103 protein-coding genes, 1 tRNA gene, 1 other RNA gene and 1 pseudogene (1 of these 106 only partly in view) are annotated in these 114,314 nt (G+C 64.2%); 64 read left to right on the top strand and 42 right to left on the bottom strand.

Features of this window, described 5'->3' with window-relative positions; genetic code table 11:
* Positions 1–16: 16 nt before the first annotated feature.
* The 5 genes from recR to ffs all read right to left on the bottom strand — a co-directional run bounded on the left by recR (position 17) and on the right by ffs (position 4,374).
* A complete protein-coding gene (recR, locus tag CK215_RS14620; protein ID WP_066996262.1) occupies positions 17–622 on the bottom strand; it encodes a recombination mediator RecR in 606 nt (201 codons plus the stop codon).
* Between the two features lie 120 nt (positions 623–742).
* Positions 743–1,723, bottom strand: coding sequence for a cell wall hydrolase (locus CK215_RS14615; protein WP_095831348.1), 981 nt, complete (start codon positions 1,721–1,723; stop codon positions 743–745).
* A 216-nt stretch (positions 1,724–1,939) separates the two neighbouring features.
* Entirely contained in the window at positions 1,940–2,263 is a 324-nt protein-coding gene (locus CK215_RS14610; RefSeq protein ID WP_066996259.1) for a YbaB/EbfC family nucleoid-associated protein, read from the bottom strand.
* Positions 2,264–2,353: 90 nt separating this feature from the next.
* Positions 2,354–4,171 carry a DNA polymerase III subunit gamma/tau gene (locus tag CK215_RS14605; protein ID WP_095831303.1) on the bottom strand — a complete coding sequence of 606 codons (1,818 nt, stop codon included), beginning with the start codon at positions 4,169–4,171 and terminating at the stop codon, positions 2,354–2,356.
* A 106-nt stretch (positions 4,172–4,277) separates the two neighbouring features.
* Positions 4,278–4,374: signal recognition particle sRNA small type (gene ffs / locus CK215_RS14600), an RNA gene on the bottom strand.
* 180 nt (positions 4,375–4,554) lie between these two features.
* On the opposite strand from ffs, the gene CK215_RS14595 reads away from it, so the two are divergent.
* From CK215_RS14595 to CK215_RS14585, 3 genes are read left to right on the top strand one after another with little or no spacing between them, the layout of a single operon-like run.
* Positions 4,555–4,974 carry an HIT family protein gene (locus CK215_RS14595; protein ID WP_095799309.1) on the top strand — a complete coding sequence of 140 codons (420 nt, stop codon included), beginning with the start codon at positions 4,555–4,557 and terminating at the stop codon, positions 4,972–4,974.
* 40 nt (positions 4,975–5,014) lie between these two features.
* Positions 5,015–5,956 carry an NAD(+) diphosphatase gene (gene nudC / locus CK215_RS14590; RefSeq protein WP_095831302.1) on the top strand — a complete coding sequence of 314 codons (942 nt, stop codon included), beginning with the start codon at positions 5,015–5,017 and terminating at the stop codon, positions 5,954–5,956.
* Between the two features lie 10 nt (positions 5,957–5,966).
* Complete coding sequence (locus CK215_RS14585) at positions 5,967–6,269, top strand: Dabb family protein (RefSeq protein ID WP_095777526.1); 303 nt, start codon at positions 5,967–5,969, stop codon at positions 6,267–6,269.
* Positions 6,270–6,538: 269 nt separating this feature from the next.
* On the opposite strand, the gene CK215_RS14580 is transcribed toward CK215_RS14585, so the two are convergent.
* Together CK215_RS14580 and CK215_RS14575 are read right to left on the bottom strand one after the other, a co-directional pair.
* A complete protein-coding gene (locus CK215_RS14580) occupies positions 6,539–7,402 on the bottom strand; it encodes a prephenate dehydratase (RefSeq protein ID WP_066996244.1) in 864 nt (287 codons plus the stop codon).
* Positions 7,403–7,428: 26 nt separating this feature from the next.
* Positions 7,429–8,157, bottom strand: a complete 729-nt coding sequence (locus CK215_RS14575) for a 3-deoxy-manno-octulosonate cytidylyltransferase (protein WP_095831301.1) — start codon at positions 8,155–8,157, stop codon at positions 7,429–7,431.
* 192 nt (positions 8,158–8,349) lie between these two features.
* On the opposite strand from CK215_RS14575, the gene CK215_RS14570 reads away from it, so the two are divergent.
* The 8 genes from CK215_RS14570 (at position 8,350) to CK215_RS14535 (ending at position 18,071) form a co-directional block, all read left to right on the top strand.
* Positions 8,350–9,051, top strand: a complete 702-nt coding sequence (locus CK215_RS14570) for a cytochrome c family protein (protein WP_095828034.1) — start codon at positions 8,350–8,352, stop codon at positions 9,049–9,051.
* A 156-nt stretch (positions 9,052–9,207) separates the two neighbouring features.
* Entirely contained in the window at positions 9,208–11,085 is a 1,878-nt protein-coding gene (locus CK215_RS14565) for an extracellular solute-binding protein (protein ID WP_095831300.1), read from the top strand.
* Complete coding sequence (locus CK215_RS14560) at positions 11,085–12,962, top strand: extracellular solute-binding protein (RefSeq protein WP_095831299.1); 1,878 nt, start codon at positions 11,085–11,087, stop codon at positions 12,960–12,962. Before CK215_RS14565 ends, CK215_RS14560 begins: the two co-directional genes overlap by 1 nt.
* Positions 12,949–13,242 carry a hypothetical protein gene (locus CK215_RS14555; RefSeq protein ID WP_210201671.1) on the top strand — a complete coding sequence of 98 codons (294 nt, stop codon included), beginning with the start codon at positions 12,949–12,951 and terminating at the stop codon, positions 13,240–13,242. Before CK215_RS14560 ends, CK215_RS14555 begins: the two co-directional genes overlap by 14 nt.
* Complete coding sequence (locus CK215_RS14550) at positions 13,242–14,336, top strand: microcin C ABC transporter permease YejB (protein WP_095831298.1); 1,095 nt, start codon at positions 13,242–13,244, stop codon at positions 14,334–14,336. Before CK215_RS14555 ends, CK215_RS14550 begins: the two co-directional genes overlap by 1 nt.
* Complete coding sequence (locus CK215_RS14545) at positions 14,336–15,475, top strand: ABC transporter permease (RefSeq protein WP_066996224.1); 1,140 nt, start codon at positions 14,336–14,338, stop codon at positions 15,473–15,475. The genes CK215_RS14550 and CK215_RS14545 overlap by 1 nt, the downstream gene beginning before the upstream one ends.
* The gene (locus CK215_RS14540; protein ID WP_095831297.1) at positions 15,472–17,100 is read left to right on the top strand and encodes an ABC transporter ATP-binding protein; all 1,629 of its coding nucleotides are present in this window, start codon (positions 15,472–15,474) and stop codon (positions 17,098–17,100) included. Before CK215_RS14545 ends, CK215_RS14540 begins: the two co-directional genes overlap by 4 nt.
* Before the next feature lie 29 nt (positions 17,101–17,129).
* Positions 17,130–18,071: a glyoxylate/hydroxypyruvate reductase A gene (locus tag CK215_RS14535; protein WP_095777532.1), complete on the top strand. Its 942-nt coding sequence runs from the start codon at positions 17,130–17,132 to the stop codon at positions 18,069–18,071.
* Here the strand turns inward: CK215_RS14535 and CK215_RS14530 are convergent.
* Both CK215_RS14530 and CK215_RS14525 read right to left on the bottom strand, forming a co-directional pair.
* Complete coding sequence (locus tag CK215_RS14530) at positions 18,065–18,448, bottom strand: hypothetical protein (RefSeq protein WP_066996215.1); 384 nt, start codon at positions 18,446–18,448, stop codon at positions 18,065–18,067. The two genes, CK215_RS14535 and CK215_RS14530, sit on opposite strands and share 7 nt — an antisense overlap.
* Positions 18,449–18,523: 75 nt before the next feature.
* Positions 18,524–19,441: a methyltransferase domain-containing protein gene (locus CK215_RS14525; protein WP_095831296.1), complete on the bottom strand. Its 918-nt coding sequence runs from the start codon at positions 19,439–19,441 to the stop codon at positions 18,524–18,526.
* 108 nt (positions 19,442–19,549) lie between these two features.
* Between CK215_RS14525 and CK215_RS14520 the strand changes: the two genes are divergently transcribed.
* Together CK215_RS14520 and CK215_RS14510 are read left to right on the top strand one after the other, a co-directional pair.
* On the top strand, positions 19,550–20,560 hold the full coding sequence (locus tag CK215_RS14520; protein WP_095831347.1) for a ligase-associated DNA damage response exonuclease: 1,011 nt from the start codon (positions 19,550–19,552) through the stop codon (positions 20,558–20,560).
* A 238-nt stretch (positions 20,561–20,798) separates the two neighbouring features.
* Positions 20,799–22,400: a cisplatin damage response ATP-dependent DNA ligase gene (locus CK215_RS14510; protein ID WP_095831294.1), complete on the top strand. Its 1,602-nt coding sequence runs from the start codon at positions 20,799–20,801 to the stop codon at positions 22,398–22,400.
* Between the two features lie 238 nt (positions 22,401–22,638).
* Here CK215_RS14510 and CK215_RS14505 read toward each other — a convergent pair whose 3' ends face one another.
* Positions 22,639–23,841, bottom strand: coding sequence for a hypothetical protein (locus CK215_RS14505; protein ID WP_095831293.1), 1,203 nt, complete (start codon positions 23,839–23,841; stop codon positions 22,639–22,641).
* A 346-nt stretch (positions 23,842–24,187) separates the two neighbouring features.
* On the opposite strand from CK215_RS14505, the gene CK215_RS14500 reads away from it, so the two are divergent.
* Both CK215_RS14500 and CK215_RS14495 read left to right on the top strand, forming a co-directional pair.
* Positions 24,188–24,263: transfer RNA gene (locus CK215_RS14500), tRNA-Thr, on the top strand.
* Positions 24,264–24,346: 83 nt separating this feature from the next.
* Positions 24,347–24,967 (top strand): hypothetical protein, encoded by a 621-nt coding sequence (locus tag CK215_RS14495; RefSeq protein WP_095831292.1) that lies wholly within the window; start codon positions 24,347–24,349, stop codon positions 24,965–24,967.
* On the opposite strand, the gene CK215_RS14490 is transcribed toward CK215_RS14495, so the two are convergent.
* Positions 24,949–25,371, bottom strand: a complete 423-nt coding sequence (locus CK215_RS14490) for a DUF488 family protein (RefSeq protein ID WP_095831291.1) — start codon at positions 25,369–25,371, stop codon at positions 24,949–24,951. The genes CK215_RS14495 and CK215_RS14490 overlap by 19 nt on opposite strands.
* A gap of 1 nt (position 25,372) precedes the next feature.
* Positions 25,373–25,543 carry a hypothetical protein gene (locus CK215_RS14485; RefSeq protein ID WP_170950299.1) on the bottom strand — a complete coding sequence of 57 codons (171 nt, stop codon included), beginning with the start codon at positions 25,541–25,543 and terminating at the stop codon, positions 25,373–25,375.
* 265 nt (positions 25,544–25,808) lie between these two features.
* On the opposite strand from CK215_RS14485, the gene CK215_RS14480 reads away from it, so the two are divergent.
* The 4 genes from CK215_RS14480 (at position 25,809) to CK215_RS14465 (ending at position 33,771) form a co-directional block, all read left to right on the top strand.
* On the top strand, positions 25,809–26,306 hold the full coding sequence (locus CK215_RS14480; RefSeq protein WP_141245475.1) for a hypothetical protein: 498 nt from the start codon (positions 25,809–25,811) through the stop codon (positions 26,304–26,306).
* A 12-nt stretch (positions 26,307–26,318) separates the two neighbouring features.
* The gene (locus CK215_RS14475) at positions 26,319–27,125 is read left to right on the top strand and encodes a hypothetical protein (RefSeq protein ID WP_095831288.1); all 807 of its coding nucleotides are present in this window, start codon (positions 26,319–26,321) and stop codon (positions 27,123–27,125) included.
* A 141-nt stretch (positions 27,126–27,266) separates the two neighbouring features.
* Entirely contained in the window at positions 27,267–28,556 is a 1,290-nt protein-coding gene (locus CK215_RS14470; protein WP_095831287.1) for an ATP-binding protein, read from the top strand.
* Between the two features lie 349 nt (positions 28,557–28,905).
* Positions 28,906–33,771, top strand: a complete 4,866-nt coding sequence (locus CK215_RS14465; protein WP_245418681.1) for an ATP-binding protein — start codon at positions 28,906–28,908, stop codon at positions 33,769–33,771.
* Positions 33,772–34,338: 567 nt separating this feature from the next.
* Here CK215_RS14465 and CK215_RS14460 read toward each other — a convergent pair.
* The 3 genes from CK215_RS14460 to CK215_RS14450 form a co-directional block, all read right to left on the bottom strand.
* Positions 34,339–34,779, bottom strand: coding sequence for a hypothetical protein (locus tag CK215_RS14460; protein WP_141245474.1), 441 nt, complete (start codon positions 34,777–34,779; stop codon positions 34,339–34,341).
* A gap of 9 nt (positions 34,780–34,788) precedes the next feature.
* Positions 34,789–34,992, bottom strand: a complete 204-nt coding sequence (locus CK215_RS14455) for an AlpA family phage regulatory protein (RefSeq protein WP_095831285.1) — start codon at positions 34,990–34,992, stop codon at positions 34,789–34,791.
* 253 nt (positions 34,993–35,245) lie between these two features.
* Positions 35,246–36,604, bottom strand: a complete 1,359-nt coding sequence (locus tag CK215_RS14450; RefSeq protein WP_095831284.1) for a site-specific integrase — start codon at positions 36,602–36,604, stop codon at positions 35,246–35,248.
* A gap of 606 nt (positions 36,605–37,210) precedes the next feature.
* Here CK215_RS14450 and CK215_RS14445 point away from each other — a divergent pair.
* The 9 genes from CK215_RS14445 to CK215_RS14405 all read left to right on the top strand — a co-directional run bounded on the left by CK215_RS14445 (position 37,211) and on the right by CK215_RS14405 (position 44,719).
* Entirely contained in the window at positions 37,211–39,043 is a 1,833-nt protein-coding gene (locus CK215_RS14445; protein ID WP_245418680.1) for an adenylate/guanylate cyclase domain-containing protein, read from the top strand.
* Positions 39,044–39,215: 172 nt separating this feature from the next.
* On the top strand, positions 39,216–39,404 hold the full coding sequence (locus CK215_RS14440) for a DUF2158 domain-containing protein (protein ID WP_067324751.1): 189 nt from the start codon (positions 39,216–39,218) through the stop codon (positions 39,402–39,404).
* 155 nt (positions 39,405–39,559) lie between these two features.
* Entirely contained in the window at positions 39,560–39,985 is a 426-nt protein-coding gene (locus CK215_RS14435) for an acid-shock protein (RefSeq protein WP_095831283.1), read from the top strand.
* Between the two features lie 45 nt (positions 39,986–40,030).
* Positions 40,031–40,564 (top strand): RNA polymerase sigma factor, encoded by a 534-nt coding sequence (locus CK215_RS14430; protein WP_067003697.1) that lies wholly within the window; start codon positions 40,031–40,033, stop codon positions 40,562–40,564.
* Between the two features lie 59 nt (positions 40,565–40,623).
* Positions 40,624–41,073 carry a hypothetical protein gene (locus tag CK215_RS14425; RefSeq protein ID WP_095828038.1) on the top strand — a complete coding sequence of 150 codons (450 nt, stop codon included), beginning with the start codon at positions 40,624–40,626 and terminating at the stop codon, positions 41,071–41,073.
* Positions 41,070–41,516, top strand: coding sequence for a periplasmic heavy metal sensor (locus tag CK215_RS14420; RefSeq protein ID WP_067003693.1), 447 nt, complete (start codon positions 41,070–41,072; stop codon positions 41,514–41,516). Before CK215_RS14425 ends, CK215_RS14420 begins: the two co-directional genes overlap by 4 nt.
* Positions 41,517–41,626: 110 nt before the next feature.
* Complete coding sequence (locus CK215_RS14415; RefSeq protein ID WP_067003691.1) at positions 41,627–41,911, top strand: hypothetical protein; 285 nt, start codon at positions 41,627–41,629, stop codon at positions 41,909–41,911.
* A gap of 101 nt (positions 41,912–42,012) precedes the next feature.
* Complete coding sequence (locus CK215_RS14410) at positions 42,013–43,464, top strand: DUF1800 family protein (protein WP_095831282.1); 1,452 nt, start codon at positions 42,013–42,015, stop codon at positions 43,462–43,464.
* A 16-nt stretch (positions 43,465–43,480) separates the two neighbouring features.
* Positions 43,481–44,719 (top strand): DUF1501 domain-containing protein, encoded by a 1,239-nt coding sequence (locus tag CK215_RS14405; protein ID WP_095831281.1) that lies wholly within the window; start codon positions 43,481–43,483, stop codon positions 44,717–44,719.
* A gap of 341 nt (positions 44,720–45,060) precedes the next feature.
* Here the strand turns inward: CK215_RS14405 and CK215_RS14400 are convergent, their stop codons facing one another.
* From CK215_RS14400 to CK215_RS14370, 6 genes are all read right to left on the bottom strand, one after another.
* Positions 45,061–45,324, bottom strand: a complete 264-nt coding sequence (locus CK215_RS14400) for a hypothetical protein (protein ID WP_095831280.1) — start codon at positions 45,322–45,324, stop codon at positions 45,061–45,063.
* A gap of 85 nt (positions 45,325–45,409) precedes the next feature.
* Positions 45,410–46,993, bottom strand: coding sequence for an indolepyruvate oxidoreductase subunit beta family protein (locus CK215_RS14395; RefSeq protein ID WP_095831279.1), 1,584 nt, complete (start codon positions 46,991–46,993; stop codon positions 45,410–45,412).
* A complete protein-coding gene (locus CK215_RS14390; RefSeq protein WP_095831278.1) occupies positions 46,986–49,139 on the bottom strand; it encodes an indolepyruvate ferredoxin oxidoreductase subunit alpha in 2,154 nt (717 codons plus the stop codon). Before CK215_RS14390 ends, CK215_RS14395 begins: the two co-directional genes overlap by 8 nt.
* 49 nt (positions 49,140–49,188) lie before the next feature.
* Positions 49,189–49,671 (bottom strand): MarR family transcriptional regulator, encoded by a 483-nt coding sequence (locus CK215_RS14385; protein WP_095831277.1) that lies wholly within the window; start codon positions 49,669–49,671, stop codon positions 49,189–49,191.
* Entirely contained in the window at positions 49,671–51,242 is a 1,572-nt protein-coding gene (locus CK215_RS14380; protein ID WP_095831276.1) for an NAD(P)/FAD-dependent oxidoreductase, read from the bottom strand. The genes CK215_RS14385 and CK215_RS14380 overlap by 1 nt, the downstream gene beginning before the upstream one ends.
* A 297-nt stretch (positions 51,243–51,539) precedes the next feature.
* Complete coding sequence (locus CK215_RS14370; RefSeq protein ID WP_067003674.1) at positions 51,540–52,331, bottom strand: cyclase family protein; 792 nt, start codon at positions 52,329–52,331, stop codon at positions 51,540–51,542.
* Positions 52,332–52,449: 118 nt separating this feature from the next.
* Here CK215_RS14370 and CK215_RS14365 point away from each other — a divergent pair, with 118 nt between their 5' ends.
* From CK215_RS14365 to CK215_RS14275, 18 genes are all read left to right on the top strand, one after another.
* A complete protein-coding gene (locus CK215_RS14365; RefSeq protein ID WP_095777545.1) occupies positions 52,450–54,024 on the top strand; it encodes an NAD(P)/FAD-dependent oxidoreductase in 1,575 nt (524 codons plus the stop codon).
* A 108-nt stretch (positions 54,025–54,132) separates the two neighbouring features.
* Positions 54,133–55,659: an ABC transporter substrate-binding protein gene (locus CK215_RS14360; RefSeq protein WP_095777546.1), complete on the top strand. Its 1,527-nt coding sequence runs from the start codon at positions 54,133–54,135 to the stop codon at positions 55,657–55,659.
* Positions 55,660–55,760: 101 nt separating this feature from the next.
* Positions 55,761–56,768 (top strand): ABC transporter permease, encoded by a 1,008-nt coding sequence (locus CK215_RS14355; RefSeq protein ID WP_067003667.1) that lies wholly within the window; start codon positions 55,761–55,763, stop codon positions 56,766–56,768.
* Complete coding sequence (locus CK215_RS14350) at positions 56,761–57,609, top strand: ABC transporter permease (RefSeq protein ID WP_095777547.1); 849 nt, start codon at positions 56,761–56,763, stop codon at positions 57,607–57,609. The genes CK215_RS14355 and CK215_RS14350 overlap by 8 nt, the downstream gene beginning before the upstream one ends.
* On the top strand, positions 57,606–58,496 hold the full coding sequence (locus tag CK215_RS14345; RefSeq protein WP_082980751.1) for an ABC transporter ATP-binding protein: 891 nt from the start codon (positions 57,606–57,608) through the stop codon (positions 58,494–58,496). Before CK215_RS14350 ends, CK215_RS14345 begins: the two co-directional genes overlap by 4 nt.
* Entirely contained in the window at positions 58,489–59,319 is an 831-nt protein-coding gene (locus tag CK215_RS14340) for an ATP-binding cassette domain-containing protein (RefSeq protein WP_067003663.1), read from the top strand. The genes CK215_RS14345 and CK215_RS14340 overlap by 8 nt, the downstream gene beginning before the upstream one ends.
* A gap of 82 nt (positions 59,320–59,401) precedes the next feature.
* Entirely contained in the window at positions 59,402–60,001 is a 600-nt protein-coding gene (locus CK215_RS14335; RefSeq protein ID WP_067003761.1) for a VOC family protein, read from the top strand.
* 189 nt (positions 60,002–60,190) lie between these two features.
* The gene (locus CK215_RS14330) at positions 60,191–62,485 is read left to right on the top strand and encodes a bifunctional salicylyl-CoA 5-hydroxylase/oxidoreductase (protein ID WP_095831275.1); all 2,295 of its coding nucleotides are present in this window, start codon (positions 60,191–60,193) and stop codon (positions 62,483–62,485) included.
* 169 nt (positions 62,486–62,654) lie between these two features.
* Entirely contained in the window at positions 62,655–63,413 is a 759-nt protein-coding gene (locus CK215_RS14325; RefSeq protein ID WP_095831274.1) for an SDR family NAD(P)-dependent oxidoreductase, read from the top strand.
* On the top strand, positions 63,407–63,871 hold the full coding sequence (locus CK215_RS14320; RefSeq protein ID WP_095782349.1) for a MarR family transcriptional regulator: 465 nt from the start codon (positions 63,407–63,409) through the stop codon (positions 63,869–63,871). The genes CK215_RS14325 and CK215_RS14320 overlap by 7 nt, the downstream gene beginning before the upstream one ends.
* Positions 63,868–64,680 carry an enoyl-CoA hydratase family protein gene (locus CK215_RS14315; protein ID WP_095831273.1) on the top strand — a complete coding sequence of 271 codons (813 nt, stop codon included), beginning with the start codon at positions 63,868–63,870 and terminating at the stop codon, positions 64,678–64,680. The genes CK215_RS14320 and CK215_RS14315 overlap by 4 nt, the downstream gene beginning before the upstream one ends.
* A gap of 230 nt (positions 64,681–64,910) precedes the next feature.
* On the top strand, positions 64,911–66,059 hold the full coding sequence (locus CK215_RS14305) for an acyl-CoA dehydrogenase family protein (protein WP_095831272.1): 1,149 nt from the start codon (positions 64,911–64,913) through the stop codon (positions 66,057–66,059).
* Between the two features lie 42 nt (positions 66,060–66,101).
* Positions 66,102–66,497 (top strand): RidA family protein, encoded by a 396-nt coding sequence (locus CK215_RS14300; RefSeq protein ID WP_095831271.1) that lies wholly within the window; start codon positions 66,102–66,104, stop codon positions 66,495–66,497.
* Between the two features lie 226 nt (positions 66,498–66,723).
* A complete protein-coding gene (locus tag CK215_RS14295) occupies positions 66,724–67,452 on the top strand; it encodes a GntR family transcriptional regulator (protein ID WP_095777556.1) in 729 nt (242 codons plus the stop codon).
* Between the two features lie 159 nt (positions 67,453–67,611).
* Positions 67,612–68,751, top strand: coding sequence for an aminotransferase class V-fold PLP-dependent enzyme (locus CK215_RS14290; RefSeq protein ID WP_095831270.1), 1,140 nt, complete (start codon positions 67,612–67,614; stop codon positions 68,749–68,751).
* 83 nt (positions 68,752–68,834) lie between these two features.
* Complete coding sequence (locus CK215_RS14285) at positions 68,835–69,620, top strand: ABC transporter substrate-binding protein (protein ID WP_067003647.1); 786 nt, start codon at positions 68,835–68,837, stop codon at positions 69,618–69,620.
* Between the two features lie 108 nt (positions 69,621–69,728).
* The gene (locus tag CK215_RS14280; RefSeq protein ID WP_067324409.1) at positions 69,729–70,403 is read left to right on the top strand and encodes an amino acid ABC transporter permease; all 675 of its coding nucleotides are present in this window, start codon (positions 69,729–69,731) and stop codon (positions 70,401–70,403) included.
* Between the two features lie 38 nt (positions 70,404–70,441).
* A complete protein-coding gene (locus tag CK215_RS14275; RefSeq protein WP_095831269.1) occupies positions 70,442–71,722 on the top strand; it encodes a cysteine desulfurase-like protein in 1,281 nt (426 codons plus the stop codon).
* A 22-nt stretch (positions 71,723–71,744) separates the two neighbouring features.
* On the opposite strand, the gene CK215_RS14270 is transcribed toward CK215_RS14275, so the two are convergent.
* The 6 genes from CK215_RS14270 to CK215_RS31770 form a co-directional block, all read right to left on the bottom strand.
* Positions 71,745–72,569, bottom strand: coding sequence for a dipeptide ABC transporter ATP-binding protein (locus CK215_RS14270; protein ID WP_067003757.1), 825 nt, complete (start codon positions 72,567–72,569; stop codon positions 71,745–71,747).
* Positions 72,570–72,582: 13 nt separating this feature from the next.
* Entirely contained in the window at positions 72,583–73,434 is an 852-nt protein-coding gene (locus CK215_RS14265; protein ID WP_095831268.1) for an ABC transporter ATP-binding protein, read from the bottom strand.
* Entirely contained in the window at positions 73,434–74,318 is an 885-nt protein-coding gene (locus CK215_RS14260) for an ABC transporter permease subunit (RefSeq protein WP_067003755.1), read from the bottom strand. Before CK215_RS14260 ends, CK215_RS14265 begins: the two co-directional genes overlap by 1 nt.
* Positions 74,319–74,344: 26 nt before the next feature.
* On the bottom strand, positions 74,345–75,352 hold the full coding sequence (locus CK215_RS14255; RefSeq protein ID WP_095777561.1) for an ABC transporter permease subunit: 1,008 nt from the start codon (positions 75,350–75,352) through the stop codon (positions 74,345–74,347).
* 50 nt (positions 75,353–75,402) lie between these two features.
* On the bottom strand, positions 75,403–77,001 hold the full coding sequence (locus CK215_RS14250; protein ID WP_067003638.1) for an ABC transporter substrate-binding protein: 1,599 nt from the start codon (positions 76,999–77,001) through the stop codon (positions 75,403–75,405).
* Between the two features lie 368 nt (positions 77,002–77,369).
* Complete coding sequence (locus tag CK215_RS31770; protein WP_245418679.1) at positions 77,370–77,759, bottom strand: hypothetical protein; 390 nt, start codon at positions 77,757–77,759, stop codon at positions 77,370–77,372.
* Here CK215_RS31770 and CK215_RS14245 point away from each other — a divergent pair.
* Together CK215_RS14245 and CK215_RS14240 are read left to right on the top strand one after the other, a co-directional pair.
* Complete coding sequence (locus tag CK215_RS14245; RefSeq protein ID WP_280953078.1) at positions 77,743–79,452, top strand: long-chain fatty acid--CoA ligase; 1,710 nt, start codon at positions 77,743–77,745, stop codon at positions 79,450–79,452. The two genes, CK215_RS31770 and CK215_RS14245, sit on opposite strands and share 17 nt — an antisense overlap.
* Before the next feature lie 71 nt (positions 79,453–79,523).
* The gene (locus tag CK215_RS14240; RefSeq protein ID WP_095831342.1) at positions 79,524–80,159 is read left to right on the top strand and encodes a 50S ribosomal protein L11 methyltransferase; all 636 of its coding nucleotides are present in this window, start codon (positions 79,524–79,526) and stop codon (positions 80,157–80,159) included.
* Here the strand turns inward: CK215_RS14240 and CK215_RS14235 are convergent, their stop codons facing one another.
* Both CK215_RS14235 and pgi read right to left on the bottom strand, forming a co-directional pair.
* The gene (locus CK215_RS14235; protein ID WP_067003634.1) at positions 80,160–80,885 is read right to left on the bottom strand and encodes an HAD family hydrolase; all 726 of its coding nucleotides are present in this window, start codon (positions 80,883–80,885) and stop codon (positions 80,160–80,162) included.
* Between the two features lie 5 nt (positions 80,886–80,890).
* Positions 80,891–82,534, bottom strand: coding sequence for a glucose-6-phosphate isomerase (gene pgi, locus CK215_RS14230; RefSeq protein WP_095831267.1), 1,644 nt, complete (start codon positions 82,532–82,534; stop codon positions 80,891–80,893).
* A gap of 304 nt (positions 82,535–82,838) precedes the next feature.
* Here pgi and CK215_RS14225 point away from each other — a divergent pair, with 304 nt between their 5' ends.
* Both CK215_RS14225 and CK215_RS14220 read left to right on the top strand, forming a co-directional pair.
* Positions 82,839–84,332, top strand: a complete 1,494-nt coding sequence (locus CK215_RS14225; protein WP_040974759.1) for a PLP-dependent aminotransferase family protein — start codon at positions 82,839–82,841, stop codon at positions 84,330–84,332.
* A gap of 220 nt (positions 84,333–84,552) precedes the next feature.
* Positions 84,553–86,142, top strand: a complete 1,590-nt coding sequence (locus CK215_RS14220) for a trimethylamine methyltransferase family protein (protein ID WP_067003629.1) — start codon at positions 84,553–84,555, stop codon at positions 86,140–86,142.
* Between the two features lie 18 nt (positions 86,143–86,160).
* On the opposite strand, the gene CK215_RS14215 is transcribed toward CK215_RS14220, so the two are convergent.
* Together CK215_RS14215 and CK215_RS14210 are read right to left on the bottom strand one after the other, a co-directional pair.
* On the bottom strand, positions 86,161–86,559 hold the full coding sequence (locus CK215_RS14215; RefSeq protein ID WP_095831266.1) for a hypothetical protein: 399 nt from the start codon (positions 86,557–86,559) through the stop codon (positions 86,161–86,163).
* A 130-nt stretch (positions 86,560–86,689) separates the two neighbouring features.
* The gene (locus tag CK215_RS14210; RefSeq protein ID WP_095831265.1) at positions 86,690–88,495 is read right to left on the bottom strand and encodes an IlvD/Edd family dehydratase; all 1,806 of its coding nucleotides are present in this window, start codon (positions 88,493–88,495) and stop codon (positions 86,690–86,692) included.
* A 150-nt stretch (positions 88,496–88,645) separates the two neighbouring features.
* On the opposite strand from CK215_RS14210, the pseudogene CK215_RS31765 reads away from it, so the two are divergent.
* Positions 88,646–88,778, top strand: a pseudogene (locus CK215_RS31765) (SRPBCC domain-containing protein); the annotation flags it as partial.
* A 15-nt stretch (positions 88,779–88,793) separates the two neighbouring features.
* Here the strand turns inward: CK215_RS31765 and CK215_RS14200 are convergent.
* Positions 88,794–89,972: an Mrp/NBP35 family ATP-binding protein gene (locus CK215_RS14200; RefSeq protein ID WP_095831264.1), complete on the bottom strand. Its 1,179-nt coding sequence runs from the start codon at positions 89,970–89,972 to the stop codon at positions 88,794–88,796.
* 209 nt (positions 89,973–90,181) lie between these two features.
* On the opposite strand from CK215_RS14200, the gene CK215_RS14195 reads away from it, so the two are divergent.
* Entirely contained in the window at positions 90,182–90,559 is a 378-nt protein-coding gene (locus tag CK215_RS14195) for a VOC family protein (RefSeq protein WP_067003624.1), read from the top strand.
* Between the two features lie 9 nt (positions 90,560–90,568).
* On the opposite strand, the gene CK215_RS14190 is transcribed toward CK215_RS14195, so the two are convergent.
* Both CK215_RS14190 and CK215_RS14185 read right to left on the bottom strand, forming a co-directional pair.
* The gene (locus CK215_RS14190) at positions 90,569–91,573 is read right to left on the bottom strand and encodes an inorganic phosphate transporter (protein WP_095831263.1); all 1,005 of its coding nucleotides are present in this window, start codon (positions 91,571–91,573) and stop codon (positions 90,569–90,571) included.
* Between the two features lie 3 nt (positions 91,574–91,576).
* Complete coding sequence (locus CK215_RS14185) at positions 91,577–92,218, bottom strand: DUF47 domain-containing protein (protein ID WP_067003620.1); 642 nt, start codon at positions 92,216–92,218, stop codon at positions 91,577–91,579.
* 156 nt (positions 92,219–92,374) lie between these two features.
* Here CK215_RS14185 and CK215_RS14180 point away from each other — a divergent pair, with 156 nt between their 5' ends.
* The 9 genes from CK215_RS14180 to CK215_RS14140 all read left to right on the top strand — a co-directional run bounded on the left by CK215_RS14180 (position 92,375) and on the right by CK215_RS14140 (position 102,177).
* The gene (locus tag CK215_RS14180; protein ID WP_067003618.1) at positions 92,375–93,274 is read left to right on the top strand and encodes a LysR family transcriptional regulator; all 900 of its coding nucleotides are present in this window, start codon (positions 92,375–92,377) and stop codon (positions 93,272–93,274) included.
* Positions 93,275–93,468: 194 nt separating this feature from the next.
* Positions 93,469–93,948 (top strand): formate dehydrogenase subunit gamma, encoded by a 480-nt coding sequence (locus CK215_RS14175; protein WP_095831262.1) that lies wholly within the window; start codon positions 93,469–93,471, stop codon positions 93,946–93,948.
* A complete protein-coding gene (locus CK215_RS14170; RefSeq protein WP_095831261.1) occupies positions 93,945–95,501 on the top strand; it encodes an NADH-quinone oxidoreductase subunit NuoF in 1,557 nt (518 codons plus the stop codon). Before CK215_RS14175 ends, CK215_RS14170 begins: the two co-directional genes overlap by 4 nt.
* Before the next feature lie 10 nt (positions 95,502–95,511).
* The gene (fdhF, locus tag CK215_RS14165) at positions 95,512–98,424 is read left to right on the top strand and encodes a formate dehydrogenase subunit alpha (RefSeq protein WP_095831260.1); all 2,913 of its coding nucleotides are present in this window, start codon (positions 95,512–95,514) and stop codon (positions 98,422–98,424) included.
* 2 nt (positions 98,425–98,426) lie between these two features.
* Entirely contained in the window at positions 98,427–99,257 is an 831-nt protein-coding gene (gene fdhD / locus CK215_RS14160; protein ID WP_095831259.1) for a formate dehydrogenase accessory sulfurtransferase FdhD, read from the top strand.
* Complete coding sequence (locus CK215_RS14155) at positions 99,247–99,561, top strand: formate dehydrogenase subunit delta (protein WP_095777573.1); 315 nt, start codon at positions 99,247–99,249, stop codon at positions 99,559–99,561. The genes fdhD and CK215_RS14155 overlap by 11 nt, the downstream gene beginning before the upstream one ends.
* A 123-nt stretch (positions 99,562–99,684) precedes the next feature.
* Positions 99,685–101,238 (top strand): alpha/beta fold hydrolase, encoded by a 1,554-nt coding sequence (locus CK215_RS14150; protein ID WP_095831258.1) that lies wholly within the window; start codon positions 99,685–99,687, stop codon positions 101,236–101,238.
* 225 nt (positions 101,239–101,463) lie between these two features.
* Complete coding sequence (locus tag CK215_RS14145; RefSeq protein WP_067003749.1) at positions 101,464–101,820, top strand: nuclear transport factor 2 family protein; 357 nt, start codon at positions 101,464–101,466, stop codon at positions 101,818–101,820.
* A gap of 42 nt (positions 101,821–101,862) precedes the next feature.
* Entirely contained in the window at positions 101,863–102,177 is a 315-nt protein-coding gene (locus CK215_RS14140; protein ID WP_095777575.1) for a hypothetical protein, read from the top strand.
* Between the two features lie 46 nt (positions 102,178–102,223).
* Here CK215_RS14140 and CK215_RS14135 read toward each other — a convergent pair whose 3' ends face one another.
* From CK215_RS14135 to CK215_RS14100, 7 genes are all read right to left on the bottom strand, one after another.
* A complete protein-coding gene (locus tag CK215_RS14135; protein WP_095777576.1) occupies positions 102,224–103,651 on the bottom strand; it encodes a gamma-aminobutyraldehyde dehydrogenase in 1,428 nt (475 codons plus the stop codon).
* 118 nt (positions 103,652–103,769) lie between these two features.
* On the bottom strand, positions 103,770–104,585 hold the full coding sequence (locus CK215_RS14130) for an ABC transporter permease (protein WP_067003601.1): 816 nt from the start codon (positions 104,583–104,585) through the stop codon (positions 103,770–103,772).
* A complete protein-coding gene (locus tag CK215_RS14125; RefSeq protein WP_197504285.1) occupies positions 104,575–105,480 on the bottom strand; it encodes an ABC transporter permease in 906 nt (301 codons plus the stop codon). Before CK215_RS14125 ends, CK215_RS14130 begins: the two co-directional genes overlap by 11 nt.
* 283 nt (positions 105,481–105,763) lie before the next feature.
* Positions 105,764–106,762, bottom strand: coding sequence for an ABC transporter ATP-binding protein (locus CK215_RS14115; RefSeq protein ID WP_067003595.1), 999 nt, complete (start codon positions 106,760–106,762; stop codon positions 105,764–105,766).
* Between the two features lie 190 nt (positions 106,763–106,952).
* On the bottom strand, positions 106,953–108,107 hold the full coding sequence (locus CK215_RS14110) for an ABC transporter substrate-binding protein (RefSeq protein WP_095777615.1): 1,155 nt from the start codon (positions 108,105–108,107) through the stop codon (positions 106,953–106,955).
* Between the two features lie 282 nt (positions 108,108–108,389).
* On the bottom strand, positions 108,390–109,301 hold the full coding sequence (locus CK215_RS14105) for a LysR substrate-binding domain-containing protein (RefSeq protein WP_067003593.1): 912 nt from the start codon (positions 109,299–109,301) through the stop codon (positions 108,390–108,392).
* 53 nt (positions 109,302–109,354) lie between these two features.
* Positions 109,355–110,119 carry a DeoR/GlpR family DNA-binding transcription regulator gene (locus CK215_RS14100; RefSeq protein WP_067003591.1) on the bottom strand — a complete coding sequence of 255 codons (765 nt, stop codon included), beginning with the start codon at positions 110,117–110,119 and terminating at the stop codon, positions 109,355–109,357.
* Between the two features lie 4 nt (positions 110,120–110,123).
* On the opposite strand from CK215_RS14100, the gene CK215_RS30735 reads away from it, so the two are divergent.
* The 3 genes from CK215_RS30735 to CK215_RS14090 all read left to right on the top strand — a co-directional run bounded on the left by CK215_RS30735 (position 110,124) and on the right by CK215_RS14090 (position 113,866).
* Positions 110,124–110,312 (top strand): hypothetical protein, encoded by a 189-nt coding sequence (locus CK215_RS30735; protein ID WP_127214944.1) that lies wholly within the window; start codon positions 110,124–110,126, stop codon positions 110,310–110,312.
* Positions 110,313–110,519: 207 nt separating this feature from the next.
* The gene (locus CK215_RS14095) at positions 110,520–111,416 is read left to right on the top strand and encodes a phosphotransferase family protein (protein ID WP_095831341.1); all 897 of its coding nucleotides are present in this window, start codon (positions 110,520–110,522) and stop codon (positions 111,414–111,416) included.
* Entirely contained in the window at positions 111,413–113,866 is a 2,454-nt protein-coding gene (locus CK215_RS14090) for an FAD-dependent oxidoreductase (protein ID WP_095831257.1), read from the top strand. The genes CK215_RS14095 and CK215_RS14090 overlap by 4 nt, the downstream gene beginning before the upstream one ends.
* A 12-nt stretch (positions 113,867–113,878) precedes the next feature.
* Here the strand turns inward: CK215_RS14090 and CK215_RS14085 are convergent, their stop codons facing one another.
* A protein-coding gene (locus tag CK215_RS14085; protein WP_095831256.1) for a class I SAM-dependent methyltransferase crosses the window boundary here: on the bottom strand, positions 113,879–114,314 show its 3' portion. The gene runs 197 nt beyond the window's last position; 436 of the gene's 633 nt are visible here — the last part of the coding sequence; the start codon falls outside the window, past its right edge; it ends in the stop codon at positions 113,879–113,881.

Genomic DNA, 114,314 nt, shown 5'->3' with positions numbered 1-114,314 from the left:
CACCAATCCCCTCCCCTCAAAACGCCGTCCTCGAGCGCAGCGCCGCGGCAAGCGTGCCTTCGTCGAGATAGTCGAGTTCGCCGCCGACCGGAACGCCATGCGCGAGCCTAGTCACCTTGACCTCGAAACCCGAGAGCTGATCGGTCAGGTAGTGCGCCGTGGTCTGGCCCTCGACGGTGGCGTTGACGGCAAGGATCACCTCCTTCACCTCGCCGCCGGCGACACGGTCTACCAGCGAGCGGATGTTGAGCTGGTCCGGGCCGATGCCATCGAGCGGCGACAGCGTGCCGCCGAGCACGTGATAGCGCACATTCATAGCGGCGGCGCGTTCCAGCGCCCAGAGATCGGAGACGTCCTCGACGACGATAAGCGTGCCGGCATCGCGGCGTGGATCGGTGCAGATCATGCACGGGTCGGAGGTGTCGACATTGCCGCAGGTCGAGCAGATGCGCACTTTATCGGCCGCCTCGCCCATGGCTGCGGCTAAAGGCTCGAGCAGCTGCTCCTTCTTCTTGATGAGATGGAGAGCCGCGCGCCTTGCCGAACGCGGCCCGAGCCCCGGCACCTTGGCCAGGAGCTGGATCAGGCGTTCTATCTCTGGACCGGCGATTCTTTTCGACATCGCTCTGATCTAGAGCAATTCCGGGAAAAGTGCGAAACGGTTTTCAGAGCGCTTTGGGACATCCGCAACAGGAAATGATCCGCCGTGCCGTCACGGCGGATCATTTGATGGCGGGTTGGCTCAGTAGGCTTCGAGCGGCCGGGATTGGCTGACGATCAGCGCGCCGATGGCGTCGGTGTTCTCGGGCGTCGACTGGAATCCCATCGCCGCTTCCTGCGGAGCGCTCGGAACGGAGGTGATGTAGCGGCCTTTCAACGTGCCGCCGAAGCGGGAGGCGTCGGGCTCCTCCATCGGCTCCTGCATCGCCACCATGATCGGCTTCGCCGTGACGCGGCCGGCCTTCTGCCCTGGAGCGGCGGAGGCCGTCACATAGGTCTGCTGGGCAGCAACGGTTGTGGTCTTGGCCGGAAGCGCCGGCGCGGCAGCCGCGGTCGTGGCGGCCGGATCAGCATGCACAATCGTCTTGACCATCGGCTCGGCGGAAGCGACGAGGACCGGAGCGGTGGGATCGATCTTCTGCGACTTGCCGGAGGCCATGGCGACCATGGGCTCATCCGGCAACGGCTGCCAGTTGCGGCCGCGCTTCTCATAGAAGGCATTGCCGCCGGCCACCATCGTGTAGTGCATGTTCTTGTAGGGGAAACGCAGGCCGGCGGTGTGGAAGAACATCGTGTTCTTGAGCTTGGCCTTGCGCTCGCCTTTCAGCACTGCCTCGGCGGCTTCCTCGACATCTGGCAATGCCCGCGAATTCATCGGGCGCGTCAGTACGCCTGGGGCGAACTGGCCCCTTTCGCCGACGACCTCGCAGATCGTGCTGCCATGCTGGCCCGAGCGCAGCCGGTTCATCACGACCGTGCCGACGGCGATCATGCCGTCACGACTCGACCGGTTGGACTCGAAGAACATCGCCCTTTGCAGGCACTCCTTGTCCTTCATCGAGTATTTGTAGGAACGCGAGCTGAGGAAGCTCGGGGTGACGGCGTCGGTCAGGCTCGCCACCGACATGCCATGTGAAGCGGTCTGGCTGCAGCCGGCCAGGAACAAGGGGGAAGCGGCGATGCCGATAAGCAGCAGCGGCGTCTTCCATCGCGTCGCGATCAACAAAAAAGCCTCATTTCCAGATGCCAGCCCGCCCCGAGATGTGGCAAGAATGAGACTCTTTCAGGCAAAAAGATGGCTAGATGGTTAGCAACCTCTGGACTTGGGTAAAACTTTATGAATGTCGCGAAATGAGCCCGTGAGCATGCCGGCAAAATGGTTAATATTGCGGCCCAGGCTCAATTCTCGTTCACAATCAATTAACTGGTGGCAGATGCCTTAGAACGGCAATTTCATTCCGGGCGGTATAGGCAAGCCCGCAGTCAATGCCTTGGTCTTTTCCTGCATGACCAGCTCGACCTTATTTTTGGCATCATTGTGAGCGGCCAACAGCAAGTCTTCGAGGATCTCCACCTCGTCGTCCTTCAGCAAGGACGGATCGATCTTCAGCGCCTTCATTTCGAACTTGCCGGTCAGGGTCACGCTAACCAGCCCGCCACCCGCCTGCCCAGTGGCTTCGAGGGTGGCGATCTCGTCCTGCATGGCCTGGAACTTGGCCTGCATTTCCTTTGCCTTGCCCATCAGGCCGAGAAGATCCTTCATCGTAAAACTTCCTCTTGTTGGAATCTACGTTAACGCGAGCATGATCTTGACCGAAACCGGTCCGTACTTTCCCTGACGCGTTCGTCAGCTCTAAATCTCTTCGTCGTCGGCAGCCGGCTCAACCGGCAGGTCGGCGTCAGCGCCTTCCGCTTCCGGCACATCCGGAATGCGCACATCGATGATCTTGGCGCCGGGAAAGCGAGCGAGGATGGCGGCGACGGTCGGATCGCTCCTGGCATCGGAGAAGGCGTTCTCGCGCTTGGTCGTCTCCATCTCGGCCAGCGTCTGGCTACCCTCTTCCTTCGACAGCGAGACCAGCCAGTTGCGGCCGGTCCAGGCACGCAGCTTGGAGGTCAGGTCGTTGAGCAGCATCTTGGGCGCATCGGCGGTCAGGCTGACGTCGATGCGGCCAGGCTCGATGCGCACCAGCCGCACGCAGCGCTTGACCAACACCTTGAAGGCGATGTCGCGGTTGGCATCGGCAAGGGCCGAGATGTCGGCCAGCGACTTCACCGGAACGGCGGGGGTTTCGATGACCGGTTCGGGCGCCGGGACGAAAGCGGCAGGCGCGGGCTGCACCTCGACCAGCCGCATGGTCTGCCCTCCGCCGTTAGAGGCCGGCATCCGCGCCGGCGCCACGGCATTTGTGCCGCCCGCACTGCCTGGACTTGCCGGCGCTCCATTGGCGCGAGGAGCGCCGTTCGGCACAGGGGCCGCCCCCTCCAGCGATTTCAGCGCTTCGTCCAGCGTCGGCAGGTCGGCGGCGTGCGCCAGCCGGATCAGCACCATCTCGCCGGCGCTGACCGGACGGTTGGAGGACTGCACCTCGGGAATACCTTTCAGGAGCATCTGCCAGGTTCGCGAGAGCACGCGCACCGACAGCGTGCTCGCAAATTCGGCGCCGCGCCGCCGCTCGTCCTCGGAGAGCGAGGCATCATTGGCCGCGGCCGGCACGAACCGCAGACGCGTAACGAGGTGGTTGAATTCCGCCAGGTCGGTGAGCACCGCGGCCGGATCGGCGCCGGTATCGTATTGCGCGCGGAATTCGGACAAAGCCGCTGCAACATCGCCCTTCATGACGTGCTCGAACAGGTCGATGATGCGGGCGCGGTCGGCCAAGCCCAGCATGGCGCGAACGGCGTCGGCGCTGACGGTGCCGCTGCCATGGGCGATCGCCTGATCGAGGATGGAGAGCGAATCGCGTGCCGAGCCCTCGGCGGCCCGCGCAATCATCGCCAAAGCCTCATCATCGACGGAGATGCCTTCCTTGGCGGCAATCGAGGAAAGATGCGCGACGAGCGCGCCGGCATCGATGCGCCTCAGGTCGAAGCGCTGACAGCGCGACAGAACCGTGATCGGCACCTTGCGGATCTCGGTGGTGGCGAAGATGAATTTGACATGCGGCGGCGGCTCTTCCAGCGTCTTCAACAGGCCGTTGAAGGCCTGGGTGGAGAGCATGTGCACTTCGTCGATGATGTAGACCTTGTAGCGGGCCGAGACCGGCGCGTAGCGGACGCGGTCGATGATGTCCCTGATGTCGTCGATGCCGGTGTGGGAAGCCGCGTCCATCTCGATGACGTCGACATGGCGGCCTTCCATGATCGCCTGGCAATGCTCGCCGGGGGTCGAAAGGTCGACGGAGGGCTGGTCGACGGTGGCGGTTTTATAGTTCAGGGCGCGTGCGAGAATGCGCGCCGTTGTCGTCTTGCCGACACCGCGCACGCCGGTCAGCATCCAGGCCTGGGCGATGCGGCCAGTGGCGAAGGCATTGGTGAGCGTGCGGACCATCGGCTCCTGGCCGATCAGTTCGGAGAAATTGGAGGGGCGGTATTTGCGCGCCAGCACGCGATAGGCGCCGGCCTTTCCTGTCTCCAGGCTTTCTGGCCCCGAATTTCCGGCTTCGCTCATTCGCCGTCAAAAGCTCCAAGGACCGCGACGGAAGGCGGCCGATTCCTGCGCATAGTCTCGCCCGCACGGCTCGGCGCCGTCAATGTCGCGGGAGAAAGGCGAAGAGGCGGGAGGCTGGAACAATGACCCGTTCCGGGCTCGTTAGGGCTGCTTCCTTCCGGACCTGACCCGGTTGGCGAGTGGATCGTCCACCACCAACCTCCCAAGCTCCATATCGGCAATTCAGCGGCGAAATGCAAGGGTCGTAGTGGATCAGCGGCCAGGCCATGCGGTGCAGAAGACCTTCAAATCCGCAGGAGCGGTCAATGATTCGCTTGCAGCCACCTTGCCGTCGCTCTAGCGTTCAGGGTTTGAAGCATTCTCGAAAAGTGAGGGAAACGCCCATGCTGCCTGGCCTAAAGGCCGGTTTCACACTGGACGCCCGATTGGAGGCGGACAGTGAGCAGCTCATGTGGCTCGGTCTGTGCGAGCTCCGGCTGATGAACGATCGCCGCTGGCCGTGGCTGGTCCTGGTGCCGCAGCGGCCGGGCGTGGAGGAAATCCACGACCTGACGCCGCTCGACCAGACGATGCTGACCTTCGAGACCAATATGGTCGCCCAGGCGCTGAAGCGGGTGACCGGCTGCACCAAGATCAACACCGGGGCGCTCGGCAACATCGTGCGCCAGCTGCATGTCCATGTCATCGCCCGAAGCGAGAGCGATCCCGGCTGGCCAGGGCCGGTCTGGGGGCATGGCATGCGCGAGCCATATGAGCGCTCCGACATCCGCCGGTTTGCCGAAAAGATCAAGGCAGCGCTATAAACCCCTCAGTGTCCACTCCTGCGCTTTCCTCGAGTCTCCTATGAGCTTTCATCTGTTTGACGCGCCTTTGCGCGAGCCGAGCCAATTCGTCGGTTTCGCCGGCAACCGGATCGACCGGCAATCGGAAAACCGCGCCGACGACGCGGTCGAGAAGGCGCTTGGCGAGCAATCGGCGCGGCTGATGCTGATGCATGGCGGCAGGCTTTATCTGAAGCTCGACGACGGCAAATTCGACCCATGGTTCGAAGCGGCGGAAAGCCAGGCCTTCGAGGTTTCGCTCGACGGCGGCGTGCTGCTCGGCCTTTCGGAGAACGGCCCGGTGCTGGCCGTGCCCGCCGGCATCGAACCGGAAAATCTGCCGGAAACGGTGAAGGCGATCGACTACCGCTCCGTCTATATGCAAGGGCTGATCGACGAAGCGGCAGCCGGCGCGCTGGCGCAGGGCGCTGCGCTGCTCGCCTGGCATGCCAGCCACGCTTTCTGCAGCAAATGCGGCAATCGCTCGGAGATGCGCGCCGGCGGCTACCGGCGGCATTGCGCAGCTTGCGGCACCGACCATTTCCCGCGCACCGATCCGGTGGCGATCATGCTGACGGCGACGCGCGAGAAATGCCTGCTCGGGCGCGGCCGGCATTTCGGGCCCGGCATGTATTCGGCCCTTGCCGGCTTCATCGAGCCCGGCGAGACGATAGAGGCGGCGGTGCGCCGCGAGACGCTGGAGGAGGCCGGAATCCGCCTCGGCCGCGTCGTCTACCACGCCAGCCAGCCCTGGCCGTTCCCCTATTCGCTGATGATCGGCTGCTTCGGCGAGCCGCTGAACGAGGACATCCAGGCCGACCTGAACGAGCTCGAAGACTGCCGCTGGTTCTTCCGCGATGAGGTGCGCTCGATGCTGGAGAGGACGCACCCGGGCGGCCTGATCACGCCGCCGAAAGGGGCGATCGCCCACCACCTCATCCGCGCCTGGGTCGACAGCGAATAGGAGCCGAGAAATGATCCGTCATACCGTCGTGTTCACGCTAAAGCATCCGCCGCATTCGCTGGAGGCGAAGCGGTTCCTCCACGATGCCAAGAAGATCCTGACGGCGATCAAGGGTGTGACGCATTTCGAGCAGCTGCGCCAAGTGAGCCCCAAGAACGACTATCAGTTCGGCTTCTCGATGGAGTTCGCCGACCAGGCTGCCTACACCAGATACAACGAGCATCCCGACCACGTCGCGTTCGTGCGCGACCGCTGGCTGCCTGAGGTCGAGAAATTTCTCGAGATCGACTATGTCCCGCTCGGCTTTGGCTGAGATTGGATCGAGCGCCGGCGTCTAAGATTGACGCGGACCTCCATGAGGTCGTCATCCCAGGGCGGAGCGACGCGAAGCGGAGCGCAGACCCTGGGATCCATGCCGTTACCTCAGTCGAGGGGCGCAGCGGAGCAGAATCTGGACCGTCCTAACGCGTTGAAGTCCGGGCATGGATCCTCGGGTCTGCGCCGCCTCGCTTCGCTCCTTGCTTCGCCCGTGGATGACGAAGCATCAAGGCCTTTGCCAATCTCGAAGGTCCTAGGAACCACCTAATCGGCGACCTTCCACTGCTCGCGCGACGCGCTTGCCGGATAGACGCCGAGAATGCGCATCTCGCGCGAGAAGAAGCGCAATTCGTCGAGCGCCAGCTTGACCAGCGGATCATCGGGGTGGCCCTCGATGTCGGCATAAAACAGCGTCGCTGTGAAAGCGCCGAGCTGGTAGCTCTCGAGCTTGGTCATGTTGATGCCGTTGGTGGCGAAGCCGCCCATGGCCTTGTAGAGCGCGGCCGGCACGTTGCGGACGCGGAAGATGAAGGTGGTCATCATCTTGGCTTCCAGCGAGGGGCGCTCGGCCCATTGCTTGTTCTTGGTCAGCACGACGAAGCGGGTGACGTTCGAGTCGGTGTCCTCGACATTCTTCTCGATGATGTCGAGGCCGTAGAGCTCGGCGGCAAGCGCAGGCGCAAGTGCCGCCATCGTGCGGTCCTTGACCTCGGAGACCATCTTGGCCGATCCCGCCGTGTCGCCGGCGACAACCGGCTTCCAGCCATTCTTGCGGATGTATTTGCGGCATTGGCCAAGGGCATGGATATGGCTGTGCACGCTTCTGATCTCTTCGCGTTTCACGCCCGGCAGCACCATCAGCTGGAAATGGATGGGCAGGAAATACTCGCCGACGATGTGCAGGCGCGATTCCGGCAAAAGATGATGGATGTCGGCGACGCGCCCGGCAATCGTGTTCTCGATCGGGATCATGGCGAGCTCGGCCTTGCCGGTCTCGACCGCGTTGAAGGCGTCTTCGAAGGTCGGACAGGGCAACGGCTCCATCGAGGGGAACATGTTGCGGCAAGCGGTATCGGAATTGGCGCCCGGCTCGCCCTGGAAGGATATTCTGTTGGTCTTTTCAGGCATGCGCCAAGGTCTCGCTTACGGATGTCTCAGTTTGAAAGAATTTGCCTGGCGCGCTCGAGATCGTCGGGCGTGTCGACGCCGAGCGGCAGCGACCGGACGATCTCGGCATCGATGCGCATGCTGGCTTCCAGCGCCCGCAGCTGCTCCAGCCGCTCACGGCGTTCGAGCGGCGACGGCTTCAGCGCCACGAAGCGTTCCAGCGCTGTCCGGCGGTAGGCATAGAGGCCGATGTGGTGATAGAGCGGGCCCTCCCCCCACGGCGCCGTGGCGCGCGTGAAATAGAGCGCCTTCAGCCTTGTCGCCGAGAGCGGCGAGCCGACGATCTTGACCACGTTCGGATTGGTCCTTTCCTCGTCGCGCACTATCTCGACGCCGAGCGTGGCTATGTCGACCGACGGGTCGGCGAAGGGCCGCAGCGATGCGCCGATGATCTCAGGATCGATGGTCGGCAGATCGCCCTGGACGTTGACGATGGTTTCGACCTTTTTCTCCGGGTCCAGCACGGTGAGGGCCTCGAAGATGCGGTCGGATCCCGATTCGTGGTCCGCGCGCGTCATCACCGCCTCGAAACCGTGATCCCTTACCGCCGAGGCGACCGCTTCGGTGTCGGTCGCCACCACCACACGGCCGAGCCCAGCCTCGGCGCCGCGGCGGGCGACATGGACGATCATCGGCGCGCCGGCGATGTCGGCCAGCGGCTTGCCCGGCAGGCGCGTCGAGGCCATGCGGGCGGGGATCAGGATCAATGTCGACATGGGACTTCTGGGACAGCCGGGGAAGCGGATGGAAAAGTGGCAAAACGTCTCACTGGAAGCGCCCTTATAGGTGTTGCAACGACGAAGCAAAAGACCTAGTTTCCGCGCGATTTAACGGGCCCGTTGGGGCCTTCGCTATACCGACGGACGGAGTGGACGGGACGGTCCGCCGGAAAAGGGAGCAAGGGGCGTATGGATTCCAACGAAGTCAACAAGCTGCTCGCCGGATTCCTCGGAACCTGTTTCGTCGTCTTTTCCGTGGGCATCGTTTCCGACGGGCTGTTTGCCTCCCCCGCTCCCGAGAAGCCGGGCTTCGCCATCGAGGCGGCCGAGCCGGCCGAAGGCGGCGGCGCTGCCGCGCCCGCGGCCGAAGCCAAGCCGATCGCCGACCTGCTCGCAACCGCCAATGCCGAGACGGGCGCCGCCATTTTCAAGAAGTGCCAGGCCTGCCATTCCGGCGAAAAGGGCGGCCCCAACAAGGTCGGTCCGGACCTCTGGGACATCATCGATCGCCCCGTCGCCGAGCATGAGGGCTTCGCCTATTCGGCCGGCATGAAGGATTTCTCCAAGGGCGGCGCCGAGAAGTGGACCTACGACAACCTCAACCACTTCATCAACGCGCCGAAGAAGTTCGTGAAGGGCACGGCGATGGGCTTTGCCGGCCTGCCGAAGGATGAGGACCGCGCCAACGTGATCGCCTATCTGCGCACGCTGTCGGACAATCCGAAGCCGCTGCCGCAGCCGGGCGCTTCGGCGGAAGCCAAGCCCGCCGAAGGCGCCGCCGCGGCGAAGCCGGCCGCAGGTGCGGCACCCGCCAAGCCGGCCGAAGGTGCGGCTCCGGCAAAGCCGGCCGAAGGTGCCGCCCCGGCCAAGCCGGTCGCGCCCGCGCAATAAACATTTCGTCATAAAGACACCTTGGAAAAGCCGGGTTCGTCCCGGCTTTTTTGTTAGGAAAGCCGCATATGCTGAGACAAAAGCCGGCGCTTGCGGTTTTCACCGGCGTCAAATGATCTAGATTGCCGGTGGGTACTGTTGCGACGAGGAGAACGCATGACGGTCGGCCGCTCCCGGACGTTTTTCGCATCGATGCTGGCGATCGCCTTCGCCGCCAGCCTGCAGGCCAGCCTCGCTGATGAGTGGCACACCACGTCCTCGCTGACCGGCCCGTCCAAATACGGCGAAAATTTCCAACGCTACGACTATGTCAATCCGGACGCTCCCAAGGGTGGCGCCCACGACTCCGTCGTTGTCGGCACTTTCGACAGCTTCAATCCCTATATCGTGCCGGGGTCGCCGGCCGCGGGGCTCGCCGGGTTCGGCGGCGGCCTGCTCTACGACACGCTGATGGACCAGGCGACCGACGAGGGCAGCGTCAGCCACCCGCTGGTTGCCGAGGCCTATAAATACCCGCCCGACTATTCCTCTGCGACCTACCGGCTCGACCGGCGAGCGAAATGGCATGACGGCCAGCCGATCACCGTCGACGATGTGGTCTGGTCGTTCCAGGTGCTGAAGGCCAACGCCCCCCAATACAACCGCTATTTCGAGAACGTCACCGACGCGGTGGCGATTTCCGACCGCGAGGTCGAGTTTCATTTCAACCAGAAGGGCAACCGCGAGCTGCCCAAGATTATCGGCGATCTGGTCGTCCTGCCGAAGCACTGGTGGGAGGGCACCGATGCCAGCGGCAAGAAGCGCGACATCACCAGGCCGACTCTCGAGCCGCCGCTGGGATCCGCCGCCTACAAGATCGCCAGCTTCAAGCCGGGTTCCGAGATCGTCTGGCAGCGCGTGCCTGATTACTGGGGCGCCAAGCTGCCGGTGAAGATCGGCCGGGAGAACTTCGACACCCAGCGCTTCACCTACATACTGGACGAGAATGCTGCGTGGCAGGCCTTTACCAAGGGCGGGCTAGACGACATCAAGGCCGAAAACAGCTCGCGGCGCTGGGCGACGGCTTACAACTTTCCGGCGGTGAACGCCGGCGACGTGATCAAAAAGGAATTCAAGACCACTTCGCCGGAGCCGATGCAAGCCTTCATGCTGAACCAGCGCCGGCCGCTGTTCCAGGATCGCCGGGTCCGCGAGGCGCTAACCTATCCCTATGACTTCGAGACGATGAACCGAACGCTGTTCTTCAATTCCAACACGCGCACCCAAAGCTATTTCCAAGGTACGGAACTCGCGTCGAGCGGTCTGCCGCAAGGCAAGGAACTCGAAATCCTCGAGAAGTATCGCGACAAGCTGCCGCCTGAACTGTTCACCCAGGAATTCAAGCTGCCGGTCTACGACTCACCGCAAGCGGAGCGGAAATATCTGAAGCAGGCTGTCGACCTCTTCGCCCAGGCCGGCTGGGTGATCAAGGGCGGCAAGATGACGAACGCCAAGAGCGGCGCGCCGTTCAAATTCGAGATCCTCGGCACGTCCGACACGGATCAGATCCTCTCCGGCAACTATATCGCCAATCTGCGCAAGATCGGCGTCGATGCGACGCTGCGCATCATCGACCCAAGCCAGTACGTCAACCGCGTCAACAATTTCGACTACGACGTCATCACCAACGTGCTGCAGCAGTCGGATTCGCCCGGCAACGAACAGCGCGATTTCTGGAGTTCGAAGTCCGCCGATTCACCCGGCTCGCGCAATTACTCCGGCATCAAGGACCCGGTCGTCGACGCGCTGGTGGACCGCGTCATCTTCGCCACCGACCGCGACGATCTCGTCGCCGCCACTCATGCGCTCGATCGCGTGCTGTTGTGGAACTACTATACCGTGCCGCAATACTACCGGGCGGTGGTCTGGCTTGCCTACTGGAACAAGTTCGGCATGCCCGAAAAGCAGCCCAGCTACCGTGGCGCCGATATCGACTCCTGGTGGATCGATACGGCGAAGGAAAAGGCATTGACCGCCAAATACAGGGGCAACTGATGAGGCGGCAGACATTGCTTCCTCGTCGCGACTTCCTGGCGCTCGGCGCGGCGGCGACTGCCGCAGCGCTGCTGCCGGGTCGGGCTTTCGCTCAGACCCCGACCGGTGTCAAATTGCATGGGCTGTCGGCGTTCGGCGATTTGAAATACAAGCCAGACTTCGCGCATTTCGACTATGTCAACGTCGATGCCCCGCAAGGCGGCACCTTCAATTTCTCGCCGCCCAACTGGGGCCAAAACCAGAGCCCTTTGACGTTCAACACGCTGAACTCCTTCGTGCCCAAGGGCGATGCGCCGCAGCGCATGGAAATGTGCTTCGATTCGCTGATGGTGCGGGCGCTCGACGAGCCTGACGCCGTCTATGGGCTGATCGCCGACGGGGTCACGATTTCCGACGACCGCAACGGCTTCATCTTTTCGCTGCGGCCGCAGGCGCGCTTCCATGACGGCACGCCGCTCACCGCCGACGATGTCGCCTTCACCTTCAAACTGCTGAAGGACAAGGGGCATCCGGATTATTCGCTGTCGCTGACGCATCTCGACAACGCGGTGGTGAAGGACGCCCATACGGTCGAGCTCAAGTTCTCCGGCAAGCAATCGGCCCGTACCATCCTGAACGTCGTCGCGTTTCCGATCCTGTCGAAGGCATTCTTTACGGCCAACGCCTTCGATTCGTCCCAGCTCAACCCGCCGCTCGGCTCAAGCGCCTACAAGGTCGGGCGCTGGTCGGCGGGCGCCTGGATCGAGTACGAGCGGGTGGCCGATTATTGGGGCAACGACCTGCCGGTCAACCGCGGCCAGAACAATTTCGAGCGTATCCGCATCGAGTTCTACCAGGACCGCACGGCTGGCTTTGAAGCCTTCAAGAAAGGCGAGATCCTCTATCGCGAGGAATTCACCTCGCGCGTCTGGGCGACGGCTTACAACTTTCCGGCCTTTACCGCCGGCAAGGTGGTGAAGCACGAATTCCCGGCCGAGACGGTGCCGTCGATGCAGGCGACAGCCGTCAACCAACGGCGCGCGCAGTTCCAGGACCCGCGCGTGCGGCAAGCTATCGCGCTCTGCTTCGACTTCGAATGGACGCGGCGCAATTTCTTCTATGGCTCCTATGAGCGCTCGCAATCCTGCTTCGAGAAATCCGACTTTCGCGCCGAAGGCATGCCGCCGCCGCCAGAACTCGCGCTGATGGAGCCCCTGCGCGAGAAGCTGCCGCCGGAGGCCTTCGGCGAAGCGGTGACGCAGCCAGCCTCGGACGGCTCGGGACGCGACCGCAAACTGCTTGGCAAGGCGGCGAAGCTGCTTGCCGAAGCCGGCTGGAAACGCTCCAGCGATTTCGTCGTCAACGACAAGGGCGCGCGGTTGCCCGCCGAGTTCCTCGTGGAAGACGAGACCTTCGTGCAGGTCTATTCGCCCTGGGTCGCCAACATGAAGGCGATCGGCATCGACGCTTCGATCCGGCTGGTCGATTCCGCCCAATACCAGCTTAGGCAATCGACCTTCGATTTCGATCTGATCTCGGCCGCCTTCTCCTTCAGCGCCACGCCGACACGCGACGACCTCGAGATCTTCTTCCATTCGCGAAGCGCGTCGGTCTCAGGCTCTCGGAACCTGCCGGGCATAGCGAGTCCGGCTATAGACGCGCTGATCGACGCCGTCGGCGCGGCCAAGGACCGTGAGAGCCTCACCGTCGCCATGCGGGCGCTCGATCGGGCCTTGCGCGCTCGGCGCGATTGGATTCCAAGTTGGTATCTGGCGAATCACCGAAGCGCCTATTGGGACATGTTCGGCTTTCCCGAGCAGAAGCCCGATTTCGGCTTTCCGGTCGAAGCGCTGTGGTGGGTCGACAAGGGCAAGGCGGCGAAAATTGGCAAAGGGTGAATTTCTTGCGGCCGAAGGCGCCGCCCCTCACCTGCCTGCCGGCATCCTCTCCCCGTATAGTGACGGGGAGAGGGAAACCTTCATCTTTGGTTTCGCCAATCACAAGCGCCGTGGCGAACGTGCCGAGATTGCGGCCAGCCCCTTTCTCCCCGTCACTATAGGAGGAGAAATGTCCGGCAGGACGATGAGCGGCGGCGCCGACGCCGACAATCGGTCTGAAGCGATTGCCTTGGGGGCACCCCCAGATACAGTGGTCTTCCCCAAGGAAGGCAACATCTGATGGGCGCCTATATCCTGCGCCGCATCCTGCTGATGATCCCGACGCTGTTCGGCATCATGGCGATCTCCTTCGCCGTCATCCAGTTCGCGCCGGGCGGCCCGGTCGAGCAGGTCATCGCCAAGCTCACCAACCAGGGCGGCACCGATCGCCTCGGCGGCGGCAGTGGCGACGCGGGCGCCACCAATTTCGACGTCGCCGGCGATGTCGGCTCGAAGTACCGCGGCGCGCAAGGGTTGGATCCCGAATTCATCAAGAAGCTCGAAAAGCAGTTCGGCTTCGACAAGCCGCCGCTCGAGCGCTTCGGCATGATGCTGTGGAACTATGCCCGCTTCGACTTCGGCGACAGTTATTTCCGCGACATCTCGGTGCTCGATCTGATCCTGGAAAAGATGCCGGTGTCGATCTCGATCGGGCTGTGGATCACGCTGCTCTCCTACCTGATCTCGATCCCGCTCGGCATCCGCAAGGCGGTGCAGGACGGCTCGACCTTCGATGTCTGGACGAGCGGCGTGGTGATCGTCGGCTACGCCATTCCGGGCTTCCTGTTCGGCATCCTTTTGATGGTGCTGTTTGCCGGCGGCTCGTTCTGGGATTGGTTCCCGCTGCGCGGCATCGTTTCCGACAATTGGGAGCAGTTGTCCTGGCCGGACAAGATCATCGACTATTTCTGGCACATGACGCTGCCGCTGACCGCGCTGGTGCTGTCGGCCTTCGCCACGACGACGCTGCTTACAAAGAACTCGTTCCTCGAGGAGATCCGCAAGCAATATGTGGTGACGGCGCGCGCCAAGGGTCTGTCGGAGCGCAAGGTGCTTTATGGCCATGTCTTCCGCAACGCCATGCTGATCGTCATCGCAGGCTTCCCGGGCGCCTTCATCTCGGCCTTCTTCACCGGCTCGCTGCTGATCGAGAACATCTTCTCGCTCGACGGGCTCGGCCTGCTCGGCTTCAAGTCGGTGATCGACCGCGACTATCCGGTGGTCTTCGCCAATCTCTACATCTTCTCGCTGCTCGGCCTGTTCGTCGCCCTGCTCTCGGACCTGATCTACACCTGGGTCGATCCGCGCATCGATTTCGAGCGGAGAGACGTCTGATGACGGCAGCTTCGGCAGAAACCAAGCCGGCCCGCGCCGCCCGGCCGTGGTTGTCGCCGCTCAATCAGCGGCGGCTGCAAAACTTCAAGGCGAACCGGCGCGGCTACTGGTCGCTGTGGATCTTCCTGTTGCTGTTCGTGCTGTCGCTGTTTTCCGAATTGATCGCCAACGACAAGCCCATCATCGCCTCCTACAAGGGCGAGATCCTGTTTCCGGTTCTGGTCGCCTACCCGGAAGAGAAATTCGGCGGCTTTTATGCCGTCACGGACTATCGCGATCCGGTGATCCAGGACGAGATCAATGCCAATGGCTGGATGATCTGGCCGCCGGTCCGCTACTCCTATCAAACGGTCAACAACGCCATCCCAGAAGCCGCACCCGCCAAGCCGTCCTGGCTTTACGACAAGAAGACGCGCTGCAGCCAGTATCCGCAGGGCGAAGCCGATCCGAACTGCGTCGTCGGCAACTGGAATTGGCTGGGCACCGACGATCAGGCGCGCGACGTGCTGGCGCGCGTGCTTTACGGCTTCCGCATCTCGGTGCTGTTCGGGCTGATCCTGACGCTCGGCTCCTCGCTGATCGGCGTCGCGGCGGGCGCGGTGCAAGGCTATTTCGGCGGCTGGACGGACCTTCTGTTCCAGCGCTTCATCGAGATCTGGTCGGCGATCCCGGTGCTTTATCTGCTGCTCATCGTCTCCGCCATCCTGCCGCCCGGCTTCTTCATTCTGCTCGGCCTGATGCTGCTGTTCTCCTGGGTGGCGCTGGTCGGCGTGGTGCGGGCCGAGTTCCTGCGCGCGCGCAACTTCGAATATGTCAACGCGGCGCGCGCGCTTGGCGTGCCCAACCTCACCATCATGTTCCGCCATCTCCTGCCCAACGCCATGGTGGCGACGCTGACCTTCCTGCCCTTCCTGCTCTCGGGCTCGATCTCGACGCTGACCTCGCTCGACTATCTCGGCTTCGGCCTGCCGCCGGGTTCGGCCTCGCTCGGCGAATTGCTGAAGCAGGCGCAACGCAATCTCAACGCGCCATGGCTCGGCATCTCGGGCTTCATCGTGATTTCGCTGATGCTGTCGCTGCTGGTCTTCATCGGCGAGGCGACGCGCGATGCCTTCGATCCGCGCAAGACGTTCAAATGAGCGAGCCTCTGCTTTCCGTCCGCGATTTGAGTGTCGCCTTCGCGCAAGGCGGCAAGCAGTCGATTGCCGTCGACCACGTCTCCTTCGACATCGGCAAGGGCGAGACGGTCGCGCTGGTCGGCGAATCCGGATCCGGCAAATCGGTCTCCGCGCTCTCAGTGCTGAAGCTGTTGCCCTATCCGTCGGCCAGCCACCCCTCGGGAAAGATCCTGTTCCACGGCGCCGACCTGCTCCACGCCAACGAAAGGACGCTGCGCGGCGTGCGCGGCAACAAGATCACCATGATCTTCCAGGAGCCGATGACCTCGCTCAATCCGCTGCATACGATCGAGCAGCAGATCGTCGAGGTCCTGAAGCTGCATCAGGGGCTGGGCGATCGCCAGGCCCACTCTCGCACGTTGGAGCTGCTCACCGAGGTCGGCATACGCGACCCGCAGAAGCGGCTCGATGCCTATCCGCACCAGCTCTCCGGCGGGCAACGCCAGCGCGTCATGATCGCCATGGCCTTGGCCAACGAGCCGGAACTCTTGATCGCCGACGAGCCGACGACGGCACTCGACGTAACCGTGCAGGCGCAGATCCTCGAACTGCTCGCCGGCCTGAAGAGCCGCAAGCGCATGTCGATGCTGTTCATCACCCACGACCTCGGCATCGTCAGAAAGATCGCCGACCGCGTCTGCGTCATGACGAAGGGCAAAATAGTCGAGACCGGGCCGACCAAGGAGATCTTCGCCAACCCGCAACACGCCTATACCAAGCACCTCTTGGCCGCCGAGCCGAAGGGCAAACCGCCGGCGGCGAATGCCGATGCCACGGCCGTCATGACCGGCAAGGACATCAAGGTCTGGTTCCCGATCAAGCGGGGCTTCTTCCGCCGCACCGTCGACCATGTGAAGGCGGTGGACGGCATCGACGTTACCGTGCGCGCCGGCCAGACGCTCGGCGTGGTCGGTGAATCCGGCTCCGGCAAGACGACGCTCGGCCTTGCGCTCGCGCGGATGATCTCGTCCACGGGCGCGATCAACTTCAACGGGCGCGACATCAACCAGCTTTCCTTCAGCGCCATGCGGCCGCTGCGGCGCGAGCTGCAGATCGTGTTCCAGGACCCGTTCGGATCCTTGAGCCCGCGCATGTCGGTCGCGGAGATCATTGAGGAAGGGCTGAAGATCCACGCGCCGAAACTCTCGCCCGATGAGCGCGACGACAAGGTCGTCGAGGTGTTGAAGGAAGTCGGTCTCGACCCGGAGACGCGTCACCGCTATCCGCATGAATTCTCGGGCGGCCAGCGCCAGCGTGTCGCGATCGCCCGCGCCATGGTGCTCAACCCGCGCTTCGTCATGCTCGACGAGCCGACCTCGGCGCTCGACATGAGCGTGCAGGCGCAGGTGGTCGATCTGTTGCGCAACCTGCAGGCCAGGCACAACCTCGCTTATCTCTTCATCAGCCACGACCTGAAGGTCATCCGCGCCCTTGCCAATGACGTGATCGTCATGCGCAATGGTCAGATCGTCGAAGCCGGGCCGTCCGAACAGATTTTCGACCGCCCGCAAACCGACTATACGAGGGCGCTGATCTCGGCCGCGTTCCGGATCGAAACGGCACCGACCGGGGTTGTCAGCGAGTAGGCTGGAAATACAGGAAAGACACTCCACGAATGGAAAAAGGCAAAGTCTTGCTTGCCCTCACCGGCTTTCACCCGCAGCGCTGGCGCGAACTGCTCGCGGCCGAGCGCGAGGTGGTGCTGGAGCCCGATGGTCCGAGCGATCCCTCGATCGCTTATGCAGTGGTGTGGAAGCAGAAACCGAATCTGTTGTCGTCGCTGCCCAATTTGCGCGCCATCTTCTCGATCGGCGCAGGCGTCGACCATATCTTCGCCGACCCCGGCCTGCCCGAGGTGCCGATCGTCCGGGTCGTTGCCGACAATCTCACGCAATACATGACCGAGTATGTCGTCTGGCGCGTGCTCGACCACCATCGCCAGGGCATGCTCTACCGAGCGCAGCAGCAGAAGAAGACCTGGCACGAGCCGCCGCAACGCCCGGCCGGCGACATCTCCGTCGGCATCATGGGTCTCGGCAACCTTGGCCGCGCCGCGGCATCGGTGCTTTTGGCGCTAGGCTTCGCCGTGAACGGCTGGTCGCGAACCGAGCACCCGATGCAGGGGGTCTCGACCTATTCCGGCGAAGGCGGGCTGATCCCCTTCCTCAACGCCACCGACATCCTGGTGGTGCTGTTGCCGCTGACGCCGCGCACGCAAGGCATCGTCAATTACGCCGTTCTGAAGGAATTGCGCAAACGCAACGGCCTCGGCGGCTCGGTGCTGATCAACGCCGGGCGCGGGCGGCTGCAGAAGGATGCCGACATCCTGCGCGCGCTGGAAGACGGCACGCTGAAGGAAGCGAGCCTCGACGTGTTCGAGGTCGAGCCGCTGCCCAAGACGAGCCCGTTGTGGAGCCATCCGAAAGTGTTCGTGACGCCGCATGCGGCGGCGACCTCGGACCCGGCCCATCTGGTGCCGATCATGCTTCGGCAAATGGCTGCCTTCGAGCGCGGCGAAAAGCTCGAAAACGTCGTCGATCGCGAAGCGGGTTACTGAGCAGACGCCGGCTTCGAGCCCGGCAGCGCGAACTTGTCCTTCTTCTTCGGCTTGCCGCAATCGCGCCGTTCGATCGAACGGTTCATTGCGTCGATCTCGCCGCTCGCCTTGTCGCTGTCGCGCTGCGCCCTGGAGCGCATGTCCGGCGTGAACGGGCCAAAACCCATCGCCGGATTGGAGAAAGCCGGTTTTGCGGTGACCGGCAGATTGTATTGCTGCGCCAGCGCGTTGCGATTGGCCAGCAGCTGGTCGCAGGGCACGCTGTCATATTGCAGCGAGGATTGGACGTTTTCGTCCTGGCGCTCCGCCATCGAAGTGCCGCCAACGCAGCCGGCCGTCATCAGGCAAGATGCCAACACAGCCATGGTCCAGCGCATGGTAATTCTCCGTGCCGTATCGTCCAAGCCTAAGCCGACACGCGATTCGGGCTTTTTCGCGAGCAGCCGTCGCCCTCATTCCGCCAGCCTGCGACGGGCTATTACAGCAAGGCCTCCTACGGCCTCGCCGCGGTCATGCCGGATGGTCGTTCTCTCCAGCGACAGGATCGCAAACCCGCTGTCGGCGAGAACGCGCCGCACATAGGCCTCGGAATGCGCGTAGCGCCGCGAGGGCAGCAATGCAAAGTCATCGCCACCGGCAAGTGTCTCGACCGAGAACGCACAGAGCCCTTCATCGACCAGACTGGCGGCAATTGCTCCAACAATGCGTTCGAGCGCCCCGACATAGATGAACACGTCGGCGGCGACCACGAGGTCGGCTTTCGCGTCGGGTCGAGAAAAATGCTGGAGATCGGACTTGGAAAGCCGGTCGTAGATGCCTCTGGCGCGCGCCTTCCGCAACATGCTGCTCGAAATGTCATAGCCTTCCAGCCGGTCGACGACCGGGCGCAGCCTTTCGCCCATCAGGCCAGTGCCGCAGCCGAGGTCGAGCGCCAGCCGGAACCGGCTCGGGCTCGCCGCGCGAATGGCGTGCTCGAGAAACTCGGGCATCCGATAGCCGAGTTTCCCGACCAGCGATTGCTCGAAACTGTCGGCATAGTGATCGAACAGGGTCTCGACGAAAGCGCTGGGCGGAGCCGCTGCCACCGGCGCATGGCCGATCAGCTGCAGCTTGAGCGCGGAACCCAGCCGGTCCGCGGGATCGAGCTTCATGGCCATCGCCCATGCCTGGGCGGCCTGGTCGGGAAAACGTGCGGCCTCCTGCACCTCACCGAGCCGGAACCAGCCCGCCGTCCATTGCGGCGCCAGCTCCAGCGCGCCAAGCAAAAGCTCCGCCGCCTGCGCAGGCTCGCCGGAGGCCAGCAGCATCTCGGCAAAGTCGGCGCGACGGTCGGCGTTCAAATCGCCGGAGGAGGCCTGAAGTGGTTTCATGGTTCCATCGATCCCGCCGGTGTGCGAACCGGCGGCCGGCTGTAGGACGAGTCAGCAGTCTGTTGCAACAGGCTTCCCGCGTCGAATTTAGCCACTATGTTCAAGGCCATGCGCGCCAGCGACCTGCTCAAGCCACGACCCGAAGGGCTCTACTGTCCGCCAGGCGATTTCTTCATCGATCCGGTGCGGCCGGTCGGCCGCGCGCTGATCACGCACGGCCATTCCGATCATGCGCGCTCGGGCCACCGCTCGGTGCTTGCCACCCAGCAAACGCTCGACATCATGGGCCTGCGCTATGGCGAGGATTTCGCCGAAACCACGCAGGCAGCCGTTATCGGCCAGACGATCGATATCAACGGCGTCTCCGTCACTTTCCATCCGGCCGGGCATGTGCTGGGTTCGGCGCAGATCGTCGTCGAGCATCAGGGCCTGCGCATCGTCGCCTCCGGCGACTACAAGCGCCAGAAGGACGCTACCTGCCTGCCGTTCGAGCCGGTGCCTTGCGATGTCTTCATCACCGAGGCGACCTTCGGGCTGCCGGTGTTCCGGCACCCGCCGGACCATGAGGAGATCGCGCGCCTGCTCAAATCGGCGATGCAATTTCCCGAGCGTTCGCACCTGATCGGCGCCTATGCGCTGGGCAAGGCGCAGCGCGTCATGCGGCTGCTGCGCGAGGCCGGTTACGACAGGCCGATCTACATCCACGGCGCGCTCGCCAAGCTCAGCGAATATTACCAGAGCCAAGGCATCGATCTGGGGCAACTCGAACCAGCGACGGTGGAAAGCGGCGGCAAGGCCGATTTCGAAGGCGCCATCGTCGTCGGGCCGCCGGCCGCCTTCGCCGACCGCTGGGCGCGGCGCTTTCCCGACCCGATCGCCTGCTTCGCTTCAGGTTGGATGCGCATCCGTCAGCGCGCCAAGCAGGGCGGCGTCGAGCTGCCGCTGATCATTTCCGACCATGCCGACTGGGACGAGCTCATCGCCACGATCAAGGAAACGGGCGCCGAGGAGATCTGGGTGACGCATGGCCGCGAGGAAGCGCTGGTGCGCTGGTGCGAGCTGGAGGGCATTGCGGCGCGGCCGCTGCATCTGGTGGGCTACGAGGACGAGGGCGATTGATGGAACAGTGTTCGCCAATCGCCGCCGCCGAGTTCTACGGCGCCCCCCTCTGTCCTGCCGGACATCTCCCCCTCAGAGGGGGAGATGTGCAGTTTCAGCGCCGACGCATCTCCCGCGACGCGAGAGATTGGCGAAAGCCGGCGCGGCATCTGATCTCTCCCCCAGAGGGGGAGATGTCCGGCAGGACAGAGGGGGGCGCCTCGCGCCTGCTCTCGCGATTGGCATGGCGCTACCAACGATGAACCGCTTCGCCGAGCTCCTCGACCGGCTGGTGCTGACGCCTTCGCGCAACGGCAAGCTGACGCTGCTCACCGACTATTTCCGCAGCGTCGAGGATCCCGACCGCGGGCTGGCGCTGGCGGCGATCACCGGCGATCTGTCGATCGCGGCGGTGAAGCCGGCGATGCTGCGCGCGCTGGTGGTCGAGCGGATGGACCCCGTGCTGTTCGGCTATTCCTACGATTATGTCGGCGATCTCGCCGAGACGGTGTCGCTGGTCTGGCCGCAGCCGGCCGGCCACATACCGAACCACGCGCCGACGCTCGCCGAAGTGGTCGGCAAGCTGCAGGCGGCGAGCCGCTCCGACGGGCCGCAGGTGCTCGCCAGGCTTCTCGACAGCGCCAGCATCTCTGCGCGCTTCGCCATCATCAAGCTGGTTACCGGCGGGTTGCGCATCGGCGTGTCGGCGCGGCTTGCCAAGCAGGCGTTGGCCGATCTCGGCCAAGTCGATGTCGTCGAGATCGAGGAGCTCTGGCACGGGCTGACGCCACCCTACACGGCGCTCTTTGCGTGGCTGGAAGGCCGGGCGGAAAAACCGAGAAGCGCCGCGCTCGCATTGTTCCGGCCGGTGATGCTGTCCAACGCGGTCGACGACGGCGATTTGGAAAAGCTCGAACCGGCCGATTATGCGGCGGAGTGGAAGTGGGACGGCATCCGCGTCCAGGCGGTGTGCGAGGGCGGCATCCGCCGGCTGTATTCGCGCACCGGCGACGATGTTTCCGGCGCCTTCCCGGACCTCGCCGCGACGATGGATTTCGAGGCGGCGCTCGACGGCGAATTGTTGGTCGGCGACCCGCGCGAGGCGACCGGAACCTTCTCCGACCTGCAGCAGCGGCTGAACCGCAAGAGCGTCTCGCCAAAAATCCAGCAGCAATATCCGGCCTTCATGCGCTGCTACGACGCGCTGCAAATCAACGGCGAGGATTTGCGCAGCCTCCCCTTCGCCGAGCGCCGCACCCGGCTCGGAGCCTTCGTCCAGACGCTCGATCCCAGCCGCTTCGACCTTTCGCCGCTGGTCGAATTTTCGGATTGGGAGACGCTGGAGCGGCTGCGCCAGGCGCCGCCGCATCCGATCATCGAAGGGGTGATGCTGAAGCGCTGGGATTCGCCCTATCTTGCCGGCCGGCCGAAAGGCCCTTGGTTCAAGTGGAAGCGCGATCCGCACACGATCGACGCGGTGCTGATGTATGCGCAGCGCGGCCACGGCAAGCGATCGAGCTTCTATTCCGACTACACTTTCGGGGTCTGGTCAGGCCCGGAGGGATCGGAAGAGCTGGTGCCGGTCGGCAAGGCCTATTTCGGCTTCACCGACGAGGAGCTGCGGCAAATCGACAAATATGTGCGCGACCATACGATCGAGCGGTTCGGGCCGGTGCGCTCGGTGCGCGCCGATCGCAAGAATGGGCTGGTGCTGGAAGTGGCCTTCGAAGGGCTCAACCGCTCGACGCGCCATAAATCTGGCGTCGCGATGCGCTTTCCGCGCATCTCACGGCTGCGCTGGGACAAGCCGGCCGCCGAGGCCGACCGGATCGAGACGCTGCAGGCGCTGCTGGACGGTTAGGAAGTCAACGCCGGCGCTTCACCCCACCCGGCGCTTCGCGCCGACCTCCCCATCAAGGGGAGGTAGAAGGTCGCACCCGTCCAGATAGCCACTCGCTGCCGATGCGCAACGACACAGGAAGCAGTCATCCGATCCCGCTAAGGACGGCAAGCGCCGCGCCCTACCTCCCCTTGATGGGGAGGTCGCGCCGTAGGCGCGGGTGGGGTGCAGCGCCTGCGTCGAGGGTAGAGGAGCGAGGTCACTCCGCGATCGATACGCGGATCTCGTAGATGTCGACGGACTTGCCCTGCTTGTCGAAGTCGGAGTTGACGGCGATGGTGCCGGCCGCACCCGGGTGCTTGTTCGGGAACTGCACGTCGAACAGGTATTCGTTGCGCTCATGGCCGACGGCATAGCGCTTGCGGCCGCAATCGCCGAGCTCGCCGAAATTGCAGTCGACCGAGATCTGCGTCTCCTTGCCTTCTTCCGAGCGGGCGATGATGTCAAACATGGCATGCTTGCCGGCGAGCTTTTCCAGCACGCCCTGGCCGACATCGAAGGCAATGGCCGAGCCGGATGCGCCCGAGCGGACGCGCAGGAACTGGCCGGTGTCGTCCTTCATCACATCTGCGGCGGCGTCGGACGGTGTGCTGACATGGGTCGGATCGGCGGGCGAGAAGACGTTGATCCAGTTCTTCGACTGATCCGCCTCGCCGGGCTTCTGCGGCGAACCGGTGTCGGCTGGCTGCGAGGAGTCTTCGTCTTCCAGCGTCGGGGTCGGCTCTGGCGGACCGGTGTTGAGTTCAGCCGCCGTCTTGAAGACGCCGGTCTGCTTGGCGAAATAGAGGCCGATGCCGGCAGCCGCCAGCAGAGTCGCCGCGACAAAGATGGCGGTGAGCGGCAGGCGCCGGCCACGGATACGCCGTTCATCGCGATCCGGCGCCACTTCGGCGCCGTTGCCGATGGACGCTTCGGGGGAGTCATCAAGCGTCGGCGCATTCGGAAGCGCCTCGTCCGGCATGATGTCGGGCACGCGGGGCAGCACGCGCGAGCGCGGCGCATCCGATGTGTCGGGCTGCACCGGACCGTCGACGGTGATCGACGGCGACGGTGCCGCCTGGTCGGGGCCCCGCGGGGCATCCACCGGCGGCGCGGGAGACTGGCTCGGCGTGTCGACTGCCGGCCCCGGCGCGGCGTTGCCGACGAATGGACCGCTGTCCAGCGGAAGCGTCACGTCAGGAACGGCCTGGACAGCCGGCAGGAATTCGGATTCGATCTCGGTGATCTTGGCCTGCACCGCCTTGCGGCGGTTGATGGCGGCTTCCACCGTCACGTTCGGGTTGGCCTGCAGCACGCGATCGAGCGCGGCAAAGGCCGAGCGATAGACCTTCTCGCGAAACGCCCGGTCCTCGGGATTGCCTTTCTCGAAGGCGTTGCGGATCGCTTTCTCGATGGCGTCCAAGCGAGCTCCCTCTGCGCGTTCGCTCACAGTTATCGATCGTTAGCCGCAGGCGACCAGTCAATCAACGGGCGGGCGGCTGCCTTGCCGACGCATCCAATGCCCATTTCGGCGTTTTTTGTTGAAGAATCAACATTTTTGTCGCCGCCGCCAGATCGGCCTGCAACGGAATCGGAGCCTCCCGCCGGCGAGCCCGCAAGCCGTGCTGGCGCGGCGCTTAAGGCTGTCGCGCAGCGGCAAGCGACGGAATTGCCGCGCATGAGCGCAGGATTTCGCCGCCAGCCATCTTGAATTAGCTGGCGGTTGAGTCTATCAACCGGCGCATCTTGGAAGCCCAGCAGCTTTCCGGGCCGCTTTAGCTCAGTTGGTAGAGCACATCATTCGTAATGATGGGGTCGCGTGTTCGAGTCACGCAAGCGGCACCAATTTTTCCAAGGGTTTGCGGCGCGAAAGCCGCTAATCTCCCACGCAAAACCGCCGATCAGGACACATTCCGGGACACAAACCGATGGCGAAGCGGCGGGAGCAGGACCCCAACTACCAGTTCACCATGGCCGCGAATCCCCACAGTTGGCTGCTGGCGGCGGACAGCCTGCATGATCAGGCGATGCAACTTGCCAGCAAGGAGCGGAAGGGACTGATTGTCCAGACCGATGGCCATGACCGCGTCCTTGGGAGGTGGGAGGAATCCAACAAGGCGGTCTTCCTTCTCGGAGGGTTCGCTCTCGAAAATGCGATTAAAGCATTTCTTGTCTATGAGCACCCGCAATGGATATCGAACGGCCGGCTCTCCAGGAATCTCCGCTCGCATTCGCTGACCGGGCTCCATGCTCAATCAACGCTCGTCCCCTACAAGACCAGGCACCGCGCTGCGCTGGCTGCTTTCGAGCAGGGGCTGGAGTCTTGGGCTCGATATCCATGCGCCCTCTCTGTCGAGGTCTCAGTTCCGGAGCCGGCGATGACGAGCGCTATTTGGAGCGGCTACGTTTTCCTCATGAGAGCTTATGGACGCCGGTTGCAGCGCCTTCTCTCAGATAGGTTCTGGGAAGGTCCGCATGGCTTCAAGGGCCGGTGGACATTTCGCGGCGAATTTCTGGGAGCAGGTGCCCGTCAGAGCAATCTGGGCTGATTACCCGATCGGTGTGCTTCCGGAAGCTTCGGGTGATAGTGTCCGCAGCCCTCCAGGCCGAGTTCGTAGACGTCGATTCCAGCTTCTTCTTGCAACCACTGGCTCACAAAGGCGCGGTGGCAAAAATTGCTGTCCCGCGGCCGCTCCCAGCAGAGCAGCGCCGCCGGCGTGCCGGCCGACAGCACTTCGATCCTTCGGACCGTTTCGCGAGCATCTAGCTGCGCGAGTTGGTGCAAGTAGCGCCGGCGGTACTCGTCGACATCGACGCTCTTGAACCACTCACCTGGTGAAAGCTCACGCATTGTCGGGATCCCGCGGCACCGATGCGGCGCCCATCGCGCGATCGAGATCGGCGCGAACTGCGGCGGCAGCTGCGTGAAAAAGCTCGAGGTGACAATCTGCATCTCAACCTCCTGGCCGCGTGAAGCCCGTCGGGATCCGTTCGCCCAGTTGCGCCCGACAAAGCTCAACGAGCACGGCGTCGGCCTTATCCTTGCCGATGGTGGCCTCGAGGAACAGCCCGCCAGCGATCATCTGCGCGACAGCCGTTCTGACCGCCTCGTCCGAACCCTTCATGTTCTCCAGGTGGCTGAGCTCCGCGACAGCGTTCCAGATCGCCTCCGCGTTCGCGCCTGCATTACTCCGCTTTGCTCTCACCATATACTTATTCCTACAGCCAGATTTAAAAGGTAACTTATAGTATATTCGTTTCACCCATAAATAATCGGCAAAAATGGTTATTTTGTAGCCATACTGATTACACAATACTTTTCTGTAACCGAATTGGTGACGAAACTAAGAATCGGATATGGCTACTCAGTTCGCATCGATGGGGCGCGCTATGAGGCTCGACAGAGAATTGCAACGCAAGCAGTTGGAGATGCTGTCCGACGTCTACCCGGACGCAATGCGCAAGTTTCCTGTAATCGAAGGCGCCGACTTTGCTTCCTACACAGCCAACCTTCGATATTTGGCCGATCATGCCCTTGTCGAGGCCGAGTGGGTTAGGATGATGAATGGACCGCCCTCTCCGAAGTGGGCTCGGATCACCGCTGCGGGCCTGGACTTCCTGGAGGACGACGGCGGGCTTTCCGCCATCCTGGGCGTCGTCACGGTTCGGCTTCACGAGGACACGATAAAGTCCCTACTTGTGGAGCAGGTCGAGAAATCTGCTGCGCCGGCGACGGTCAAATCCAAGCTCGTGGAGCAGATCAAGGCGCTTCCGGCCGAGATGACGAAGGCCCTCACAATCGAGGCCATGAAAGCCGGCCTGGCAAACATTCCTGAGATCGCCGGATGGCTGCAGATGGCGCTTACCTCGATCAGCAACCGCCAGTAGGAACAGCTTGCAATGACCGGGCTCAGCAATCGCTATCGCCATGCAGCTCGCGAGCATTTCGTCAAAGCTGAAGCTCTGCTGGCTACCGGCGACGACGAGGTCATTCGATACGCGGCGCTCGAGCTCCGGTTGACCATTGAGTCCCTCTGTTATGGTCTCCTGGTGGCTTACCGCAATGAGATTCCCAAGTCCGGCCTCCGCCATTGGACACCGAAGCAAGTGCTGGATGAGCTTCTCCAGGCCGATCCCCGCGCCACCAGCGACGTCGCCATACGATCGGCGCGGCAGGATGCCGGCCCTCCGCGCTTTAAGTCACTGGGGACCGAGCGGCGGTTTTCTGTGAAATGGGCCAACAAGAACCACAACGCTCTCAGCAGGGGCGCGCTGCATGTCCCGTCGGTCCAGCAGACCATTGATGGCGCCGGCTTCTCGCCGAGCAAACTGCGCGACACGTGCACCGGCGTGGCCACGAAGCTTCGTGAGGTGATCGCGTCGCCGATCTGGCACGTCAACTTGGCGCAATTCTACAGCTTCGCCTGCGATTGCGGCTTCGAGATCAAGCGCCGAAGCGACCTCGTCAAATCAGGCGATCGCCTCGTCTGCAGTGATTGCGGCCGCACCTATGACGTTCTCAGCGCGGGCGAGACGATCCTGGTCGAGAAATCGAAGGTGCGCTGGGAGTGTTTTGGCTGCAACGAAACGGTGGCATTCGACGAGTTGGAGCTTACCGACCATGTGACGACGAATTGCCCGAAATGCGGTCGGGCCGCCGAATTGCGTAAGCAGTGGGTGGTGATCGACCAGCCTGGCGCCGATTGATGGTGTCCCGGATCGTGTCCCGAATGATCCATGCGCCGAATTGCGCAGCGCTCAAAGCGTTGCTGGGTGGCGCGCCGGCGCGGCCAAGTCACGTGATATGGAGATATATGCTCCTTCCCAGAGGCAACCGTGAACGAGGGAATGATGACTGTTCTTCGCAAGCCCATTGGCGAAATTCTTCCCCAGGATCTCGAAGAGCTGTGCGGGACCGAGGCGCGAGAAACTAGCGAACTCGAGTTCAAGGAAACCCTGCCCTTCCAGCAGACGAAGGGTCAACAAGACGTGGCCGACCGCTGGATTACGCGCGGCGATCGCGTTGGCGACTATGCTCGCGACAAGCTTCTCGCTGAGCTGGTGGCCTTTGCCAATGCGGAAGGCGGAACCTTGTTGCTTGGTATCGAAGAGACGGATGACGAACCCCGGCGAGCGCGGGGCATGGCACCGCTACCCCGATGCGAGGATTTGGCCAAGAGGCTCGCCGATGCATGTGAGGACGTGATCGAGCCTCGGCTACCGATCGTTGAGGCTCGAGGCCTACCCCTGCCGGAAAGCAGCGGCGCAGGCTTCGTGATTATCCGTGTCGGTCGATCGGCATCCGGCCCCCATCGTTTGATCTCGGACGGTCAGTTCTACATAAGGCGAGGAGAGCGGAGCGTAAAAATGACGGTGCGCGAGATCAGAGACGCGGTGTTGGAGCTAGCCCGACGTGGGGGTGCCATTGATGACATATTTCGAGCGCGGCGTGACGGGGACACAACCGCAATTGGTCGGGTTTGGGGTGACCAGCGAAGCGACGGGACTCAGACAACCTTGGTCCGCGTCACGGCTCTCCCCGTGTCGAGGTGGTCGATTTCCAACCTGACCGAGCGGACCAATCTCTGGTGGACCGGCGGCGAGCACGAATGCACGCTTGATGGCGAAAAGCTTCGGGTAGGATATCCATCCCGTGAATTTGACAACCCCCCTCGTCTCGGCCTTCGTACGCTTAACTACCACAACGACCGCTTCGACCGATCACTGACGGCCGATGGTCTGGTCGAGTTCAGGTTCGTGAATCTGAGAGAGCCCCGTGCCGGCAGTGTCCTTGACAGTTTCGCCCCGCTTTACCTGCCCTGGGTTGTTTCTTTGGTTGCCGGGACTCTCTTGCAAATCGAGCACCTGCGTCGTGCCTTTGCGGACGATGGAGCGGAATTCGGTATCCAACTGGCAATCGAATCGAATGTGCCACTGGCGCCAGCCTGGTATGAGCACGGATTCAACCATCGCCAAACGACCTTTCACGATGTCGATTTTCCGATCCTATCTGTTGGTTCGCCTGCCGGATTCACCGACTTGGTCAACGTCATCGTCCGCGACGTCTTCAATCACTGCGGCTCAAGCTTCAAGAGCAGGGTCGAGATGGACTGGGAGCGGCTTATTCGGCGGAGTTGAATCGTTATCGACGGTCTGTGCTTGGGTGAGCCCGGCGAAGCTCAGGATCTGAGTGGCCGACATAATGCGCGCTGTCGCCCGACAGCAATGGGGCCGAGAGCGGACGGGCGGCTTTCAGGCCGGCGTGTTGTGAAGGCGACATCTGTGCATCTCGGGGCCGAAGGACCGGGTTCGGGCCGGCACCGGGCGGTCGAAACGGACGCCCAATTGCCGTAGATAGCCCCTTTGCGGATTTGGCCAGTTCCAACAGTATCTTGGGCAATGCATTTCTTGACGGAGAATACAATTGGCCAGTGAAACGAAAGCTGCACCTAAAATGAACGCAGGTGGTCGAGCAACCGAAGCCGGGATGGACTTCCAGGCCGAGGTCGGCACTTGGCTTGCCGCCCATTTGCTGGCTCGAATGCCAGTCGCTGGGCGTTTCGGTCTCGCCAACGCTGCCTTGCCGGTCTCGCTCCAGCTCGAAACGGGCGATGGGCTCGATGACATACGCCTTGAACAGGACGACGCCAGCCGCATCGACCTGCAGAGCAAGACCCGCGCCGGACTGGACATCAATCCCAAGAGTCCGCTCGGCAAAACTATCAGCCAGCTTGTTCGCGTCATGATCGACGCCCAAGCCACTGGCCTCGCAGTCGATCCTGCAAAAGCGCGCGCCGTGCTGGCGGTTGCTGTCAACGCGCCGCGCACACTCGACGCGCTGGAGCGCGGGTGCAGAGCATTCGATCTTGGGGGAAGCTGGGCAACCACCAAGGCCGGGCGGTCCTCGGCCGAGCGGGAGGCGCTCGATCTCTTCGAGACCCACACGCGGTCCGCATGGGCGACTTATTCGGCCACGCCGCCGACCGACGAGGAACTCGCGACGATGGCGCGGCTGTTTCGCATCGTACGCTTCTCGATGAATGAGGGGGAGGACAATTGGCGCGAGGCCTCGCGGCTGCTCGGAACGCGGCTCTATGGTGCTGAAGCTGCTGGCGACGCGCCCTTGCGCGAATTGAAGGGCATCATCCGCGGGATGATCGGAAGCGGGGCGCCTGCAAATCGCGTCGGCTTGCTGCGCGAGCTTCGCCGGCTTGGCCACAATGACGTCGGCGCCGCCGACTACACCGCAGATCTGGAGCGCTTGTCAGTCGCGACCCAGGCCGAGCTTGCGCGCCTCAGGGGACATACGCGCCTGCCGATTGCCGGCGGCATTCCGATTGCGCGGGCCAGCGACGGCCCACTTGGCGCGGCAATCGATACAGGCTCCATGATCATCATCGGTGAGCCCGGCGCCGGCAAGACCGGTGCACTGGTTGCGCTGGCCCAGGCGCGCATCGCGGTGGAAGATGCGGTGGTGTTCCTGTCGGTAGATCGCTTCCCAGGCGTCGGCATCGCCGCCAACCTGCAGTCCGAGCTGGGGTTGGCGCATCCGCTGACCGAGGTGCTGGCCGCAGCCCCCGGCTCGAGACGCAAGCTGCTCATCATCGATGCGCTGGATGCTGCGCGTGGCGGTCCGGCGGAAGGCGTGTTCGCCCAGTTGATCGAGGCGCTAGGTGCGGCGGCGCCGGACTGGACAGTCATCGCCTCGATTCGCACGTTCGATCTGCGCAACGGTCGGCGGTTCCGCGACGCCATGCCTGGCACTCCACCCGATCCGGCTTATGCGGAGACGGGCTTGGGCAATGTCCGGCATTTTCAAGTGCCGCGGCTCTCGGACGATGATCTCGACGCGGCCGGCGTCGCCGCCGCCGATCTTGGCGCGCTCCTTAGCGCCGCGCCCGGCAAGCTGCGCGATCTGCTGCGCAACGTCTTCAACCTCTCGCTTGCGGCGCAACTGCTCGCCGACGGCGCGAGCCCCGACAGCATTCGGACCGTCGCCACCCAGTCTGACCTGATCGACGCTTATGAGGATCGCCGGCTCGTCGGCACCCCGGCGCATCAGGCCGCGGCCGCCACGGTCGGCGCTATGGTTGCGCGGCGCCGGCTCGCGGTGCGCAAGGTGGTCGTCGGGCACGATCAGCTCGATGCGGTCATTCAAACAGGCGTCCTCGCCGAGTCTGGCGATCTCGTCAGCTTCGCCCATCATGTGCTGTTTGACCATGTCGCCGGGCGTTTCTTCCTCGAATGGGACGATCCCACGCGGCTCATTCGGCAACTCGGCGGCGACAGCTCGATCGCTCTCATGCTAGCGCCCGCGCTGCGCTTCGCGATCGAGCGCCTGTGGCGCCAGGACGCCGAGGGCAAGGCGCAGGTCTGGAACCTGATCGCCGACATCTACGCCGATCCCGAGGTCGATCCGGTGCTGGCCAATGTCGCGCTGCGCACCGCCATCGAGCGCGTGGCCGTGTCGGCCGATGTCACGGGACTTGTCGGCCTGATCGCGGCTCGTCCGAATGGCGAGGCACTGGCCACGATGATGTCCCGTCTCGCCCGCTTCGTCGGCCTGGCGGTCGATGCCGCCGGCAGCATTGTGCCGGAAGAAGCGCTTGCCTGGGCGATGGTCGCCGACGCCGCGATCAGGGCGGGCACGCGCGGCCTTTCCGACGCGACACGCTTTTTGCTCCACACCTTGTTCGACAAGGGCGACCTTGCCGATCCCGCCCTTCTCGAGATATTTGGCCGCGCTGCCCGTGCACTGCTTGCCTTTGCATGGACCGCCGATCCGCCGATGCAACAGACGTCTACGAACGCGATCCGCTTCGTCGGCAAGAGCTTCGCCGCCGATCCAGCGGCGTCGCGGGCGCTGCTTGACCGGATGCTCCGCGACCCGCATTTTTCGAATCATGCCGACAAGGAAGCGATCTGGCTTTCCGAGGAGATCATACCGATTGCGCTGGCCGACGCCGATTTCGCCATCGAAATCTACCGCGTGCTCTACTCCCGCGACATCACCGACAGCAGCACCTCGTTCATGGGTGGGCAGGCGAGCCGGATCATGCCACTCTCGTCTAACCGCAGCCAAGATTACCGGCACTGCCGCTACAATCTTGGCCGGCGGGTCACGCGCCTCCTCGAGTTATCTCCGCCGCTTGGCACGCGCGCAATCGTCGAGGCATCACTCGGTAGCACCGATCGCATGTTGCCCCTGGGCCAGGACCGCGAACAAGTCGTCGTGCTGGGCCGTGTGCCGTTCGACCTGCTCGGCCGCGATCACGAGTATAAAGCTTGGGACGATGCTGAGGATCGTCACGGTACGCAGGACGACGATGTGCTTGCGCAGTTCGTCGCGCATCTGCGTAGCTGCTCGCCTGCCACCTTTGCCGAGACGGTCGATGCAGCCGCAACCGGCTATGCCGGGCCGGCGGTGTGGACGCGTATCCTAGGCGTCGGCGCCGAGCGCGTAAGTGAGGTTGGCGACCTGTTATGGCCGTTCGCATGCAACATCACGATTCTGGCCCATGGCGACATCGTACGCGACGCCGTCCGCTTTCTGGCCGCAGTCTACCCGTCGCGTACGCCTTCCGAGCGGGCAGCATTCGAGGATGAAGCGCTGCGGGCCGGTCTGTTTACGGGTGAAGCCAAAGAGCGCTGGTGGCGTCGCACGCTCAGCCGCTTCCTGTCGCTTGTCGATGCGGACGCGATCGCCACCGGCCCGATGCTTGCGTTGCGCGACGAACTGGTAGCGGCGGACGAACTGGCAGGTAATCCTCCGACGCGCTCGATGTCGATGCGCTGGGGATCGTCACGCGGGCGGGCACGCAGCCTGCTCGCCGGCGAAGGCGTCGATGTTGAGGAGAGCGTGGACGCACAAATGTTGTACCGGTCCGAGGCGCTCCACGAGAAAGTGGAGGCCACGCCTTCGGACAGTGGCGGCGCGGCGCTCGCCGAGCTTTGGGCAGAAGCGTTGGCGACAATTACCTTTTTTGAAGTCCATGCCAGCGCGTTGCACGAGAAGGTCGAGCAGCCGGTTTGGGGGCATATCAGCAATGCTGTGGAGCGCATAGCCGGTGCCAAAGCCTACACGCCGGGTGCCGATGGCATGCCGCCGATCGAGGAACTGCTCGCTGTGTTGCGGCGGCTATGGGCGAGCCGCTTCCCGGAGGCCAAGGACGGGGACGGGGACCCTGACTTAGGCTGGGGCAATTGGGAAGTCCGCGTCTATGCGGCGGACGCTTATGTCTCGCTCGCTGCTCGGTTCGGCGAAGATCACGGAGAGGTAGTCGACATGTTCGACGCGATCCTCGCCGATCCGGTGCCGCAGGTCCGCCTGCAAGCGGCGCAGAGCCTGCAGGTGTTGAGGCGCATTGCGCTCGGCAAGATGTGGGAGTTGGCCGAGCGTATAGCGCGCCACGAGCCGCACGTCGGCGTGCTCGGCGCGTTTCTCCATTACGTCATCCCGTGCTTCACCTGGCACGACGTCGAGAAGTGCAAAGCGATCATCGAGATCGTGCGCGGCCGCCGCGAGGCCGTCGAGCGCGACGAGAAGCCCGGTCGCGACAAGGTCGCCCAACAACTCGGCGGCCTGACTGCGCAGCTCTGGTGCTGGCAGGGAGAGGCCATTGCGCTCGAATGGCTCAAGGCTTGGGCCGATGACCCCGCCACGCACCGCGAGTTCTTCACCTCCTTCCTGTCGACGTTGCGTGGCGCCTTCTTCGCCCGCTATGCGGGCGGCGAGGAGCGCGATGCCGGACTTGCCGATCGCTCGCAACAGGCGGCAATGGTCATCCTGGGGGCGTGCTCGGCGGCGGCCGAAGTCAGCCATGTTGCAGCGACAAGTGGAGCAGCAGAGGGCGCCGAGCTAGATGCCACCATTGCCACCTACAGGGCGGCGGAGTCGGTGATCGGCCACCTTATGAACCAGCTCTACTTCGGCTCGGGCGCATATGCCAGTAGCCGCGCGGCGACGGTGGGGCTTACATCGAACCACACAATGCGCCTGTTCCTGGTCGACTATCGCCCGATGCTTGCGCTTCTGGCGGCGTCGCACGAACCTGCGACGCACCATCACCTCGTCGAACTCTACGAGTTCCTAATCCCCGCCGATCCGTCCGGCGTCTTCGACGCGCTTCACGCGCTACTTACCGGTCCGGCCGCGCGAGAAGGCTATCATCACGAAAGTCTTGCGGCGCCGGTCATCGTGCGGATGATCACCCGCTACATCGCCGATCACCGCTCGATCTTCGAGGATGAAACGCGCCGCGCCGCGCTTGTTGAGACCCTGCGGCTGTTCTCCGATGTCGGTTGGTCGGACGCGTTAAAGCTGCTCTACGAACTTCCCGACCTGCTTCGCTGATGCGCGACCTCCGCCACCCCAGAAGATCTATCCGCCTGCTACCGTCGATGGCCACTCCGAACATTCCGAACACTCACGCGTGCGCGCGAGCCACGCATCATAATCTGCTACCGCCAAAACCGTTCTCGGTGGGAACGGTTTCGCATCGGGGGCAGATGACCTGGGTCACGAAACTGTGGTGCGAACTCTACACGGCGGTGTGCCGGTGCTCAGGATCCCTGTGGACCGTTGGTTGCCGAATCGCGCCCTCGACTTCCCGGTGTCGAGACTGCGCGGCCACAGGCGGTTCTGAATCGGGGCGAACTCGACGCTTTCGATGAGGTAGAGCCAGCTTCTCAAATGCCGTCAATTCGCGGCGGGAGCAGGGCTAGGGCGCGCGAGGAGGGGCTGGCCGTTGGATGGGGAAGGCCTGGGTCGAAAAACGCTTCCACGGGGCTCTATTTCGATTTCCCGGCCGCGCTTTCGCTCTCAGTCTGATCTTCGATCTCGGTCTGATTCTCGCTCTCCTTCTCTGCTCTCCTTCTTCCGATTGGCATGGCGTCGCCAGTCGATTGCCAATCGGTTGGGTCACGAAAGGCTTCGTCGGTTCAATGCAATCACCTTGGGATCCTGTTCCTCGGTCCTGGCGGCCTTGAAATCGGCGGTCACGCGTGCCCGGAGCCGGTCGCTCTCGATTTGCTCGATCTGGCGGACGCAACCCGTGTCCTGCTTAGGACCCTTCGGTGCATTCACCTCGAACCAGCCGACCACGTAGACCTCGTCGGTGTCTTCGTCGAAGAGGATGAGACCAGCCTCCTCCAGGCGCGCTCGAACTGCGATGTAGAGGTCGATCGGCCATACCAGATCGGCGGCTGCATAGGCGTCAGGCACCCGATAGCATCCGCACATGTTGTGATGAGGAGAGCTTCGAAAATAGATGCTCAGGACCCGGCCGTCGCTGTCCAACGGACGAAAGCGGCGATCGCGCCACATCGATACTGGAGTCTTGGAGAACGGCCTCTCGCTCATGGGTTGGCCTCAGGCGACCTGCCGCTTGCTATCTTCAACCAGCGCGGCGTCGAAGCGATCGAGTTCGGCCTCGTCCCAGTAACGCACGCCAAGCCGCATCACGGGCTGAGGGAAGGTCGTCCCTGGCTTCTTCACCCAGCGCCAGAGCGTCTGCTCGCTGATGTCGCCATAGCGCTGCTTCACCGCAGCGGCTCTGATCCATGTTTTTGCCATCGAGTCCGTCGAGCTCCACGTTGGGCGCCCGATCGTGAAACAGACTCACACCAAGGGCGCAGATGAACTGAAAATGTTCTCTGAACCATCGGGTCGCGGACCGCCCTCGCGGGTCTCAGTCGGCTCTCGTCTGTAGGACAGTAGTTAATGGATGGAACGTGGATGGAATGATCGTCGAAGTCAATGCATCCGAGATTTTTGCACAATCCGCACACTCACGCGCGCGAAGCGGCCTGCTTTACAGGGTTTACACTCACGCGCGCTCGCCGGTGCGCAGGGCAAGAGCGACGACATTCTGACGGGTCCCGGCGCCGACGATTTCATCCAGCCGATTCGCCCAGGCCTCGAGCGCCTGGCGTTTTTCTCGAGCATAGTCGTGCCGGTTGTAGATCGCAGCAACGCCGCTGATCACCCCGCTCTTGTGGTTCAGCACCGCCTCGACGACGTGCACGGCAATGCCCAGGCCGGCCATTCCCGAAGCAGCGGTTCGCCGAAGGTCGTGCAATGTCCAGGGCTCGATCGAGAGCTCCGGGTTGGCTGTCTCCTTGCGAGCTACCGCGAGCATATTCTCGTCGATCTTCTTCTTGGCGCGGCTGTAGCCGCTGATCGGCGTCTCAGCGTTGGTGGAGAGCACGAACGGGTTCTCCTCGTCGACCTTCGAATGCTCTCCAGGTTTGACACTCGGGAGCGCGTGCGCGACCACGCGTGGCAGGCCTGCGAGGATCTTCGTCACTTGCGGCGCCAGCGGCAGCACCTGCCGTCGACCGTTCTTCGTCCGCTCGGGCGGGATCGACCAGATCGCATCGGTGATGCTGAACTCGCGCCATTCAGCGGCCGCCACCTCATCGCGCCGCTGCGCCGTCAGCAGTAGCAGCCGTGCGAGGTCACCGAACGGCCAGCCGACCGTAGCGGTGGCGGACCACAGCCAGCGAATTTCATCCTCCGACAGCACGCGATCGCGCGCCCGGGGCGCCGCCGGCACTTCAATGTCCCTGAAAGGGTTCTCGCTGACGATCCCCTTCGCGGCAAACCAGGAGAATGCTTTCGATAGGAGTGCACGAACTCTAACCGCGGACTGCGGCCGGCCGGCCTGCCGCAGCTTCCCCTCGCTGTCGAGCTGGTCCTCGGCAATGCCGTCGATGAGCTTGACGATGTCGTGTCTGGTGATCGAGCGAATGCGCCTTTTCCCCCACTTCGGGGAAATCTCGCGGTTGATGAACGCCTGAGTGTCCGCGACGGTGCTCGGCTTGTTTTCCTTCATGGCGTAGCGCTTCACGAAGTCGGCGAATGCATCAGCGATCGTGAGGTCGGCGGCAGCCGCATCGCGGCCGTCGCGCGGATCCTGGCCTTGCCTCACGAGCCGGAGCGTCCCCTCGGCTGCCTTCCGCGCGTCGTGCAGGCCGAGTTTCGGCTTTGCCGGTCCGTAGTCGCCGATAGCGAGCTTTACGTTCTCGCCAGTAGCTGGCGACCTGTAGCGGACGATCCATTTGAACGCCCTCGGCCCGACAATTAGGTAGAGCCCGGATTGGCCGCCGTCGGGCACCTCTCGCTTGCTGGCCGGCCGTTTTGCCGACAGGGCGTCGATCTTCTTCTGCGTCAATGCCTCGGCCATGTGTCTCACTCCCAAACAGGACACGTTTCAAGCCACAAAAACACGTGGCAGTCCTTGCGTGGCGATGGAATGATCATTGAGGCTCGATCGGATTAAGTCAATGGATTTCAATAGTTTCTCTCCCTGAGATGTGGAGAGCCGATGAAAGGTGATGAAAATGCGCAGCCCATAATTCGTAATGATGGGGTCGCGTGTTCGAGTCACGCAAGCGGCACCAGTTCCCTAAAAGCGTGTAATTCCAATACAATACCTGTCGGGTGGATTTGGGTTCGCCCATAAACCCACCCAAGATCGCCCTAAGCCGAAACGCTGCGGCGTCGTACGGCAGCATTTCGCCGCTTGCCGACCTCAGCACCTCCAAGCGTGAGTGTTCGGTGTGATGCCGATACAAAAGCGCCGCCACGGTGGCGTCAACCGGTTACACAAGCCAGGCAACATCCCCGGCCTTCTGGAAGTGGCGTCAGCGTCCCCAGAGGCTGCGTGGGCGGGTCGTTGGTTGACTGTAGCGCGACTGAACGCTCCACGTTTCGCAAGCTGGATAGCGGAATCTCGTGAGGGCAAGGTCAGGTTGCTCTCCGTTCCAGCGACGGGCGGAGATTGGGAAAGGTGGATACCGTGCAGGTAAGGCGCATGGAAGCCGGCAGGACATGGACGGGGGACGGCGCGCGTGCAGGCGCCTGGCTGAGCCGTGCCATGACCACGCAGCGCCACCTCGCAGCGATCCTGGCTTGCGACGTGGTTGGCTATTCGCGCCTGACGGAGCGCGACGAACGCGGCACGCTCGAGCGGCTGAAGGCCTACCGCAAGGACCTCCTCGAACCGCTGGTTTCCGAGAACCAGGGGCGCATCGTCAAGCTCACCGGCGACGGCATGCTCTGCGAATTCGCGAGCGTCGTCAATGCGGTGACATCGGCGGTGGCGATCCAGCAGGCTGTGGCGGAACACGAGGCGGAAACGCCGGAGGAAGAGCGGATTCGCTTGCGCATCGGCGTCAATCTCGGCGACGTGGTCTGCGAGGAGGACGGCGACCTCTACGGCGACGGGGTCAACATCGCCGCCCGCCTCGAAAGCGCCGCCGATCCCGGGACCGTGGTCGTCTCGGGCACCGCCTACGACCACCTCCAGGGCAAGCTCGACTGCGGCTTCACGCCGCTCGGCAACCTGCGCCTCAAAAACATTGAGCGGCCCGTGCGCGCCTACCGCGTCGAGACCGACGCCAGCGCCTCGGTGGCTGCACCGCCTCCCCTGCCCGAGAAGCCCTCGATCGCGGTTCTGCCTTTCACCAACATGAGCGGCGACCCTGACCAGGAATACTTCGCCGACGGGCTGGTCGAGGACATCATCACGGGATTGAGCCGGGTGAACTCCTTCTTCGTGATCGCCCGCAACTCGTCCTTCACCTACAAGGGCCGGGCGGTCGACCTGCGCCAGGTCGGGCGCGAGCTGGGCGTCCGCTACGTGCTCGAAGGCAGCATCCGCAGAGCCGGATCTCGCGTGCGCATCAGCGGGCAGTTGGTAGACGCGATCAGCGGTCACCATGTCTGGACCGGCCGCTTCGAAGGCGACGTGAGCGACATCTTCGACCTGCAGGACAAGGTGACCGAGAGCGTCGTCGGTGCTGTCGAGCCGAGCATCCGGCTGGAGGAGATCAAGCAGGCGCGCATGAAGCCGACCGACTACATCAGCGCCTACGACCTCTATCTTCGCGCACTGCCGCGCTTCTACAGCATGACGCGCGAAGGCTTTGCCGATGTACGCCGACTCACCAACGAGGCGCTCAGCATCGACCCGGGCTTCACCTTGGCGAAGGCACTCGGCGCCTATATCCGCAGCTTATCCGTGAGCCAGTGCTGGCACGAGCCCGACGATGTGCGAGTCGCCGCGCGTATGGCGCGCGAGGTGCTGGCGGAAGCGCGCGACGACCCCACGAGCCTGCGCTTCGCGGCGCAGGTGATCGCCTACAGCGCGAAGGAATACGAGATGGCGCTGGGCACGATCGAACGGTCCCTGCTGCTCAACCCCAATTCGGCGCAGGGCCATACCGGCAGCGGCTGGGTGAACGCGCATTCCAGCCGCCCGCTCGTGGCGATCGAGCACTTTCACAGGGCGATGCGGCTGAGTCCGGTCGACCCCGAGAAAGGCATCGCGCTCTCCGGCATCGGGATGAGCTATCTGATGCTCGAGCGCTACGAGGAAGCGCTGGCATGGGGAGAACGCGCGCTGCACGAGATGCCGAACTACGGCTCCTCGCACCGCGTGGTGATCATGGCGCTGGTCAAGCTCAACCGGCTGGACGAGGCGCAGGCCGCGGCGCGCCGCCTGATGGAGGCGTTCCCGACCTTCACGCTCACCCTGCAGAGACAGATCAACCCGTGGCTGGACAAGGTGTTCGCCGAGCGCTACGTCGAGGCGCTGGGCATCGCCGGCGTGCCGGAGTGATCGCCGCGGCTGCAACCATGCCCTCTCCTGCGCGCCGCGTGCGGCCAGGCGACCTCCTTTACCCAGAGGCCGAAAGCGGAACGCACGCTCTTCCGGGCTTTGCAGCGAATCTCGGGCATTGTCGAGAATCGCTGTTGGTGGGAAACTCCCGGTCTCTAGCAAGGAGGCCAAAATGCCCAACACTTTCAAGACCGGTGACATCGTCAGGCTAAAATCCGGAGGCCCGGAGATGACGGTGAGTGATGGCGCTGCCTCGGGCACGTATCTGTGCCACTGGTTCAACCGTGACGGCGACGTCTGGACCCCGCAACATGCCGGCTTCAAGCCGGATCAGCTGATGGTGGTCGACGAACGGAAATAGTTTAGCTCACGCTCGTTCCCGATCGGCTCCGGCCCGGCTTCTTGCCGGACTCTTGCTAATTGTCTCGTCAGAAACGACCGACGGATTTTCCCTGTTGCCGCGTTTAACGGCTGAAGCGTGGCCGCCAATGGCCATGCGCAACCGGAGACGAGAGCATGATCCGCCGTTCGATATTTGTCGTTGCCCTTGGCCTGCAGGCCGCCGCCGCGGCCGCCCAGACAGCGACGCCTGCCACCGCGCCGGCGCAGCCGGCGCCAATCGCATCCGCCTCCGCCAGGCCGGGCATCATCCTGGAAAAGTTCGAGGCGCGCCGGGAAAAGGCTTTCATGCGGGCCGACACCGACGGCGACGGCAAGGTCAGCCTCGCCGAGTGGACGGCGTTCCAGACTCAGCGCAAGGCCAAGGGCGATCCTGCCAAATCCTTCGCGCGCATGGACGCCAACAAGGACGGCTTCGTCGACAAATCCGAGCTCGACGCCTTCTTGGCCAAGCGCTTCGCCAGGCTCGACAAGAACGGCGACGGCGTGGTGAGCGCCGAGGAACGGCCGGGCCACAAAACCGCTCCCAATCAGGAGCAATGACCGAGAGGTCATGCAGCACGATGATCATTGGGAGCGCCCCGCTTGATGGGCGCCGATCCGGACGAGGAACTGGTACGGCGCATCGGTGCCGGCGATCAAGCCGCCGTGCAGGCGATGGTGGCGCGCAAGCTGCCGCGCCTGCTTTCGCTCGCCACCCGCATGCTCGGCGATGCCGCCGAGGCCGAGGACGTCGCCCAGGAGACCTTCGTGCGCATCTGGCGTCATGCCTCAGGCTGGCGCCAGGGTCACGCGCGTTTCGACACCTGGATCCACCGGGTGGCGCTCAACCTCTGCTACGACCGGCTGCGGCGGCGCCGCGAATGGGTGACGGACGAACTGCCGGAGGCGGCGGATGAGGTACCGCTTCCCGACGCCGGAGACGAAGGCCGGCGCGTCCAGCAGGCGCTGCTGCGCATCGCGCCGCGTCAGCGCGAGGCGATCGTGCTCGTCTATTATCAGGAGATGTCCAACATCGAGGCCGCCGGCGCCATGCAGGTCAGCGTCGATGCGCTGGAAAGCCTGCTCGCGCGGGGCCGGCGCTCGCTGCAAGCCATGCTCATCGGGGATGGCGATGACTGAGCAGCTGGCGGCGGTTGGGACTTGGGTGGCCACGTCAAACCCGTGGAAGGGGAAACCAGGTGGCTGACGAAAGAAAGGCTGCTGACGGGCCGATGAATGCCCAACGCTTCGCTGCACTTGCGGACGCCTATGGCAGCGCCCTGCATCGCTGGCCTCGGGCCGAGCAGGCTGCCGCCACGCTGTTTGCGGAGAGCGAAGAGGGTCGCGCCATCTTGGCGACCGCCGGCAGGCTCGATGTCATCCTCGACCGCCATCACGTCGAAGCCCCAAGCCGGACGCTGCATGGCGAGATTGTCGCAAGGGCCACCACGCAGCTCAGCCAGGGGCGCCGCCGCCGGTTTTGGTGGCTGGGCTTTGGGCTTGCCGGCGTCGGCCTTGCCGGCGCAGTGGTCGGGCTGGCGCTGGTCACCGTCGTCACGCCAGATGCCACGTCCGACCATTATGTGATGGATGCCAACGCAACGTCGTTCGGCGATGCCGGTCCCGACGCCGACACGGAGGACCTATGAGCGCTCGTCTTTTCGCGGCATCGCTGGTGCTGAACGTCTTCCTGATCGGTGCCGTCGCCGGCGGTGCAGGCTGGCTGATCGGCCGTTCCGGAGGCGGCTATTCGCTGGAATCGGCCGGCGGTCAGCTTCCCGCCAGCGATCGCAAGGTATTCCGCCAGGCCCTGCGCGAGGTTCGGCGCGAGTCGCGCGCGGTCATCCTCGACGGACAGCAGGCGCGGCGTGAGGCGGCCAACCTCTTGCAGCAGCCGACGCTCGACGCCAACGCTCTGGCCGCTGCCCTGGAGCGGGCGCGCAATGCCGACGCCACCATCCGCAGCCGGCTGGAACAGCGTATCGTCGAATTCGCCGCGTCGAGCCCGCTAGATGACCGTAAGCTGCTGGCCGACGCCCTGCTGCGCCATGTCGGCAGGCAGCGGCCGATCCCGGCAAAAAATACGCCATAAGAGCGACGGAAAGCGCCGACCATCTCCGTTCAAAGGAAAAGAGGGACACGCCTGCCGCCACGCGAACGCGACGTGGCCGGTTTCAACCTCGAGAAACTTCGGAGTATCCCATGAATGGTCTGACGAAATATTCTGTTGCGGCTGCGCTTGCCATTGGCGGGACTGCCGCGGCAAGTGCAGCCTCGGCAATGCCGCTTGCGGCGCCTGCGGCGCCTGCGATTGTCGAGCATGTGGCCTGGGGCTGCGGCCCCGGCTGGCACCCCAACCGGTGGGGTCGCTGCGTGCCCAACCGCCGCGTGATCTATCCGGGCTATTACTATTGGGGTGGCCCAAGCGTCTATATCGGCCCGGCCTGGCGTCCGTGGCACGGCGATCGTTACTGGCGCCGCTGGTAAGCCCCTGCCGGCCTCATCATGCCGACTCCGGCGTCATAAGGCCTTTCGACCGTGGATATTGCCGCCGACGCGACCTGCGTCGGTCCGCGACGGAGGCTCTGTTGGCTCTATCCGTTCCAAATGCCGTTCCGCCCGATCCAGCCTTGGTCGCGCTCAACCGCTTCGGGCTTGGCGCGAAACCTGGTGACGATCTCGGCAAGATTGCGGCCGATGCGCGCGGTTATCTGAAGGCCGAGCTCGAGCTGTTGGATGTCGCGCTTGTCTCGGCCGACGATTCAAAAAATGCCGGCTTGTTGGACAGCACCGCCGCGATCCAGGCCAGCATGGCCGCCGCCGCGGAGCGCAAGGCAGCGCGGGAGAAGCCAGCGCCCGCCATGCAGCCTGCGGCAGACACTTCGGACGGCTCAGCCGAGGCAAAACGCAAGTCAGGCGTGCCGCCGGTCGAGGCCGATATCTATCGGGATGAAGCGCAAGCCCGTTTCGACAAGGCGCTCGGTGCCGCACCGGGCTTTGTCGAAAGACTGGTCGGTTTCTGGTCGAACCATTTCTGCGTCTCGACCGCCAAGGGCCAACTCGTGCGGGCCTGCGTCGGCGCTTTCGAGCGCGAGGCTGTCCGCCCCTTCGTGCTCGGCCGCTTCGCCGACATGCTGCTGGCCGTCGAGCATCACCCGGCGATGCTGTTCTACCTCGACAACCGACAATCGACCGGACCGGATTCGCGCGCTGGAAAAAGGCGCGGCCGCGGCCTCAACGAGAACCTCGCCCGCGAGATCCTGGAATTGCACACACTGGGCGTCGACGGCGGCTATAGCCAGGCGGATGTCACGAGTTTCGCGGGAGCGCTCACCGGCTGGACGATGGCCGGACGGAAGGGCCGCCTGGGCGAGCCCGGCACATTTGTGTTCGACGCCAATGCGCATCAGCCTGGCGAGACGGTGCTGCTCGGCAAGACCTACCCGGCCGGCGGCATGGGCCAGGCCGAGGCCGCGCTCAACGACATCGCCCGCCAGCCGGCGACCGCGCGCCACATCGCTACCAAGCTCGCCCGCCATTTCATTGCCGACGATCCGCCGGCGGCTGTAGTCGACCGCCTTGCCGAGATCTTCACCAAGACGGACGGCGACCTGCGCGCGCTGGCGCTGGCCCTGATCGATCTGCCTGAAGCCTGGTCGCTGCCGCTGACAAAATTGCGCTCGCCGTTCGACTATGCCGTAGCGGTCCGGCGGGCGATCGGCTCCACCACCGGGAAAGAGCCGCAACGAACGCTGCGCTGGCTAAGGGCGCTGGGAGAGCCGCTCTGGCAACCGCCCGGGCCGAACGGCTTTTCCGACCGGACGGATAGCTGGGCGTCCGCCGAAGGCCTCAAGACGCGCCTCGACATCGCCTGGCAAGCGGCTCGTCAGGCGAGCGACATCGGCAATCCCGATGACATGCTTTCCACCGTGATCGGCGCCTCCGCCTCGGCCGAGACGCGCCAAGCGATCGCGCGCGCCGAGTCCAAACAGCAAGGCCTGGCGCTGCTGCTGATGGCGCCGGAATTTCAACGCCGGTGAACAATGGAGAAGCGGCATGAGTCTTCTTTGTGAAACGCCGAACCCATCTCGGCGCGCCGTGCTGATGACAGGCGGCGCGCTGTTTGCCTGGGCCTATCTGCCACGCTTCGCCCGCGCCGCCGACCATCGCGATCCGCGCCTGATCGTCATCATATTGCGCGGCGCGCTGGATGGGCTGTCGACGACCGGCCCCCTCGGTGACCCCGACTATGCCGGCCTGCATGGCGACATCGCGCTGTCGCTCTCCGGCGCCAATGCGGCGCTGCCGCTCGACAGCTTCTTCGCGATCAATCCCGCGATGCCGGTGTTCGCGCGGCTGTTCAAGGCAGGTCAGGCGGCTGCGGTGCACGCGGCCGCGACCGGCTACCGCGAGCGCTCGCATTTCGACGGCCAGGATGTGCTGGAGAGCGGCCTGCCGGGCCCTGGCAACGCCACAACCGGTTGGCTGAACCGCGCGATAGCCAGCCTGCCGGCAGGTGAAAGAGTGGCCAAGCTCGGCGGGCTGGCGGTCGGGCCATCGACCCCGCTGGTGATCCGTGGCGCAGCACCCGTGCTCGGCTGGGCGCCGCAGGCGCTGCCGACGCCCAGCGATGCGCTGGCGGAGCGTGTGCTCGACCTCTACAACCATCGCGACCCGGTGCTGGCAGCGGTGCTGCAGAAGGGCGTCGACGCCGACCGCATGGCGATGAGCGACCAGCTCGATGACAGCACGATAAAACCCCGCGGCGGCCTCGCCAACGCCGCCGGCATGCGCCAGTCCGCGCAAGGCGCGGCGAAACTGATGGCCGCCGACGACGGGCCGCGCATTGCGGCGCTGGCCTTCGACGGCTGGGACACGCATGTCAACGAGGGCGGCGCCACCGGGCGGCTCGCCAACCTGCTCGGCGGCCTCGATGGCGCCTTCGAGGAATTCGAGAAAGGGCTCGGCGAGCGCTGGAAGGACACGGCGATCGTCGCCATCACCGAATTCGGTCGCACCGCCCGCGTCAACGGCACCGTCGGCACGGACCACGGCACCGGCACGGTGGTGCTGCTCGCCGGCGGCGCGATCAAAGGTGGCCGCGTCATCGCCGACTGGCCGGGGCTGAAGCCGGCTCAGCTCTACCAAGGCCGCGATCTCGCGCCGACCAGCGATGTGCGCGCGGTGCTGAAGGGGTTGCTTGCCGAGCAGTTCGGGCTCTCCGCGGCGGTGCTCGGCGACAAGGTGTTTCCGGAGTCGGGAGGGGTGAAGCCGATGCGGGATTTGATTGTGTGAGAGCTTCGACTTTGTCCATCAACTGAGGCAGGAACGCGGCGGCACAAGGTGAGATCGGTCGAGATCCTTCGCGCCCCCCTCTGTCCTGCCGGACATCTCCCCCACTTGGGGGGAGATTGGCAGCTTCGGCGCCGCGACCACTCTGCGCTGTCGAACAGAGTACGACACTGACGATTGGCGAAGGCCGGCGCGATGTCTGATCTCCCCCCTTGCGGCGAAGATGTCCGGCAAGACAGAGGGGGCGCTGTCCAGACGCCGTCTCTGAGGGCTGTCTGAATCCTCGCTCGAGGAACTTAGCAAGCCGCCCGCGCCGTTTCCGGCACGGGCGCCCCTCAAACCGATCACCAGCTCCAATAGCCGGGATGCCAGCGGTGGTGATACCGGAAGCCCGGATGCCAGTGGCGCACGGGCCGGATGAACCGGCGACCATTCGGCACGCATCTGCCCCAGTGGTTCACGTGCCAACCGGGGCCGCAGCGCCAGCCGACTGTCTCGATCGGCAGCGGCGCAGCGCTGGGCTTTGCCATCGGCATCGCCTGCGCGCCGGCGGAGAGCATCAAAGTGCCGGCGGCCAATGCGAACGGCAGCAAATATTTGGTGAGCATAAAGTTCGTCTCCGTGATTCATCCCTACCGCCGTGAAACGGACGACGGGGTCGAAATCCGTCGGATGGGATGGATCACATCCTCGTTATCGGGCGGCGTCGTCGAGCGTCGCCACGGTCTTCAGCGCGCCGTCGAGCATGTCGCCCTTTTCGTCCTTCAGCGCCGCTTCGCGCAGGCGGCGGATCCAGTCGGCGGCGTCTTCGCGGCCCTCGAGCAGGGCAAGCGCCGAGAGCACGCGGTTGAATTTCGACTGGGCACGGGCGTGGGTGTCGCTGTAGCCCTTGATCAGGCGCCGGCAATTCAGGATCTCCAGCCCAAGCGCATAGTTTTCGCGCGCATGGGCGAGCGCCAAGCCATACCAGCGTTCCAGGTGCTCGACTTCGACCTTGTGGCGCAGCAGGCGGCGGCGCCAGCGGCGCAGGCCGCCGATGAACCAGAGCATGGCGAAGCCGGTGAAACTGTCGGTGCGGATATGGCGGCCGCGGTTGATGCGGCGGTCAAGGAAGGCGGCGAGCTTCGGGCGGCTCTCGATGTAACTGCCGATCGCTACCGGCAGCGTGCCGCAGAATTCCTCGATGCGCGGATGGAAATATTCGGTGACCTGCAGGACCAAGCCTTCCCTGACACCGACTTCCTTGCGCACGCGCCTGTCGCGGGTCGAACGCGTCTTGAGGTCGGCGACGCGGATCATGTCGTCATAGCACATGGCGTTGGCCAGATGTTTCGCAGCCGCGACCGACAGCGCATGGCCACGCGCCGCATTGTCCAGCGCGATGGCCTTGTCCAGCCGGCCGAGATATTCGCCGCCATAGGCGATGTCCTGGTAATCGACGACCTTCTTCAGGCCGCGTTCAGCCATGTCGCGCAGCGGTTCCGGTAGCGCGGCGACACGGGCGGCGAGTTCCTGCCAGCCCTTCAGCAGGGTTTCGGGACCACTGACCTTGGCCGTTGATGTGGTGTCGGGAGCGGCAGGCTTCCCGCTTGCCTTATTCCCGGCTGTCGCGACCGCGATGCCGCGCGCCCGGTCATAGGCGGCGCCGAAAGCGGCAAGGCTGGCCTTGACGCCGCGGCCGCCGGCGCCGATCGCCTGCTCGTAGTTTTCGCGCGGGAAGGGCAGCGCGTCTGAACCGGCCAGCGCGCCGAGCAGGCTGGCCGAGATCATCGTGCCATGCTCGGCGGCGATCTTTTCCATATCGAAGGCGATGAAGCGCTTGGCGGCCACCTCGGCCGTCGCATGCACCTTTTCCGACGAGGCGCGGCCGTCGCCCGGCTCGATCTTTTCCGAGACGGCGGCGATGCGGTGCGAGGAGGCGATCAGCGTCGTGCGCTCGGGGGCGACGAAACCGCGGATGATGGCGCGGCCGGCTTCCATCAGCTCGGCGGCTATCAAGATGTCGACGTCGCCCTGCGATGGCGACAGCGCGAAGACCGGCAGCCGGCCGGTGTCGCGCGCCATCTCGATGTAATAGATCGTCGCCCCCGTGCGCTGGGCGACGCCCGCCACCGACGTCGATTGCGCAATGTAGCCGCTGCGCTCGGCTACGTCGGTGATCCAATCGGCGAGCACGCCGCCGCCCTGGCCGCCGACGGCAAGCACGGCGAGTTTTATCACCCGCTCGTCATCAGAGGCGCCCGGCTTCGGGCGCAGCGGTGAAGCCTGCTCAAGCATCGGCGAACATCAAACGGCGGCTCTCGCGGCGGCGCTGCAAACGGCCGATCACGGCGCGGCGCGCGCTTTCCAGGAAACGGTCCCAGCGGCTCGGATTGTGCACGACATCGGCGCGGTAGAAGGAGGGGCAGAGCACGGCCGCATCCGCCACCTCGCCGCAATTGCCGCAGCCGACACAGTTCTGGTCAATCGAGGCGACCGGATCGTCGCGCAGCGGATCGTCGAGCGACTTCACCGAGAGCGACGGACAGCCGGAGAGCCGCATGCAGGCGTGGTCGCCGGTGCAGACGTCCTCGTCGACGCCGAATTTCGGCTTCACGACCCGCTCGCCGCCCTTGACCGCCTTCTCGACCAGCGGCCTCTCGCGGCGCTGGCGGTTCAGCATGCATTCGGACGAGGCGACGATGACCTTCGGCCCCTTCTCCTCGGTGGTCAACGCCTCGCGCAGCGTGTCGCGCATCTTGCCGACGTCATAGGTGCGGTCGATGTGGCGCAGCCATTTGACGCCCATGCCTTTCACCGCTTCGGTGATCGGATGTTTTGTGGACTTGGTGCGGTTCGAGGCGCGCGAGGACAGGATGTCCTGGCCGCCGGTGGCGGCCGAGTAAAAATTGTCGACGATGACGATGACGCCGTCATTCTTGTTGAAGACGGCGTTGCCGATCGACGAGGTGAGACCGTTGTGCCAGAAGCCGCCGTCGCCGACGAAGGAGATCGACCGGCGTTTCGCTTCCGGCGAATTGAAGGCGGAAGCCGAGGCCGGCCCGAGGCCGTAGCCCATGGTGGTGGCGCCGAGCTCGAAGGGCGGCATGATCGAGAACAGGTGGCAGCCGATGTCGGAAGCGATGTGGTGCTTGCCAAGCTCCTGCTCGACCAGCTTGGTCGCAGCGAAGATCGGCCGCTCCGGACAGCCGATGCAGAAGCCCGGCGGACGGCCGGGAACGACATTGATGAGATCGGCCGTGTCGACGCCCTCGCCCAGCTTGTTCGGCGCACGAACCTCGCCGGGCAGCAGATGCGGAGCATAGGCGCGCAGGAAGGAGCCAATGCCGTCCAGCATCACCTGCCCGGTATATTCGCCGGCCATCGGCAGATGCTCCTTGCCGACCAGCTTGGTGCCGCGCCCGGCCTTGTGCAGCATCGCGGCAAAGGCCTGCTCGATATAGTTGGGCTGGCCTTCTTCGACGACCAGCACCGCCTGTTTGCCCTCGCAGAAGGAAAGGAACTCGTCATCGACGAGCGGATAGACGGCGTTCAGCACATAAAGCGCAACGTCGGTGTCGCCATAGGTGTCGGCAAGGCCGAGCCGCTGCAGCGCGCGGACGACCGAATTGTACATGCCGCCCTGCATGACGATGCCGATCGAGCCATTGTCCGGCCCAAAGACCTCGTTGATCTTGCGGCTCTTGATGAAATCGACCGCCGCCGGCCAGCGCTTGGCGACCTTCTCCTTCTCGTGCAGGAAGGAGGCAGGCGGCAGCACGATGCGGCCGGTGTCGCGGCGCGGGGCCGACAGCGCATCGGCAACCGACATAGGCGGCCGCTTGTTGTCCTTGGCGACGAAGTGGCCATGGACGTGGCAGCAGCGGATGCGCAACTGCAGCATGACCGGCGTGTTGGAGGCCTCCGACAGCTCGAAGCCATCCTCGACCGCCTTGACGATCGAGGGCAGGTTCGGGCGCGGATCGAGCAGCCAGACCTGGCTCTTCATGGCGAAGGCGTGGCTGCGCTCCTGCATGATGGAGGAGCCCTCGCCATAGTCCTCGCCGACGATGATCAGCGCGCCGCCGGTGACGCCGCCCGAGGCGAGGTTCGCCAAAGCGTCCGAGGCGACATTGGTACCCACCGTCGACTTGAAGGTGGCGGCACCGCGGATCGGGTAGTGCACGGATGCGGCAAGCATGGCGGTGGCGGTTGCTTCCGAGGCGCTCGCCTCGAAGTGCACGCCGAGCTCGCCCAGAATGTCCTGCGCGTCGGCGAGCACATCCATCAGATGGCTGATCGGCGCACCCTGGTAGCCGCCGACATAGCCGACGCCGCATTGCAGCAGCGCCTTGGTGATGGCGAGGATGCCCTCGCCCGCGAATTCCTGGCCGGCGCCAAGCCTCAGCTTTTCGACTTCCTTGGCAAAAGACCGTTCGGCCATCTCTGCCTCCTTCCGTTACCGCCGTTGGACGGCGGCGCGTACGTCAAACTCAAATGTCGTGCTTGCGGATGTTCTTCAGCATCTTCTGCAGGATAGCGATCAGCGCGGCATATTCGGCATCGTCGACGCCGTCGAACATCGCTTCGAAGGCATCATGCATGGCCGGCCAGGCGCGGGTGAAAAGCGCCCGGCCGTCATCGGTCAGGAACACATGGCGGAAGCGGCTGTCGGCGACGCCCTGCTCGCGCCGCACGAGGCCCTGGCCTTCCAGCGCGTCGAGCGTGCGACTCAAGGTCGATTGCTCGATCACCGTATAGACCGAGAGGTCGTTGACGGTGATGCCGTCGGTGACCGAGAGCACGGCCAGCGTGCGCACCTGCGGAATGGTCAGGCTCTGCTTGCGAAAGTCTTCTCGCAGGGTGGCGTTGTAGCGGCCCATGATGCGGTTCATCAAATAGGGCGCGAATTGCTGCAGGCCGATCTGGCCGAGGGTCGAGATGCGCTGGCGCTTCTCCGGAAGCTTCTGTTCCATCAGAGCCTCTCCGCCAGCAGGAAGCCGGAGCCGCCGCCGAGCCCCGCGCCCGGGTGCGTCGACGCGCCGATATGGTAGAGGCCCTTAATGCCGGTCTCGTGATTGCGGCTGGCCTTGAACGGCCGCCACAAGAAGGACTGGTCGATGGTCGACGAGCCGCCATAGGGATCGCCGCCGACCAGATTGATGTTCATCGCTTCCAGATCGGCAGGCGAATAGGCGCGGCGCGCGATGATGGTGTCGCGAAAACCATCGATGTGATGAGCGAGGATCGCCTCGACGCGGTCGGCGTAGGCGTCGCGCAGCGCCTCGCTCCAGCGGCCATCGGCTGGGGCCTCGAGCTTGCCGGCGGCATCGCCCTTGATGTGGCGCGGCGCTTCCGGAAGCTGCAGCCACAGGATTGCCTTGCCCTGCGGACAGCGCGACGGATCGAGCGCGTGGGGCTGGCCGACGCAGATCGTCGGCACTTCCGGCAACAGGCCGCGCACCGCTTCGTTGCAGGCTTTCGACACACCATCGAGTCCCGGCGTCAGATGCAGCAGCGCCACCTTGTCGAGGCCCTCGCCGCGCCAGGCCGGCGGCTTGTTCAGCGCGTAGTGGATCTGGAAGTTGCCCTTGCCGTAGCGGTAGTCACGCATGGCTTTCGCGGCGTTTTCCGGCGCATCGTTGCCGAGCAGGCGGCCATAGAGCTGCGTCGGCGTGACCGAGCAGATGACGCTCTTCCCTGCCGTCAGCGTCTCGCCGGAGGCGAGCCGCACCCCGGCGGCACGGCCGCCGGTCTGGACGATCGAGGCGACGTCGGCGTTGACGCGGATTTCGCCGCCGCGCTCCTTGATCAACGCCTCGAAGGCGGCGAGCAGGTTCTTCGCCCCTCCCTTGACGATCGGTGCGCCGGCCGCCTCCAGCGCGAAGGCGATGACCTTGGCGATCTGGCCGGAGAAGGCGTCTTCCGGCCCAAGCCCGGCATGCAGCACCCAGGGCGCCCAGAGCGCGCGGACGGTATCGGACTTGTACGCGGTCTCCAGCCAGCCCCGCGCCGGCACCAGCGCCTCGCCCAGGACGGCGGCAAGCTCGCGCGGACCGCGCCGCCACGCCTCGCCGGCCATGAGCTTCGTCGTCGGATAGGACCAGAGCGCGCCACCGAGCAGGCCGAAGAGCAGTCCGGCATTGCGTTCGATGTCGCCGACATCGCCGCCATGACGGTCGCCATCGCCGGAGGCAAATGCGTTCAGCGCCGCGATATTGGCGGCCCGGTCGGTGGTGAGCACGGCATGGCTGCCATCGGGCCGAAGCACGCCGGTGGGTGTGGTCGTGTGACAGAATTCCAGCCCGTGCCGCGCAAGATCCTTGCCGAGCGCGGCATAGGCCGGCGAGGTGATGAAGAGGACGAAGGTCGTCGCCATCACGTCATGGACGAAGCCGGGCGCCGTGATCTCATCGGTGCGCATGCAGCCGCCGATGCGGTCGTTGCGTTCGAGCACGAGCACCTTGGCGCCCTTGGCGCCAAGCATCGCCGCGCAGACCAGGGCGTTGATGCCGCTGCCGACGATGATGTGATCGGCAGCGGTCATTGGATGCTCTCGGGTGACATGAAGTCAATCTCATGACGCGGCGTTCTTTCGCGCCCCCCTCTGTCCTGCCGGACATCTCCCCCACAAGGGGGGAGATCAGCTGTCATCGCGGCTTTCGCCAATTGTCCACGGTGCAAGATTGAGCGGAGCGCCGAAACTGCCAATCTCCCCCCTTGTCGGGGAGATGTCCGGCAGGACAGAGGGGGGCGCCGTAGAGCGCCAGCGTCGCTCCGATCCCACCTCTCCACTACACTGTTGCCCGCGAGCATGATCTTCTCCCGAAGACCGCCACCTCGCCTATTGGCCCGGCACCAGCGCCAGGGCGCGGATCGGGCTGCCGGTGCCGTGCTCGATCTTGAGCGGGGCGGCGATCAGGATCGCGCCTTTCGGCGGCAGTTGGTCGAGGTTGCAGAGGCTGGCCAGCCCATAGCGGTTGGCTTTGTGCATCAGCGTGTGCGCCGGGAAAGGCGGCTCCATGCCGCCGGCCTTGCCGGCATCGGTGCCGATCGTCTCCGAGCCCCAGCCCTTGATGTCCTTGCTGATCAGGAACTGGATGGCTTCCGCCGTTGGTCCGGGCGTATGCGGGCCGGTCTCGTTGGCATTGAGGAACTCGGCTTCCGAACCGTTGCGCTTGTACCAGTCGGTGCGCATCACCACCCATTCGCCGGCATTGATGGCGCCGTGCTTGGCCTCCCAAGCCTTGATATGCTCGACGGTGAGAAGGAAATCGTGATCGGCGGCGGCTTCCACCGAGCAGTCGATGACATTGACCGGACCGACGAAATTCTGCGCCGGAATGGTGTCGGTGGCGCCGTCCGGATAGTCCTTGCCGGTGATCCAGTGCTGCGGCGCGTCGAAATGCGTGCCCGAATGCTCGCCGAGCTTCAGCCAGTTCCAGGCCCACCACGGACCGTTCTTGTCATACTTTGAAATGGGGTGGATCTCGACCTTCGGCGTGTCGACGGCAAGCTCCGGCGGCAGCTTGATCAGCGGCGTGTTGGGCCCGAGCGGCGCCGACAGGTCGACCACCTTGATGGCGCCCGAAAGCAGCTGGCCGGCGACCTCGCCGAGGAGTTTCTGCGTGTCCATTGTCTTCGTTCCCTCTTGTTCGTGCTCATCAAGGCTCGTTGCGGCCCTTAATATCCTACTAGACGAAAACATATGCATCTGCAATTATCTTTAAGCATAAAGCATTTTGGGGCAGGGCGTGAGCGAGTTCGACGCCATCTTTGTCGGTGCGGGCCACAACAGTCTGGCCTGCGCCGCGCATCTGTCGCTCAAAGGCTGGAAAACCGCGGTTTTCGAGCGCAACGCAACTATCGGCGGCGCGGTCCGGACCGCGGAATACACGCTTCCCGGTTTCAGGCACGACTTCGGCGCGATGAACCTGAGCCTGTTCGCTGGCTCTCCCTTCCATCGGAAATATGCAAATGAATTGAAAAGCCATGGGCTGGAATTCGCGCCCGTCGCCGACTGTTTCGCCAGCGCTTTCCCGGATGGAAGATGGTTTGGCGTCAGCAACGATCTCGAGAAGACGACATCGCGGCTCGCCACCTTCTCCGCGGCCGATGCCGCTACATGGCGCCGGCTGGTCGAGGCCTTTCCAGGCGAGGCGGAGCATCTGTTCCCGCTGCTCGGATCGCCGATGAACCCGCGCGCGCTCGCCGGCACGGCCTGGTATCTTTGGCGCAAGAAAGGCATTGGCGGCGCGCTCGATACCGGCCGCTTGTTGCTGTCTTCCCCCCGCGCGTGGCTCGAGGACAATTTCGAGACGCCGCACGTGCAAACCACGCTCGCCGCCTGGGGCATGCATCTCGACTTCGCGCCCGACATCGCCGGCGGCGCCGTGTTCCCTTATCTGGAATCAATGGCCAACCAGAGTTTTGGCATGGTGCTCGGCAAGGGCGGCGCCGACACCATCATCCGCGCGCTTGTCGGCATGGTCAAAGCGGCCGGCGGCAAGATCATGGCCGGCGCGGAGGTGGCGGAGATCACCGTCGCCGGCGGCCGCGCGACCGGCGTGCGGCTCGCCTCCGGCGATTTCCATGTCGCCAGCAAGGCCGTCATTGCCGGCGTCGCGCCCAAGGCGCTGACTGGCAAGCTGTTGCCGAACGGATCCGGCGATGCCGGCTTTGACGCGGCGATGAAAAAGTTCCGCCATGCGCCGGGCACGATGATGATCCATCTGGCACTGGACGATCTGCCGGACTGGAGCGCCGGCGCCGAGCTTCGCCACTTCGCCTATGTGCATCTGGCGCCGTCGCTCGATGCCATGTCGCGCACCTATCAGCAGGCGATTGCCGGCGTGCTGCCCGATCAGCCGGTGCTCGTCGTCGGACAGCCGACCGCCGTCGATCCCTCGCGGGCGCCAGAAGGCAAGCACGTGCTCTGGGTCCAGGTGCGCATGCTGCCGGCGGAAATCCTTGGCGATGCCGCCGGCAAGATCGCGCCCGGTTCCTGGGACGCGGTCAAGGACGCCTATGCCGAGCGCGTGCTCGACATCATCGAGAGCTACGCGCCTGGTTTGCGCCAGAAGATCCTCGGGCGCGCGATCTTCTCGCCGCTCGACCTCGAGCGCGAGAATCCGAACCTCGTCGGCGGCGACCAGATTTGCGGCAGCCACCATTTGGCGCAGAATTTTCTCTTCCGTCCGGCGCGCGGCTTCGCGCGCTGGAACACGCCGGTGTCAAACCTCTACCTCACCGGCGCCGCGACATGGCCCGGCGCCGGCACCGGTGCCGGATCCGGCTTCATGTTGGCGCAACAACTGGGAGGACACTAGCAGCAGAATTCCAGGATGGACAAGGCGCGGTTGCCCACCAGACCTTCCGAATGAACAACGCCGCGCGGACAATGAGTCAAAAACCGACAACCAACAAGGGGAACGACCATGACCATCAACAGACGCGATTTGCTTGGATTTGGCGCGGCAGCGCTTGGCGCGGCGACACTCGGACTGCCGAAGGCAGCCAAGGCGGCGGACGAGCTCACCATTGCCTACAACGTCAACCTGCCATCCTGGGACCCGACGACCGGGCCTTCGGCGGTGAACCCGACCATCCAAGGCCTCTACCAGTCCGTGTTCGACCAGTTCATCCCGCAGAAGCCGGACCTCTCCTTCACACCCGGCCTGCTCACCGAATGGGGTTGGAACGACGATCGCAGCAAGGTGACGATGACGGTCCGCGACGGCGTGAAATGGCATGACGGCTCGCCCTTCACCGCCGAGGACGTTGTCTGGTCGCTGCAGCGGGCGGGCGACGAGAAGACCGGCAACCCGATCCAGTTCGTCTGGAAGAACGTCAACAACTTCAAGATCGACGGAAACAAGATCACCGGCGACGTCGTGCAGTTCGATCCGGTCTATTTCAAATGGATGTCGTTCCTGACCGGCTACATCATGCCGAAGGCCTATTACGAGAAGGTGGGCGCGGAAGGCTTCGAGAAGGCGCCGATCGGCACCGGGCCCTATATGGTCGACAAATTCGAGCGCAACGCCTTCCTGCGGCTGAAGGCCAATCTGAATTACTGGGGTGCCAAGCCAGCCTTCGAGAATGTGACGATCAAGTTCGTCACCGACGCGGCAAGCCGCGTCGCCGAGGTCGAGTCCGGCTCCTCGCAGGTGACGCTCGAAATCCCCTATGAAGAATATGACCGGCTGATCGCCAAGGACGGACTCGCCGGCTCGATCAAGAATGTCTCCGACATCGGCATGATCTTCTTCAACGACATCGAGGCGATGCTCGACAAGAACGTCCGCCAGGCGGCTGTGATGGCAGTGGACAAGGAGCTCTTGGTCAAGCGGCTGCTGCGCGGCTACGGCCAGCCGATCGCCACGCTGGAGACGCCGGAATACACGGCCTTCGACGCGTCGATCAAAGTCGAGCACAATCCGGAAAAGGCCAAGGAACTGCTCGCCGCTTCAGGCTATTCGCCCAAGAAGCCGGTCAAGTTCACCATCCAAACGACCAAGGGCTTCAAGCCCAAGGATTATGAGATGATCCAGGCGATCGTCGGCATGTGGCGCAAGGTCGGCATCGAGGCCAATATCGAGGTCTACGAGATCGCCAAGCATTACGAGCTGCGGGCCGCCGACAAGCTGGCGCCGGCCGCCTTCTACAACTGGGGCAATGCGATCGGCGATCCGACCACCTCGACCGGCTTTGCCATGTATGGACCTAGCCCGCATTCGGTGTGGGACAGCCAGGACCTGATCGACATGATCAATCCGCTGTGGGGCGAGAAGGACGAGGCCAAGCGCATCGCCGGCTGGAAGGCCGTCGACAAATACATCGCCGAGCAGGCCTATGTGCTGCCGCTGATGCAGTATGCTCAGCCGATCGTGCACTCGAAGAAGGTCAATGTCGTGCAGCATGTATCGGGCGCGCTGCTGCCGGCGCTGATGACCCCGGCCTGATGACATCTGGGAAGCTGCGCTGGCGCAGCGCACCTTCTCCAACGACGCGCAGGCCCCCTCATTCGGCCGGTGAGGGGCCGAATGCATTAGGCTCAGCGAGCATGCTGCTGCAGAGATTTCTTGTTCGTCTGATGACGATGCTGGTCACACTGTTCGGCGTCGCCGTCGTCGTCTTCGTCGTCATCCGCGTGGCGCCCGGCGACCCGATCGCGATGATGCTGCCACCCGGCGCCAGCAATGACGACATAGCGCGTCTGCGCGCGCTCTATGGGCTGGACAAGAGTATTGCGCAGCAGTTCTTCATCTGGCTCGCCGGCGTGCTGCATGGCGATTTCGGCACTTCGATCTCGCTGCGCCAGGATGTGCTCGGCCTCGTCTTCAACCGGCTGCCGGCGACGTTGGAATTGGCCATCGTCGCGCTGTTGATGGCGGTGGCGATCGGCGTCTCCGCTGCGATCCTCGGTGCGCGTTCGCGTGGCACGGCCGTCGAAGCCGGCATCGACATCGCCGGCGGCGCGACGCTCTCCATCCCCGATTTCCTGTGGGGCCTGGTGCTGATCCTGCTGTTCGGCGTGCTCATCCCGGTGTTCGACATTTCCGGTCGAGTGTCACCGCAACTCGACCTGCCCTTCGTCACCCAGTTCTATCTCGCCGAGAGCATTCTCAGGCTCCGCTTCGATCTCACCTGGGATCTGCTCAAGCACATGCTGATGCCGGCGATCGCGCTGGCGTTGCCGCTGGCGGCGATCATCGCGCAACTCCTGAAACAGTCGCTGAAGGAAGTGCTCGACCTCGACTATGTCGTGCTCGCGCGGGTCAAAGGCTTTTCCGAAACGCAGGTTATCCTGCGCGAGGCGTTGAAGAACGCGGCGCTGCCGACGCTGACGCTGGTGGGCGTGCAGTTCACCTTCCTGATCGGCGGCACGGTTATCGTCGAGCGGCTGTTCTCCTATGAGGGTCTCGGCAATATGGCGATCGATGCCGTCATCAACCGCGACCTGCCGCTGATCCAGGGCATCGTGCTGGTCTTCGCGCTGCTCTTCGTGCTGATCAACCTTGGCGTCGACATGATGTATGCGCTGCTTAATCCGAGGCTGCGTCATGGATGAGGCGCGCATTTTGCGTCGGGGCCTCAGCCCGCGGCTATGGCTGGCCGGCGGCTGGCTTCTGCTGGCGCTGCTTGCGGCCATCTTCGCGCCGCTGATCGCACCGCAAGATCCGCTGGCACAGGACCTGATGCTCGAGCGTCTGCCGCCCTTCTGGCTCGACGGCGCCGAGCCCGGCTATTGGCTGGGCACCGACAGCCTGGGCCGGGATCTCCTGTCACGGCTGATCTTCGGCGGCCGCATCGCCTTCATCGTCGCCTTCGCCGCGGCGGCGTCCGCCTGCCTCATCGGCTCGGCGCTCGGGCTGATCGCCGGCTATTTCGGCGGTTGGGCCGACCGCGTCATCTCGCGCATCGTCGATGTCTGGATGGCCTTCCCGCCGGTGCTGTTCGCGATCCTTTTAGTCGCGGTGTTGGGCACCGGCTTGAGCTCCGTCATCATCGCCATCGCCGTCATCGACTGGACGCGCTTCTGCCGCGTGATCCGGGCCGAGGCGATGAGTCAGGCGCGCATGGACTATGTCGAGAGCGCGCGCATCGCCGGCTATGGCCGCATCGGCATCATGCTGCGCGAAGTCCTGCCCAATGTGCTGCCGTCGGTGGTGGCGCTCTTGTCGCTTGAGATGGGCATCGCCGTCATCGTCGAGGCGATCCTCTCCTTCGTCAATCTGTCGATCTCGACCGACGATCCGACCTGGGGCGGCATCATTGCCGAGGGCCGGCTGTCGATCCACCAGGCCTGGTGGGTGCTGGTGTTCCCGCTGATCACATTGATCTTCACCGTGCTGTCCTTCAGCCAGTTCGGCGAAGGATTGAAGGCGCGTTTCGATCCGGTGCTGCGATGAGCGCCAATATGGAACCATGCCTCGAAATCCGCTCCTTGAGCGCAGTGCTGCCCAACGGCCAGCGCGTGCTGCGCTCGGTATCGCTCACCGTGCAGCCGGGCGAAGTCCGCGCGCTGGTCGGCGAGAGCGGCGCCGGCAAGACGATGATCGGCAAGGCGGTGCTCGGCGTGCTGCCGAAAAGCGTGCGCATCGTCGAAGGCGAGATGCTGATCGAGGGCGAGAGTCTCGGCCGCCTCGATGCGAAGGCGCGGCGGACGCTGATCGGCGCGCGTACCGCGCTGATCCCACAGGACCCGCTCACCGCACTCAACCCGTCGCGCCGCATCGGCCCGCAGACGACCGACCGGCTGGTGCGCATCCTCGGCTGGAGCGGTGAAAAGGCAGACGAGCGTATCCGGCAGTTGCTCCAAGAGGTGCAGATCCGCGAGCCCGAACGTGTTCTGAAATGCTATCCGCACGAGCTCTCGGGCGGCATGCGCCAGCGCGTGCTGATCGCGGCCGCCTTCGCCGCCGAGCCCAGGCTGATCGTCGCCGACGAGCCGACGACGGCGCTGGACGTGACCGTGCAGAAGCAGATCCTGCGCCTCATCGCGCAATTGCAGCGCAACCACGGCACGGCGCTTCTGTTCGTCACGCACGATCTCGGTGTCGTCGCCAAGATCAGCCAGAAAGTGTCGGTGCTCTATGCCGGCAAGGTGGTCGAAGAAGCCGCGACCCCCGACCTGTTCGCATCGCCGCAGCACCCCTACACGCGGGCGCTGATCGCGGCGACGCCGCGCTATACCGATCCCTACGCATCGCTGATGCCGGTGAACGAAACCGTGCTGGCTGGGCTCGCGGACGAGGTCGCGGGCGCCGACAGGGCGTGGAGGCCAAGCCATGGCTGAGCCGCTGTTTTCCGTCCGCGGACTGAAAGTGGCGCTGCCCGACATGACGCGCAAGCCGCTGATCGGCCGGGCGCCACTGGCCGAGATCCTCAAAGGACTGGACTTCGACCTGCCCAAGGGATCGGTGACCGGCATCGTCGGCGAATCCGGTTCCGGCAAGTCGACGCTCGGCCGCGCGCTGGTGCGGCTGATCGAGCCGAGCGCCGGCTCGATCAGCTTCGAAGGGCGAGACATCGGCCATCTTTCGGAAGCGGAGCTCAGACCGCTGCGTCGCGACCTGCAGATGATCTTCCAGGACCCGATGTCGTCGCTCAACCCGCGGCACACCATCTTCAGCATCATCGCGGCACCCTTGAGGCAGAACGGGCTTGGCGACCGGCTGAAGGAGCGCGTGGCGGAAGCCCTGCAGCGTGTGGGCCTGCCGCAGAGTTTTGCCGGCCGCTACCGCCACGAGCTGTCCGGCGGGCAACGCCAGCGCGTCGGCATCGCACGGGCGCTGGCGCTGTCGCCGAAATTCGTTTTGGCCGACGAGATCGTCTCCGGCCTCGACGTCTCGACGCAGGCACAGATCCTGACGCTGCTGGAAAAGCTCGCGGCCGAGATGGGGCTGACGGTCGCCTTCATCAGCCATGATCTGTCGGTGATCCGGCGGCTCTGCCGGCAAGTCATCGTCATGCGCGAGGGAGGGATCGTCGAAGCCAGCGCAACCGACGCGCTCTTCGACAATCCGAAGGAGACTTACACGCGCGACCTGCTCGCTGCCATCCCGCTGCCTGAGATCGATGCGGACTGGCTGCAGCCGCCTGCAAAGGCACCGGCATGAGAAAGGCAAACCTTGTCCGCACACCGAACAGCGGGCCTCGGATGTGCATGGGAGCAAAGTCAGCCCGCCAATGGAGGTTGACATGAAATACGCAACAAGCGGCGCAATGCTCGGCGCAATCCTGTTCGGCTCAATGGGAACGGCTTCGGCCGACTCGATCCCCGGCATGCGCGGCCACGACCATACCGGCGTCACCGTGCCCGACATGAAGCAGGCCGTCGACTTCTTCACCAATGTGGTCGGTTGCAAGAAGGCGATGTCCTTCGGGCCGTTCGCCGACGACAAGGGCACCTTCATGCAGGACCTGCTCGGCGTCGATCCAAAAGCGGTAATCGAGGAAATCACCCTGGTGCGCTGCGGCTATGGATCGAACATCGAATTGTTCAAATACACCGCGCCCGACCAGAAGGACCTGACGCCGAAGAACAGCGACATCGGCGGCTTCCATATTGCCTTCTATGTCGACGATGTCGCCGCCGCGAAGGCCTATCTCGACGCCAAGGGCGTGAAGACCAGGATGGGCCCTCTGCCGGTCAAAGAAGGACCGGCCGCCGGTCAAACCATCCTCTATTTCCAGGCGCCCTGGGGACTGCAGCTGGAAGCGATCAGCTATCCCGACGGCATGGCTTACGAGAAAGGCGCCGAGACGGTGCTGTGGAGTCCCAAAGATCCAGCCAAGTGAGCTGATCGCGCCGCAATTGTTCAATTATGAAACTTTAAGCTTGAAATAATTGCCGGCAGGCGCGATATTGATGTTGGAACCGCCGGCCCCCCCCCGGCGGTCCCTGATGCCCTTTGAGCGTTTGACGCAATCCGGACGGGAAACCACTGCGCACTTTTCCTGGAATTGCTCTAGAGGAGATCGCAAGACATGAAGGTTGCGGTTCTCGGCGGCGGACCGGCCGGCCTCTATTTTGCCATCTCGCTGAAGCTGCGCGACGCCGCGCATGACGTGACGGTCTACGAGCGCAACCGCCCCGACGATACATTCGGCTGGGGTGTGGTGCTGTCGGCCGAAACGCTGGAGAACCTGACCAGGAACGACCCTGTCAGCGCGGTCTGGATCAGGAAGCATTTTGCCTACTGGGACGACATCGCCGTCATCCATGACGGCGTGCGCACGGTGTCGACCGGCCACGGCTTCTGCGGCATCGGCCGCAAGCGGCTTTTAATCCTGCTCCAGCGCAGAGCGCGCGAGCTCGGCATCAAGATGATGTTCGAGACCGAGATTTCCGATCCTAAGCCGCTCATGGAAACGCACGACCTTGTCGTTGCGGCCGACGGATTGAACTCGAAGTCGCGCGCCACCTTCGCCAACGTCTTCAAGCCCGACATCGACACGCGCAAATGCAAGTTCGTGTGGCTCGGCACCACGCAGAAATTCGACGACGCGTTCACCTTCATCTTCGAAAAAACTGAGCACGGCTGGGTGTGGGCGCATGCCTACCAGTTCGACAGCGAGACCGCGACCTTCATCGTCGAATGCAGCGAACAGACCTGGGCTTCCTTCGGTTTCGGCGCGATGACGCAGCAGGAATCGATCGCTGTCTGCGAGCGCATTTTCGAAAAGCATCTCGGCGGCCATTCGCTGATGACCAATGCCAATCACATCAGAGGTTCGGCCTGGATCAACTTCCCGCGCGTGCTTTGCGAGCGCTGGTCTTACAAGAATCTGGCGCTGATGGGCGACGCGGCGGCATCGGCGCATTTCTCGATCGGATCCGGCACGAAGCTGGCCCTGGAGAGCGCCGTCGCGCTCGCCGACTATGTCGAGTCCGAGTCCGACCTCGAAGCGGCCTTCCGCAAATACGAAGATGCTCGCCGCACCGAGGTGCTGAAACTGCAATCGGCGGCGCGCAACTCGCTCGAATGGTTCGAGGAAGTCGAACGTTATCTCGGGTTGGATCCAGTTCAATTCAACTATTCGCTGCTCACCCGCTCGCAGCGCATCAGCCACGAGAACCTTCGTCTGCGCGATGCCGAATGGCTGGCGGGCGCGGAGGAATGGTTCCAGCGCAAGGCCGGCGCCGGCGGCAACATGCTGCGCCGCGCGCCGATGTTCGCGCCATTCAGACTGCGCGAGATGGCGCTCACGAACCGCATCGTCGTCTCGCCGATGGCCCAGTACAAGGCGGTCGACGGCTGCCCGACCGACTGGCATTTCGCCCACTATGCCGAGCGCGCCAAGGGCGGGGCCGGGCTCGTCTATATCGAGATGACCTGCGTCAGCCCGGAGGGACGCATCACCCCTGGCTGCACCGGCTTCTACAAGCCCGAGCATGAGGTCGCCTGGAAGCGGCTGGTCGATTTCGTCCACATCGAGACCGAAGCCAAGATCTGCGCCCAGATCGGCCATTCAGGCCCGAAGGGCTCGACCCGCCTCGGCTGGGAAGGAACGGACGAGCCGCTGCCCTCCGGCAACTGGCCGGTGATGGCGCCTTCAGCCGTGCCGTGGTCGCCACAGAATCAGGTGCCGAAGGCGATGAACCGCGCCGACATGGACGTTGTGCGCGACCAGTTCGTCGCCTCGGCGGAGATGGCCGAGCGCTGCGGCTTCGACATGCTGGAGATCCATGCCGCGCATGGCTATCTGCTCTCCGCCTTCATCACGCCGCTGACCAACAGGCGCACCGACGACTATGGCGGCTCGCTGGAGAACCGCATGCGCTATCCGCTGGAGATCTTCCACGCGGTGCGCGCCGTGTGGCCGGCCGAAAAGCCTATCTCGGTGCGCATCTCGGCCAATGACTGGGTAGGGATCGAAGGCGTCACGCCGGCTGATGCGGTCGAGATCGCCAAGCTTCTGCATCAAACCGGCGTCGATCTCTGCGACGTCTCGGCCGGTCAGACCACGATCGCCGCCAAGCCGGTCTATGGCCGCATGTTCCAGACGCCGTTCTCCGACCGCATCCGCAACGAGGTCGGCATGGCGACGATGGCGGTCGGCAACATCTACGAGCCGGACCACGCCAACTCGATCCTGATGGCCGGACGCGCCGATCTGGTGGCGCTGGCCAGGCCGCATCTCAGCGATCCCTATTGGACGCTGCATGCGGCCGTCACCCTCGGCGATCGCGGCGTCAAATGGCCGGATCCTTATCTACGCGGACGCGACCAGATCTACCGGCTGGCCGAACGCGAAGCGGCGGCAGGGCTGAAGGTATGAGCGCATTTATGTTTTCACGTCGGCGCTGCCCCTCATCCGCCTGCCGGCACCTTCTCCCCGTGAAGGACGGGGAGAAGGCACAAGCTCAAACGCTGGCGGCCCCCTCTCCCCGTCCTTCACGGGGAGAGGGTAAGGGTGAGTGGCAGCGCCTTGCCTGGAGGACTGGCGCATGATCACCGGCAAGCATGCGCTGGTCACCGGCGGCGGCTCCGGCGTCGGCCGTGCGATCGCACTGTCGCTGGCGGAAGCCGGCGTCGCCGTCACCATCTGCGGCCGCCGCAAGGCCGCGCTGAATGAAGTCGCGAAGGCAAACGACCGCATCTTCGGCATCGGCGCCGATGTCACCGACGAAGCCGACATGACGGCGCTGTACGAGAAGGCCGAAGCGGCGCGCGGTCCCTTCGAAATCGTCGTCGCCAATGCCGGGATGGCTGCCAGTGCGCCGGCTTACAAGACCTCGCTCGCCGACTGGCGGCGCACGCTCGACGTCAACCTCACCGGCGCTTTCCTGACCGTGAAGCCAGCGCTTGCCGGCATGCTGGCGCGAAACACAGGCCGTATCGTTTTCATTGCCTCGACCGCCGGACTGAAGGGCTACGCGTATGTCGCGCCCTATGTGGCGGCCAAGCATGGCGTCGTCGGGCTGATGCGGGCCCTCGCAGCCGAGACCGCCAAGTCCGGCATCACCGTCAACGCCATCTGCCCGGGCTTCGTCGAAACCGACATGCTGGAGGAATCCATCCAGCGCATCATCGAGAAGACCGGCCGTTCCGCCGATGAGGCACGCGCGAGCCTTTCGGCTGCGAACCCGCAGGCGCGTTTCATCCAGCCGGAAGAGGTCGCCGCGACGGTGCTCTGGCTCTGCAGCGATGCGGCGCGGTCGATCACCGGACAGGCGATCTCGGTCTCGGGAGGCGAGACATGGTAGCGGGACCGACGTCTATCGGGCCGGGCAAGGACAGGTTGCGGCTGTGGATCCGCCTGCTGCGTGCTTCGCGCACGATCGAGGCCGAGCTGCGCGAGCGGCTGAAGAAGGAGTTCGACACCACGCTGCCGCGCTTCGACGTGATGGCGGCGCTCTACCGCTCGCCGGAGGGCATGCTGATGAGCGACCTGTCGCGATTCCTGCTGGTGTCGAACGGCAATATCACCGGCATCGTCGACAGGCTGGTCTCCGAAGGGCTGGTGACGCGCGCGCGCCGCAACGGCGACCGCCGCACCTCGATGGTGCGGCTGACCGAGGAAGGCGCGAAGTCTTTCGCGGCAATCGCCGCGGCGCATGAGAACTGGGTCGGCGAGCTGCTCGGCACTGTCAGCGAGGACGAAGCGCGCCGGCTGACCGGCATGCTGAAATCGTTCCGCAGCAATTGGGAGGGACGCGAATGAGCGCCATGGCCAAGCTCAAGCCGAAGCACTTCCTCTGGGAGGTGGAAGGCAGGGTCGCGAAGGTCCGGCTCGACCGGCCGGAGCGCAAGAACCCGCTGACCTTCGACAGTTATGCCGAGCTGCGCGACACTTTTCGCGATCTCGTCTACGCCGATGATGTCGACGCCGTGGCGTTCCTGCCCAATGGCGGCAATTTCTGCTCGGGCGGCGATGTCCACGACATCATCGGACCCTTGGTCAAGATGGACATGAAGGCGCTGCTCTCCTTCACGCGCATGACCGGCGACTTCGTCAAGGCGATGCTGAATTGCGGCAAGCCGATCATCGCGGCGGTGGATGGCGTCGCCGTCGGCGCCGGCGCGATCATCGCCATGGCCTCCGACATCCGCATCGCGACGCCGGAAGCAAAGACCGCCTTCCTGTTCACCCGCGTCGGCCTTGCCGGGTGCGACATGGGCGCCTGCGCGATCTTGCCCCGCATCATCGGCCAGGGCCGCGCCGCCGAACTGCTTTACACCGGCCGCACGATGAGCGCGGCCGAAGGCGAGCGTTGGGGGTTCTACAATCGGCTGGTCGATGCGGCGGGGCTCGAGGCCGACGCGCTCGAGATGGCAGCGCGCATCGTCTCCGGCCCGACCTTCGCGCACGGCATCACCAAGACGCAGTTGAACCAGGAATGGTCGATGGGTCTCGACCAGGCGATCGAGGCTGAAGCGCAGGCACAGGCGATCTGCATGCAGACCGGCGATTTCGAGCGTGCCTACAAGGCGTTCGTGGCCAAGCAAAAGCCGGTGTTCGAGGGGAATTGAGATGAGCGCGATGCTGGATACGTTGGCAGGACAGCGCCCCCCTCTGTCCTGCCGGACATCTCCCCCACAAGGGGGGAGATCAGCTGTCATCTCTGCCTTCGCCAATCGCCAAGGTCGCATGAATGAGCGGGACGCCAAAACTGCCAATCTCCCCCCAAGTGGGGGAGATGTCCGGCAGGACAGAGGGGGGCGCCGTAAAGTGCAAACCTCGCAGAAGTGCGGAGGCACCGATGCCTGACCGTTCCTTCCTCAACTGGCCCTTCTTTGAAGACCGCCATCGCGAACTTGCCGAAAATCTCGACGCCTGGTGCACCAAGAACCTGCCCGTCGATCACCACGATATCGACGCGGCCTGCCGCAACCTCGTCTCCATGCTCGGCCGCGACGGCTGGCTGAAGCCGACGGCGCTCGATCCCGACAAGCCGGGGCCGCTCGACGTGCGCACGCTCTGCATCACGCGCGAGACACTCGCCCGCCATGACGGGCTCGCCGACTTCGCCTTCGCCATGCAGGGCCTTGGCACCGGCGCGATCTCGCTGTTCGGCACGCCGGAGCAGCAGCGCTGGCTGGAAAAGACTCGGGCGGGCCAGGCGATCACAGCCTTTGCGCTGTCGGAGCCGCGCTCGGGATCGGATGTCGCCAACATGGAAATGGCGGCTGTCCGCGACGGCGATTTCTACTTGCTCTCGGGCGAGAAGACCTGGATCTCCAATGGCGGCATTGCCGACGTATACATTGTTTTCGCCCGCACCGGCGAGGCGCCCGGCGCCAAGGGAATTTCCGCTTTGATCGTGCCTGCGGACACCAAAAGCCTTGGCATCGCCGAACGATTGGAAGTTATCGCCCCGCACCCACTCGCGCGGCTCTCCTTCGACAATGTGCGCGTTCCGGCTTCCGCCCTGATCGGCAAACCCGGCGACGGTTTTCGGATCGCCATGTCGGTGCTCGACGTCTTCCGCTCGACCGTGGGTGCCGCGGCGCTCGGCTTTGCTCGAAGAGCGTTGGACGAAAGCATCAAAAGGGTGTCCGAGCGAAAACTGTTCGGCGCGCCGATGGCCGAACTGCAGATGGTGCAGGGCCACATCGCCGACATGGCGCTGGATGTAGACGCCGCCGCCCTGCTCGTCTATCGCGCCGCCTGGACCAAGGATATGGGCGCCGCCCGCGTCACTCGCGAGGCGGCAATGGCCAAGCTGTTCTCCACGGACAAGGCGCAGGAAGTGATCGACAAGGCGGTGCAGCTGCATGGCGGCGACGGCGTGCGCAAGGGCCACATCGTCGAGAGCCTCTATCGCGAGATACGCGCGCTGCGCATCTATGAGGGCGCTTCCGACGTGCAGAAAGTGGTGATCGCCAGGCAAGTGATGGGAGCGGCGTGAGATCATGCTTGCGGACCGCATTTCACTTAAGGGAGGCTAGACATGCACACGATCCTGCAGCCGGAAGGCTGGGCCAAACCGATCGGCTATGCCAACGGCGTTGCCGCGCGTGGCCGGCTGGTCTTCATCGGCGGCCAGGTCGGCTGGAATGCCGAGTGCCGGTTCGAGACCGACGATTTCGTCGATCAGGTGCGCCAGACCCTCACCAATGTCGCCGCCGTTCTCGCCGAGGCCGGCGGGGAGCCGCAGCACATCACCTCGATGACCTGGTATTTTACCGACAAGGCCGAGTACCTCGCCAACCTCAAAGGGATCGGCGAAGCCTACCGCGCTGTCATCGGCCGGCATTTTCCGGCGATGGCCGCCATGCAGGTGGTGGCGCTGGTCGAGGACCGGGCGAAGGTGGAGATACAGGCAATCGCAATTATTCCGGAGTGAGCCGGAGGCGCTACTGGCTTCTATTTCGCAATGGCCTGAAGCGGCGAAGGCTACGCCAACTCGGCGCTGACGCTCGAGGGATCGTATCTGCCTTCCGTCCGTCAGCATTGCCGTGACAGTACGGCAACGGCCGCTTGGCTGTCGGCACAATTTGTGATCAGATGATCATACCCGCGTTGGCGGATATTCGCACATAAACTTTGCCTGCTCCCAAGGAAGCAAAAGCGTGGCTCTGGGCTTCGAACCAATATCGGGACGCATCACGGTCCAGGATGGCGTCTACCAGCAGCTTCGCCATGCCCTCATGGTCGGCAGCTTCGATCCCGGGCAGGTGCTGACCATCGCCTCGCTGGCGGAGGCTTTCGGCACCTCAAATATGCCGGTGCGCGAGGCGTTGCGGCGGCTGGCGGCGGAGAACGCGCTGGAAATCTCGCAGAACGGCTCAGCCTGCGTGCCCGCGGTGACTCGAGCGCGGCTCGACGACCTCTGCCGGGCCCGGCTCGCCGTCGAGGGGCTGGCCGCCGAGCTTGGCGCGCCGCGCCTGACCGCAGCCGAGATCGGCTTGCTGCAAAGGGTTACTGACGACCAGCGGGCGATCGGCCGCGACGGCAGCATCTACGAGCTGATCGCCAAGAACCAGCAGTTCCACTTCACCATATACCGCGCCTCCGGCTCCGATGTGCTGTTTCAGCTGATCGAGACGCTGTGGCTGCGCTTCGGTCCGTACATGCGGCTGTTGTCCAACCATGTCGCGCCGCTGATGCGCGCCGGCACCATGGAGCCTTCGGGCCGGCACGCCGCGATCATAGCGGCCATCAAGGACAAGGATTTCACTCGCGCGCGCGACGAGGTGGTGGCCGATATCACGGCGACACAAGCGACTTTGCGGGCGATCTGTCCTGACGTGCCGGAGCCCAGACCGGTCGATTTTGCCGCTTTCGGAAGGGCGCCTTGATAGGCGGCCGCCGCAGAGTGGCTTTGAAGCCGCCTGGGCCAAGCTCCTGGACCAAGAGAACAGCCGGATTTTGAGGCGCTGACCCGCATTTCTTCAGCTGCGGCTCATTGATCCCTGTCCGTATTTGTGATCACATGATCACAGGGAGCGAGACAGCGAATGTCCGGCTATTTTCTCTATCATTCGATCGGCACCTTCCCCGGCAAGGCCGAGCGAATGGCCGCCTCGCTGACGGATTTCTCGAACATCTGGTCGGCGGAAGACGACGGTCAGTGGCCTGCCGCGCTTGCGGCGCGGCAACGCTTCATCGATGCCTGGAGGCGGCTGATCGAGGCGCCGCAAGGCACGCTGACCACGGCCGAGAATGTCACCGCCGCGCTCTATAGCCTGATCGGTGGCTTGCCGACGGAGCGGCTGGCGGGAAAGCGGCTGCTGGTCGCCGCCGACTGTTTTCCTAGCCTGCATTTCCTGCTGGCGGGCTTGGGAGAGCGTTTCGGCTTCACCCTCGACACCGTCCCATTGCGGCCTGGCGAGACCTGGGTTCGCGACCAGGATTTCATCGACCGCTGGCAGGCGGATGTCGGGCTCGCGCTCATTACCTTCGTCACCTCGACGGCCTCGTACCGCTGCGATGTCGGCCGCCTCGCCGCGCATGGCCGCGCCGTGGGCAGCATAGTCGGCGTTGATGTCACACAGGGCATCGGCGTGGCGCCGTTTTCGGTTGCCGCGACGCCGGTCGATTTCGTGGTCTCGACTTCGCTCAAATGGCTGTGTGGATCCTCCGGCGCCGGCATTTTGCAGGTCGCGCCGGACCTTCTGGCGTCCTGCCGGCCGGAGTTGCGGGGCTGGTTCAGTCAGCCGAACCCGTTCTCCTGGGACCTCGAAGCTTTCACTTACGCCGACGATGCGCGCCGCTTCGATCATGGCACGCCGGCGATCCTGGCAAGCGTCGCCTCGCTGCCCGGGCTGGAGTGGGTGGAACAGACCGGCATCGACATCATCCGCGCGCAGAATGCCGGGCTCGTCGAGCGTATCATCGGCGCCGCGCTGGAGAATGGCTGGGAGATCCGCTCGCCGCTCGATGCCAGTGAACGCGGCGGCAGCGTGGTGCTCGGCCTGCCGCAAGGCACCGAGCCGGCGAAGATCATAGCTGCGCTTCGCGACGAGCGGCTTTACTGCGATGCGCGCGGCACCACGCTGCGGCTGTCTCCCGGCATGGTCACCACAGAGACGGCGGTCGATGCGCTGATCGCGCAGCTCACGGAGCATATCGGGTCGCGGCGACGCCGCGCGTCGTGAATTCAGGTACCGCCTCGCCTGCGGCGCCCGGGAGTTTGGCGCCGGAAAGGGGCGGATCAGGAACCGAACCAGAGGGAAGCAAGATGTTGAAACGTCTAGGACTGATTGGGATGGCCGTCGCTGCCGGCCTCGCCTTTGCGGCGCCCGCCTTCGCCGACAAGATCATGGTGGGCGCCTATCCGGCCAACCCGCCATGGGAATACAAGACCGATTCGGGCGCCTTCGAGGGGTTTGAGATCGACGTCGCCAATGATGTCGCCAAGCGCATCGGCGCAGAGGTCGAGTTCCAGGATCTCGGCTTCCAGGCGCTGTTCGCAGCGACCGCTTCGGGCCGCATCGACTTTGCCGTGTCCTCGATCTCGGTCACCAAGGAGCGGCTGCAGAACCAGGGCTTCACGCAAGCCTATTACGACAGCGACGGTACCATCGTCGGCAAGGCGGATTCCGCCATCAAATCGCTCGACGATCTGAAGGGCAAGACCATCGGGGTCATCGCCGGCTCGACAGGCGAAGCCTACATGAAGGAGAACGCCGCCAAGCTCGGCGTTGCAGAAACCAAGAGCTACAACGCCCAGCAGGACCTTCTGCTCGACGTGCAGAACGGCCGCATCGACGGCGGCGCGGGCGAGCTCGCCGGCTTCCTGTTCGCCATCAAGCAGATGCCAGCGCTAAAGATCCTGGTGCGCATCCCGACCGGCGAGCGCTTCGCCATGATGACCAAGAAGGGCCATCCGCTGCTTGAAAAGGTCAACGACGCCATCAGCGAAATGAAGAAGGATGGCACCATGGCCGCGATCCACAAAAAGTGGTTCGGCGTCGATCCGGAAGCCGGCACCAGCACGGTGACGCCTGGCCCGATCCCGCAATAAGCCGGCTGATCAGAAATTTAGACGGGAGCGGCAGCAAGAGTTGGCGCTCTCGCTTCGACCATTTGGGTCTCGCCAAACACGGCGAACCTTGTCTCACGGTGAGCGCCGATGGAACTGATCGACACCTTCTTCAACTGGGGCATCCTGGTCCGATCGTTTCCGATCCTGATCCGCGGTCTTGGCAACACCATTCTGCTCGGCTGCGCGGCGATCATCTTCGGCACGATCGGCGGGCTGGCGATCTGCCTGGTGCGGCTCTACGCGCCGAAGCCGCTCAGGCGGCTGGCGACGCTCTATATCGACATGTTCCGCGCGCTTCCGATCCTGGTGGTGCTGATCCTGATCTACTACGCCCTGCCCTTCATCGGCATCCGCCTGTCGTCCTTCGTCTCGGCAGCACTTGCGCTGTCACTGGTGTTGGCGGCCTTCACGGCGGAAGTCTGCCGCGCCGGCATCGAGAACATTCCGAAGGGCCAGTTCGAGGCCGCCTCGGCGCTCGGCCTGCCCTTTTGGGTCGCCATGCGCAAGGTGATCCTGCCGCAAGCGATCCGTGTCGTCATTCCGCCGCTCACCAGCAACTGCGTCTCGGTGTTCAAGGACACCGCGCTCGCCTCGGTGGTGGCGATGCCGGATCTCTTGAAGCAGGCGACCGACGCGCAGGCACTGATGGCCAATCCGACGCCGCTGATCGGCGCGGCGATCATCTATCTGGCCTTCCTGTGGCCGCTGGTGCGGCTGGTCGGCTACCTCGAAGAGCGCGGCAAAGCTCGGTCCGCGCACTGATCCCTTAGAATGACCTCGATTAGCTGAAGGAGACTCCCGTGAACCAGCACCATGTTTCGAAAGCGCAGGAGAGCGCCGCTTCGTTCCCGGTCGAGAAGATCCGCGCCATGTTCCCGGCGCTCCGGCAGGCCGGCGACTTCATCTTCATGGACAACGCCGCCGGCGCCCAGATCCCGCAAAGCGTGCTCGACGCGGTGACCAGCCATCTGGTGGCGCACAACGTGCAGCGCGGCGGCCGCTACGGCCGCAGCGTCACCGTCGACCAGTCCGTCGCCGAAGCGCGTGAAAGCGTGGCGGTTTTGATCAACGCCTACAGCCCGTCCGAAATCTGCTTCGGCATGAACGCCACCTCGTTCATCCGCCTGGTCAGCCTCGGCATCGGCCAGATGCTTTCGGAACGCGACGAGATCGTCGTCACCGACATGGATCATGACGCCAACATCGCCACGTGGTTGGCGCTGGAGCAGGCCGGCGCCAGGTTCAAATGGTGGCGCATGCGCGAGGACGGCAATCTGCATGTCGACGACCTCAAGCCGCTGATGTCGGACCGCACCCGGCTCGTCGCCTGCACGGTGACCGCGCACTCGATCGGCTCGATTGTCGATGTCGCTTCGGTCGCCAAGATCGCGCATGCGGCAGGCGCGGAAGTGCTCCTCGACTGCGTGCATTACGGGCCGCACGGGCTGATCGACGTGCAGGCCTGGGACTGCGACTATCTCGTCTGCTCAGGCTACAAGAATTTCTCGCCGCATATGGGTTTTCTCTGGGGCCGCTTCGAAACGCTGAAGCGGCTGCCGACCTTTCGCGAGGACTTCATCCCGGATGAGCCGCCCTACAAGGTCGAGGCCGGCACCTTCATCTACGAGAATGTCTCCGGCATGGACGCAGCGGTGCGCTACCTGGAGTCGATCGGCCGCAATTTCTTGGCCGAGAACAACCGCTCGCGCCGCGACAACATCGTCGCCGGCATGAACGCCATCCGCGAGTACGAGCTGACGCTGGCGCGCGAGATGATGAAGGTGCTGAAGGCCTGCGGCGCGACAATCTACGGCGTCGCCGACGAGGCGCGCATCCATGAGCGCGTGCCGACCTTCTGCTTCAACATCGGCACACTGTCGCCGCAGAGGATCGTCGAGGAGATGGCGGCATTGCAGATCGGCATCCGCGACGGCCATATGTATGCGCCACGGCTGATGAAGCGGCTGAACCTGCCGATGCACAGCGGCGCGATCCGCGCCTCGCTGGTGCACTACAACACGGTCGAGGAAGTGCACCGTTTCGGCGAAGCGCTGCGGGCAATCATTGCGAAGCTGTCGTGACGCCCGGACGTCTGGTTCGAGCCTACGCCGCCTTCTTCGCCAGCCTCGCCTTGATGCTTGCCACGTCGGCGCGCGGCGTCGCGGCGAAAAGCGTCTTGGTGTAGCTGTGCTTGGGGTCCGAGAAGACCTCGTCGCGCGAGCCGTATTCGACCGCCTCGCCGAAATACATCACCATCACGTCGTCGGCGATATAACGCACCACCGACAGATCGTGGCTGATGAAGACATAGGTCAGCTTGAACTCGTCCTGCAGGTCGGCGAGCAGGTTGAGCACCTGCGCCTGCACCGAAAGATCGAGCGCCGAGACCGGCTCGTCCAGCACCAGCAGGCTCGGGTTCAGCATCAGTGCGCGGGCAATGGCGATGCGCTGGCGCTGACCGCCGGAGAACATATGCGGATAGCGGTTGTAGTGCTCAGGGCCGAGACCGACCTTCTTCAGCATCTTCATCGCCAGGTCGCGGCGTTCCTCGGCCGGCTTGTCGGTATTGATCAGCAGCGGCTCGCCGAGCACGTCGCCGATCTTTTGACGCGGGTTGAGCGACCCGTAGGGATTCTGGAAGACGATCTGCACCTTGCGACGCATTTCCTTGGTCAACCCGTCCTTGGCGATGTCGACCTTGTTGCCGTCGATGAACAAATCGCCGGCGGTCGCGGGATCGATCAGCGTGATGATGCGGGCGAGCGTGGACTTGCCGCAGCCGCTTTCGCCGACGATGGCGAGCGTCTTGCCCTTATCGACGCTGAAGGAGACGCCCTTCACCGCATGCACCGTGCGCGCGGGGCGGAACAGGCCGCCGCCGACATGGTAGTCGCGTTTGATGTTCTTGCCTTCGACAACCTTGGTCATGCGCCGGCTCCGGTCATGCACTGGCTTCTGGGGGCGCCGGCTCGAACAGCATGTCGGAGACGGTCGGCAGCCGGTCGCCGACGGCGTTCTCCGGCAGCGCAGACAGCAGCGCGCGCGTATAGTTGCTCTTGGGGTTCTCGAACAGCGACAGCACGTCGGCCTCTTCCATCTTGCGGCCCTTGTATTGGACGATGACGCGATCGGCGGTCTCGGCGACCACGCCCATATTGTGGGTGATCATGATCAGGCCCATGCCGTATTTGGCCTGCAGCGACACAAGCAGGTCGAGAATTTGCTTCTGGATGGTGACGTCGAGCGCGGTGGTCGGCTCGTCCGCAATCAGCAGCTTCGGATTGCAGGCAATGGCCATCGCGATCATGACGCGCTGGCATTGGCCGCCCGACATCTGATGCGGGAAGGAGTTGAGCCGCTCGGCCGGCTCCGGAATGCCGACCTGCTTCAACAACTCGATGGCGCGCGCCCGGCGCTGTGCGCGATCCATGCCGAGATGGAAGCGCAGCACTTCCTCGATCTGAAAGCCGACGGTGAAGCAAGGATTGAGACTGGCGATCGGCTCCTGGAAGATCATGGCAATGTCCTTGCCGATGATCTTGCGGCGCTCGGCCGGACCCATCTTGAGGAGATCGCGGCCGCCAAACGTCATTCGGTCGGCCGTGACAGCGGCCGTCCAGGGCAACAGGCCCATAACCGCCAGCATCGACACCGACTTGCCGGAGCCGGATTCGCCGACGATGGCGAGCACCTCGCGCTCGTCGACACGGAGCGAGACGCCGTCGACGGCGCGGAACGGGCCGGAGGCGGTCTGGAACTCGACGACGAGGTTCTGGATGTCGAGCAATGCCATCACGACCTCCTGAGCTTCGGATCGAGCGCGTCGCGCAGGCCGTCGCCGATCAGGTTGATGGCGAGCACCGTGATAAGTATGGCAAGGCCGGGGAAAGTCACCACCCACCAGGCGCGCAGGATGAATTCGCGCGCCGAGGCCAGCATGGTGCCCCATTCCGGCGTCGGCGGCTGCGCGCCGAGTCCAAGGAAGCCAAGCGCTGCGGCTTCGAGGATGGCGTTCGAGAAGGACAGCGTGCCCTGGACGATCAGCGGCGCCAGGCAGTTCGGCAGGATGGTCCTGAGCATCAGCCTCAGGTGCCCGGCGCCGGCGACCTTGGCAGCCACGACATATTCGCGGCTCTTTTCAGCCATCACCGCAGCGCGCACCAGGCGGGCGAAATGCGGCTGCAGGACGAGCGAGATCGCCAGCATCGCATTGAACAGGCCGGGGCCGAGAATGGTGACCAGCACCAGCGCCAGAAGCAGCGACGGGAAGGCCAGGATCAGGTCCATGACGCGCATGATTGCGACGTCGACCCAGCCGCGGAAATAGCCTGCCAGCAAGCCGAGTGTGATGCCGCCGACGAGGGCCAGCGTGACGACGACGGCGCCGATGAGCAGCGAGAAACGCGCGCCATAGAGCAGGCGCGAGAGGATGTCGCGGCCGACCGGATCGGTGCCGAGGATATATTGCGAGCTGCCGCCCGCCTGCCAGGCCGGCGGCCTGAGGAAGGCTGTCTTGTCCTGCACGTCGGGCGCATAGGGCGCGAGCAACGGCGCAAAGAGCGCCGCCAGCACCAGCAGGATGAAGACGACCAAGCCGATGACGGCGCCGCGGTTCACCGAGAAATAGTGCCAGAAGGTCTTGAAGCCGGTCAGCCGGTCCGGGCTGCCGGCGGCCATCGGGGCGATTTCGGTCGACTGGCTCATCACGCCGCCCTGATGCGCGGGTTGATGACGGCATAAAGCACGTCGACGATGAGGTTAACGGCCATGACGATGAGTGCGATCAAAAGCAGACCTGACTGCACGACGACATAGTCGCGCTTGAAGATGGAATCGACCATCCACTTGCCGATGCCCGGCCAGGCGAAGATGGTTTCGGTGAGGATGGCGCCGGCAAGCAGCGTGCCGACCTGCAGGCCGATCGTGGTGACGACCGGGATCAGGGCGTTGCGAAGTGCGTGCGCACCGATGACGCGGGCGGCGGAAAGGCCCTTGGCGCGGGCGGTGCGGACATAGTCTTCACCGAGCACCTCGAGCATGGCCGAACGGGTCTGGCGCGCGATCACCGCCAGCGGAATCGTGCCGAGCACGATCGCCGGCAGGATGAGATGGCTGAGCGCCGAGCGCAGCGCGTCCCATTTGCCGTAGAGAATGCTGTCGATGGTCATGAAACCGGTGATCGGCTTCAGGAAGAACTGCAGGCCCATGCGGCCCGACACCGGCGTCCAGCCGAGATAGCCGGAAAAGAAGATGATGAGCAGCAGGCCCCACCAGAAGATCGGCATGGAATAGCCGACCAGCGCGGTGCCCATCAACGACTGATCGAACCATGAGCCGCGTTTGACGGCCGCGAATATGCCGGCCGGGATGCCGATCGCCATGGCGAAGATCATGGCGAAGAAGGACAATTCCAGCGTCGCCGGGAAGAGCGTCTTGAACTCTTGGAGCACCGGGCGCTTGGAGGAAATCGAGACGCCGAAATCGCCGGTCGCGACCTCGCCGACATAGCGCGCATACTGCTCCCAGACCGGCAGATTGTAGCCGAACTGTTCCTTGAGCTCTTGGTAGCGGGCGGGGGTGACGCCGTGCTCGCCGGCCATGGCCAGGATCGGATCGCCGGGCAGCAGCCGGACAAAGGCGAAGGCGCAGATGGTGATGCCGACGAGCGTCGGGATCAGAAGTGCGATTTTGTTGAGGAGATATCTGAGCATCGTGAAATGGAATGGGGCGGCGACAATTCGCGCCGCCCCGTTCGCAAATATTACTCGGCCTTGTCAACGCCGTCGAAGCGATGAATGCCGAGCGGGTCCATCTTGAAGCCGCTGACGTTGTTGCGGACAACGGCATAGACCTGGCTGTGAGCCAGCAGGAAGGCCGGCGCCTGCTTGGCGAAGATTTCCTGGGCCTGCTCATAGAGCTTGGTGCGCTCGCCCTGGTCGCTGGTCTTCTTGGCCTTCTGGATCAGGTCCTCGAAGTCCTTGTCGCACCAGCTGGAATAGTTCGAGACGCCGATGGCCGAGCACGCGAAGAGGGTGGCGAAGAAATTGTCCGGATCGCCATTGTCGCCGGTCCAGCCGATCTGGAAGGCGCCGGGACGCTCCTTCTTCTTGCCTTCCTCGCGATACTTGGTCCACTCGTAGTTGACAATCTCGGCCTTGACGCCGACCTTGGCCCAGTCGGCCTGGATCAGCTCAGCCGCGCGCTGGAAGTTCGGGTTGTAAGGACGAACGCGGTCGGAAGCCCAGAGCTGGATTTCCTTCAGCCCGGCGTCGGCCAGCACCTTCTTGGCCGCTTCCGGATCATAGGAATCGAACTTCACATCCTTGTTCCACGACCACATGGTCGGCGGGATCAGGTTCTGCGCCGGCGTCGCGCCAGCGTCCTGGAACAGCGACTTGATCAGCGCTTCCCGGTCGATCGCCTGGTTGAGCGCGTGACGAACCTCCGGCTTGTCGAGCGGCGGGATCGTCGTGTTGTAGCTCATGTAGCCGATGTTAAGGCCGGCCTGATCCATCAGGGTCACGTCCTTGTTGGCCTTGATGGTGGCGATGTCCGCCGGGTTCGGATAGGGAGCGACATCGCATTCGCCGGCCAGCACCTTCTGGATGCGGGCGGTCGCGTCAGGCGTGATGGCGAAGACCAGATCGTCGATCTTCTCCTTGCCCTTGAAGTAGTCGGGGTTCGCCGCATAGCGGATGACCGAGTCGAGCTGATAGTCGACGAACTGGAACGGCCCGGTGCCGATCGGCTTGGTCGAGAAGTCGGCCATCTTGCCTTCCTTCTCGAGCTGGTCGGCATATTCCTTCGACACGATCGAGGCGAAGTCCATGCCGAGATTGGCCAGCATCGGCGCGTTCGGCTCGGTCAGCGTCAGCTTGACGGTGAGGTCGTCGACCTTTTCCCACTTGGCGACGTATTTCGGCATGTCCATGCCGGTGTAGTAGTCCCAGGTCAGGTTCGGCAGATACTTCTCGCCGTTCCACGGATTCTGCTTGTTGAACTGACGGTCGAACGAGAAGACGACGTCATCGGCATTGAGGTCGCGGGTCGGCTTGAAATAGTCGGTGGTCTGGAACTTCACGCCAGGGTGCAAGTGGAAAGTATAGACCAGGCCGTCGTCGGAGATTTCCCATTTGTCGGCGAGGCCGGGCTCGATCTCGGTGCCGCCATGCTTGAACTCGACCAGGCGCGAATAGACCGTGCGCGACGAAGCGTCGAAGTCGTTGCCGCCCGTCGTCGTACCCGGATCGAAATTGGCCGGCGACGCTTCCGAGCAATAAACAAGCGTCTTTGCATTGGCCATCCCGCCGAGGACGCTTGCAGCCAGCAACGCGGCTGCAAAAGTCATTGTCTTTTTCATTGAGCACTCCCTGATGTTCTTCCAAGCCCCTCTATCAGGCTCGCGAAGCGCGCATATAAGCACCGTTTTTGGGGCTTTGGAACACCCCGTTTGCGTACCCCACGGTAAGCAGGAAAAGAATCCGCATTTTCCTCAAATAGCAGAAAAAATGAGCAGAATTTTTCGCTCACGCTAATGTTAACAACCGCATTTTTTTATTGATTGAGCCTCTGCCGAAATGGAACGAGGAGCTACTGCCTGCCATCCCAGATACTCGTCGGGTCGCGCCTGAAGGAGGCGTCGAGGGATGGGATTTCGGCGGCAAATCTTTCCGCCGCTGCCGCTGGGGCAAGACTTGCACGGCCGCCGATAGAGGCAATACATAGACGTCAGGCCGGATTTCTTGGAATCCGCAATCGGCCGCAGCGGGAGGAACGCTTCCGAAATCGGAAAGAGATGCGGCGCAGAAGCAAAACCAGGACACCAGGGAGGGATTTGGTGGCAAAAGCAGCAAAGACAACGCCCCCGGCGAAGGCAAGAGCCAAGGCCGCGCCCGTCGATGCGGGCGCGCCCAAGGCTTCATCTTCCAAGACCGCTTCGCCAGCCAAAACGCCGTCACCTGCAAAGGCCGGCTCCAAGCCGAAGACCACTGCGAAACCGGCTGCCGCTGCAAAGAAGACGAACCCCACATCCGCCGCCAAGGCTGCAACCGCAAAGACCGCCAGGCCTGCGGCAAAGGCAGCCTCGGGATCGGCCAGGCGGCTGCCCAAGGCGATCACGGAACTCGCGGCAGGGTTGCCGGAAAAGCCTTGGCTGAAAAACTACCCGAAGAACATGCCGGCGGAGATCGGTCCGCTGCCTTACGATTCCATCGGCGACTTCCTTGTCGGCGCCTGCAAGCAGTTCGCCAGCCGGCCGGCGTTCGTGTGCATGGGCAAGTCGATCTCCTATGCCGAGCTCGAGCGGCTTTCGGCGGCCTTCGGCGCCTATCTGCAGTCGAAGGGACTGGAGAAGGGCGCGCGCGTGGCGCTGATGATGCCGAATGTCCTGCAATACCCGGTAGCGATGATGGCCGTGCTTCGCGCCGGCTTCACGGTGGTGAACGTCAACCCGCTCTACACGCCGCGCGAGCTGGAGCATCAGCTCAAGGACTCCGGCGCGCAGGCCATCGTCATTCTGGAGAACTTCGCCAACACGCTGCAGGCGGTGATCGCCAGGACGCCGGTCAAGCATGTCGTGGTCGCGGCGATGGGCGACATGCTGGGCGGGCTGAAAGGCGCGATCGTCAATCTCGTCGTGCGGCGGGTGAAGAAGATGGTTCCCGCCTGGTCGCTGCCCGGCCACGTCAAATTCAACGCCGCGCTCAAGGCGGGCTCGGCAAGCGCCTTCAAGCCGGCGGCGGTGTCGGGCGACGATATCGCCTTCCTGCAATATACGGGCGGCACGACCGGCGTGTCGAAAGGCGCGACGCTGCTGCACCGCAACGTCTTGTCCAACGTGGCGCAGAATTCGCTCTGGGTGGAGGACGCCTATACGGTCAAGCCGAAGCCGGCGCATCTCAACTTTGTTTGCGCGCTGCCGCTCTACCACATCTTCGCGCTGACGGTGAACGCGCTGATGGGCATGCAGCAAGGCGCGCAGAACGTGCTCATTCCGAACCCGCGCGACATTCCCGGCTTCGTGAAAGAACTGCAGAAATACCCGGTCCACATCTTTCCCGGCCTCAACACGCTCTTCAACGCGCTGCTCAACAATGAGGATTTCCGCAAGCTCGACTTCAAGCCGCTGATCCTCACTCTCGGCGGCGGCATGGCGGTGCAGAAAGGCGTGGCCGAGCGCTGGAAGGCGCTGACGGGCTGTCCGGTGAGCGAAGGCTACGGGCTTTCCGAAACCTCGCCGGTGGCAACCGCCAACAAGTTCAGCTCCAGCGACTTTACCGGCACGATCGGCCTGCCGCTGCCTTCGACCGAGATCGCCATCCGCGACGACGACGGCAACAACGTGCCGCTCGGCGAAGTCGGAGAGATCTGCATCCGGGGGCCGCAGGTTATGGCCGGCTACTGGAACCGGCCGGACGAGACCGCCAAAGTGATGACCAAGGACGGATTCTTCAAGTCGGGCGACATGGGCTTCATGGATGAGCGCGGCTACACCAAGATCGTCGACCGCAAGAAGGACATGATCCTGGTCTCCGGTTTCAACGTCTATCCGAACGAGCTGGAAGAAGTCGTGGCGCAGCACCCGGGCGTGCTCGAAGTAGCGGCGATCGGCGTGCCGGACGAGCACTCCGGCGAGGTGCCGAAGCTGTTCGTGGTCAGGAAGGATCCAGCGCTCACCATCGAAACGCTGACTGTCTATTGCCGCGAGAACCTGACCGGCTACAAGCGGCCGAGATACATCGAATTCCGCGCCGAACTGCCGAAGACGCCGGTCGGCAAGATCCTGCGGCGCGCCTTGCGGGAGCAGATTTGAACGAAAATGTTGCCGGCCTGACGCCAATACATCGCGCTGGCCTCGATCCCGCCGAATTCATCAAGGCGAACATGCGGCTTGAGCCGGTGCCGTCGCTGCCTGAAATCCGGCTCTATACGGCCCATCCCGGCAGCGGGCTGAGGCGGCTGCTGGAACCGGTGGACGGCTCGCATGAGCACGCGGCCGAGCCGCAGCCGCCCTACTGGGCCTATGCCTGGGCGGGCGGCGCAGTGCTGGCGCGCTATGTTCTCGACCGGCCGTCAACCGTTGCGGGCCGGCGCGTGCTCGACCTCGGCGCGGGTTCCGGCCTTGTCGGTATCGCCGCGGCGCGAGCCGGGGCTAGGGAAGTGACCGCGGCGGAGATCGACCGCAACGGCATCGTCGCGCTCCGCCTCAACGCGGAGGCCAACGGCGTCGCCATCATCATAATCGGCGAGGACATCAGCGCCGGTCCGCCGCCGTCGGTCGACGTTGTGCTCGCCGGCGACGTTTTCTACGGGCAAGCGGTCGCGCGGCGGATCGTCCCCTTCCTCGACCGCTGCCTTGCCGCGGGCATCGAGGTGCTGGTCGGCGACCCGGGCCGCGCCTGGCTACCCAGGCGGCGGCTTCGCCTGCTTGGCGAGTATCAGGTGCCTGATGTCGGCGGAAACGGCGGTAGCGCGCCGAAACCGAGCGGGATATTTGCGTTCCTTCCCAGCGAGCCCTGATCAGCCCGCCGGCACACTCATCCGCGCGGCGAGAAAATCCGGCAGGTCGGCGACCGAATCCAGGATGACGTCGGCCATCGGCGACAGCGAGTCACGCGTGCCTGTGCCGGAAAGCACGCCGATCGCCAGGCCGCAGCCGCCGGCGCGCGCCATTTCGAGATCGTGGCGATTGTCGCCGACCATGGCGATCTCGCCGGGCTTCAGTCCCGTCAGATCGCAGAACGCGATGACCGTGTCGGGCGCGGGCTTCGGGTTCGCGACCGCATCATAGCCGAAGGCGGCGTCGAAGAGCTGCGCGACACCGAGCGTGGCGAGCGTCTTCTCGGCGCCGCTGGTGGAATCGTTGGTGGCGACGCCCAGCCGGAAGGATCGCTTGTGCAGCGCCCGCAGCGATTCGACGATACCGGGCAGAGCGACAGCCATCGACGAGCCCTGAACCGAGGTGATCTCGTTGAAGCGGGCGACGGCCAGCATCTGGTCCTCCTCCGACAGGCGCGGGAACCAGAGCTCGACGACGTCCATGTTCGAGCCCGAGGCAAAGATCGAATCCGGCTTGAAGCGCTTGCTGACGAAATCGAAGCCGGCGGCGGCGAGCAACCTGTCGGCTTTCCAGCGATCGCCTTCGGCGGCGTCCATGGCCATGAAATCGGCAATGCCGAGCCAGGTAGCGTTGAAGTCGACAAGCGTCCCGTCCTTGTCGAACAGAATTCCCTTGATATCCGCCAATCCGTTTACTCCGCGCCGCGCAATTGGTGGACATGAGCCACCAATCCGGCAGTCGAGGCGTCGCGTTTTGCGGCAGTCTCCTTGCCTTCCACGACAGGCAGCAGGCCTGTCGCCAGTTCCTTGCCGAGCTCGACACCCCACTGGTCGAACGAGTTGATGTTGAACAGCGTGCCTTCGACGAAGACGCGATGCTCATAGAGCGCGATAAGGCGACCGAGCGTGCGCGGATCAAGCTTGCGGTAGAGGATGGTGAGCGACGGACGGTTGCCCGAAAAGACGCGATGCGGCGCGATGCGATCGACATCGGCGGGCTTCATGCCCTTGGCCAGCATCTGCGCGCGCGCCTCTTCCAGCGTGCGGCCCTTCATGAAGGCTTCCGACTGCGCCAGGCAATTGGCAAGCAAGAGATCGTGGTGGGTCTTCAGCTCGGGCTCGTGGCTGACGGCTGCGGCAAGAAACTCGACCGGGATGAAATCGGTGCCCTGGTGCAAAAGCTGGAAGAAGGCGTGCTGGCCGTTGGTACCGGGCTCGCCCCAGACCAGCGGGCCGGTCGGCGTCGTCACCGGGCTGCCGTCCAGCGTCACGCTCTTGCCGTTCGATTCCATATCGAGCTGCTGCAGATAGGCCGGCAGGCGCGACAGGCGCTGATCGTATGGAATGACGGCACGGGCCGGGTATTTGCAGACGACGCGGTGCCACCAGCCGATCAGCCCCAGCAAAACAGGCAGGTTATTTTGCAGGGGGGCCGAGCGGAAATGCTCGTCCATCTCATGCGCGCCGTCGAGGAAGGCGCGGAAATTGCGCGGGCCGATGGCGATCATCACCGGCAGGCCGATGGCGCTCCAGACCGAGTAGCGGCCGCCGACCCAGTCCCAGAAACCGAAGACGCGGTCGGAGGCGATGCCGAACTTGGCCACTAGGTCGAGCGCGGTCGAGACGGCGGCGAAATGCTTGCCGATCGCTTGCTTGCCCAGCGCCTTTTCCACCCATCTGCGCGCCGTCTCGGCATTGGTCATCGTCTCGACAGTGGTGAAAGTCTTGGAGGCGATGATGAACAAAGTCGTCTCGGGAGACAGGCCTTTCAGCGTGTCATGGATGTGGGCGCCGTCGACGTTGGAGACATAATGCGCACGCGGGCCGTCATGGTAGGGCGCGAGCGCCAGCGTCACCATCGCCGGGCCAAGATCAGAGCCGCCAATGCCGATATTGACGATGTCGGTGATCTTCTTGCCGGTGGCGCCGGCCGCCTCGCCGGAGCGAATCGCATCAGCGAAGGCGCCCATCGCGTCGAGCACGGCGATCACATCGGCCTTGGTGTCCTGGCCATCGACCACGACACTCTTGCCGGTCAGATTGCGCAGCGCCGTGTGCAGCACGGCGCGGTTTTCGGTGATGTTGATCTTCTTGCCTTCGAACATCGCGGCGCGTCGGCCTTCGAGGTCGGCGGCGCCGGAGAGCGTCTCCAGCATTGCCATCGTGTCGGCGTCGACCGCGCATTTCGACCAGTCGAGCAGAAGATCGCCATCGGTGGCGGAGAATTTCTCGAAGCGCTTGGGATCGGCGGCGAAGGCTTCGCGCATCGTGCCCTTGGCTGCCGCGCGCTGCTCACGCAGGGCGGTGACCTGCTTGTCGAAGGCTGACTGATCCAATGGTGGCTCCTGGCGGGTTTTTAGACCATTTTAACAGGCCCGATGTTTCCGGCGCGTGTCGTCGCGACATTGTATTGAGCCGGATTTCCGTTTCGTTCAAGCGCGGCAGTGACGCACTGCATCACGCTTTTATGATGCCCCGCAACATCCGCTTCCCTGGCGGACGCGCCCCTTTCGTGACCAATGGATCACTGGCATAAATCCCAGCGATCAGAAAAATTGATTGGCGCAACCCCTTGTGCCACCCCTACACTCGACTGGTCCAGCCAAGTGAAAACAGCTGGCCATCCGAGGATGATCTCCCATGCCACAGCGCAATGACACGGCCATATGGTCCGGCCTGTTCCGGATTTCGGCCGAATCCGGACAAACTCTCCAGGCACAGATCCGCCAGGCGATCGTCGCAGCCATCCTCGACCGGCAGATCGCCGCTTCGATGCCGCTGCCATCCTGCCGGATTCTGGCGGAAAAACTTGGCGTTGCCCGCGGCACGGTGGTGCTTGCCTTCCAGCAGCTGGTCGACCAAGGTTTTCTTGTGGCGCGCGAGCGGCGCGGCCACTTCGTCAACCCTGAGGTGCTCGCCACCCCCGCCAAGCCGCACCAGAAGGCGCCCGACCAGCAGAATGAGATCGACTGGAAGGCGCGTCGGCAGATCGCCGCCAGCGATATGCCGCCGCCGGCCAAGCACGACAACTGGATCAAGTCCTCCTACCCGTTCGTCTACGGCCAGTTCGATCCGGCGCTGTTTCCGACCGCGGAATGGCGCGAGTGCAACCGCATGGCGCTCGCGGTGCTGGAGATCCGCAACTGGGCATCCGACATGGTCGACCGGGACGATCCGCTGCTCATCGAGCAGATCCAGGCCCGGCTTTTGCCGCGCCGCGGCATCTTCGCCAATCCGGACGAGATCATCGTGACGCTGGGCGCGCAGAACGCGCTCTATATGCTCGCCTCGCTGTTGATGACCAAGGGCTCGAAGGTGGCAATGGAAGACCCCGGCTATCCGGATGCCCGCTCGATCTTCCGGCTCGCCGGCGCAGATATCCAGCCGGTCCCTGTCGACCAGTCGGGCATCGTGACCTCGGCGATTCCCAGTGATTCCGGCTTTGTATTCGTCACCCCAAGCCACCATTGCCCGACGATGGTGCCGTTGTCCGCCGAGCGGCGGCAGGATTTGCTGGCGCGGGCCAACCGCAACAACCAGATCATCATCGAGGACGGCTATGACAGCCAGCTTCTCGACGAGGCGCCGCAGCAGGCGCTGAAGAGCCTCGATCGCTCGGGCCGCGTCATCTATGTCGGCTCGATGTCGAAGACGCTGGCTCCGGGTCTGAGGCTCGGCTACATCGTCGCTTCGGCAGGACTGATTGCCGAGCTTCGCGCGTTGCGCCGCTTCATGCTCAGGCATCCGCCGGCAAATAACCAGCGCGCCGTTGCGCTGTTTTTGTCGCTCGGTCATCACGAGGCGCTGGTGCGCAGGCTCTCCGCCGCCTTCGACGAGCGGCGCAAGCGTCTGGTCCATGCGATTTCCGCTTTCCTGCCAGAATGGCGCTCGACCGACTCAGCGGGAGGCACATCGTTGTGGCTGGAGGGCCCGCGCGGTACCGATTCACGAGGGCTCGCCGAAGCGGCCGCTTCGCGCAGCGTCATCATCGAACCCGGCGACCGGTTCTTCGACCGCAGCGAAAAGCCCTCGCGTTTCATGCGTTTGGGCATCTCCTCGATCTCGCTGCAGCACATCGAGCCCGGGATCCGGGAGCTCGCCACAGCCGCCGGCCGCAGGCCTGCTGCCGCCTGATCACCACGGACTGCCACATCAAGAGCCGGCGTTTTTGCCGGCTCTTTTATTTTGGCGCGCCTCAACGCTTAGCATCCTGGCATATTCGACGGGATTGACTGGCTCATAGGCTGTGCCAATGCCGACGGCATAGTCGAGGCACAAAGGGGACGAGGCAGGCCGATGGTGGACCAACCGCCGCGCATCCTGCCCCTGAAAAAGCAAAGGTGGAGTGCTTTCCATGTCAGTGGCTCTTGAGAAGCAGGAAACGACGTCGGACCAGCGTTCGCGGCGGTCCGGCGGGCGCGAAGCGCGCCGCGCGATGCGGGCAGCACCGCTCGCAGACGATATCCGTCCGGTGCGAGCCGGCCTCGAAGGCGGCAGCTACGGGCCATTGAGCCAGAACGACAAGGAACGCATCCATGAAGCGGTGCTGACGCTTCTGGAGACGGTGGGCTTCGCCAACGCCATCCCCTCCTGCATCGAGGCGCTGACCCGGGTCGGGGCGAGCTATGGCGACGACGGCCGCATCCGCCTGCCGCGCGCGCTGGTGCTCGACACGATCAAGAAGGCGGCGCGCCACTTCACGCTTCACGGCCAGGATCCCAAGCACGACATGGTGATCCAGGGCAAACGCGTGCATTACGGCACGGCGGGCGCGGCGGTGCATCTGGTCGATGTCGAGAAGCGCGAATATCGAGAATCGCAGCTGCAGGACATCTATGACGCCGCCCGTCTCGTCGACGGGCTCGACAACATCCATTTCTTCCAGCGCACCATGGTGCCGCGCGATATTCCCGATCCGCTCGAGATGGACTTCAACACGCTCTATGCCTGCGTACTGGGGACATCCAAGCATGTCGGCACCTCGTTCACCGTGCGAGAGAACGTCAAGCCGGCGCTGGAAATGCTCTATGCGATCGCCGGCGGCGAGGAGAATTTCCGGGCGCGGCCTTTCGTGTCGAACTCGAACTGCTTCGTGGTGCCGCCGATGAAATTCGCCGAGGACGCCTGCGGCGTGCTCGAAGCCTGCGTCGAGGGCGGCATTCCGATCCTGCTCTTGTCGGCCGGCCAGGCCGGCGCCACGGCTCCCGCCGCGATTGCCGGCGCCGTCGTGCAGGCGGTGGCCGAAGTGCTGATGGGCCTGGTCTATGTCAACGCCATCAAGCCCGGCCATCCGGCGATCTTCGGCACCTGGCCGTTCGTCTCCGATCTCCGGACCGGCGCCATGTCCGGCGGTTCGGCCGAGCAGGCCGTGTTGACCGCGGCCTGCGCGCAGATGGCGCAATATTACGACCTGCCGGGTGGCTCGGCCGCAGGCATGACGGATTCGAAGCTGCCCGACATCCAATCCGGCTATGAAAAAGGCATCACCGATGTGATGGCCGGTCTTGCCGGCCTCAACCTCGTCTATGAATCGGCTGGCATGCATGCCTCGCTGCTCGGCTTCTGTCTCGAAAGCCTGATCATCGACAACGACATGCTCGGCCACTGCCTACGATGCGTGCGCGGCATCGAGGTGACGGACGAGGCGCTGTCGATCGACACGATCGCCGATGTCTGCCTCAAGGGCCCGGGTCACTATCTCGGCAACGAGCAGACTTTGAAGCTGATGCAGACCGAATATTTTTATCCCGCAGTCGGCGATCGCTTCTCGCCCAAGGAATGGAATGAGAAGGGCCGGCCCGACATTTTGCAGCGGGCGATCGCCGAGAAGAAGCGCGTGCTGGCCGAGCGCTTTCCGCGCCATGTGTCGCGGCTCGTCGACGACAAGCTGCGCGCGCGCTTCGGCGAGATGATCAAGCTGCCGCGCAACAAGATGGGCGGCTGATCTTTCCGCTCTCGCAGATCACTCCGCACGCAGCCCATAGCGCTCGACGACTTCGGCGTTGATCAGCTTCGCATGCAGCGTCAACAGCACGATCTGCGCATCGAGGCCGTCGCCGGCTTCGAGCGCGGCCTCGATGCGGCGCTCGGCTTCCAAAGTGTGCTCCCTGCCATTGGCCCGCTCGAAGGTTTCCGGTCCGGCGACGCAATAGCCGCAGAGTTGCGCCACTGATTGATAAGCCTGAGGCGGCGGCTCCTCGGGCCAATGATCCTTCATCAGGTTGACGATGGTGAGCTTGACGCCCTCAGGCACCAGTGCCGGATGCAAGTCGGCCTTACGCAAGGCGTCGTCGAGCTGGCGCAAGTCGCCCGAACGGCCGAACATGCCGAGGAAGCCGAGGGAAGAGCGCCGTTTCGCCATAAATGCCTCCCTTCGTAGCACCGTCGAGATCGGGCTAATCTGTAGATGCCCCGCGGCCGAAACAAGGGCCATGAGAAAGGGCGGTCCGCCGGAAAGCGGACCGCCCTTCGATTGTCGCCGTGCTCTGAATTCAGTGGTTGTCGCGCGGGACGCCCCTGGTGTGTGCGACATCCTGATATTTCACCGCCGGCTTCAGCACCATGCCGGCGGAGAACTGGTCGACCATGCCGCGCTGGATTTCCTGCCAGGGCGTCTGGTGCTCGGGATAGTCATAGCCGCCATTGCCCTGCAGCGCTGCCCGCCGCCTGGCCATCTCCTCGTCGCCGACAAGGATATTGGCGGTGCCCTTCCTCAGGTCGATGCGGACGCGGTCGCCAGTCTTGAGCAGCGCCAGCCCGCCACCGACCGCTGCCTCCGGCGATGCGTTGAGGATCGATGGCGAACCCGACGTGCCGGACTGGCGGCCGTCGCCGATGCAGGCCAGCGAATGGATGCCCTTCTTGATGAGATGGGCCGGCGGCTGCATGTTGACCACCTCGGCGCCGCCCGGATAGCCGACCGGACCGGCGCCGCGCATGAACAGGATCGTGTGCTCGTCGATGCCCTGCGCCGGATCGTCGATGCGGGCGTGGTAATCCTCCGGGCCGTCGAAGACCATGGCGTTGCCTTCGAAAGCCTCCGGATCGTTCGGGTTCGAGAGATAGCGCTCGCGGAATTCGGGCGAGATGCCGCTGGTCTTCATGATGGCGGAATCAAACAGATTGCCCTTGAGGTTGATGAAGCCGGCATTGCTCTTGAGCGGCTTATCGACGCCGCGGATGACATCGTGATTTTCGTTGACCGCGCCGCGGCAATTGTCGCCGATCGACTTGCCGTTGGCGGTGATCGCGTCGGGGTGCGGCAATAGTCCGCCCTTCAGCAGTTCGGCCACGACGGCCGGCACGCCGCCGGCATGGTGATAGTCCTCGCCGAGATACTCGCCCGTCGGCTGCAGGTTGACGATCAGCGGCACGTTAAGGCCGATGTTCTGCCAGTCGTCATTGTCGAGCGGCACGCCGAGATGGCGGGCGATGGCATTGAGGTGGATCGGCGCGTTGGTCGAGCCGCCGATGGCCGAATTGACGACGATGGCATTCTCGAACGCCTGGCGGGTCATGATGTCCGACGGTTTCAGGTCCTCATGCACCATATCGACGATGCGCTTGCCGGTCTCGTAGGCGATCTGGCCGCGCTCGCGATAGGGCGCGGGGATCGCGGCCGAGCCCGGCAGCTGCATGCCGAGCGCCTCGGCAAGCGAATTCATGGTGGTGGCGGTGCCCATGGTGTTGCAATAGCCGGTCGACGGCGCCGAGGAGGCGACGATGTCCATGAACTCGTCATAGTTGATCTCGCCGGCCGACAGCCGCTGGCGCGATTCCCAGACGATGGTGCCGGAGCCGGTGCGCTTGCCCTTATGCCAGCCATTGAGCATCGGGCCGACCGAAAGCGCGATCGCCGGAATGTTGACGGTCGCCGCCGCCATCAAGAGCGCGGGCGTAGTCTTGTCGCAGCCGATGGTCAGCACGACGCCGTCGAGCGGATAGCCGTAGAGCACCTCGACGAGGCTGAGATACGCGAGGTTGCGGTCGAGCGCCGCCGTTGGCCGCTTGCCGGTCTCCTGGATCGGATGGCACGGGAACTCGAAGGGGATGCCGCCCATCGAGACGATGCCTTCGCGCACGCGCTTGGCGAGCTCGAGATGGTGCCTGTTGCAGGGCGAGAGATCGGAACCCGTCTGCGCGATACCGATCAGCGGCTTGCCCGACATCAGCTCGGCGCGCGTCAGTCCGTAATTGAGGTAGCGTTCGAGATAGAGCGCCGTCATGCCCGGGTTGTCGGGATTGTCGAACCACTCCTGCGAGCGAAATTTCTTCTTCTTGGTGGGGGCGCCTGCCATCGTGGTCTCCGTATTTGTATGACAAATCGATATGACAACGCGCTCATGCAGGCAAGAGGCAGACACGCCGCAGACCCGCACTTTGGTGCGATAGACATAGAAAGGGCCGCGCGCCAGGACCAATCGACATCAGCATTCCGGGAGGTCTTGATGGCTTTGGTGATCGAGGGCGAGGAGCGGATCGCCGCACCTGTCGAGAAAGTGTGGGAAGCCCTCAACGACAGGGGAAATCCTGAAGGAGGCAATTCCCGGCTGCCGGAGCCTGGAAAGGAAATCGGACACCCGGCGGCCCGGCGAATTACTCGAACACGATGCTGGGCACTGCCGCCTCGGCGGCGCCGCGTTCCTCTTGGACCCTGTCCCATACCCTCGCGGCGATATCGCGATAGATCTTCGCCTCGGCGCCGTCCGGCTTGGATGCGACGACCGGAGCGCCGGCGTCGGAGCTTTCGCGGATGCCCATCTCCAGCGGCACCTCGCCAAGGAAGGTGACGCCGAGCCGTTCGGCCTCGCGCCGCGCGCCGCCATGGCCAAAGATGTCGTAGCGCTTGCCGGTGTCGGGCGCGAGGAAATAGCTCATGTTCTCGACGATGCCGAGCAGCGGCACGTCGACCTTCTTGAACATGTTGAGGCCCTTGCGCGCATCGATGAGCGCCAGGTCCTGCGGCGTCGAGACGATGACGGCACCGGCCAGCGGCACCTGCTGGGCCATGGTGAGCTGGGCATCGCCGGTGCCGGGCGGCATATCGACGACCAGCACGTCGAGCGGTCCCCATTCGACCTCGCGCAGCATCTGGGTGAGCGCCGACATGACCATCGGGCCGCGCCAGATCATCGGCGTCTCCTCGTCGACCAGGAAGCCCATCGACATCACCTTGAGGCCGTAATTCTGCATCGGCTTCAGGATCTTGCCGTCGACCGTCTGCGGCCGGCCGTGAATGTTGAGCAGCCTCGGCATCGACGGCCCGTAGATATCGGCATCGAGCACGCCGACGCTCAGCCCATTGGCGGCAAGGCCGAGCGCCAGGTTGACGGCGGTGGTCGATTTGCCGACGCCGCCCTTGCCGGACGCCACCGCGATGATCGCATCGATGCCGGGCACGCCGCGTTTGGCGTGACTGTGAGAAGCCGGCGCCTGCGGGCCAGGACGCTGCGGCGCTGCCTGGGGAGCAGGTCGTGGCGACGCTGCTTGCGAAGCCGGCCGAACCGGCGCCTCCATGCCGCCGCCTTTCTTCTCCGCCGTCAGCGCGACGACGGCGTTGGCGACGCCGGGGATCGCCTTGACGACACGCTCGGCGGCGGCGCGCAGCGGCTCCATCTCCTGGGCGCGGGCGGCGGGGACGGTAATCGAGAAAAACACCTTGGAATCGGCGATGAAAATCTCAGATACCAGGCCGAGGTCGACGATGTTGCCGGTGAAGTCCGGTCCATTGACCGTCCTCAGGCGCTCGATGACGGTTTCCTTGGTTACAGCCATGATCTTTCCTCGGAGTTTGGCGTTCCAGATAGTGCAGTTTCCCAGCAGAACCAAGCCGTGGCGCAATGGCTCGTCCGGCGTGCTCCGCAAAACGACCGGTGGTGTCGGATTTGCCTAGCGCGTCCCGATCCGCCGATTGCCATGGCCAATCGATCCAGGGGCCCTATCTCGGTTGCCATGAGCGACGGCAACCGGAAAAGGAGACTGTCATGCTCGCAAACAGCAACGCAGCCGCCAATGTGGCGGTGAAAGACCTTTCGAGAGCGCAGGGCTTTTACGAAGGAACGCTGGGCCTCAAGCCTGTCGACGACATGGCCGGAGAACTGATCGTCTACAAAAGCGGCGACACGGTCATCAACGTCTATCGTTCAGAATTCGCCGGTACCAACAAGGCGACGGCGTTGACCTGGACGGTCGGCGACCAGATCGGCGCCATTGTCCAGGCGCTGAAGTCGAAGGGCGTCACCTTCGAGCGCTATGAGATGCCCGGGCTGACGCTTGAGGGCGATGTCCATGTCGGCTACGGCATGAAGGTCGCCTGGTTCAAGGACCCGGACGGCAACATACTTTGTCTTGCGGGCGAGTAGATTTCAGCCTCAGACCGCCAGGCGAGTGACAAAATAGGTCAACGCCGAAATCGCCGCCGTCGCCGGCAGGGTGATCACCCACGCCACGACAATGTTGCCGGCAATGCCCCAGCGCACCGCCGAGACGCGGCGGGCAGCACCCACGCCGATGATGGCGCCGGTGATTGTATGCGTGGTCGAGACCGGGACACCGAGCCAGGTGGCGGCGATCAACGTTATCGCCCCGCCGGTCTCGGCGCAAAAACCCTGCATCGGGTTCAGCCGAGTAATCTTCGATCCCATCGTGTGCACGATGCGCCAGCCGCCGAAGAGCGTGCCCAGCGCCAGTGCGGACTGGCAGGTGATGACCACCCAGAACGGCACGTGGAAGCTCTGGCCAAGCATGCCTTGCGAATAGAGCAGCACGGCGATGATGCCCATGGTTTTCTGCGCGTCATTGCCGCCGTGCCCCAGCGAATAGAGCGAGGCCGAGAAGAACTGCAGGACGCGAAAGCTGTTATCGACCGCAAACGGCGTCTGCCGAACGAACAGCCATGAGACGATGAGGATAAGGACAAGCGCCAGCACGAATCCGGTCGCCGGCGAGAGCACGATCGCCGCGGCCGTCTTGCCGAGCCCGGACCAGACGATGGCCCCCGGGCCGGCCTTGGCGACGCCGGCGCCGACCAACCCGCCGATCAGCGCATGCGAGCTGCTCGACGGAATGCCGGCGATCCAAGTGACGATGTTCCAGACGATGGCTCCGATGAGCGCGGCGAAGATCACTGCGGGGGTCACGATCTCGGCGTCGACGATGCCCTTTCCCACCGTCTCGGCGACATGCAGACCGAAGAACAGGAAGGCGATGAAATTGAAGAAAGCCGCCCAGAACACGGCATAGTGCGGCCTCAGCACGCGGGTGGAGACGATAGTCGCGATCGAGTTGGCGGCATCGTGCAGGCCGTTGAGGAAATCGAAGAACAGCGCCACGGCGACGAGGCCGACCAGCAGGGGAAAGGCGATCGCGGCGTCCATCTGTTAGACGTTCTCGATGGCGATGCCGCTGATCTCGTTAGCGACGTCCTCGAAACGGTCGACCACCTTTTCCAGCTGGCCGTAAATCTCCGAGCCGATCAGGTAGGCCATAGGGTCGCTGCGGCCGTGCCGCTTGAACAGGTCCTTCAGGCCCTGCTCGTGCAGGTCGTCGGCGCGGCCCTCAACGCGCATGACTTCTTCGGCGATGGCGTTCAGCCGCGCGGCGTTGGCGCCAACCTTGCCGAGCAGGGGGATGGCCTCTGCTACCAGCCGGGCGGCCTCGACGATGACGCTGCCCATTTCCCGCATCAGCGGATCGAATTCCCTCATCTCGAACAATTTCACCGTCTTGACGGCCTTGTGCATCGTATCGATGGCATCATCCATCGACTGGATCAGATCCTTGATGTCGCCGCGGTCGAAGGGCGTGATGAAGGAGCGCCTGACGGCAAGCAGCACCTCCGCGGTGATCCCGTCCGCTTCGTCCTCCAGATCGACGATCGTCTGGCACCAGCGGTCGATGTCCCGGCCCTGGAGAAGCTGCTCAAGCGCCTCGGCGCCGCCGACCACCGTGCGCGAATGCCGTTCGAACAGTTCGAAGAAGCGATCCTCGCGCGGCAACAGTCTGCGAAACCAACCCAGCATCTGCTCCTCCCTGCTTCCGCCTACCCCACATAGCGCCATGCGCGGCGCGGGAAAACAGATAAGCCGGCTCAAAAATGTGGATGAGATCCTATCGTTCATCCGCCTTGCGAAGCAAAGCGATTTCCCCGACCTTGGGCAGACCGTGGATCGGATGACATGATCGACAAGCTGGAATTCTTCATCGCTTTAGCCAGGGAAGAGCATTTCGGCCGCGCCGCCGAGGTGTGCGGCGTCACCCAGCCGACGCTGTCGGCCGGCATCAAGCAGCTCGAGGAGCAGCTCGGCGTCATGCTGGTGCTGCGCGGCTCGCGTTTCCAGGGTCTGACGCCGGAAGGCAAGCAGGTGCTGGTTTGGGCGCGCCGCATCGTCGGCGATTCAAGGACCATGCGCGAGGAGATGCGGGCGGCGCGCCACGGCCTGTCCGGCCGCATCCGCATCGCCGCCGTTCCGACGGCGCTCGCCATGGTGGCGCGGCTGACGACGCCGTTCCGCGACAAGCATCCCGGCGTCACCTTTTCGGTGCTGTCACGGACCTCGATCGAGGTGCTGACGCTGCTCGGCAATCTCGATGTCGATGCCGGCATCACCTATCTCGACAACGAGCCGCTGGGGCGGGTGACCAGCGTGCCGCTCTATGACGAGCGCTACCAGCTGATCACGGCGGTCGGTAACCCCTATTCCGACCGCGACAAAGTGACGTGGGCAGAGATCAGCCAGCTGCCGCTCTGCCTGCTGACGCCGGACATGCAGAACCGCCGCATCATCGACCAGCATCTGGCGGAAGCCGGCGTGCAGGTGCGGCCGACACTGGAATCCAACTCGATGATCGTGCTGTTCTCGCATATCCGGACCGGCAAGTGGTCGTCGATCATGCCACTCAACCTTGCGGAAACATTCGGCTTTTCCGAACCGATCCGGGCCATTCCGATCGTCGATCCGGATGCCAGCCACACGGTCGGGCTGGTGGCGGCGCCGCGCGAGCCGCACACGCCGCTGGTGCAGGCGCTGCTGGACGAGGCAATGGCGCTGGCAGACGATTTCCGTTCCCACCGCTAGGCTAGACAATGCGGGCTCAGCGTTTCTGATAGAAAATTTCTATCAAGCGACGAGACTGCTTTATTGATCTCGGAGGTTTCCTCTGATTTCATAAGGACTTAGCGATATTGCGCCCTGTGCATGTCGTTGCCCCAAAACCGCTCTATATTTTGGGGTGACATATGTGTTGGCGCCACGGCCAGGGAGGGCGCTGCATGCCGATGCAGCCTGCAAGTACCGAGATCGCGTCGCGCATAGCGGCGATCATCGAGGAATTGAAGGACCTCGAAGGTCCGTTGCTGCCGATTCTCCACGGCATCCAGGAAGAATTCGGCCATGTGCCGCAGGCGGCGCTTCCGGTCATCGCCGACGGGCTGAACCTCTCGAGAGCGGAGGTGCATGGCGTCGTCACCTTCTATCACGATTTCCGCGCCAAGCCGGCCGGCCGGCATGTGCTGAAGCTCTGCCAGGCGGAAGCCTGCCAGTCGATGGGTTCGGAAGCCGTCGCCACCAAGGTCAAGCAACTGCTCGGCATCGATTTTCACGAGACCGCACGCGACGGATCGGTTACACTGGAGCCGGTCTATTGCCTCGGGCTTTGCGCCTGCTCGCCGTCGGCGATGCTCGACGGCGAAGTGATCGGCCGGCTCGACGACCAGAAGATCGAAGAGATCGTCGCGGAGGTGCGTTCATGATCCCGCGCATCTACATCCCTGCCGATTCCGGTGCTCTGGCGCTCGGCGCCGAAAAGGTCGCCAGGGCGATCGAGAAGGAGCTCAAGGAGCGCGGCGTCGAGGCCAAGATCGTGCGCAACGGCTCGCGCGGCGCCTATTTCCTGGAGCCGATGGTCGAGGTTGCGACCGCCGAGGGCCGCGTCGCCTACGGGCCGGTCAAGCCGTCTGACGTGAAAAGCCTGTTCGACAGCGGTTTCCTCAAGGGTGGCCATCACAAGCGCTGGCTGGGCGCGCCAGACAAGATCCCCTTCCTCGCCAAGCAGACGCGGCTGACCTTCGCGCGCTGTGGCGTCATCGACCCGCTGTCGCTCGACAGCTATAAGTCGCATGGCGGTCTGAGAGGCCTGCAGAACGCGGTCGCCATGGCGCCGGCCGAGATCGTGAAACAGGTGACCGAGTCCGGCCTGCGCGGCCGCGGCGGCGCCGGCTTCCCGACCGGCATCAAGTGGAAGACGGTTCTCGATACGAATTCCGAACGCAAATATATCGTCTGCAACGCCGACGAGGGCGACAGCGCCACCTTCGCCGACCGCATGATCATGGAGGGCGATCCCTTCGTGCTGATCGAAGGCATGGCGATCGCCGGCATCGCCACCGGCGCGACCAAGGGCTTCGTCTATATCCGCTCGGAATATCCGCATGCGGTGGCGACGATGAACAAGGCGGTCGCGATCGCCCGCAAGGCGGGCGTGCTCGGCGTCAATGTGCTGGGCTCGCCCAACGCCTTCGACATGGAAATCCGCGTCGGCGCCGGCGCCTATGTCTGCGGCGAGGAAACCTCGTTGCTCAACAGCTTGGAAGGCAAGCGCGGCGTGGTGCGCGCCAAGCCGCCGCTGCCGGCGATCCAAGGATTGTTCGGCAAGCCGACGGTGATCAACAACGTGATCAGCCTGGCCTCCGTGCCGATCATCATGGACAAGGGCGCCGCCTACTACAAGGATTTCGGCATGGGCCGTTCGCGCGGCACGATCCCGATCCAGATCGCCGGCAACGTCAAGCATGGCGGCCTGTTCGAGACGGCCTTCGGCCTGACGCTGGGCGAAATCGTCGACGAGATCGGCGGCGGCACGGCTTCGGGGCGGCCGGTGAAGGCGGTGCAGGTCGGCGGCCCGCTCGGCGCCTATTTCCCGCGCGCGCTTTTCGACACGCCGTTCGACTACGAGGCTTTTGCTGCCAAGGACGGGCTGATCGGCCATGCCGGCATAACCGTGTTCGACGACAGCGCCGACATGATGAAGCAGGCGCGCTTTGCCATGGAGTTCTGCGCCATCGAAAGCTGCGGCAAGTGCACGCCCTGCCGCATCGGCTCGACGCGCGGCATGGAGGTTCTGGACAAGGTCGCCGCGGGCATCGAGGCGGAGAAGAACCTCGCTCTGGTCACCGACCTCTGCAACACAATGAAGTTCGGATCGCTCTGCGCCCTGGGCGGCTTCACGCCCTACCCGGTGATGAGCTCGATCACGCATTTCCCCGAGGATTTCAAGCCGGCGCCGACGCGCGTGGCTGCCGAATAGGAGCTGGCAGATGAACATCAAAGCCGACTTCCCGACACTCATCGAAGAGATCGACTACGGAACGCCGGAGTCGAGAGCGGCGAAGCAGGTGACGCTGACCGTCGACGGGCAAAGCATCACCGTGCCGGAAGGCACCTCGATCATGCGCGCGGCGATGGAAGGCGGGGTCGAGATCCCGAAGCTCTGCGCCACCGACATGCTGGACTCTTTCGGCTCGTGCCGCGTCTGCCTAGTCGAGATCGACGGCCGCGGCGGCACGCCCGCATCCTGCACGACGCCGGTCGGCGAGGGCATGGTGGTGCGCACGCAGTCCGAGCGGCTCGATGCTATCCGCCGTGGCGTCATGGAACTCTACGTCTCCGACCATCCGACCGGCTGGAACGAGAAGGCCGGAACCGGCGCCAGCGAGTTCGACGCGGTTGCGGAGTCGGTCGGTCTGACCGAGAACCGCTACGGCGTCGAAGGCCGCAACCACGTCAAGGAAGAAGGCGGCGTGGCGCCCGGCCATGGCTCGCTGGCGGTCGACTACATCGCCCGCGATGAGTCCAACCCCTACTTCACCTATGATCCGGCGCAGTGCATCGTCTGCTCACGCTGCGTGCGCGCCTGCGAAGAGGTGCAGGGCACCTTCGCGCTGACCATCGAGGGCCGCGGCTTCGAGTCCCGCATGGTCGCCGGCATGCATGAGGATTTCATCGCTTCCGAATGCGTGTCCTGCGGCGCCTGCGTGCAGGCCTGCCCGACCGACGCATTGCGCGAGAAGACCGTGCTCGAGAAGGGCATGCCGGAGCGCTCGGCCGTCACGACCTGCGCCTATTGCGGCGTCGGCTGCTCGTTCAAGGCGGAAGTGAAGGGTGACGAAGTCATCCGCATGATGCCCTACAAGGACGGCAAGGCGAACCACGGCCATTCCTGCGTCAAAGGCCGTTTTGCCTATGGCTATGCCACCCACAAGGATCGGATCCTGTCGCCGATGATCCGGGAGAAGATCACCGATCCGTGGCGCGAGGTGAGCTGGGAAGAGGCGATCGCCCATACGGCAAAGGAATTCCGCCGCATCCAGTACCAGTACGGACGCGGCTCGATCGGCGGCATCACCTCCTCGCGCTGCACGAACGAGGAGACCTATCTCGTCCAGAAGCTGGTGCGGCAGGGCTTCCGCAACAACAATGTCGACACCTGCGCGCGCGTCTGCCATTCGCCGACCGGCTACGGCCTCGGCCAGACCTACGGCACCTCGGCCGGCACGCAGGACTTCGACTCGGTCGAATACACCGACGTTGCCGTCATCATCGGTGCCAATCCCGCTACGGCGCATCCGGTGTTCGCCTCGCGGCTGAAGAAGCGGCTGCGTGAGGGCGCCAAGCTGATCGTGCTCGACCCGCGCCGCACCGAGCTGGTGAAGTCGGCGCATGTCGAGGCGGACTACCACCTGCCGCTGAAGCCCGGCACCAACGTCGCGGTGCTGACGGCGCTGGCCCACGTCATCGTCACCGAGGGCCTGTTCGACGAAGCCTTTATCCGCGAGCGCTGCGACTGGGCCGAGTTCCAGGACTGGGCGTCCTTCGTCGCCCTGCCGGAAAACAGCCCCGAGACGGTCGGCAAGCTGTCCGGCGTCGATCCTGAAGCGATCCGGGGTGCCGCGCGCCTTTACGCCAAGGGCGGCAACGGCGCGATCTATTACGGCCTCGGCGTCACCGAGCACAGCCAAGGCTCGACTACGGTGATGGCGATCGCCAACCTCGCCATGGCCACCGGCAATATCGGCCGTCCGGGCGTCGGCGTGAACCCGCTGCGCGGCCAGAACAATGTCCAGGGCTCCTGCGACATGGGTTCCTTCCCGCATGAGCTGCCGGGCTATCGCCATATCTCCGGCGAAGCCGTGCGCGACATCTATGAGAGCCTGTGGGGCGTGAAGCTGGACGAGGAGCCCGGCCTGCGCATCCCCAACATGCTGGATGCCGCCGTCGACGGCTCATTCAAGGGCATCTACATCCAGGGCGAGGACATCTTGCAGTCCGACCCCGACACCAAGCATGTCGCCGCAGGGCTGGCCGCGATGGAGTGCGTCGTCGTGCACGACCTCTTCCTCAACGAGACGGCGAACTACGCCCATGTCTTCCTGCCGGGCTCGACCTTCCTGGAGAAGGACGGCACCTTCACCAATGCCGAGCGCCGCATCAACATGGTGCGCAAGGTGCTGGAGCCGAAGGCGCGCTACGCCGACTGGGAGGCGACGCAGGAGCTCGCCCGCGCCATTGGGCTGGACTGGAACTACACGCACCCGTCTGAGATCATGGACGAGATCGCCAAGACGACGCCGAGCTTCGCCGGCGTCTCCTTCGAGCTGCTCGACCGTGTCGGATCGGTGCAGTGGCCCTGCAACGAGAAGGCACCGCTCGGCACGCCGATCATGCATGTCGACGGCTTCGTGCGCGGCAAGGGCAAGTTCATCCGCACCGAATATGTCGCGACGGACGAACGAACCGGCCCGCGCTACCCGCTGCTGCTCACCACCGGGCGTATCCTGTCGCAGTACAATGTCGGTGCGCAGACCAGGCGTACCGAAAACGTCGCCTGGCATGCCGAAGATCGGCTGGAGATCCATCCGCACGACGCCGAGAACCGCGGCATCCGCGAGGGCGACTGGGTGCGGCTGGCGAGCCGTTCGGGCGAGACCACGCTGCGCGCGCTGATCACCGACCGCGTGTCGCCCGGCGTCGTCTACACGACCTTCCACCACCCGGACACGCAAGCCAATGTGATCACGACCGACTTCTCGGACTGGGCGACCAATTGTCCGGAATACAAGGTCACCGCCGTGCAGGTGGCGCCATCCAACGGCCCGACCGAGTGGCAGAGGGACTATAACGAGCAGGCCAAGCAGAGCCGCCGCATCGCCCCGCTGGAAGCGGCGGAGTAGTCTTGGCCGCGCGCCGCAAAGCCACGACGCAAATCTCGCGGCTGGCGCGTCGTGCCGGCGGCACGGCGGCTGCGAACCGCATGGTGCCGGAGGAGACGCCGGTCGCGTTCTCCTATGCCGGCACCACCCATGCGGTGATGATGGCGAGCCCGGCCGATTTCGAGGATTTCGCGCTCGGCTTCTCGCTCACCGAAGACATCGTTGCCGACCCGGCAGAGATCGAGGCGATCGAAGTCGAGGATCTCGGCGCCGGCATCGACATCCAGATCAAGCTGAAGGACCGGGCCAACACGCGCTTCCAGGCGCGACGGCGCCGGCTTGCCGGGCCGGTCGGCTGCGGCCTGTGCGGCATCGAATCCATTGAGGAAGCGATGCGGTCGGTCGACGCGGTCGGTTCGTCGAAGCTTACGCTCGACGCCGAAGACGTCACGCGTTCGGTCAAGCTGCTGTCGAAGCAGCAGCCGCTGCACACCGAGACCGGGGCGGTGCATGCTGCCGGCTTCTACGTTCCCGGCAAAGGTATCGTGATGGCGCGCGAGGATGTCGGCCGCCACAATGCGTTGGACAAGCTCGCCGGCGCGCTGGCCAAAGCCGGCATCGACGGCGCGAGCGGCGCCGTCGTGGTCACCTCGCGCGTGTCGGTGGAGATGGTGCAGAAAACCGCCGCCATCGGTGCCCCGATCATCATGGCGGTTTCGGCGCCGACCGCGCTTGCCATCCGCACCGCCGAGTCCGCCGGGATGACGCTGGTGGCGCTGGTGCGCGGCGACGATTTCGATATTTTCACCCACCCCGACCGGGTGGCTTGCGGAGTTGCCAAGCATGTCGCATGACGAAGACCACATCGCCAGCACCAAGGAAAAGCTGGTGCGCATGGCCAATCAGATCGCCACCTTCTTCCATTCGAAGCCGCACGAGGAAGGCATTGCCGGCGTTGCCGAGCACATCAACAAATTCTGGGAGCCCAGGATGCGGCGGCAGTTCTTCGAGCTGCTGGATGGCGACCCGGAAGATTTCGACGAGTTGGTGATCGCCGCCTCCGCCAAGATCAAGCGTCCGCTGACGGCGGAGCAGGCCGACAAGAGCCTCGGTTACAGCAAGCCTGCGGAGGCTGAGGGCGCCATTCCGCACAAGTAGGGCCTTCGGGCCGCATCGGCGCAAAGGTCTTATATTTCCGCTCTCTAAAGTTTCGCTGCCGCAAGCCGGCTGCCTCTGCTATGGTTGACGACAGGAGATCGTCTGGCCGGGCGGGGTAGTTGCGTGAAGCCGATCGAGACCAGATATGCCCGTAGCGGGGATGTGCGGATCGCCTATCAGGTGGTCGGCCAAGGCTCGTTCGATCTCATCTTCGTCCCCGGCTTCATCTCCAATCTCGACCTCCAATGGGAAGACGAGGGCTACAGCCGCCTGCTGAAGCGGCTTTCGGCTTTCTCACGGCTGATTCTGTTCGACAAACGCGGCACCGGGCTTTCGGACCGAGTGGACAACCATCACCTGCCCGGCCTGGAAACCCGCATGGATGACGTGCGCGCGGTGATGGACGCCACCGGCAGCGGCCGCGCGGCGATCCTCGGCGCTTCGGAAGGCGCACCGATGGCGATGCTGTTTGCCGCGACCTACCCGGAGCGGACGCGGGCACTCGTGCTCTATGGCGGTTATGCGCATTTCCACAAATGGGTAATGCCGCCGGAGCGCCTGGAAGCCTTCATCGAGGTTGCCGAGACTTGCTGGGGCACCGGCGCGACCTTGCCCAATTTCGCGCCAGGCCGCGTGGATGACACGCATTTTGCCCGGTGGTGGGCACGGTTCGAACGGCTGTCGGCCGGCCCGACGGCCGCGGCAGCCCTTGCCCGCATGAATGCAGACATCGACGTGCGCGGCATTCTGTCCGCGATCAGCGCGCCGACGCTGCTGATCCATCGCCGCAATGACGCGCGCGTCGATCCGGAGGCCAGCCGCTTCCTTGCCAAGAAGATTCGCGGCGCCCGGCTTGTTGAGATACCCGGGCGCGACCATCCGATCTGGACCGGGGACGTCGACCGGGTGGCCGACCTGATCGAGGAGTGCCTGACCGGCCAGCCGGCGGTGGCCGACACCGAGCGGGTGCTTGCCGCGCTGCTGGTGACGCGCATCTTCGACACCGCCAAGCTCGGCGACCGCATGTGGAGCGAGCGCAGCCAGCGCTTCCAGGAAGCATGGCGGCTGCTGGTGGGCCGCCATGGTGGGCGGATTGCCGGCACGCATGGCGAATTGATGATCTCTCGTTTCGACGGGCCGGCGCGCGCCATACGCTGCGCAGCGGCGCTGCGCGATGCGGCGCAGCAGATTGGCGTGGCAAGTGGGCAAGGCGTGCATGTCGGCGAGATCGAAATGCGCGGCCAGCCGGTCGGCCTCACGGCGCGGGTGACCATGCAGCTCGCCACCCATGCCGGACCCGGCGACATCCTCGCTTCGCGGCTGGTCGCCGAACTGGCGATAGGCTCCGGCCTGCGTTTCATCGACGCCGGACTTGTCAGTCTCGACGAGCTGAGCGAGCCGCTGCCGGTGGTCCACGCCACGTCTGAACAACATCTGGAACCGGCCTGCCGCCCCAGGCCCAGGGCCCTGCAGCCAGCTACACTGACGGCGCGGGAAAGCGAGGTGGTGAACCTGATTGCCGACGGCATGAGCAATGCGGCGATCGCCGCCGAGCTGAGGCTCAGCGAGCATACGGTCAAGCGGCACGTCGCCAACATATTGCTCAAGCTGGACCTGCCGTCGCGCGCTGCTGCGGCGGCCTTCTCGGCAAGGCACACTGGCCCGGACGGGCCATGAGTGCCATGGCGCTTTCGGGCGAAGCGAAAGGGGTGTCTCTAGGACTATGAATTCCTCCCATGCAGGCCACGCGTCGGGTGGACTCGTCACCTTCAAGAAGCAGACCGACGACCTGGTCGCGGCCGCCATGGCCAATTCGCAACGAGAAAATCCCCGCCCGGCAGTAATCGCCGGGGAGCGCTTCGCACATCTACCGCCCAAGACGATGGGCACATGGAGGATGAAATGCTGACCAAGACAGTGGACGGCGCGGCGATCAAGAAAGCGATCGAGAGCCGCGACGGCAAGACGCTGGCGAGCTTCTACAATGACGATGCGCTGGTGCGGGTGATCGACCGCAACAACCCGCCGAGCAAGCCGCGCGAAATCCGCGGCCGCGCGGCGATCAGCACCTTCTGGGACGACATCTGCAGCCGGGCGATGACCCACAAGGTCGACGCCACGATCGCCGAGGGCGACAATCTCGCCTTCACCCAGGCCTGCGCCTATCCCGACGGCACCAAGGTGTTCTGCGCCGCGATGCTCGAATTGAAGAACGGCCGCATCGCGCGGCAGACGGTCGTGCAGGCCTGGGACGAGTAGCTCAAGAACGGATTCATCTGCAAGACAGGGAGGAGAACCAAGATGTTCAGCGCCAGATGGCAGATCGACGCCAAGTTCGGTCACAAGCAGACCGCGCTCGAGCTGATGCGGAAATGGGAGCGCGAGATCGGCTCGCAGGTCGGGCTCGCCGACCTGAAATTCCAGCTCATGACCGGTTCAGTCGGCGCACGCGAAGCGACGATCGAGACCCACCACCAGGTCGAGAGCCTGGCCCAGTTGGAGGAGTTCTTCGCCAAGATCGCCAAGATCGACGCGCACGCCAAATGGGGCAAGGAGCTGGAGCCCTATGTCGTGTCGGGCACCAGCCTGTGGAACATCTACCGCATCGTCGAGTAGCGGCCTGCGTGGCCGACCTCTCCCACAAGGGGGAGAGGTAGAGGACTTACCCGTGCGCCACCATCACATGGCGGACGGCGGTGTAGTCCTCCAGCGCGTAGAGCGACATGTCCTTGCCGTAACCGGACTGCTTCAGGCCGCCATGCGGCATCTCGTTGGTGAGCATGAAGTGGGTGTTGATCCAGGTGCAGCCATATTGCAGCCGGGCGGCGGTCGTCATGGCGCGCGAGACGTCCCTGGTCCACACCGACGATGCCAGGCCGTAGTCGCTGTCATTCGCCCAGTTCACCGCCTCGTCGACCTCCGAGAAGCGGGTGACCGAGACGACCGGGCCGAACACCTCGCGGCGCACGATCTCGTCTTCCTGCAACGCTCCGGCGACGACCGTCGGCTGGTAGTAGAAGCCGGAGCCCTCGCCCGGCTTGCCGCCGGTGGTGATCTCGATGTGCTTCAATTCCGAAGCGCGCTCGACGAAGCTTGACACGCGGTCGCGCTGGCGGCGCGAGATCAGCGGCCCGATCTCGTTCTCGGTGTCGTCAGGCAGATTGTATTTGATGGTCGACGCCGCCGAGGAGAGATCGGCAACCAGCTTGTCGTAGATCTTCTTGCCGGCATAGATGCGGCAGGCGGCGGTGCAGTCCTGGCCGGCATTGTAGTAGCCGAAGGCGCGCAGACCGTTGACCACCGCGCCGAGATCGGCGTCGTCGAAAACGACGACCGGCGCCTTGCCGCCGAGCTCGAGATGCGTGCGCTTGACCGACTTGGCGGCCGCCTGCAGCACTTTCTTCCCGGTGGCGACGTCGCCGGTGATCGAGATCATGTTGACCTTGGGATGATTGATCAGCGTGTTGCCGACGCTGTCGCCGCGGCCGAGGACGACATTGACCACGCCCTCGGGCAGGATCTCCGACAGGATCCTCGCCAGCTTCAGCGCCGTCAGCGGCGTCTGCTCCGATGGCTTGAAGACGACGGTGTTGCCGCCGCCGATCGCCGGCGCCAGCTTCCAGGCCATCATCATCAGCGGATAGTTCCAGGGCGCGATGGAGGCGACGATGCCGATCGGATCGCGCCGCACCATCGAGGTGTGGCCGGGCAGATACTCGCCCGCGACCTGGCCTGGCATCGAGCGCACCGCGCCGGCGAAGAAGCGGTAGCAATCGACGATCGCCGGGATCTCGTCATTGAGCACGGCGTTGATCGGCTTGCCGCAATTCAGCGCCTCGAGCGCGGCGAACTCATTCGCTTCGGCCTCGATGCGATCGGCGATCTTCAGCAGATAGCCCGAGCGCTGCGCCGGCGTGGTGCGCGACCAATTGACGAACGCTTGTTCGGCGGCACTGACCGCCGCCTCGATCTGCGCCGGACTTGCTTCCGGCAGGTTGAGGATGGTCGCGCCGGTCTTCGGATTGAGGATCGGCTCCTCGATTTCGGTGCCCTTGTCGAATTTCGAGCCGATCAGCATCTGGGTGTCCATGGGGGTTTCTCCCTTCGCAGTAGCGAGTAGCGAGTTGCGTGCAGCGAGTTGCGAATGGCGGGCAGGGTTCGCGATCGATTTTCCCTATTCGCTGTTGGCTAATCCCTATTCGCTGTTTTCATTTGCCCGAGCCGGCGATCTGGTCGCCGTCGCGGGTCAGGTAATAGGCAAAGAGGATCGGCAGCAGCGTCACCAGCACGACGACCATGGCGACGACATTGGTGACCGGACGCTGCCGCGGTCTGATCAGCTCCTCCAGCATCCAGATCGGCACGGTCTGCTGCTGGCCGGCGGTGAAGGTGGTGACGATGACCTCGTCGAAGGACAGCGCAAAGGCCAACATGCCGCCGGCAAGCAGCGCGGTTGCAATGTTGGGCAGCACGACATGCCTAAACGTCTGAAAACCGTCGGCGCCGAGATCCATCGAGGCCTCGATCATCGAGCCTGAGGTGCGGCGAAAACGGGCGACGGCATTGTTGTAGACGACGACCACGCAGAAGGTGGCGTGGCCGAGCACGATCGTCCAGAACGAGAACGGGATGTCGGCGAGCGCAAAGGCCGAGCGCAGCGCGATGCCGGTGATGATGCCGGGCAGCGCGATCGGCAGGATGACGAGCAATGAAATCGCCTCGCGGCCGAAGAAGCGCGTCCGCGAAACCGCAGCGGCGCAGAGCGTGCCAAGAACCAGCGCGATCGCTGTCGAAATGGCAGCGACGCGGATCGACAGCGACAGCGCCTCCCAGACATCCGGCCTGTTCCAGGTGACGGCGAACCATTGCGTGGTCAAACCCGGTGGCGGCCATACAAAACTCTTCTCTTCAGTGGTGAATGCATAGACGAAGATCAAGAGGATCGGCAGGTGCAGGAAGAGCAGGCCGCAGGCGGCGGCGATCTTCAGCCCGAGCGGAGCGGATTGGCCGCGATCAGAGCGCATCGAAAGCTCCCAGGCGCTTGGCGCCCCACAGATAGAAGCCCATGATGACGATGGGCACCACGGTGAAGGCGGCGGCTAAAGGAATGTTGCCGGCGGTGCCTTGCTGCGAATAGACGGCCTGGCCGATGAACAGGCGCGAGGTGCCGATGATCTGCGGGATGATGTAGTCGCCCAATGTCAGCGAGAAGGTGAAGATCGAGCCGGCGACGATGCCCGGCAGCGCCAGCGGGAAGAGCACGTTGCGGAAGGTCTGGCCGGGCGAGGCGCCGAGATCGGACGAGGCCTCGACGAGGTTGCCGGGGACGCGTTCCAGCGCCGCCTGCACAGGCAGGATCATGAACGGCAGCCAGACATAGACGAAGACGATGAAGGTGCCGGTGAAGGAGACCGACAGCGAGTTGCCGCCGACGATCGGCAACGACAGCCAGGCCTCGAGCAGCCACAGCAGGCCGAGCTTGCCTAACAGCCAAGTGAGAATGCCTTCCTTGGCGAGGATCAGTTTCCAGGCGTAGATCTTGACCAGATAGCTCGACCAGAGCGGCAGCATGACGCCGAGATAGAACAGCGCCTTCCAGCGGCCGCGCGCATAGCGCGCCGCGTAATAGGCGATGGGGAAGGCGATGACCGCGGAGGCGAGCGTCACGAGCGCCGCCATCGTCACCGTGCGCAGGATGATGTCGAGATTGGCGGCCTGGAACAGGTCGCCATAGGTCTTCAGCGTGAACTCGCGGTTGATCAGGCCGGAGAACTCGTCGATCGAGAAAAAGCTCTGCAAAAGCAGCGCGAAAAGCGAGCCTATATAGACGATGCCCAGCCACAGAAGCGGCGGCAGCAGCATGAGCAGCAAGAGAAGTATCGGCCGGCGCCAGAAGAGGTCGGAGAGCGCCCCGCGCATGCCGCCGTTGCCGGGCAGGATGGCGGGCACGGGCTTGGATTGAACAGCGGCGATTGTCATCGCGCCGCACCGACGATCAGATCAACGGCGGCAAGGCCGAGATCCTTCACACCCCCCTCTGGCCTGCCGGCCATCTCCCCCGCAAGGAGGGAGATCAGCAGCTCGTCTGCCCCGCCAGTTCTGCAACGTCGAAAATTGGCGAAGCGAGCGGCGACAGCCAATCTCCCCGCTTGCGCGGGAGATATCCGGCAGGACAGAGGGCGGTGCTTTGCACAAACCGCAATCATGCCGACTCGTCCATCAGATGCAGGTGCTCGCGGTTGAAGGTGAGCATCACCGCCTCGCCTTCGGCAGGGAGCGCGGTCCCCGCCGGCACCATGGCATGCAGCCTCAGCCCATCGGCATCCAGCGCCAGCCTTGTGGTGGCGCCGAGATAGTTGGTCCCGACCAGACGCGCGGCAACGCCATCGCCGCTCGTCGCGCCCGATACGCGGATGGATTCAGGCCTGAGGCTGCCCCAGCGATGCTGGCCGGAATAGCGCTGCACGAAATCCGGCGGCAGCACGTTGGACGAGCCGACGAAATCGGCGACGAAGCGTGTCCTCGGCCGCTGGTAAATGTCCTCAGGCGTGCCGACTTGCATGATTCTGCCGTCGTTGAAGACGGCAACACGGTCGGCCATGGAAAGCGCTTCGCCCTGGTCGTGAGTGACGAAGACGAAGGTGATGCCGAGCACCTTCTGCAGCGACTTCAGTTCCTCCTGCATGTTCTCGCGCAGCTTGAGGTCGAGCGCGCCGAGCGGCTCGTCGAGCAGCAGCACTTTGGGCTGGTTGACGAGGGCCCGGGCAAGCGCGACGCGCTGGCGTTGGCCGCCGGAGAGCTGGCCGGGGCGCCGGGCCCCATAGCCCGGCAGGCGCACCAGCGAGAGCGCCTCTTCCGCCGCCTTCAGCCGTTCGACCCTGCCGACGCCCTTGACCATCAGCCCGTAAGCGACGTTGTCGAGCACGTTCAGATGCGGGAACAGCGCGTAGTCCTGGAAAACGGTGTTGACGTTGCGGCGATAGGGCGGAACGCCTTCGGCCCGCTCGCCGAAGATGGAGATCGAGCCGGCCGTCGGCTGCTCGAAGCCGGCGATCAGCCTGAGGCAGGTCGTCTTGCCGGAACCGGACGGCCCGAGCATGGCGAAGAACTCGCCCGGCGCGATGTCGAGATCGACCGCATCGACGGCGCGCACGCTGCCGAAATGGCGCGAGACTTGTTTGAAGGAAACGGCGGAGGTCATGATCTGTCCTGAAGGTTCAGGCTCTCAAATTCGGGCGTCTGTGCTGCCCCTCGTCCGCCTGCCGGCACCTTCTCCGCGTGAAAGACGGGGGACAAGGGACAAACTCCAGCGCTGGCGACCCCTCTCCCCGTTCTTCACGGGGAGAGGGTAAGGGTGAGGGGCAGCGCCAACTTCTAAAAGCCAGGCGAACTCACCGCCCGCCGATGACGCCGATATAGTCCGACACCCAGCGGTAATAGGGCACGCATTTGTCATTCTGGCTGGCGCATTTCGATATCGGCGTCTTCCAGAACTTGATCTTCTCGAAATTGTCGTAACCGTTGGTCTTGCAGCCCTCGTCGCCAAGCAGTTCATTGCCCTTACAGGCGGCGGGCACGACCGGCAGCGAGCCGAACCAGGACGACACATCGCCCTGGACCTTGGGCGAGAGCGAGTGCTCGAGCCACATATAGGCGCAGTTCGGATGGGCGGCGTCGGCTTCCATCATGGTGGTGTCGGCCCAGCCGGTGACGCCCTCCTCCGGCACGGTCGAGGCGACAGGCTTCTTGGCGGCGACCAGCGTGTTCACCTGATACGGCCACGAGCCGGAGGCGACGACGCCTTCGTTCTGGAAATCGTCGACCTGAATCGCGGCGTCATGCCAGTAGCGGCCGACCAGGGTGCGCTGGGTGCGCAGCAGATCGAGCGCCGCCTTGTACTGGTCTTCGCTGAGCTCGTACGGATCCTTGATGCCCAGTTCCGGCTTGTGGAACATCAGGTAGTTGGCGGCATCGGCAATATGGATCGGGCCGTCATAGGCCTGGACACGACCCTTGTTCGACTTGCCATCGGGCAGCTTCATCTCCTCGAAAACGACGTTCCAGCTCTTGGGCGCCTCCTTGAAGACGGTGGTGTTGTACATCAAGATGTTCGGGCCCCACTGGTAGGGCACGCCGTAATGCACCTTGTCGACGGTGAACCAGGGCGCGTCCTTGAGACGGTCGTCGACCGTCTTCCAGCTCTTGATGAGGTCGGTGTTGATCGGCTGCACGCGCTTGCCGGCGACGAGGCGCAGAGAAGCATCACCAGAAGCCGTCACCAGGTCGAAGCCGCCCTCGTTCATCAGCGAGACCATCTCGTCCGACGTATTGGCGGTCTTGACGTTGACCTTGCAGCCGGTCTCCTTCTCGAAGGCGGTCACCCAGTCGTAGTTCTTGTCGGTCTCGCCACGCTCGATATAGCCCGGCCAGGCGACGATATTCAGCTCGCCCTCGCCCTTGCCGACTTCCTTGACCTGGGCGATCGCCTGACCCGAGAAGGTCAGCGCAACCGTCAACGCCGTGCATGACTTCAGGAATGCATTCATCATCGATCTCCCATTTTGGCGCATGACCCCGAAACCGATCCGGTTTTCAACAAGGATCACACGCAAACCTGAACGCCAGAGTTCCCATCACCCCGGCAGCCGCGCTCCCGAGCGGCTTTGTTCCCTGAGCGAAAAGTGCTGTGAAAATTCCGGTTTCGCAAATCCATTTATCAGAAAGCCGATATCGGATTTTCCGATACTCTTTCCGACGCCATTCCGGACGGAAGGTTGCGGCGAAGTCCGCCGAGCCCAACCGTTCACACTTTGCTGGAATCGCTCTGATCAGAGCCGCTGCCGTACCATGCGCTGCGACTGGGCAAGTCCGATAAAGTCGCGGGCGGCCTGCGGCAGGCTGGAACCGCGGCGCCAAACCATGCCGACCTGGACGACCGGAAGCGAGCCGGAGATATCGCGGGATTCGATGCGGTCGCCTTCCAGCGACCAGGGACGATAGACGAGATCGGGCAGCAGCGCCACGCCGGCGCCGGTGGCGACGAGGCTGCGCACGGCCTCGACGGAGCGGGTGCGGAAGGCGACATGCGGTCTCGCACCGAGCGCCGACAGCAGCTTGCCGGTGTTCTCCTCGATCTCGTCGACGGTCAGCATGATCAGCGGTTCGGAAGCGATGTCGCCGATCGAGATAATGTCGGCGCTGGCGAGCTTGTGGCTGAGCGGCAGCCAGAGCCGATAGGCCGAGACTTCGAGGATTTCCGACTGCAGCGCGGTGCGATCGCGCAAATTCGACGTGACCATGACGGCGATGTCGAGCTTGCCGCCGACCAGCAGATGCTCGAGATAGTCGCCATTGTCCTCGATCGCCGAGACTTCGACGCTTGGATACGCGCGGCGGTAGCGAGCCAGCAGATCGGAGAGCACGTAGCCGGCAACAAGCGAGGTGACCCCGAGCTGCAGCCGCCCGCCTGCTGTGAGTTGATCGCCGAGGAAAGCGCGGCGCGCATCGGAAACGTCGGCCAGGATTTTCGTCGCGTGGCGCAGGAACTGGTGCCCCTTATGGGTGATGTTGAGGCCGCGCGGGTGGCGGTCGAACAACTCGACTCCGAGATCGCTCTCCAGCTCCTTGATCGCCTCGGTGACCGAGGATTGCGAGATGGAGAGGTTCTGCGCGGCGCCCGAGACCGTGCCCTGCTCGGCGACGGCGACGAAGAACTGGAGCTGGCGGATGGTGAAGGCCATGCCCGACTAAACACCGGCGCGGCCGGGAAGGAAAGCCGTTGGCGCATCCGGCGCTAGGCCATCGCAATGCTGAGACGCGCGCCGGCCTGGCTGAGAGCGGCGGCGATGTCGCGCGGCGGCGGCTGGTCGGTGGCAAGCTCGGAGAAACCGTCGAAGCCGCAGACCTGAACCAGGCCCTGCCGGCCGAACTTGGTATGGTCGGTGACGACCAGCGAGCGTTGCCCGCGCGACAACACCATGCGGGCGAATTCCGCCTCCTCCAGCTCGTAGTCGGTCAGGCCGGCGACGGCGTCGACCGCGCCGATGGAGATCACCGCGTGGCTGACCGAGAAGCGGCTTACGAATTCGATCGCCGCGACGCCGAGGGCAGCGCCTGAATCGCTGCGCAGCTCGCCGCCGGCCATATAGACCTTGTTGCCGTTCACCGTCGCCAGCGTACGGGCGATGTCGGACGAATTGGTGACCACCGTCAGGCGGCGATGGCCGAGCAGTTCGCGCGCCAGGAAGGACGTGGTGGTGCCGGTGTCGAGCATGATCGACTCGCCGTCGCGGATGGTGGCCGCGACCATGCGGGCAATCAGACGCTTTGCCTCGGCATTCTCGCGCATGCGGCGCTCGAACGGCGCCTCGCCTGTCATCGAGCGCAGGCTGACGGCGCCATGCATCTTGAGCAATGCCCCGTCATCGGTCAGCGGTTTCACGTCGCGCCTGACCGTCTCCAGCGACACGCCCAGGCGCTCGGCCAGGCTGGCGATGGTGATCGTGCCCTCCTCACCGAGGAGCCGCAGGATCTCGCCGTGCCGTTTCGAGTGGATCATGTGGATGTCCGGGATTTTGACCGATTCTACGGCATTCCTAACGCTTTTAAAGGAATTGCTCATATTTTCGGGCAAAACACCCAAAAAAGGTCACAGCTTTTTATTGACAGCAACATCACGCTGGCGTGAGATTGTTGTCGTGACAGGCTCGGAACTGCCACAGGAGGGTGATGGCAGAGCCGCAATCGACTGACCAGATTTTCTGGAACGTGCCTGGCGCGAGCTTTTTTCGAATCCGCGGGGGCGGATGCCGGGATCCTAAGCCTGGCCAAGGGGCTCGTCGGTGTGGTGAGGGATATCAATCCCGGCATCCCGCACCGACGAGGCCTTTCTTTTTTCTCTCATCGCTTTGTGAGAGACCGGCGCTTTGTCGAAAGCCGGCCGAAGCAGGACCGAACCCGTGAGCGCCGCCGCAACCACCGAAGACCGCATCCGCGCCCTGCCCTGCTGGAGCGGCGGCATCGAGATCGAGCCGCTGCCCGGCGGCCTCAGCAACGCCAACTATGTCGTTACCGACGCCGCCGGCCGGCACGTGGTGCGCTTCGGCCAGGACTTCCCGTTCCACCATGTCTTTCGCGAGCGCGAGGTGATGACGGCGCGGGCGGCGCATGCGGCCGGTTTCGCGCCAGCCGTCCACTACGCCGAGCCCGGAATTCTGGTGACCCAGTTTCTCGGCGCCAGGACCTTCCTCGCCGATGATGTGCGCGCCGACCTCGGCCGCGTGGCGGCGCTGCTGCGGCGCTTTCACCGCGAGATGCCGAACCACGTCTCCGGCGCCGGTTTCATGTTCTGGGTCTTTCATGTCATCCGCGACTATGCGCGCACGCTCGAGGAAGGCGGCAGCCGCAAGAAGGACGAGCTGCCGCGCTATCTCGCTTTAGCCGACGAGTTCGAACGGGCGCAGAAGCTTTTGCCGATCGTCTTCGGCCACAATGATCTTTTGCCGGCCAACATCCTCGACGACGGCAAGCGGCTGTGGCTGATCGATTTCGAATATGCCGGCTTCAACACGGCCATGTTCGATCTGGCCGGCGCCGCCTCGAATGCGGGGATGAGCGACGAGGAATCCTTCGCCTTCCTGACCGCCTATTTCATGAAGGAGCCGGACAGCGAGATCCGCCGCTCGCACGCGGCCATGCAATGCGCCTCACTGCTGCGCGAGGCAATGTGGAGCATGGTTTCCGAGCTCTATCTCGACGCGCCCGGGATCGACTACGTCGCCTATACCGAAGAAAACCTGGTGCGGCTCGACGCTGCACTGGAAAACTACCGGACGAGATACGGGACAAGATCATGACTTTGCCCAGCCATGCCGGGATCGTGGTCATCGGCGGCGGCATCATCGGCTGCTCGACCGCCTATCATTTGGCGCGCGACCACAAGGCCGACGTGGTGCTGCTGGAGCAAGGCAAGCTGACCTCGGGCTCGACCTGGCACGCGGCCGGACTGGTCGGGCAGCTGCGCTCGTCGGCCTCAATCACCCGCGTGCTCAAATATTCCGTCGAGCTCTATAAGGGGCTCGAGGCCGAGACGGGACTGGCGACCGGCTGGAAAATGACCGGGTGCCTGAGGCTTGCCACCAACGCCGACCGCTGGACCGAGTTCAAGCGATTGGCGACGACGGCAAAAAGCTTCGGCATGGACATGCAGCTGCTGTCGCCCGCCGAGGTGAAGCGCATGTGGCCGCTGATGGAAACCGGCGATCTCGTCGGCGCCTCCTGGCTGCCGACCGACGGCCAGGCCAGCCCCTCCGACATCACGCAATCGCTCGCCAAGGGCGCGCGCATGCATGGCGCAAAACTATTCGAGGACGCGCGCGTCACCGGATTTGAGATGAAGGACGAACGCATCACCGCGGTGAAGACCGAAAAGGGGGACATTTCCTGCGACAAGGTGGTGAACTGCGCCGGGCAATGGGCAAGGCAGGTCGGCGTGATGGCCGGCATCAACGTGCCGCTGCAGCCGGTCAAGCACCAATACATCATCACCGAGAAGATCGAGGGGCTGGCCAACGACGCGCCGACAATCCGTGACCCCGACCGCCGCACCTATTTCAAGGAAGAGGTCGGCGGGCTGGTGATGGGCGGCTATGAGCCGAACCCGCAGGCCTGGACGACTGAGCTCCCAGGGGGCGACGTACCCAAGGACTGGGCGTTCCGCCTGTTCGATGACGATTACGACCACTTCGAGCAGCATATGGCCCAGGCGATCGAGCGGGTGCCGGCGCTGGCCAATGTCGGCGTCAAGCAAATGATCAACGGGCCGGAGAGCTTTACCCCGGACGGCAATTTCATCCTTGGTGTCGCGCCCGAATGCGCCAACATGTTCGTCGGCGCCGGCTTCAACGCCTTCGGCATCGCGTCCGGCGGCGGCGCCGGCTGGGTGCTGGCGCAATGGGTGGTCGACGGCGAGGCGCCGCTCGACCTCTGGGTGGTCGACATCAGGCGTTTTTCCAACCTGCACCGCGACCGGCAATGGGTCTGCGACCGCACGCTCGAGGCCTATGGCAAGCACTACACGATCGGTTTTCCGCACGAAGAGTATCTGTCCGGCCGGCCGCGCATCGTTTCGCCGCTTTACGAGCGGTTGAAAACCCACCGTGCCGTGTTCGGCTCCAAGCTCGGCTGGGAGCGGCCGAACTGGTTCGCGCCCGATGGCATCAAGCCGGAAGACGTCTATTCGATGGGGCGGCAGAACTGGTTTACCCCGGTCGGCGACGAGCACCGCCATGTGCGCGAGAAAGTCGGCATCTTCGACCAATCCTCCTTTGCCAAATATGAGATGACCGGGGCCGATGCGCTGAAGGCGCTCGACTGGATCTGCGCCAACGACATCAACAAGCCGGTCGGCCGGCTGACCTATACGCAGCTTCTCAACACGCGCGGCGGCATCGAAGCAGACCTCACGGTGGCACGGCTCGGCGAGGACAGGTTCTACATCGTCACCGGCACCGGTTTCCGCACGCATGATTTTTCATGGATCAACGACCATCTCGGCCACGGACTCGACGCGGCGCTGAAAGATGTCACCGAGGATTTCGGCACGCTGTCGCTGATGGGGCCGCGCGCCCGCGACGTGCTGTCGGCGGTAACGGGTGCAGATGTCTCCAACGCCGCCTTCCCCTTCGGCCACGCGCGCGAGATCGACATCGCCGGCCACACCGTGCGGGCGCTGCGGGTGACCTATGTCGGCGAGCTCGGCTGGGAGTTGCATGTGCCGATCGCCGCGACGGGCGAGATTTTTGATGCCCTGATGGCAGCCGGGAAACAGCATGGCATCTGCCCGGTCGGCTACCGGGCGCTGGAATCGCTGCGGCTGGAAAAGGGCTATCGCGCCTGGGGGGCGGACATCACGCCGAACGACACGCCGCAGGAAGCGGGCCTCGGCTGGGCTGTGAAGCTCAGGAAGAACAACGGCTTCATCGGGCGGCGGGCGCTGGAGAAAGTGGCCGGCCAGCCGCTGACGAAACGCTTTGCCGGCTTCACGGTCGACGATCCGGACGTCGTCCTGGCCGGACGCGAGACGATCCTGCGCAACGGCCAACCGGTCGGCTATCTCACCAGTGGCGGCTATGGCTATACGGTGGAGAAGAACATCGGCTATGGCTATGTGCGCAACGCCGATGGCGTCAGCGACGACTTCCTCGCCTCCGGCGCCTATGAACTGGTGGTGGCGATGGAGCGCACGCCGGCAAAGATCCATCTCGAGCCGATGTACGATCCGGCCGGAGAGAAGATAAAGGCTTAAGTAGGAAAGCGGTCAGCCGACGCGCAGCACGAGGCCTCTGCTTGGCACCGCGTCGCCCTCGCCGGGCATCGAGGCGTAAGGCCGTGTTTCTTCAAGCCGGGTTATGACGCCCTCCGCTTCGAGCGCGGCGATCCGCTCGGCAAAGCCGGCCTGCCAGAGCGTGTTCTTGATCGTCAGCACGATGATGCCGCCTGGACGGCAGATGCGGATCAGCTCGTCCAGCCCCTCGACGCCGACATGGCCGGAGGTGAAGACGCCGGCCGAGACGATGCCTGCATAGGCGCCGTCCGCGAAAGGCAAGGCGCCGCCCAGCGCCAGACGATGCAGCGCCGTGTAGACGCCCTTGGCGCCGGCCTTGTCCAGCATGCCTTGCGAGATGTCGAGCGCCTCGACACGTGGATAGCCGGTGATGGCGAGCCATTCGCCGATCAGCCCTGTGCCGGCGCCG

It is taken from the genome of Mesorhizobium sp. WSM3864 (assembly GCF_002294955.1).
In the GTDB taxonomy this organism is placed as follows: Bacteria; Pseudomonadota; Alphaproteobacteria; order Rhizobiales; family Rhizobiaceae; genus Mesorhizobium.
The sequence above is the reverse complement of the archived record's forward strand: the minus strand, read 5'-3'. Positions and strand labels throughout refer to the sequence as shown.

What these genes read in the sequence shown, in the direction of transcription:
- recR (WP_066996262.1), bottom strand. Translation starts at nt 622, where the DNA reads ATGTCGAAAAGAATCGCCGGTCCAGAGATAGAACGCCTGATCCAGCTC.
- CK215_RS14610 (WP_066996259.1), bottom strand. Translation starts at nt 2,263, where the DNA reads ATGAAGGATCTTCTCGGCCTGATGGGCAAGGCAAAGGAAATGCAGGCC.
- CK215_RS14605 (WP_095831303.1), bottom strand. Translation starts at nt 4,171, where the DNA reads ATGAGCGAAGCCGGAAATTCGGGGCCAGAAAGCCTGGAGACAGGAAAG.
- CK215_RS14595 (WP_095799309.1), top strand. Translation starts at nt 4,555, where the DNA reads ATGCTGCCTGGCCTAAAGGCCGGTTTCACACTGGACGCCCGATTGGAG.
- nudC (WP_095831302.1), top strand. Translation starts at nt 5,015, where the DNA reads ATGAGCTTTCATCTGTTTGACGCGCCTTTGCGCGAGCCGAGCCAATTC.
- CK215_RS14585 (WP_095777526.1), top strand. Translation starts at nt 5,967, where the DNA reads ATGATCCGTCATACCGTCGTGTTCACGCTAAAGCATCCGCCGCATTCG.
- CK215_RS14580 (WP_066996244.1), bottom strand. Translation starts at nt 7,402, where the DNA reads ATGCCTGAAAAGACCAACAGAATATCCTTCCAGGGCGAGCCGGGCGCC.
- CK215_RS14575 (WP_095831301.1), bottom strand. Translation starts at nt 8,157, where the DNA reads ATGTCGACATTGATCCTGATCCCCGCCCGCATGGCCTCGACGCGCCTG.
- CK215_RS14570 (WP_095828034.1), top strand. Translation starts at nt 8,350, where the DNA reads ATGGATTCCAACGAAGTCAACAAGCTGCTCGCCGGATTCCTCGGAACC.
- CK215_RS14565 (WP_095831300.1), top strand. Translation starts at nt 9,208, where the DNA reads ATGACGGTCGGCCGCTCCCGGACGTTTTTCGCATCGATGCTGGCGATC.
- CK215_RS14560 (WP_095831299.1), top strand. Translation starts at nt 11,085, where the DNA reads ATGAGGCGGCAGACATTGCTTCCTCGTCGCGACTTCCTGGCGCTCGGC.
- CK215_RS14550 (WP_095831298.1), top strand. Translation starts at nt 13,242, where the DNA reads ATGGGCGCCTATATCCTGCGCCGCATCCTGCTGATGATCCCGACGCTG.
- CK215_RS14545 (WP_066996224.1), top strand. Translation starts at nt 14,336, where the DNA reads ATGACGGCAGCTTCGGCAGAAACCAAGCCGGCCCGCGCCGCCCGGCCG.
- CK215_RS14540 (WP_095831297.1), top strand. Translation starts at nt 15,472, where the DNA reads ATGAGCGAGCCTCTGCTTTCCGTCCGCGATTTGAGTGTCGCCTTCGCG.
- CK215_RS14535 (WP_095777532.1), top strand. Translation starts at nt 17,130, where the DNA reads ATGGAAAAAGGCAAAGTCTTGCTTGCCCTCACCGGCTTTCACCCGCAG.
- CK215_RS14530 (WP_066996215.1), bottom strand. Translation starts at nt 18,448, where the DNA reads ATGCGCTGGACCATGGCTGTGTTGGCATCTTGCCTGATGACGGCCGGC.
- CK215_RS14525 (WP_095831296.1), bottom strand. Translation starts at nt 19,441, where the DNA reads ATGAAACCACTTCAGGCCTCCTCCGGCGATTTGAACGCCGACCGTCGC.
- CK215_RS14520 (WP_095831347.1), top strand. Translation starts at nt 19,550, where the DNA reads ATGCGCGCCAGCGACCTGCTCAAGCCACGACCCGAAGGGCTCTACTGT.
- CK215_RS14510 (WP_095831294.1), top strand. Translation starts at nt 20,799, where the DNA reads ATGAACCGCTTCGCCGAGCTCCTCGACCGGCTGGTGCTGACGCCTTCG.
- CK215_RS14495 (WP_095831292.1), top strand. Translation starts at nt 24,347, where the DNA reads ATGGCGAAGCGGCGGGAGCAGGACCCCAACTACCAGTTCACCATGGCC.
- CK215_RS14490 (WP_095831291.1), bottom strand. Translation starts at nt 25,371, where the DNA reads ATGCAGATTGTCACCTCGAGCTTTTTCACGCAGCTGCCGCCGCAGTTC.
- CK215_RS14485 (WP_170950299.1), bottom strand. Translation starts at nt 25,543, where the DNA reads ATGAAGGGTTCGGACGAGGCGGTCAGAACGGCTGTCGCGCAGATGATC.
- CK215_RS14480 (WP_141245475.1), top strand. Translation starts at nt 25,809, where the DNA reads ATGAGGCTCGACAGAGAATTGCAACGCAAGCAGTTGGAGATGCTGTCC.
- CK215_RS14475 (WP_095831288.1), top strand. Translation starts at nt 26,319, where the DNA reads ATGACCGGGCTCAGCAATCGCTATCGCCATGCAGCTCGCGAGCATTTC.
- CK215_RS14470 (WP_095831287.1), top strand. Translation starts at nt 27,267, where the DNA reads ATGATGACTGTTCTTCGCAAGCCCATTGGCGAAATTCTTCCCCAGGAT.
- CK215_RS14465 (WP_245418681.1), top strand. Translation starts at nt 28,906, where the DNA reads ATGGACTTCCAGGCCGAGGTCGGCACTTGGCTTGCCGCCCATTTGCTG.
- CK215_RS14460 (WP_141245474.1), bottom strand. Translation starts at nt 34,779, where the DNA reads ATGAGCGAGAGGCCGTTCTCCAAGACTCCAGTATCGATGTGGCGCGAT.
- CK215_RS14455 (WP_095831285.1), bottom strand. Translation starts at nt 34,992, where the DNA reads ATGGCAAAAACATGGATCAGAGCCGCTGCGGTGAAGCAGCGCTATGGC.
- CK215_RS14450 (WP_095831284.1), bottom strand. Translation starts at nt 36,604, where the DNA reads ATGGCCGAGGCATTGACGCAGAAGAAGATCGACGCCCTGTCGGCAAAA.
- CK215_RS14440 (WP_067324751.1), top strand. Translation starts at nt 39,216, where the DNA reads ATGCCCAACACTTTCAAGACCGGTGACATCGTCAGGCTAAAATCCGGA.
- CK215_RS14435 (WP_095831283.1), top strand. Translation starts at nt 39,560, where the DNA reads ATGATCCGCCGTTCGATATTTGTCGTTGCCCTTGGCCTGCAGGCCGCC.
- CK215_RS14430 (WP_067003697.1), top strand. Translation starts at nt 40,031, where the DNA reads ATGGGCGCCGATCCGGACGAGGAACTGGTACGGCGCATCGGTGCCGGC.
- CK215_RS14420 (WP_067003693.1), top strand. Translation starts at nt 41,070, where the DNA reads ATGAGCGCTCGTCTTTTCGCGGCATCGCTGGTGCTGAACGTCTTCCTG.
- CK215_RS14415 (WP_067003691.1), top strand. Translation starts at nt 41,627, where the DNA reads ATGAATGGTCTGACGAAATATTCTGTTGCGGCTGCGCTTGCCATTGGC.
- CK215_RS14405 (WP_095831281.1), top strand. Translation starts at nt 43,481, where the DNA reads ATGAGTCTTCTTTGTGAAACGCCGAACCCATCTCGGCGCGCCGTGCTG.
- CK215_RS14400 (WP_095831280.1), bottom strand. Translation starts at nt 45,324, where the DNA reads ATGCTCACCAAATATTTGCTGCCGTTCGCATTGGCCGCCGGCACTTTG.
- CK215_RS14395 (WP_095831279.1), bottom strand. Translation starts at nt 46,993, where the DNA reads ATGCTTGAGCAGGCTTCACCGCTGCGCCCGAAGCCGGGCGCCTCTGAT.
- CK215_RS14390 (WP_095831278.1), bottom strand. Translation starts at nt 49,139, where the DNA reads ATGGCCGAACGGTCTTTTGCCAAGGAAGTCGAAAAGCTGAGGCTTGGC.
- CK215_RS14385 (WP_095831277.1), bottom strand. Translation starts at nt 49,671, where the DNA reads ATGGAACAGAAGCTTCCGGAGAAGCGCCAGCGCATCTCGACCCTCGGC.
- CK215_RS14380 (WP_095831276.1), bottom strand. Translation starts at nt 51,242, where the DNA reads ATGACCGCTGCCGATCACATCATCGTCGGCAGCGGCATCAACGCCCTG.
- CK215_RS14370 (WP_067003674.1), bottom strand. Translation starts at nt 52,331, where the DNA reads ATGGACACGCAGAAACTCCTCGGCGAGGTCGCCGGCCAGCTGCTTTCG.
- CK215_RS14360 (WP_095777546.1), top strand. Translation starts at nt 54,133, where the DNA reads ATGACCATCAACAGACGCGATTTGCTTGGATTTGGCGCGGCAGCGCTT.
- CK215_RS14355 (WP_067003667.1), top strand. Translation starts at nt 55,761, where the DNA reads ATGCTGCTGCAGAGATTTCTTGTTCGTCTGATGACGATGCTGGTCACA.
- CK215_RS14350 (WP_095777547.1), top strand. Translation starts at nt 56,761, where the DNA reads ATGGATGAGGCGCGCATTTTGCGTCGGGGCCTCAGCCCGCGGCTATGG.
- CK215_RS14345 (WP_082980751.1), top strand. Translation starts at nt 57,606, where the DNA reads ATGAGCGCCAATATGGAACCATGCCTCGAAATCCGCTCCTTGAGCGCA.
- CK215_RS14340 (WP_067003663.1), top strand. Translation starts at nt 58,489, where the DNA reads ATGGCTGAGCCGCTGTTTTCCGTCCGCGGACTGAAAGTGGCGCTGCCC.
- CK215_RS14335 (WP_067003761.1), top strand. Translation starts at nt 59,402, where the DNA reads ATGAAATACGCAACAAGCGGCGCAATGCTCGGCGCAATCCTGTTCGGC.
- CK215_RS14330 (WP_095831275.1), top strand. Translation starts at nt 60,191, where the DNA reads ATGAAGGTTGCGGTTCTCGGCGGCGGACCGGCCGGCCTCTATTTTGCC.
- CK215_RS14325 (WP_095831274.1), top strand. Translation starts at nt 62,655, where the DNA reads ATGATCACCGGCAAGCATGCGCTGGTCACCGGCGGCGGCTCCGGCGTC.
- CK215_RS14320 (WP_095782349.1), top strand. Translation starts at nt 63,407, where the DNA reads ATGGTAGCGGGACCGACGTCTATCGGGCCGGGCAAGGACAGGTTGCGG.
- CK215_RS14315 (WP_095831273.1), top strand. Translation starts at nt 63,868, where the DNA reads ATGAGCGCCATGGCCAAGCTCAAGCCGAAGCACTTCCTCTGGGAGGTG.
- CK215_RS14305 (WP_095831272.1), top strand. Translation starts at nt 64,911, where the DNA reads ATGCCTGACCGTTCCTTCCTCAACTGGCCCTTCTTTGAAGACCGCCAT.
- CK215_RS14300 (WP_095831271.1), top strand. Translation starts at nt 66,102, where the DNA reads ATGCACACGATCCTGCAGCCGGAAGGCTGGGCCAAACCGATCGGCTAT.
- CK215_RS14290 (WP_095831270.1), top strand. Translation starts at nt 67,612, where the DNA reads ATGTCCGGCTATTTTCTCTATCATTCGATCGGCACCTTCCCCGGCAAG.
- CK215_RS14285 (WP_067003647.1), top strand. Translation starts at nt 68,835, where the DNA reads ATGTTGAAACGTCTAGGACTGATTGGGATGGCCGTCGCTGCCGGCCTC.
- CK215_RS14280 (WP_067324409.1), top strand. Translation starts at nt 69,729, where the DNA reads ATGGAACTGATCGACACCTTCTTCAACTGGGGCATCCTGGTCCGATCG.
- CK215_RS14270 (WP_067003757.1), bottom strand. Translation starts at nt 72,569, where the DNA reads ATGACCAAGGTTGTCGAAGGCAAGAACATCAAACGCGACTACCATGTC.
- CK215_RS14265 (WP_095831268.1), bottom strand. Translation starts at nt 73,434, where the DNA reads ATGGCATTGCTCGACATCCAGAACCTCGTCGTCGAGTTCCAGACCGCC.
- CK215_RS14260 (WP_067003755.1), bottom strand. Translation starts at nt 74,318, where the DNA reads ATGGCCGCCGGCAGCCCGGACCGGCTGACCGGCTTCAAGACCTTCTGG.
- CK215_RS14255 (WP_095777561.1), bottom strand. Translation starts at nt 75,352, where the DNA reads ATGCTCAGATATCTCCTCAACAAAATCGCACTTCTGATCCCGACGCTC.
- CK215_RS14250 (WP_067003638.1), bottom strand. Translation starts at nt 77,001, where the DNA reads ATGAAAAAGACAATGACTTTTGCAGCCGCGTTGCTGGCTGCAAGCGTC.
- CK215_RS14240 (WP_095831342.1), top strand. Translation starts at nt 79,524, where the DNA reads ATGCGGCTTGAGCCGGTGCCGTCGCTGCCTGAAATCCGGCTCTATACG.
- CK215_RS14225 (WP_040974759.1), top strand. Translation starts at nt 82,839, where the DNA reads ATGCCACAGCGCAATGACACGGCCATATGGTCCGGCCTGTTCCGGATT.
- CK215_RS14220 (WP_067003629.1), top strand. Translation starts at nt 84,553, where the DNA reads ATGTCAGTGGCTCTTGAGAAGCAGGAAACGACGTCGGACCAGCGTTCG.
- CK215_RS14215 (WP_095831266.1), bottom strand. Translation starts at nt 86,559, where the DNA reads ATGGCGAAACGGCGCTCTTCCCTCGGCTTCCTCGGCATGTTCGGCCGT.
- CK215_RS14210 (WP_095831265.1), bottom strand. Translation starts at nt 88,495, where the DNA reads ATGGCAGGCGCCCCCACCAAGAAGAAGAAATTTCGCTCGCAGGAGTGG.
- CK215_RS14200 (WP_095831264.1), bottom strand. Translation starts at nt 89,972, where the DNA reads ATGGCTGTAACCAAGGAAACCGTCATCGAGCGCCTGAGGACGGTCAAT.
- CK215_RS14195 (WP_067003624.1), top strand. Translation starts at nt 90,182, where the DNA reads ATGCTCGCAAACAGCAACGCAGCCGCCAATGTGGCGGTGAAAGACCTT.
- CK215_RS14190 (WP_095831263.1), bottom strand. Translation starts at nt 91,573, where the DNA reads ATGGACGCCGCGATCGCCTTTCCCCTGCTGGTCGGCCTCGTCGCCGTG.
- CK215_RS14185 (WP_067003620.1), bottom strand. Translation starts at nt 92,218, where the DNA reads ATGCTGGGTTGGTTTCGCAGACTGTTGCCGCGCGAGGATCGCTTCTTC.
- CK215_RS14180 (WP_067003618.1), top strand. Translation starts at nt 92,375, where the DNA reads ATGATCGACAAGCTGGAATTCTTCATCGCTTTAGCCAGGGAAGAGCAT.
- CK215_RS14175 (WP_095831262.1), top strand. Translation starts at nt 93,469, where the DNA reads ATGCCGATGCAGCCTGCAAGTACCGAGATCGCGTCGCGCATAGCGGCG.
- CK215_RS14170 (WP_095831261.1), top strand. Translation starts at nt 93,945, where the DNA reads ATGATCCCGCGCATCTACATCCCTGCCGATTCCGGTGCTCTGGCGCTC.
- fdhF (WP_095831260.1), top strand. Translation starts at nt 95,512, where the DNA reads ATGAACATCAAAGCCGACTTCCCGACACTCATCGAAGAGATCGACTAC.
- CK215_RS14155 (WP_095777573.1), top strand. Translation starts at nt 99,247, where the DNA reads ATGTCGCATGACGAAGACCACATCGCCAGCACCAAGGAAAAGCTGGTG.
- CK215_RS14145 (WP_067003749.1), top strand. Translation starts at nt 101,464, where the DNA reads ATGCTGACCAAGACAGTGGACGGCGCGGCGATCAAGAAAGCGATCGAG.
- CK215_RS14140 (WP_095777575.1), top strand. Translation starts at nt 101,863, where the DNA reads ATGTTCAGCGCCAGATGGCAGATCGACGCCAAGTTCGGTCACAAGCAG.
- CK215_RS14135 (WP_095777576.1), bottom strand. Translation starts at nt 103,651, where the DNA reads ATGGACACCCAGATGCTGATCGGCTCGAAATTCGACAAGGGCACCGAA.
- CK215_RS14130 (WP_067003601.1), bottom strand. Translation starts at nt 104,585, where the DNA reads ATGCGCTCTGATCGCGGCCAATCCGCTCCGCTCGGGCTGAAGATCGCC.
- CK215_RS14125 (WP_197504285.1), bottom strand. Translation starts at nt 105,480, where the DNA reads ATGCGCGGGGCGCTCTCCGACCTCTTCTGGCGCCGGCCGATACTTCTC.
- CK215_RS14115 (WP_067003595.1), bottom strand. Translation starts at nt 106,762, where the DNA reads ATGACCTCCGCCGTTTCCTTCAAACAAGTCTCGCGCCATTTCGGCAGC.
- CK215_RS14110 (WP_095777615.1), bottom strand. Translation starts at nt 108,107, where the DNA reads ATGAATGCATTCCTGAAGTCATGCACGGCGTTGACGGTTGCGCTGACC.
- CK215_RS14105 (WP_067003593.1), bottom strand. Translation starts at nt 109,301, where the DNA reads ATGGCCTTCACCATCCGCCAGCTCCAGTTCTTCGTCGCCGTCGCCGAG.
- CK215_RS14100 (WP_067003591.1), bottom strand. Translation starts at nt 110,119, where the DNA reads ATGATCCACTCGAAACGGCACGGCGAGATCCTGCGGCTCCTCGGTGAG.
- CK215_RS30735 (WP_127214944.1), top strand. Translation starts at nt 110,124, where the DNA reads ATGTCCGGGATTTTGACCGATTCTACGGCATTCCTAACGCTTTTAAAG.
- CK215_RS14090 (WP_095831257.1), top strand. Translation starts at nt 111,413, where the DNA reads ATGACTTTGCCCAGCCATGCCGGGATCGTGGTCATCGGCGGCGGCATC.